The following is a 107,157-nucleotide window of genomic DNA, read 5'->3' as shown; positions in this document are numbered from 1 at the left end:
GGTCCAAAATCGAAATCCCCATAGCTCAGCGCATGCGGCCCGCAGGTTCGGGCACCGTCGACTTTCCGACGCCTCACGGCGTCCGAAACTCTAAACGCTTCCCGAACGGCAGCTTATGTTCGCAATCCGGCGAAAGCAGACTCTGCCCCTATCCGAACAACCGCCGCGCGACCGCATCCAGCTGCGCCATCACCGCCGGATCATGCTCGTCAGGGGCGGTAATCACCGCATCGTCGAGCGCGGTGTCAATCGGCGAGGGCGCGCGGTTGGCGGGTAGGGCGGTGATGAAATTCGTGACCATCGCCCGGGCCAGCGCGCCGTTGGCCTGCATCTGGCCGACCACCTGCGCCACATCCACCGCCTCGCCATCCCGCCAGCAATCATAGTCTGTGACCATGCCGACGAGGGCATAGGGCAGCTCAGCCTCGCGGGCGAGTTTCGCCTCGGGCATCGCGGTCATCCCGATCACATCCGCGCCCCATTGGCGGTACATCCGGCTTTCGGCGCGGGTGGAAAATTGCGGGCCTTCCATCGCGAGATAGGTCGCGCCGACCGCCACCTTGCCGCGCGCCTTGGCCACCGCCTGCGCCGCCATCTGCGACAGGCGCGGACAGACCGGGTCGGCCATCGACACGTGCGTGACGAACCCGTTGGTGAAGAAAGTGCTGGGCCGGTGGACGGTGCGATCGATGAACTGTTCGACGACAGCGAAGCGGCCCGGTTCCAGCTCTTCACGCAAGGAGCCGACGGCACTGATCGCCAGAATATCGGTGCAGCCCGCGCGCTTCAGCGCATCGATATTGGCGCGCGAATTCAGCTCGGTCGGGGTGATCGGATGCCCCCGGCCGTGACGCGGCAGGAAGCGCACCTTCACCTCGCCGATGCGGCCGCACAGGATCTCGTCCGAGGGATCGCCCCAGGGCGTTTCAATCGCGATCCACTGCGCGTCTTCGATGCCGTCCATGGCATAAAGACCCGATCCGCCGATGATCCCGATGCACCATTCGCTGGCCATGCGCCGCTTGTGTCCTTTGATCGCTAGGGAGTGGGGGCTTAGGTCAGGTCGAAGCGGGTGGGCAAGGCCTTGCGGATGATTGTTTCCGCTGCCGCATAAGGCCCGGCGATCAGCGGCAGGGCCTGCATCGCGGCAAAATGGGCGGCGAGCGCCGGCCAGCGATCCAGCGGCGTTTCGGCCACCAGCGACACCTGCATCAGCACGGTCGCAACGGCAATATCGGCAATCGACAGCGCATCGCCCGCAAAGAAATCCCGGCCCGCCAGCCGCGCTTCCAGCACATCGAACACCGGCGGCAGCTGGTTTGCCCAGGCATCGCGCGCCTTGTCGAGATCGGGTGCCTGCCCTTTGCTGATGGCGAAGAAGATCGGACGGAAGATGCCAAGCCCGCCCGCCATCGCCAGCGCGGTGTCGGCATATTCCTCGATGAACAGCGCCTCGCCCAGCGCCATCGCCGCTTCGGGGTAGAGCGCGGGCGCGGGGTGTTTTTTCTCGATGAAAGCGCAGATCGCGGAGGAATCGGCGATGGTGCCTGCCACGCCGTCTGCGGCCACGCTGCGGTCGCGCAGCACCGGGATGCGCTTCATCGGCGAAATGTCGCGGAACCACTGCGGGGGGTCGAAGACGTTCACCGCTTCGACCTCGTAATCCACGCCCTTGGCGATGCACACGCCCGCCACCTTGCGCACGAAGGGCGAGACCGGGCTGCCGTAAATCACCAGATCGGGGCGGGTATCGGCCATGCGTTCCATTCCTCTCAGCGTAGGTCTCGCCGCCTCCATAAGCCGCCGCAGCGATAGCGCAATCGTCAGTGGCTGTCAGGCGCCGTGCCGGGTACACGTGTTGCCACGCAAGCGTTGCGTTTTGCTATGCAACGCGCCACCTTGTGCGGGAGAGAGACGACTCCCCATTTGACGAGAGGAATAGACATGGTCACCCAGTACAAGAACCTGATCGGCGGCAAGATGGTCACGACCGACCGCTGGCTCGATGTGGTGAACCCGGCGACCGAGCAAGTCATCGGTCAGGTGCCCCATTGCGGCAAGGCCGAGCTGGATCAGGCCGTCGCCGCCGCGCGCACCGCGTTCAAGACGTGGAAGAACACCCCCATCGAAGAACGCCGCGCCGCGATCATGGCGATTTCCGGCGCGATCAAGGCCAATGCCGAAGAACTCTATCGCCTGCTGACCAGCGAACAGGGCAAGCCCCACGACCAGGCCAAGGGCGAGATTTACGGCGCTGCCGGCATGAGCGCGGCGCAATCGACCCTCAGCCTCGATGACGAAGTGACCGAGGACAGCGACACCCGCCTCAGCCGCACCCGCCGCGTGCCGGTGGGCGTGGTCGCAGGGATCGTGCCGTGGAACTTCCCCGTCATGATGGCGATCCAGAAGATCGCGCCCGCCATGCTTTCGGGCTGCACCATCGTGCTGAAGCCCTCACCCTTTACCCCGCTGACCACCCTGCGCATTGCCGAACTGATCGCGGACAAGGTGCCTGCGGGCGTCGTCAACATCATCACGGGTGAGGATGACCTCGGCCCGCTGATGACCAGCCACCCCGATATCGACAAGATCACCTTCACCGGCTCCACCGCGACCGGCAAGAAGATCATGGAAGGCGCCTCGGCTGACCTGAAGCGCATCACGCTGGAGCTGGGCGGCAACGACGCCTCGATCGTGCTGCCCGATGCCGATCCCAAGAAGGTCGCCGAGCAGCTGTTCTGGTCGAGCTTCTCCAACGCAGGGCAAATCTGCGTCGCGGCCAAGCGCGTCTATATCCACGAGGATATCTATGACGAGCTTTCGGCGGCCATCGTCGAATATGCCAAGACCGTCACCGTGGGCGACGGCGCGCAGCAGGGCACCGGCGTCGGCCCGATCCAGAACAAGAAGCAGTATGACCGCGTGCTGGAGCTGATCGAGGACGCCAAGGACAATGGCTACAAGTTCCTGCTGGGCGGCAATGTCGATCCGTCGGGCACCGGGTACTTCGTGCCGCTGACCATCCTCGACAACCCGCCGGAAGATGCGCGCATCGTGGCCGAGGAACAGTTCGGCCCGGTCATGCCGCTGATGAAGTTCTCGACCGAAGAGGAAGTCATCGCGCGCGCCAACGCCAGCGAATACGGCCTTGCGGGTGCGGTGTGGACCGGCAACCCTGAGAAGGGCGTCGAAATCGCCGAACAGCTCGAAACCGGCACGGTGTGGGTCAACGAATACCTCCACCTGTCGCCGTTCGCACCGTTTGGCGGGCACAAGCAGTCGGGCTTTGGCGCGGAATACGGCAAGGAAGGCCTCAAGGAGTTCACCTATGCTCAGGTGATCACCGTGAAGAAGGACTCTGTCCTCGCGTAAACCTGCGTGGGCATTTCGGTTGACGAATTGAGCGCCGGGCTGGCGCGGGTTGTCGCCCGCGTCGGCCTCGGCGCTCTTTTGCATCCGCCGCAGCGCCTGACGGGCGGGGCGGTGATGGAGAGCTGGCGGTTTGGGGCGGGGGGCGAGACTTTCGTCCTGCGCCGCGCGCCGAGCCTCGCCTTCATGGAAGGGCGGCCTTACGGGCATTCGACTGAGGCTGCGCTGATCGAAGCGGCGCGGGCCAAGGGTGTGACCGCGCCGGAGGTGGTGGCGGTGCTGGAAGAGGCGGACGGGCTCGGGAGCGGCTTCGTCATGCGCGCGCTGCCGGGGACGGCTGATCCCAAGGTCATTCTGGGCTGCGACGATCCCGACGGGCTGCTGCGCTCCATCGCCCGCGACTTGGCCCGCATTCATCGTTTGCGGCAAGCGGACGTGCCGGAAGGCGTACCGGTGATGGACTACCGCGCGGCCATCGCCGACCTGAAACAGCAATTCATGGATGCGGGTGGAGATCGCCCGATCATCGCGCTGGGGCTGAAATGGCTGGAGGACAATTGCCCCGCCGAGGTCGAGCCCGTGCTCAACCACGGCGATTACCGGATGGGAAATCTGCTGGTCGAAGGCTCGCACCTCACCGGCGTGCTCGACTGGGAGATCGCCCATTTCGGCGACCGCCACGAGGACCTCGCCTTCGGCTGCATGGCGGTGTGGCGCTTCGCCCGCTACGACCGGCCCGCGCTGGGGCTGGGGAGCATCGCGGATTACCTCGCCGCCTACGAGGCCGAAGCAGGGGTCACCATTGACCCGGCGCGCTTCCGCTTCTGGACGATCTACCGCACCGTGTGGTGGGCGCTCGGGTGCCTCAAGATGGCGGCGCAGTGGCGCTCGGGCGCGGACCGGATGCTGGAGCGCGTGGTAATCTCGCGCCGGACGAGCGAGCAGGAACTCGACCTGCTGCTGCTGCTGGAGGAAGATGCGCCGGAGGCGGAGCGGGCGCGGCCTGTGGTTCTAAACGACTGGACTTTCCAATCGAAGGGCGAGGCGACTGAAGCAGAAATGGCAGTTGCCGTTTCTGAATGGCTGGCCACTCTCAAGGACAAGCTGGCGGGGCACGACCGGTTCCAACTGGCTGTGGCCCGCAACGCTTTGGGGATCGTAGCCCGATCAATCGAACTTGGAGCGCGAGACAGCGATGCTTTGGGCGCGGAGGCTCTGCTCGCCGGGAGGGTTTCGCTGGAAACTGACGGCGTGCTGTCCGAGCTTCGACGAGCGGCATTCGAGAAGCTGAGGGCGGACGTGCCGAAATATCCGGCTCTCGTGGCGGCCAAAACCCTTTGGAAGATTGAGGAATAGACATGGACTTCGCGCTTCCCGCCGACCTGCAGGCCTACCTGAACGAACTCGACGCCTTCATCGCCGCCGAGATCAAGCCGCTCGAACAGCAGGACGACAACATCCGCTTCTTCGACCACCGCCGCGAATATGCGCGCACGGACTTCGAAGCGGGGGGCCTCCCCCGGCACGAGTGGGAGGAACTGCTCAAGGAAGCCACCCGCCGCGCCGACAAGGCAGGCCATTGGCGGTTTTCCGCACCAAAGCGGTACGGCGGGAAGGACGGCAGCAACCTATGGATGGCGGTGATCCGCGAGCATTTTGCGCGCCAGGGGCTGGGGCTGCACAATGACTTGCAGAACGAGCACTCAATCGTCGGCAACTTCCCCTTCGTCGCCATGTTCGACCAGTGGGGGACGGAAGAGCAGAAGCAGGAATTCATCACCGGCGGGTTTGAACGCACGCGGCGGGTAGCCTTTGGCCTCACCGAACCCGACCACGGATCGGACGCCACCCACATGGAGACCGTCGCCGTGCGCGAGACCCGTGACGGGGTGGATGGCTGGCGGATCGACGGCGCAAAGATGTGGATCACCGGCATGCACGTCGCCACCCACTGCGCGATGTTTGCGCGCACCAGCGGCAAGGCGGGGGACGCCAGCGGGATCACCTGCTTCCTCGTCCCCAACCCCACCGAGGGGCTGAAAATCGAGGAGTGGATGTGGACCTTCAACATGCCCACCGATCACCCGCGCCTCAGCGTCACCAATGTGTGGGTGCCCGACGATGCTGTGCTGGGCGTCGAAGGCCGCGGCCTCGCGCTGGCGCAGAGCTTCGTCCACCAGAACCGCATCCGGCAGGCGGCGTCGAGTTGCGGCGCGGCGCTCTATTGCATCGATGAAAGCGTGAAATACGCGCGGGAGAGGAAGCCCTTCGGCGAGGAATTGGCCCGCAATCAGGCGATCCAGTTCCCCTTGGTGGAGCTCGCGACGCAGGCGGAAATGCTGCGGCTGATGATCTTCAAGACCGCGTGGGAGATGGACAACATGCCCCACGAACAGATTGAGCGGACCATCTCCGGCAAGGTCTCGATGTGCAATTACTGGGCGAACCGGCTGGTGTGCGAGGCGGCGGACCGCGCGATGCAGGTCCACGGCGGCATCGGCTATTCGCGCCACAAGCCGTTCGAGCACATCTACCGCCACCACCGCCGCTATCGGATCACCGAAGGGTCGGAGGAGATCCAGATGCGCAAGGTGGGGGCCTATCTGTTCGGCTATCTCGGGCCGAAGCGGGGGATGTACTCCTAGCCCCTTCCCAAGGGGAGGGGAGCAGGAGGGCTTAGCCCCGCCTTCTCCAAATCCCCGCCAGCACGCTCCCGATCACCACGTGCCACACCGCAGAAATCGCCGCCGGGACCGGCGCCAGCGCGGCCTGCGTCACATCGGCGAATTGCGCGGCAAAGGCGGGGGTCTTGGCGAGGCCTGACCCAAGGCCCGAATTCTGCATCCCCACCTCGATGCTGATCGTCCGCGCTGCGATCTCGCCCAGGCCCAGCACCCGCGCCAGCACATAGCCCAGCGCAAAGCCCGCCGCGTGAAGCAGGAAGGTCGCCAGCAGCAGCACGCCTGCGTGCTCCATGATCTGCGCCTTCGACCCACCCACGATCCCGCCCACGATCAGCACCACCAGCACGATGGCGACCAGCGGCAGCACGGCGTTGACGCGCTCCGCCGCGCGCGGGAACAGGCGGTTGAGCAGCGTGCCCAGCACCACCGGCACCAGCACCACGCTCACCATCTGCACCAGCAGATTCAGACGGTCGATCTCGACATAGGCCCCCGCCAGCCAGCCGGTCAGCAGCGGGGTCAGCACCACGGCGGCCAGCGTCGATGCCATCGTCATCGCCACCGACAGCGCAACATGCCCGCGCGCGATATAGGTGACGATGTTCGAAGCGGTGCCGCCGGGGCAGCAGGCGACAAGGATCAGGCCCACCGCCAGCCCCGGCTCCAGATCGAGCACATGCGCAATCGCAAAGCCCGACAGCGGCATGACGAGGAATTGCAGCCCCACCCCCGCCAGCAGCGCGCGCGGCATGGCGGCAAGGGCGCGGTAATCCGCGAAGGTCAGCGTCAGGCCCATCGCCAGCATGATCGTGCCCAGCGCAAGGCTGAGCAGCGGCTGCCCGGCGACGCGGATCGAGCCATCGGTCATCCAGGTGAAGGCGGCGGGAAACATCCACGCCAGCCCCACGCCGAGCACCGTCAAAGCGGCAAAATTATTGGTGACGCTGCGCAGCATGGCCCGGCCATTCCCCCTTGCGCTGTCACTAGCACCCCTGCCGCGCGCCGCCAGCCTTTCCCGCCCGGATCAACCCTCTGCCTGCATCAGCGCGCGCAGATCTTTGAGCGCCTTGGCGCGCAGCTGGTGGACACGCGGCACGCTGACGTCCAGCACGGCGGCGATTTCGGTGAGGTTCAGTTCCTCGACGAAGAACAGCTGGAGCACCAGTTTCAGTCGGTCGGGCAGCTGGATCATCGCGCGCAGCAGCCGTTCCCGGTCTTCAGCGGCGCACAGGGCCTCGAACGGATCGGGATCGTCGCTGGCAAAGGCGAGGCTGGTCTCGTCATAGGCATCATCAATCGGCGTGAGTTTTACGCCCGAGGCCTCGATGGCGAGCAATTCGGCGTCGCTGATGTCCATCGCGCGGGCGACTTCGGCACGGCTGGGTTCGCGGCCCAGCGTGCCGCGCAGCGCGGCCAGAGCGCGTTCGTAACCGCTGCGTTTGGCGCGGGCGGTGCGGCTGTCATGCGCGACGCGGCGGACTTCATCCAGCATTGCGCCGCGCACCCGGATCTTGGCATAGGCGGCGAACCCGTCCTCGGTCGGCCCGGCGTGCCGCTGCGCGCATTCGGTAAGCGCAAGGATCCCGGCCTGCACCAGATCCTCGATCTCCAGCCCCCCTGCGCTATGTCCGCGTCCGCTGCCGTTGATGTACCAGGCTGTGCGGCGCACCAACGGCATGAACCGCCGCACACGGTCAGCCACTTCGGCGCGGGAGGGGGCGTAGGGCTGAGCCTGCGCAAAGCCGATCGGATCGTGCTTCATGCCGCCAGCTCCGCCGCGGCGCGCGGGGTCAGGACGGGGTTTTCATCGGGCGCGCCGATTACGCCCACCACGGTGATGGGCTGGGCGGCGGGCAGTTCGGCAATCGAGAGAACCAGACAGCGCGGGCTGCGGGTCTTGAGCAGGGCGGCCAGCGCGCGCCGGGCGGGCGGCTGCACGATCAGCGCAATCGCGCTGCCCTGCGCCTCGGCAAGGCGGGCCGCCTCGCGCACGATCATGCTGCCACAATCAGGCTCGATCAGCGGCTGGCCGGTGCCCGGATCGATCATTCCGCCAAGGATCGCGCTTTCCAGCCCGGCGTCGAGCGTGACCACCTTCAGCGGCTCTCCCGGAGCGACAATGCGGGCGACCAGCCGCGCCGCCATGTCGGCGCGCACGGCATCGATCACGGCGTCGAAATCGGCGGTTCTTTGCAAGGCCAGCGCAAGGCTGGTGAACAGCGGCTGGGGGTGCGCCAGCCCGATCCCGTCAGCCATCAGCGCGCGCAGGGTTCGGGTCAGCGCGGCCAGCGGCAGCGGATCGGGCGTCACCGCTTCGACCAGCGCGGGCGCGCGGGACTTCAGCCCGTCAACCCATTCGCGCACTTCATCCGGGCCGAGCAACTGGTGCGCTTCGGCCAGCAGCGCCTGATTGGCATGGGTGGCGATGACCGAGGCGGGATCGACCACCAGAAACCCTTCGGCCACGGCATGATCGCGCGCCGACGGGGCGATCCACAAGGCCGGGCAATCGAAGCTGGGATCGCGGGTGGGTTCTCCGGTCAACCCGTGTCCGCCCCCGGTCATCGGGCGCACTTCGCCCGCGTCGATGGCGAGCAGCTTGCCGGGACGCACCGTGCCGCGCGCGATGCTGACCCCGCCCATCAGCACGGCATAATCCTGCGCGCCCAGATCGAGCGAATCGCGGATGCGGAATTGCGGGAGGACAAAGCCCAGATCGCGCGACAATTGCTTGCGGATGCCGGTGACGCGGCTGATCAGCGGGGCGCCTTGCTGGGCATCGACCAGCGCGACCAGGCCATAGCCAAGCTCGATGGTGATGAGCGTCGCATCGGTGACATCGGCCAGCGCGATGGCATCGGGCGCGATGTCTTCCGGCGGTTCGATGACCGGAGCAGGCGCTGCGGCGCGGCGCTTGAGGTGCCACCAGATCCCGGCGGCCATCGCCGCGCCGGGCAGGAAAAACAGCTGCGGCATGGAAGGTACCAGCCCCACCGCGCCCAGGATCAGCGCCACCGGCAGCCAGCTGCGCGGATCGGCAAACTGGCCGCCGATCTGCCCTGACAGATCGCGTTGATCGGACACGCGGGTGACAATCGCCGCCGCTGCAATCGACAGCAGCAGCGCGGGCACCTGCGCCACCAGCGCATCGCCGACCGCCAGCGTGACATAGGCCTCACCCGCCTCGCCAGCGGAAAGGCCATGGGAGATCATCCCGATCGCGAACCCCGCGATGATATTGACGCCGAGGATCAGCAGCGCAGCGACCGCGTCGCCCTTCACGAACTTGCTGGCACCATCCATCGAGCCGTAGAAATCGGCTTCGACCGTCACCTCGCGGCGGCGTACCTTGGCTTCCTCGGCGGTGACGAGCCCGGCGGCAATGTCAGCATCGATCGCCATCTGCTTGCCCGGCAGCGCATCGAGCACGAAGCGCGCCGACACCTCCGACACGCGCCCGGCGCCCTTGGTGATGACGATCATGTTGATAATCATCAGAATCGCGAACACGAACAGGCCGACCACGAAATTCCCGCCGACCAGAAAGGCGGCAAAGCTTTCGATCACATGGCCGGCCGCCGCGCCCCCCTCGTGGCCGTGAACCAGCACCACGCGGGTCGAAGCGACGTTGAGCGCGAGGCGCAGCAAGGTCGCAAACAGCAGCACGCTGGGAAAGGCTGAAAAATCGAGCGGGCGGCGCGCGTTCAGGGCCACCATCAGCACCGCGATGGAAATCGCGATGTTGAGGACGAAGAACATATCCAGCAGCAGCGCCGGGATCGGCATGACCATCAGCGCCAGCAGCGCGAAGATGCCGACGGGCAGCGCAAGGCTGGCAGGCAGAGCGGCGAGCCGGGCCAATGGCCCGGTAGGGGCAATCGCAGGCGCGATCACAGGCCAAGCGCCTTCAGCCGGTCATAGGCGCGGCGCACCTGTGCTGGGGCAGCGGCAGGATCGGTGCCGAACGCGGCCCCCAGCACCTGCGACATCGACGCGCGGGGGCTGCGTTGCGGCGCGCGGATGGCAGAGGCGGGAAGCGAGGCCTGCGTCAGCGCTGGCGGAATGCCGGGGCCGAACACTTCTTCATCGGCGATCAGATAGGGCGCGGGGGTAAAGCTGGGCGCACCAGCGAAACCGGTGCTGTAATCGGCGCGGGCAAAGCGCACCGCCGTGCCATCGCTGGCGCGGTCGAGCGCGCGGTCGAGCTTGCCGCCGATCACCTCCATCACCTGCGCCAGACTGCGGGGGCTTCCGTCGGCGGCGTAGAAAATCGCGCGGTTGGCCGCGGCCGGGCGGGCGAACAGCGCAGCGGCGCTTTGCCCCGGATCGGCCTGCAACGCGCCGAGGAACCGCCCGGCCCCCTGCGCGCCAAGAAAATGCGCAAGGTACAGCTCCGGGTGGCTGGGCTGGCGGCCGAGGATCGGCAGCAGATGCGCGCGGTTATCCTCGGCCAGCCCTGCTGCCATCAGCGCGGCGACCTGCGGATCGTTGCGCAGCGCCAGAATCGCCTCGCGCTGGGCCGGATCGGCGACATAGGCGCTGCCTGACGCGGTCAGATCGATCTGCGCGGCGACGTCGCCCAGACCAAAGCGGTGGCCGTGCTTTTTGACGGTGCCCAGCCATGTGCTCTCGATGAACTGGTACAATCCGGTCGCGCTGGAGGTCGCTGCGCGGGCGTTCGGGTTCAGCGAGGATTCGACTTCGGCTTGCGCCAGCAGATAGTTGAAATCGACCGTGGTTGATTGCGCCGCATGGGCGATCGCGGCTTCCACCGGAGTGCCGGGCGCGCGCGCTGCGATCTGGCGGGCAGCCGGCGCGGGCGCGGCCTGTCCGTCCCACGCGGCGGCATGGGTGCGCGCTGCGATTTCAAACCCGGCGCGGATCGAGCCTGCGGGGAGGCCCAAAGATGCTGAAGACTGGCTCACGCAAGTTCCGCCTGTTGCTGAACGCCGCGGGATGGGGCGTTTTCACAGGTGGTAACTGCAAGCCGCGTGCCAGAGGCGAAGGGTGCCGCCTCAGCACAAATACCTATACGCGGGCACCTATGCGCGGGCCGGGGTATAGGTCGCGCGCGGACGGCGGCGGGTGCCGCCCAGTGCCTCGATCCGGGCCGCGACATTGGCGGCCAGCAGATTGCGCACCCGGCGGTTCACCTCGTTCAGCTGGCGCGCGGTTTCCGCCAGACTGCGGCTTTCGCCATCGAGCGCCTGCGGGCCAATGCTGGCCATCGCATCACACAGCGCTTCCTTGTCGCGCGCGGCACCGATCAGATCGTCGGCATCCAGCGCGGCAAGCGCTTGCCGCTCGCGTTCGAGCACGGCAATCATCTGCCGCAGATTGCTGGCGAGCGGGGCATCGTGCGGGGGACGCGCCGGGGTGGCGGCGGGAACCAGAATATCGGCCACCGGCTCAGCTCCGCTCAAGCACGGCAGGGCCGACCTGCGCGGCGATCATCGCATCGACGATCTTGGTCGGCACCAGCGGATAGGACCCGTCGCGCAGCGCCGCGCGGATTTGCGAGACGCGATCGGCATCGACCGGCGGGCCGGCGATTTCGGTGCCGCCCGTCAGCTCGACGCTGATGCCGGGCGCAGCGCCCGCACTGCGGGAGGCCGCGCCAGAGGCGGCAGGGCGCGCACGCGCTTCGATCTGCGCGCGGTCGCTGGCTGCCACCGCGCGGGCGGCGCCGACGCCGGGCATTTTGCTCAGTTCGACAGAGGGCATGGGTAATGTCCTTGGTGCTGTTTCTGCCAGCCAGAACGGCGGCGCAGGGGTGGGTTTAAGGGGGCGTTAAAGCAATTATCAACCGGCCGGGATCACCGCGAGGCCGGGGCGGGCGATGCGGGCGCGCAGGGCTTCGGCCTTGCGGCTGGTGCGCACGAAAATCCAGTCGCCCACCGCGCCGCTTTCCATCGCTTCGGCGGGCTGCTGGACGCTGAAGCCGCGCCCGCGCACCATCACGGTCAGCGCGTCGCCGCGCTTGATCGCGGGCGCCGCTCTGGCCGCGCCCGGCGCGCCTGCGGCCGGGTTGATCGCGACAAAAATCCGCCAGCTGGCAGGGCCGGGACATTCGACCTGCACCGCGGTGCGGGCCGGCGTGTGCCAACCAACCGCCAGAGCGCCGCCGCAGGGGGCCAGCTGCAACCGCGGATCGGCCGGCATCCGGGCACCGCCCGGCGCGCCGGTGGCCGCGCCGGTGAAGGCTTCGACAGCGCGGTCGATAGCGGCAGGATCAGCCACGTTGCGGGCCTGTGCCACCGGATCGCACAGCGGCAACAGGAAGGGCAGGGCCAGCGGGCTGAACCGCCAGCTACCGGCCCAGTGGGTATTCGTTTCCATCAGGTCGCAATCCTTGTTCTGCGCCACGTTCATGCGGGCGGTGCAGCAAGGGCCGTGCCAAGCCTTCGGCTAAGGAATAATCCGTGGTCCCGGCGCGGCAGGACGTAAGCATGCACCGCTAGACCGTGAGGCCTGTCTTGCCTTCATGAACGCGAATTGCCTCTGATGCCTTTTCCCAACGGCTACCTCGCCCGCTCCCCCCGTCCCCGTCCCGAGGCGGCTGGCGGGTCGCCCCCCGACCCTGCCGCAGGCACAGGCCGCGCGCACGAAGCGCGCCGCGCGCTGCTGGAAAAGATCGGCGCCTTCATTCTGCGCCATGATCTGGCCGCCACCGGGACGAACCTTGCGGCCATCTGCGGGGCCTTGTCAGGGTCGCACCCGCAACTGGCCGAAGCGCTGGTGCGCCGCGAGGCATCGGGCGAGCCGATCGATCAGCGCTGGCTTGACACGCTCGTCCGGCTCGATCCCGACGGGCACAGCCGCAGCGCGGGGCTTGAGACGCTGTCCGACAAGCTGGAACATGCGCTGCTGCGCTTTGCCCAGACCGCGCGTGCGGCCCACTGCGAGACGAGCGATCATCGCGGCGCCATCGGCGTGCAGATCGAAGCGCTTGCCGGGCCTGACGGGCTGGCGCAGGTGCTTGATCTGTCCCGCGCGATGCTGGCGCGGATCGAGCAGGTCGAAACGGCAATGGCGCGCAGCGAGGCCGAGATCGAGCGCCTGCGCACCAGCCTCGCCAAGGCGCGCAGCGAGGCTGATGTCGATCACCTGACCCGGCTGCCGAACCGCCGCGCCTTCGAGCGCCGGCTCGTGTCGGCTACGCTGGACGCCCAGACCAATGGCGAACCCCTGTCGCTGGCGTTCTGCGATGTCGATCACTTCAAGGCGATCAATGACCGCCATGGCCATGCCGCGGGCGACCGGGTGCTGTGCGCGCTGGCGGCGAGTTTCGCCGAGGCAGCGGGCGATGGCTGTTTCGTGGCGCGTCACGGCGGCGAGGAGTTTGTGCTGCTGTTCCATGGCCTTGCCAAACAGGCTGCGCGTGACCGGCTGGATGCGATCCGCCGTGCGCAGGCCGCCCGGGTGCTGATGAATCGCGACACGGGGCAACCTTTCGGGCGCATCACTTTTTCCGCTGGGGTGGCCGAAGTGACGGAAGATCCCGATATCCGCAGCGCGCTCGCGCGGGCGGATGCCGCGCTGTACCGGGCCAAGCAGCAGGGCCGCAACCGGGTGGAGCTGGGCTGAAGCGGCTAAGGGCGGGCGGGATCAGGACGTGCTGCGCCGAACCGCATTATCCGCTACCACTGCATCATAGGCGAGGCTGGCATAAAGATCCGCCTCAGCGCCAATGGTGATGATCGTGCGCACGCGGGTGCCGCTGGCGCGCGCTTCGGCAGCGAGCGCTTCGGCCTGCGCCCAGGCGGCCGCTTCCGCGCCTTCGCGATGGGTGGAAAAGATCGTCAGCGTGGCGCGCGGATCGGGGGTCTGGGCGGCCAGCCAGGCGCCAAGGCTCGGCCCGCCGGGGACCGGACGAAACAGCGCCTGTGCCGGGGCGATGTCAGGCTCAAGCGCGCCGAGCGCTTCTTTCTCGCGCGCTTCCCAATGGGCCAGCCGCCGCCCGTTCTTGGCTTCGGCGGCGGGCAGAGCAGACAGGGTCAGCAGGAACAGGATCAGGGCAAGGTCAGCAAGGATCAGCTGCCAGCCATGCCCGCCGCGTGCGGACGATGGCGATCGGGTCATGATACTTCCCGCAAATGGGCGCGGTAGGCCTGTGTCGCCGCCTCGCTGCCTTTGATCTGCGCCATGAACCAGTCCGCCAGCGCTTCGCGGTGCTGTTCTTCGGCCAGCCCGCGCCGTTCGATCGCTCCGGCAAGCGGGAAGCAGATCAGATGCGCGATCAGCGCGCCGTAAAGCGAGGTCAGCACGGCGGTCGATACAGCGGTCATGATCGTGGCAGTGGCATCGGCGCCTGCGGGCGCGGCAAGCTGGGTGAAGCCGAGCAAGGTTCCGACCAGCCCGAACACCGGCGCCAACTCGCCCGCCCACACGAACACCTGCGCTGCATTCAACCGGCGCGCTTCGTCCAGCGAGCGTTCCGCGCGGCGGATGTGGCTGATGGGTTCCATGACGCCGCGGCGCAGATAGGTTTCCACCATCAGCGCAAGCGCGCGGTCGGGGGGCAGAGCCGGATCGGCCCGGCGGTGCCCGTCGCGCTGGATCGCGCTGATCGCCTGCGCCAGCGCCTTGCGGTTGGCTTCAAGCCTGAAGCTGCCGTGCACAAGCCCCGCCGAGGCTTTCAGCGCCGCTGCAAAATCACGCCAGCCGCACCGCGCGGCCGTGCCGATGACAGTGCCTGCCGCCACGATCCCCAGCGCGCCAGGGTCGAACAAGGACATGATGGCGTGCGGCATGGCGGATCCCTCTCATTGATGACGCTGACAGGCAGAACGGCGGCTGCGGGCCCCGATTAAGCCCGGTGCGACCACGCGCATCGGCAGCGGCAGCGCTTTGCCCGTGGTGGCCCCAGCCCGGCAAAGACCTGCCGCCGGGGCTGGCCATGCCGGCCTTGCCTCCGCGCGGGGCCGGTTTGGCACGCTTCCTGCTGACCATCGCTGCAACGGCGGGCGTCCCCGCAGGTGACAGGAGGCCAACCCTCATGAACGAACGACTTTTTGGCATTCACGGCGCTGCGCTGACGGTGCGGTCTGAACGGATGGGCGTGATCGCGTCCAACATCGCGAATGCCGCGACACCGGGGTACAAAGCGCGCGATCTTGATTTCAACGCCGCGCTGGATGCCCGCATGGCCCGCGCGCGGGGCGTGAACACGGCTGATGCGAACGCGGGCATGGTGTGGCGCCGCCCGACCATGCCCTCGCTGGATGGCAACACGGTTGAACTTAGCCGCGAACAGGTCGCCTTTGCCGAAAACGCCGTCGCTTACTCGGCCACGCTCAGCTTTGTGCAGGGCAAGGTCAACACCATCACCCGCGCGCTGAAGGGCGAGTAAGGCCGATGCCCGACCGCACCCCCATGACGCTGTTTTCCATGACCACCCGCGCCATGAGCGCGCAGATGGTGCGGATGAACGCGGCGACATCGAACCTCGCCAATGCCGGGTCTGTCTCTTCGACCGAGGACGGCGCCTATCGCCCGATCCGCGCGGTGTTCGCCGTCGAACTGGACCGTGCCTCGGGCCTCGCCGGGGTTACAAGCAGCGGATTGGTGCGCGCCGAAACCGCCGCCACCAAGCGCCATGACCCGTCCCACCCGCTCGCCGATGCGGACGGCAATGTCTTTGAAGCCCCCGTCGATGAGACCGCCGAAATGGTCGAGATCATGGAGAGCGCGCGCCAGTATCAGAACCTGGTGCAGGCGCTCCAGACCGCCAAGCAACTGATGCTCGAAACCCTGAGGAGCCAGTGATGACCACCACCAACACCACCAATCTGCCCCCAGCCGCGCAGACCACGCTTGACCGGCTGAACACCCCCTCGCGGCTTAAGGGCGGCGGGATGCAATCGCTGGGGCAGGCCGATTTCCTCAAGCTGCTCACCACGCAGCTGACCATGCAAGACCCGCTGGAGCCGGCCGACAACAAGGAGATGCTGGCCCAGATGGCGCAGTTTTCCGCGCTGGCCGCCACCACTGAAAGCGGTGCGACGCTGGAGGATATCTCCGCCAAGCTCGACCGGCTGATCACGGCGCAGGAAGCCACCGCGCAGCGCCTCACCACGCCCCGTCCCTGAGCCATCCTGACGACCCGTCCCCCCCCCTGAAAGGATCACACCCCCATGTCTTTCTTCACGTCCTTGTCCGGCCTCAAGAACGCCGAAACCGATCTGCGCGTCATCGCCAACAATATCGCCAACGCCGAAACGGTGGGCTTCAAGAAAAGCTCGGTGCAGTTTGCCGATCTGGTCGCCTCCGGTTCCGCCACCGACCCGCGCCGCAGCCCCGGCATCGGCGCGGCTGTGGCGGGGGTGACGCAGGACTTCGTGCTCGGCCCGCTCGAACAGACCGGCCGCAGCCTCGACCTTGCGATTGATGGCGATGGCTTTTTTGCGCTGGCCAACCCGTTTTCGGGCGATGTCACCTTCAGCCGCAACGGCAATTTCCGCCTGACCGCGGCGGGCGAGATGGAAGATGCCTGGGGCAACCGCTTGCAGGCCTATCCGGTTGATGCAGCGGGCAATCCGACCTCGGCGATCCCGGCTGATGTCGATGTGCCGATCACCAATGGCGCCGGGTCCAGCCTTGCCAATGTCACCATTGATGTGCGCGGGATTGTCAACGCCGCCTATTCCGATGGCACCACCCAGCCGGTTGGTCAGGTGGCGCTGGCAACCTTTCCCGCGCCCAATGGGTTGCGGTCGGTCGGGCAGACCAAGTTTCAGGCGACCGGCGATTCGGGCGTTGCGGTGTTTGGCAATCCCGGCCTTGGCAGTTACGGCGAAATGATCAGCGGCGCGCTGGAACGCTCCAACGTCGATCTGGCCGAGGAAATGGTCTCGCTGCTGACCGCGCAGCGCAATTTCCAGGCGAACGCCCGCGCGATCGATACCGCCACGCAGATTTCCCAGACCGTCCTGAACCTGCGTTCGTAAGACGATGGACCGGCTGATCTACACCGCGATGACCGCAATGAACGCGGCGATGGACCGGCAGCGGGTGGTGGCGAACAACCTCGCCAACGCCAGCACGCCGGGCTTTCGTCAGGAGATCTTCGCGGTCACGCCGGCGACGCTCAAGGACGGATCGCTGGAAGCCCGCGCCATGGCGCGCGGCAATGTGCGCGGGGCGGACATGAAGACCGCCCGCGTGGTGCCGACCGGCAATGCGCTGGACGTAGCGCTGGAGGGCAAGGCGTTGATCGCCTTCCAGTCCCCCGACCGGCAGGGCGAAATCTATTCGCGGCGCGGCGACCTGCGTGTCGCTGCCTCGGGCGTGCTGGAGAATGGCGAAGGGCTGGCCGTGCTGGGCGAAGGGGGCACGCCGATCACGGTGCCGCCGGGCTTCAGCATCAGCCTGGCCGCCGATGGCACGATCCTCGCCAGTGACCCCGCCGCGCCCAATGCCGCCGCCGAGGCGATTGACCGCATCCGGCTGGTCAACCCCGAAGGCAGCCCGCTCGCCAAGGGGATCGACAGCTTCTTGAAGGTGCCGAACGGCGGGGTTCTACCGCCGGATCCGACCGCGCGGCTGCAATCGGGCGCGCTCGAAATGTCCAATGTCGAAACCGCCGATACCCTCGTCCAGATGATCGAGGCCCAGCGCGCCTTCGAACAGCGCGCCAAGATCATCGCCACCGCCGGGACGCTTGATGAAGCCTCCAGCGGCCTGATGGCGCTGCGATAGATTTACAGGAGACCTGACCCATGCCCACTTCAGCCCTTCACGTCGCCCGCACGGGGCTTGAGGCGCAGGATGCGCGGATGCGCGTTATCGCCAACAACCTCGCCAATATCGGCACCACCGGCTTCAAGCGCGACCGCGCGGATTTCGCCACGCTCGCCTATCAGGAACAGCGGGTCGCGGGTCAGGCTTCGACCGGGCAGACGGCCTTTGCGGTGGGCCTCAACCTCGGCACGGGGGTGCAGGTGCAGGGCACCAGCCGTATCAACACGCAAGGCACGCTGAGCCGCACCGACAACGTTTTCGACCTTGCGCTGGATGGCGACGGGTTCTTTCAGGTCGAACTGCCGCCGGGCGGCCAGATCGGCTTCACCCGCGCGGGCAATTTCGCGCTGGCGAATGATGGCACGCTGATCACCGCGCAGGGCTATGCGCTCCAGCCGCCGGTCCAGATTCCTGCCGGAGCCCAGTCGATCAGCATTGCGCCCGATGGCACGATCAGCGCGCTCACCCCCGGCAATGCCGAGCCGACGCTGCTGGGGCAGCTGACGGTCGCCAGCTTCGTCAACCCGGCAGGCCTGCGCGCGATCGGCGACAACTTCCTCGTCGAAACCGCCGCCTCCGGCCCCGCCGAACTCGGCTTTGCGGGCGAGAACGGGCGCGGGCAGATCCGGCAGGGGATGCTCGAAAGCTCCAACGTCAATGTGGTCGAGGAGCTGGTCGAGATGATCGAGGCCCAGCGTGCCTATGAAATCAATTCCAAGATGGTGAGCGCGGTCGACGAGATGCTGCGCAACGCCAACCAGACGCTGTGAGGCCGCTCTTGACGGGCCGGTTCATCATCCTCGCTGCGCCCCTGTTGCTGACTGCTTGCATGGGCAGCGGCAGCGGCGGCCCGCAGGCCGGTTTCACTGCGCCGCCGCCGCCCGGGGCCGCGATGATGGTGGCCGGCGCCAGCGATCCGCTGCTGGTGCCAGCGCCGCCGCCGGCCACGCAGGCGCACAGCGCGGGCGCGATCTTTCAGGCCGGCAGCGGCTATTCCGCGCTGGTGGTCGGCACCCGCGCGCGCAGCCTTGGCGACATGGTGACGATCATCCTGACCGAGGCGACCACCACCACCAAATCCACCACCGGGCGCACGAGCCGCGAAGGCAGCTTCGGCATCACGCCGCCGATCGCTGGCCCGCTCGATTTCCTCAACCCCAACGCCCTTAAAGCTGCGGCCGAAGGGTCGTTCACTGGGGGAGGGAATGCCGCGCAGCAAAGCCGCCTCAACGGCGCGGTCGCTGTGACCATTGCCGCAATCTACCCGAACGGGACTGCCGAAGTGGTCGGAGAAAAGCAGATGATGTTCAGCCAGGGTGACGAATGGGTGCAATTCGCCGGTCGCATCCGGCTGGTCGATATCGACAGCGACAACCGCCTCGCATCGTCACAGGTCGCCAATGCCCGGATCATCTATTCGGGCAAGGGCGCGGTGCAGCAGGCGAGCCGGCCGGGCTGGCTCAGCCGCTTCTTCAACAAAATCTCGCCGTTCTGAGGGAGGCTGACGATGAACCGCATCCGCATCCTCGCGCCGATCCTGTATCTGCTGATCGCGCTCATCACCGGGCAAGTCCCGACGCCCGCTGCCGCCGAGCGTATCCGCGATCTCGGCCAGTTCGAAGGCCTGCGCGCCAACCAGCTGACCGGATATGGCGTGGTCGTGGGCCTGCAAGGCACGGGCGACAACAACCTCGAATATGTGACCGAGGCGATGCGCGGCGTCTCCGGCAGGCTGGGGCTGCAATTGCCGCCCGGCGTCTCGCCGATTTTGCGCAATGCCGCCGCCGTGATCGTAACGGCAGAACTGCCCGCCTTCGCCAAGCCGGGGCAGCGGATCGACATTACGGTGTCGACCCTCGGCCAGGCCCTGAGCCTGCGCGGCGGGGCGCTGATCCTGACCCCGCTTTATGGCGCGGACGGGCAGATTTATGCGATGGCGCAGGGCAATGTCGCGGTGGGCGGGCTTGGCGTGACCGGGCGGGACGGCTCGCAGGTCAGCGTCAATGTCGCCACTGTGGGCCGCATTACTGACGGGGCGAGCGTGGAACGCGCTGTCGCCACCGGGTTCGATCTGGCGCCGACGCTGCGCTTCAACCTCCACAAGGCGGATTTCCTCACCGCCGCCCGCGTGCGCGACGCGATCAACGGGCGTTACCCGGGCATCGCCAGCATCGCCGACGGGGTCAGCATCGAACTTGCCCTGCCGCCGGGCAACGACGCGCGGTCAGGGATCATGGCGGAAATCGAGATGCTGGGCGTTTCCCCGGCACCGGTCGCGGCGCGGGTGATCGTCAACAGCCGCACCGGCACGGTCGTCATCAATGATGCGGTGCGCCTGGCGCCTGCCGCTGTCAGCCACGGCAAGCTGGTGATCCGCATCGATGAAAACCCCGCCATCGTCCAGCCCGCGCCCTTCAGCGACGGCCAGACCGCGCAGGAGGAATCGACCGACATCACCATCGAGGAAACCAGCGACCGGGTCGCCTACATGCCCGCCGCGGCCTCGCTGACCGAGATCGTCGATGCGCTGAACCTGCTGGGCGTGGGCGCATCCGATCTGGTGGTGATCCTTGAAAGCCTGAAGCAGGCGGGCAGCCTGCAAGCCGAAATGGTGGTGCTGTGATCCGCCCGGTCTCCGCCCCCGCGCCGTCCACCGCACCCTCTGCCCCGCTTTTACCTGAGCGTGCCGCGCTGCGGGAGGCGGCCGAAGGCTTCGAGGCGATCATGCTGCGCAAACTGCTCGCCAGCGCGCGCGCATCCAGCTTTGCCGAAGAAACCCCGCTGACCGGCGGCGGGATGCAGCAGTTCCAGACGATGCGCGATGAACACTTCGCCAATCTGGCGGCGCAGTCGGGCGCCTTCGGGTTTGCCCGCAGTATCGAGGCGAGCCTCGCGCAACACATGCCCGCTACACCAGCACCGCAAGGGGAATAGCCGATGCCTACCGCGATCTTCACCATCGGCCGTTCGGGCCTGACCGCATCGCGCCGCAGCCTTGAGCTGACCGCGCAGAACATCGCCAATGCCGAAAACGCCAATTATTCGCGCCGCAATCTGACGGTGGGCGAATTGGTGATGACCGGCACGATCGGCACCAATACCCAGGATTCGCTGGGCGGTGTGCGCCCCGGCCTGATCGAGCGGGCGGAAAGCGCACTGGTGCAGCGGCAGGCGCGCGATTCGGCTTCGGCCCTGGCGGCGGCGGAGGCGGAATTCTTCGCGCTGCGCGAAGCGGAAAGCGCGCTGGAAACCTCGGGCGTGTTTACCGGCCTTGTCGATTTCGAAGCCGCGCTGACCCGCCTCCAGAACAATCCGCTGGAACCGGCGTTGCGGCTGTCGGCCTTGGAAAGCGCGCGCAAGATGGCGGGCAATTTCCGGATCGCCAACGGCACGCTCGCCAATGCGCGCAATCTGGTGCAGGCCGAGGCCAGCGCCGAGGCGCTGACCGTGAACGAGCTGGCCACTGAACTGGCCACGATCAACGCCGATCTGGTCGGATCGCGCGAAGGCACCTCCGGCCGCGCTGCGCTGCTGGATGCGCGCGACAAGGCGCTGCGTGAACTTGCCCAGGAATTCGCGATCCAGCCGACTTTCAACCCCGATGGCACGGCCGATGTGACGCTGGCCGGAACACCGCCGGTCGCGCTGGTCACCGGGGCCACGACGCAAAGCCTTGGCGTGACATTTGCCGCCAACGGCACCGCGACCTTCGTGGTTGGCGGGACGGCCTTCGTGCCGACCGGCGGCGCGATGGCGGGGCGCACCAGCGCGCTGGCCGGCATGGCAGGATTGCAGACCGATCTTGATGCGGTGGCGGCTTCGGCGATTGCGCTTTCCAACACGGCGCAGGCCAATGGCAGCGCGGCTGACGGCAGCCCGGGCCAAGCGCTGTTCGCAGGGACCGGCGCCGGTGACATCAATGTCGTGCTGGCATCGGCGGACGGATTGGCAACGGCCCCGGCGGGCGCTCCGGCGGGCAGCCGCGAGACCGGAAATCTGGCCGCGCTGATTGCGGCGCTGGGCGCGTCCACCGGGCCCACGACCGGCGCGGATACGCTGCTGCTGGGGCTGTCGAGCCTCGTTTCCGCGCTGGAAACCCGCACGCAAGGCCTCAGCGTCGTTGCAGCCAGCGCCGAGGCCGAACTGCTGCGCGAAACGGGCGTCGACCTCGATACCGAAGCGGCCAATCTGGTGCGCCTGCAACAGGCGTTCGAGGCCAACAGCCGGGTGATCCAGGTCGCCGCAGAGCTGTTCGATACCGTCCTTGGCCTCAGATAAAGGAGCACGACATCATGGGTTCCATCACCAATTCCGCCGGGTCATTCTTCAACCGTTCGCTCGCCCAGATGGGCGATCTGCGCGCCGGAATCGAGCGGACCCGCACGCAGATTGCCACCGGCCGCAAGATCGAACGCGGCTCGCAGGATCCGGCAGCCGCCGCGCAGCTGCGCTCTGTCGCGCGGCGCGAGGCGTTGGCGCGGGTCGAAAGCGATAATGCCGCGCGGCTCGGACAGGATCTGGGCGCAGCGGCCACCGAAATCGAGGCCGTGACGGCGCTGCTCCAGCGCGCCCGCGAATTGGCGTTGCAGGCGGCCAACACGCCCACCGGGGTGGATGGGCGGCGGGCCATCGCCTTCGAGCTTGAGCAACTGGGGCAGCAATTGTTCAGCCGCGCCAATGCGACCTCGCTCACGGGGGAGCCCCTGTTTGCCGGGCAGTCATCCGGCGCGGCCTTTACGCAGGATGCCCTTGGCAATGTCACCTACGCGGGCACCCCCACCAGCGGCGCAGTGCCGGTGGCGCCCGGCACCGCGATCGAGCGCGGGCTGCCCGGTGATGCGGTGTTCCAGTTTGATCTTGGCGGCACGCCCACCAGCGCCTTTGCCGTGCTGGGCGGGCTGGTTGCCGCCCTGCAAGGCGGTGTGCCCGACCCGGTGGGGGCGGCCAATGCCGCGCTGGAGGGGATCGACGCCGCGCTCGACACCACCAATCGCGCGACCACCATTCTGGGCACCCGGATGGCCTGGGTCGACCAGTTGCAGGACCAGCAAGGCGAACGCGGGATCGCGCTGGCGGAGCGTCGCAGCCGGGTCGGCGATACCGATATCGCCGATGCCATCGCCCGGCTTCAGCAATCGATGACGGCGCTGGAAGCAAGCCAGTCGGCCTTCGCCCGTGTCAGTTCGCTGACGCTGTTTGACGCGCTGCGCTGAGGAACCCTGAGCCATGTTTGTCGCAATTGGCATAGTCGTGCTGCTGGTGATGGTGTTCGGCGGGTTCATGCTCGCCGGCGGGGCCATGGGGCCGGTGCTGGCCGCGCTTCCGCTGGAATTCATGATGATCGGCGGGGCAGCGGTCGGCGCGACGCTGATCGGCAATTCCATGCACGAAATCAAGCTGCTGGGCGCAGGCATGGGCAAGATCTTCAAGGGGCCGAAATACACCGATGAAGACCATATCGATGCCATCGCGCTGACATCCAAGCTGATGAAGCTGCTGCGGTCCGAAGGTGCGGTGGCGCTGGAAAGCCATGTCACCGAACCGGCCAGTTCAACGCTGTTTTCCGAATATCCCCGGCTTCAGGCCGATCCGGTCGTCACCGCGATGATCTGCGATCCGCTGACGCTGATGGTGGTGTCGTCGGGCACGCTGGATACCCATGCGGTCGAAGATGTGATCGATTCTGCGATCAAGACCCAGCTGCACGAAATGGACGAGCCTGCGCACATGATCCAATCGCTCGCCGATGCGCTGCCCGCACTGGGGATCGTGGCGGCGGTGCTCGGGATTATCAAGACGATGGGCGCGATCAACGAACCGCCCGAAATCCTCGGCAAGATGATCGGCTCGGCGCTGGTTGGCACGTTTCTGGGGGTGCTGCTGGCCTATGGTTTCGCCGGTCCCCTGGGCACCCGCCTGAAGCAGATCAATGTGCACGATCAGCAGATTTTCCACTCGATCAAACAGGTCATCATCGCCAGCTTGCACGGCTATCCGCAGCCCCTGGTGCTGGAAGCTGCGCGGTCGGGCCTGCCGCCTGCCCACCGGCCCAAGTTGACCGATCTGCTCGACATGATGCGGGGCCGCTGACGTGGCCGAGGCTGACGCGAAGAAGCTGGCGATCCCCGCGCCGATCATCGTCAAGAAAGTCACGATCGTCGAAGGCGGGCACCATGGCGGGGCGTGGAAGGTTGCCTATGCCGACTTCGTGACGGCGATGATGGCTTTCTTCCTGCTGCTGTGGCTGCTGGGCGCGACCGAGGAAAAGGAGCGCAAGGGGATCGCGGATTATTTTGCGCCGACGCTGGTGAAGATGCGGCAGGAAACCGCCGGAGCCGATGGCCTGCTGGGCGGATCGTCGCTGACCGATCCGGATAATTATCCGAACAGGATGGGGCAGACCGGCAATCGTGCGATCACGATCCCGCGCGGTGTCACCGGCGGCCCTTCCGAAGGCGGCGGGCGCGGGGAGCTGGAGGCGGAAAAGCTGAAGGAGCTTCAGGATAAGATCGAAAAGAAACTCGTCCAGCGCCGTCAGCTTTCGCACCTCGCGCGCCAGGTCAGGGTGATGCGCGCGCCCGAAGGCATCCGGATCGACCTGATGGACAATGCCGATTTTTCGATGTTCGAACTCGGCACCACCATCCTGACCAAGGAAGCGCGCGGCTTGCTGGAGGTGATGGCCGATACGCTGAAGGATGAAAGCGCGCCGCTGATCTTGCGCGGGCACACGGATTCGCTGCCGTGGCGCGGCGGGGTAACGGCCAATAACTGGTCGCTGTCCACCGGCCGCGCCGAGGCGACCCGGCAAGCGCTGGTGCTGGGCGGGGTGGCGCAGCAGCGCATCTCGCGGATCGAGGGCGTGGCCGAGACCGAGCCCTTGGTCACGGACAATCCCGCCGATCCGCGCAATCGCCGGATTTCGCTGTTGCTGCTGGATGGCAGAGGCGCGGGCGCTACCCGTCCGGTGCCGGCGGCCCAGCCGCCAAAGGCTCCGGGGAAATAGCTCCCGGCGCGCTGATCGCGCGACGACGCGGTTACCCCGCGTGCGCGGCGATCCATTTTTCCACCACCGGGGCGACCTTGGTGCGCCAGCGGCTGCCGTTGAAGATACCGTAATGGCCTGCGCCTTCGGCCATGTAATACCGCTTCTTTGCATCCGGCAGATTGGGTGTGAGCGTCAGCGCCGCCTTGGTCTGGCCGAGGCCTGAGATATCATCGCGCTCGCCCTCGATCGCCAAGAGGGCGGTGTCGGTGATCCGGGTGATATCGACGAGCGTGCCCTTGTGGCGGAACTCGCCCTTGGGGATCGAGTGTTTCTGGAACACCTCTTCCACCGTCTGGAGGTAGAATTCCGCGGTCATGTCGCAGACGCTGCGATATTCGTCGTAGAAGGTCTTGGTCGCCTGCGCGGAGGCCTCATCGCCCACGGTCAGGTGTTTGAACATCTCGTAATGGCTCATCATGTGGCTCGACAGGTTCATGCTCATGAAGGCGTTCAGTTGCATGAAACCCGGATAGACCCGGCGGCCAGCGCCCGGATATTTGTGCGGCACTGTCGCGATCACCGACTGGCGGAACCATTCGATCGGGCGTTGCATCGCCATGTTGTTGACCACGGTGGGGCATTCGCGGGTGTCGATCGGGCCGCCCATCATGGTGAGGGTGGCAGGGGTTGCAGGCGATTTGCGCAAGTTCATCAGCGCGACGGCGGCGAAGGCCGGCACGCTCGGCTGGCACACCGCCATCATGTGAATGCGCGGACCTGCCGCATCGGCGTGCACGTGCTCGGTAAATTCGATCAGGTAATCGATATATTCGTCGAGATCGAAGTTCCCCGCATCGGTGGGCACCATCTTGGCATCGGCCCAATCGGTGATGAAGACGTCGGCGCTTTCCAGCATCCGTTCCACTGTGCCGCGCAGTAGCGTGGCATAATGGCCGCTCATCGGGGCGACGATCAGCAGGCGCGGGCGGTCAGCGGGCGTGCCTTCGACGGTGAAGTGCAGCAAATCGCCGAACGGGCGCTCCAGCGCGACACTCTCGGTCACGGCATGGGCCTTCCCGCCGATTTCAACCGCGGTGAGACCGAAAGCGGGCTTGCCGTAATGCGCGGTTGCATGCGCGAACACATCAAGCGCATTGGCGACCACCGGCCCCATCCCCATGTACCCGAACGGATTGGCGGGGTTGGAGAGCATGTTGGCGCTGATCGAAGCGAGCGCGCTGGCGCTGTTCATCCAGCTGCGCTGAAGCTCATAAGCGTGATAAAGCATCGGTTTACCTCAGGCGTCGAACGGTCTGGCGCCTTGTTTCAGCAGCGCCTTGCCTTCTCAGATGCGCCTTTGATGGTCATTGTGCAATGCACAATTTTGAAGGCGACCATGGGGGCGCCCGACCAGCCGCCGTTTTTTGCACGTGAAATTCCTCCGCCGCGCCGCTAGAGCGCTGCCACCATGCATGGCGAACCCCAGACGCGCGAGCTTTCAGACACACCGGACGATACGTCGGAAGGGGCGGCTGCACTGCCGCCCGAAGCGGCCGATCCCGCGCCCAAATCGCGCTCGCTCGCGCCGCTCAGGATGGTGTTCGGCACAGCGGTGCAATACCCGCGCCAGATCGCCTTTGCGCTGCTGGCACTGCTGATCACCTCGGCTGCGACGCTGGCGATCCCGTGGCGGTTCAAGGTCATTATCGACGAAGCGTTTACCGGCTCTGCCACCACCGCCGATATTTCCCATGCCTTCCAGTATCTGCTGATGATTGTTGTGATCCTTGGCATCGGCACCGCGCTGAGGTTCTATTTCGTCAGCTGGCTGGGGGAACGGGTGGTCGCGGATATCCGGCTGCAAGTGCAGCAGAACCTGCTGCGCCTGTCGCCGGGGTTCTACGAAGAAAACAGCCCCAAGGAAATCAGCAGCCGCATGACGAGCGATACCGCCGTGATCGAAAACGTGGTTGGCACCACGGTCTCGGTCGCGCTGCGCAATTCGCTGACCGCTATCGGCGGCATCGGGCTGCTGATCTATCTCGCCCCGTCACTGACGCTGGGCCTGTTGATCGGCATCCCGCTGGTGATTGCGCCGATTGTCTATTTCGGGCGCAAGATCCGTGCCGTATCGCGCTCCAGTCAGGATCGGATTGCGGATGTCGGGGCCTATGTCACCGAAGTCCTCTCAGCGATGAAGATCGTGCAGAGCTTCGGGCAGGAAGCTCGCGAAGGCGCGCGGTTTGCCAGCGTGGTCGAGGAAACCTTCGACACCGCGCGGCGGCGCATCGTGCTGCGCGCGGCGATGACATCGGTGGTGATCCTGCTGGTGTTTGGCGGCGTGGTGCTGGTGATGTGGCGCGGCGCGATCGCGGTGGCGGAAGGCACGATCAGCGGCGGCACGATCGCTGGCTTCGTCCTGACCGGCGGGCTGGTGGCAGGTGCGCTGGGCTCGCTGACGGAAGTTTACGGCGATCTGCTGCGCGGCGCTGGCGCGGCGAGCCGGCTGGCTGAATTGCTGGAGACGCGGCCAGACATCGCGCCGCCCGCCCGCCCCGAACGCCTGCCCACGCCGGCGCGCGGCAGCCTCAGCTTCCGCAATGTGACCTTCCGCTATCCCGCGCGGCCTGAAACCGCGGCGCTCAAGGACTTCACGCTCGAGATCGAGCCGGGTGAGACTGTCGCCATCGTTGGCCCATCGGGTGCGGGCAAATCGACCATCTTCCAGCTGGTCGAACGCTTCTACGATCCGCAGGGCGGCACCATCCGCCTTGACGGCGTGCCGCTGACCGCCGCTGACCCGGCCGAAGTGCGCGCCCGGATCGCGCTGGTGCCGCAGGACGGCGTGCTGTTCAGCGCCAATGCGCGCGACAATCTGCGCTATGGCCAATGGGACGCCACCGATGACGAGATCTGGCAGGCCGCCCGCGCCGCCAATGCCGAAAGCTTCCTGCGCGCGCTCCCCAATGGGCTCGACACCTATCTGGGTGAAGGCGGCACGCAGCTTTCGGGCGGGCAGCAGCAGCGCGTCGCCATCGCCCGCGCGTTGCTGCGCGATGCACCGATCCTGTTGCTGGACGAAGCCACCAGCGCGCTCGATGCCGAAAGCGAGCAACTGGTGCAGCAGGCGCTCGACAAGCTGATGCAAAACCGCACCACGCTGGTGATTGCCCACCGCCTCGCCACCGTGCGCGCGGCAAACCGGATCGTGGTGCTGGAAGAGGGCCGGATCGTGGAGCAGGGCACGCATGACGCGCTCAGCAAGGCGGGCGGGCTCTATGCCCGGCTGGCGCGCTTGCAGTTCGCCAATGCCGAGGCCTGACCGGCCACCTATTCGACCAAACGCTTGTCACACTGGACGAAGCGCAACCGCGCGCGGCTGATGACGCTAGTGTGACCCGGTCGGCATTCTGCCACAGCATTTCAGGGACACCGCACATGATCCACAAGACCGCAGCCCTTTTCGGCGCGAGCCTGCTGGCGCTCGCCGCCGCGCCCGCATTCGCCAATGACGCGGGCCACGACCATGACGGCCAGATCGAGCTGCTGCTTGATGCCGCCGATGATGCCGCGCAGCCCGCTATTCCGACCATGAGCTTTGGCACCTGGGGTGTCGATCCCGCGCTGCTCGCCAGCGACATCAAGCCGGGCGATGACTTCAACGCCTATGTCAACCAGCGCTGGATCGACGCCAACCCGCTGCCGGCCGAATTCAGCCGCATCGGCGCCTTCACCTTGCTGGGCGAAAAGAGCACCGCTGACGTCAAGGCGCTGATGGACGACCTGTCGGCCAAGGATCCGGCCAGCCTGTCCGGCGATGAACGCCGCGTGCTGGATGCCTATCGCACCTTCCTCGATACCGACATGATCGAAACGTCGGGCCTGGCTCCGGCCCAGCCCTGGCTCGCGCGGATTGCGGGCGCCCAGACGCTCGATCAGCTGGCGATGCTGTGGGCCGATCCGGCTTTTGCCAGCCCTATCGGCGGCGGTGTGAGTGTCGATGCCAAGCAGCCTGATCGCCATATCGCCAGCGTCGGGTTCGGCGGGCTGGGGATGCCCGACCGCGATTACTATCTGGATACCACCGACAAGGGCAAGGCGATCCAGGCCAAGTACAAGGAATACCTCACCTTCCTGCTGGGCGAAGGCGGCTATGACAACCCGGCCGCGCTGGCCGAGACGGTCTATGCCTTTGAAGACCGCATCGCCCGCACCGTGGCGTGGGACCGCACCGTACGCCGCAACCGCGATCTCACCTACAACCTGCTGACCGCTGACGAACTGGCAGCGATGGGCGGCAAGGTGCCGGTCGCCGCGATGATCGAGGCGCTCGGCATTGCCAGCAGCCCCGGCTTTGTCGTGGCCCTGATGCCGCCGACGCCCGAGGAAATCGCTGCGCTGAAGCTCGACGAGCCGACCCTTGCCAAGATCGGCACCGGCCTGCCGGGGATGTTCGCCCTGCTGTCCGAAACGCCGGTCGATGTGCTCAAGGCGTGGATGGTGAAGGAATTCCTCTCCGCCCATGCGGACGTGCTGCCTGCCCGGTTTGATGCGGCCAATTTCGAGTTTTTCGGCAAGACCCTGCGCGGCACGCCCGAGCAGCGCCCGCGCTGGAAGCGCGCGATTGCCGAAGCTGAAGACCTGCTGGGCGAATTGCTGGGCAAGGAATATGTCGCCCGCAATTTCCCGCCCGAAAACAAGGCGGCGATGGACGAACTGGTCGCCAACCTGCGGGTCGCGCTGGGCGAATCGATCAACGAAATCACCTGGATGGGCGAAGCGACCAAGGCCGAAGCGCGCGCCAAGCTGGCCAGCTTTGACCCCAAGATCGGGTATCGTCCCAATCTTGAAACCTACGAAGGGCTGGCGATCACCCCCGATGACCCGATCGCCAACCGCATCGCCGCCGCCAAGTGGCAGCAGGCCGATAACGTCGCCAAGCTGGGCCAGCCGATTGACCGGACCGAATGGTTCATGCTGCCCCAGACGGTGAACGCCTATTACAATGCCACCAAGAACGAAATCGTGTTCCCGGCCGGCATCCTGCAACAGCCGTTCTTTGCGCTGACCAACGATATCGCCGTCAACTACGGCGCCATCGGCGGGGTGATCGGGCATGAAATGGGCCACGGGTTCGACGATCAGGGATCAAAGTCCGATGCGACCGGCAAGCTGCGCAACTGGTGGTCCGATGCCGACCGCGCGGCCTTTGATGAACTGGGCAACCGGCTGGTGGCGCAATACAACGCCTTCTGCCCGCTTGATGACGGCAAAACCTGCGTCAATGGCCGCCTGACGCTGGGCGAGAACATTGGCGATGTCGGCGGTCTCAGCATGGCCTACCGCGCCTACAAGATCGCCACCAAGGGCAAAGATGTGCCGGTGATCGACGGGCTGACAGGCGACCAGCGCTTCTTCCTTGCCTGGGCGCAGGTGTGGCGTTCGGCCCAGCGCGAGGCGAATTATCGCAACCGCCTGGTGACTGACAGCCACGCGCCGGAAGAATACCGCGTCAACGGTGTCGTGCGGAACCTTGATGAATGGTACGAGGCTTTCGGTGTGAAGCCCGGCGATGCGCTGTATCTGCCCCCGGAAGAGCGCGTGCGCATCTGGTAGACCCCTTCAAGGCCCGCTCCCCATCAGGAGCGGGCCTTTTGGTTGACACCTCGGCCCCGCTCGGCAAAGCGCTGCGCCCATGAGTGAAACCGTCGTCGCCATCCTGCTCGGCATCCTTGAAGGGCTGACCGAGTTTCTGCCGGTATCCTCGACCGGGCACCTGATCCTCGCGTCCGAACTGTTCGGCTATGATGCCGGCGAGTGGTCGCAGTTCAATGTGGTGATCCAGCTGGGCGCGATCCTCGCGGTGGTGGTGACCTATTTCCGCTATCTGTGGGGCATGTTCCTCGGCCTGCTGAAATGGGAGCCAACGGCCGTCCTGTTTGTGCGCAATCTGCTGATCGGATTTACGCCGGCCGCTGTGATCGGCCTGCTGGCCAAGGACCGCATCTTTGCGATGCTGGAAAGCCCGGTGGTGGTCGCCTGGGCGTTGCTGGTGGGCGGAATCGCGATGATCGGGCTGGAGAAAGCCGTGCGCCCCGGCGAAGACAGCGGCGTTGCGGCCATCCCGCTGAAAAAGGTGATCGGGATTGGCTTTATCCAGTGCCTCGCGATGATCCCCGGCACCAGCCGTTCGGGCGCGACCATTCTTGGCGCGCTGGCGATGGGGGTCGGGCGCAAGACTGCGGCGGAGTTCAGCTTTTTCCTCGCCATCCCCACCATGCTGGGCGCAGCAACAGTCAAGATCCTGTCGGAGCCGGACAAGCTGCTGGCCGGAGGCGGGCTGATTGGCTGGGACGAAATCGCGATCGGCCTGATCGCCGCGTTTCTGGCTGCGCTGGTGGTGATCCGCGCCTTTGTTACATATGTCAGCCGCTTCGGCTTTGCGCCTTTCGGCTATTATCGCATTGCCGTCGGCGGAGCGGCGCTGGTGTGGTTGCTGCTGCGATAGTTTCGCAGGTGCTGGAACCAGCGCCGCCACTGCTGGTTCTGACAGCAAGCCGTATGGTACGGCGCTGCTGGAGTGCGGAATTACAATGGCGTTGCTGGTGCTGATCGTGTTGGGGGCCACTCTGGGCTGGCTGGCCTCGATCCTCGCGCGGACGGAGGCGCCGGGCGTGATTATGCGTCAGATGGCACTGGGTGTGGCGGTATCGGTGGTCGCGGGCGAAATCGCCAACGACGGCACGATGATCGGCAGCCTGTCATTCATCAGCCTCGGCATTGCCTTGGCGGCAACCGGGGTTGCGCTGGTGCTGTACCATGCCGTCGCGCGGCGCGGCGTTAAGGCGTAATTCGTTAGCGCCTCAGACGCCGGCGGCGCTGGTCTTCTTAGATTGGAACAGCCCCGCTGCCGCGCCCGCCGCGCAGGTGGTATTCCTGGCTCCCGCGGTGCAGCACATTATCGACATCGATCACGGCGCTGTTGGCGTAGGTGAACCCGGCCGGCAGGCTGCGATAGAGCCGGTCGAAATCCCGCTCCACCGTCTGGCGATACAGGTCCGCGAAGCTCTCGATCACGAAATAGGTCGGTTGCAGATCGCTGATGACGTAATCGGTGCGCATCACCCGGTCGACGTTGAGCATGATGCGGTTGGGGCTTTGCGCCTCGACCGCGAAGCGCGCCTCGGTGGGGCCTGACAGGATGCCTGCGCCATAGGCGCGCACTTCGCCTGCTTCCTCGATCAGGCCGAATTCGACCGTGTACCAGTAGAGTGCGCCCAGCGCCTTCAGCCGGTTGTAACGCATCGCCTTCCACCCGGCCCGGCCATATTCCTGCATGTAATCGGCATAGGTGGGATCGGTCAGCATCGGCACGTGGCCGAACACGTCGTGGAACACGTCCGGCTCCTCGATGTAATCGAAGGTTTCGCGCGTGCGGATGAAATTGCCCGCCGGAAAGCGGCGGTTGGCCAGGTGCCAGAAGAACACGTGATCGGGGATCAGCATGGGGACGGGCACCACGCTCCACCCGGTCAGCGCGCCCAGCTCTTCGGACAAGACGCCGAACTCCGGCACGCCGCCGCGCCCGAGGTCGAGCTTTTCAAGACCGTGCAGGAAGGCCGAACACGCCCGGCCGGGCAGCACCTCCATCTGGCGCGCGAACAGATCGTCCCACACGGCGTGGTCTTGCGCGGTGTACGCAGTCTGCTGCGGTTCAAGCCAGTCGTCCCCGACATGGGGAGGCTTGGCCAATGGCGCGGTGAAGACTTCCGCTGCCATGTCTGGCAAAGTGGCAAAATCGGGCTGGGGATCTGCGAGAGTGGCCATATCGTTGCAGATGATACTACCTTCGCGCGGCCAGCACAAACAGGAGAGAGGCCAATGGGGATGAAACGCAAGGATTATGACGCGGCGCTTGCACCGCTCACCCTTGAGCTGGTCAGCATGGCGCGCTGGGTCAAGGCGACGGGGGCGCGGATCGTGGTGCTGTTCGAGGGGCGCGATACCGCTGGCAAGGGCGGGGCGATCAGTGCGGTGCGGGCAGAGCTGAACCCGCGCCAGTGCCGCACCGTGGCGCTGACCAAGCCGACCGAGGCGGAGCTGGGGCAGTGGTATTTCCAGCGCTACGTCGCCCACCTGCCAACCGCTGGCGAGATCGTGCTGTTCGACCGGTCGTGGTATAACCGCGCGGGCGTGGAAAAGGTGATGGGTTACGCCGATGACGCGCAGGTCGAAGCGTTCCTGAAGGCGGCGCCGCTGTTTGAAAAGCTGCTGGTGGATGACGGCATATTGCTGTTCAAATACTGGCTCGCCGCCGATCAGGCGCAGCAGGAAGAGCGGCTGCGCGAGCGGCTGGACGATCCCTTGAAGCGCTGGAAGCTGTCGCCCATCGACCTTGCGGCGCGGGAAAAATATGACGCTTACACCAAGGCGCGCGAAGCGATGCTGAAGGCGACCCACACGGAACACGCGCCCTGGACTGTGGTCGATTTCAACGATCAGCGCCGCGGGCGGCTGACGCTGGTGCGCGATTTGCTCTCGCGCATCCCCGATACGCACGCGGAGCCGGACCCGATCGACTTCCCCGATCTGGGCCGGAAGCCCGCGAAGGAGCGTTACAAGGTGCTGAAGCCGATTGCGGGTTGGGAGGGGTGAGCAAAAGCCATCTCCTCTTTAGAGGAGGGGGTTGGGGGTGGTGGCGCGAGCCAAAGGTTCGCGCCCTGCCCAAGGCACCACCCCGCTGCGACTAGGCCGCAAGCGGCCAAGTCTCGCGGCCCTCCTCTGAAGAGGAGGGCGGATCAGACGCCCGCGCTCGCCTGAGTCACCTGCCGACCATCGCTGGCGAAGGCGGCCAGTTCGAACCCTTCGTCTTTGGCGCGCATCACCAGATGCAGTGGCTCGCCCGCGATGGCGGGGGAAAGACCGCGGAAGTTGAAGGTGCGCAGCCGGTTCTCGCCCAGCTCGCGCGCGGCCAGCCCAAGCAGCAGGCTCGCGGTCAGCGGGCCGTGGACTACCAGCCCGCGATACCGCTCTACACCTTCCGCATAGGGCGCGTCATAGTGGATGCGGTGGGTGTTGAAGGTCAGCGCGGAATAGCGAAACAGCAGGCGCGGATCGGGGGTGAGGGTGCGGTGGGCGTCCCACCCGGCGGGATCAAACCCGCCCTCGCCCGGCAGTGGCGGCGCAAGCGGCGCATCGCTTGCCGCGGCCTCGCGATAGACCAGCGTCTGGGTCTCGACCACCGCGATGGTGCCGTTGGCCTTGGTGACATGTTCGACATCGACAAAGGCGAGGCGGCCCGATCCGCCCGACTTTTCGCTGACCGAAGCGACCGTGCTGACGCGCTCGATCACCGCCCCGATGGCAATGGGGGCGTGGAAAGCGATGGTGCTGGAGGCCCACATCCGGCGCGGCCCAGAACCGAATTGGGGGAAGGGGGGGAGAAAGCTATCGGGGCTGACGTCGCGCGCCGGGTGCCCGTCCTCGCCCAGCGTGGCGGTCGGCGCTTCGGGGGTGCACAGCGCGAAGTGGATGCCCTGCGGCATGATCGCCGGATGGGGCTTGGCGAGGTCGAAGGTGGCGAGCCAGCGGGTCGCCAGCCCTTCATCGAGCCGGTCCGTGGCGCGCTGTTCGCGCCCGATCCATGCGTCGTAGCTCACGCTGCGCGCTCGAACACCGCCGCAATCCCCTGACCGCCGCCGATGCACATGGTTTCAAGGCCATAGCGCACCCCGCGCCGGTGCATCTCGTGCGCCATGTCGGCGAGGATGCGGCCTCCCGTGGCGCCGATGGGGTGGCCGAGGCTGATGCCCGAGCCGTTGACGTTGAGGATGTCGCGGCGGCTATCGTCGTCGCTCCAGCCCCAGCCCTTGAGCACGGCGAGCACCTGCGGTGCGAAAGCCTCGTTCAACTCGACCAGCCCGATATCGTCCCAAGAATACCCGCGCCGGGCAAACAGGCGCTCGACCGCCGGGACCGGGCCGATCCCCATGCGCGAGGGGTCACACCCCGCCGCCGCCCAGCCGCCGAACCACAGCATCGGGGTGAGGCCCAATTCCTCGAGCTTGTCTTCCGCGACCACAAGGCATGCGGCTGCCGCATCGTTCTGCTGGCTGGCATTGCCCGCAGTGACGATGGCTTGCGGATCGCGCTTGAGGTCGATGGGGGCGAGCTTGCCCAAGGTCTCCATGCTGGCGTCGGTGCGGTAGCCCTCGTCATGGTCGAACACCACCGAATCACCCTTGCGGCTCGGAATGGTGACGGGGACGAGCTGCTCGGCGAACTTGCCTTCCGCCCAGGCGCGCGCCGCGTTCTGGTGGCTGCGCACGGCGAAGGCGTCGGCCTCCTCGCGGGTGATGCCGTAATCCTTGGCGAGGTTTTCGGCGGTTTCGATCATGCCGGTGATGACCCCGAAACGCTCGACGGGCTGGCTCATCACCCGGCCGCGGCTGAGGCGATCGTGCAGCACCATGTCGCCCATCCGCACGCCCCCGCGCGCGGCGAGCGTGTAGTGTTCGACATTCGACATGGATTCGACCCCGCCCGCGACCACGACATCGGCCATGCCCGTCTCGACCATCATCGCCGCCGTCGCCACCGCCTGCACGCCCGATCCGCAGCGGCGATCAAGCTGGAAGCCGGGGACTTCGATTGGCAGGCCCGCCGCGAGCCATGACCAGTGGCCGATAGCGGGCGCCTCGCCATTGCCGTAGCCCTGGCTGAAGACCACGTCGTCCACCCGCGCCGGATCGATGCCGGATCGCTCTATCAGCGCCTTCAGGATCACCGCGCCCAACTGGCCCGCGTTCATGCTGGACAGGCCCCCGAGGAACTTGCCCACGGGGGTACGGAGCGGGGTGCAGATGGCGGCGCGTCTCGTCATGGTATCAATTCTCCAACAATCCCGTTCGCCTCGAGCGAAGTCGAGAGGCCGTTCTGTTGTGTCTCGACTACGCTCGACACGAACGGGCGGTGTGTCACTTGTCGCTCAAGGCCACGGTCCCCGCATCGACCAGCTTGCCGATCGCGCCGGAGGACAGGCCGAGTTTTTCCGCCAGAACTTCCGCGGAATGCTCGCCGAGGTAGGGCGCAGGCGCGGGGTTGCCTGCCTCGCGGCCCGGCAGGTTCACGAAGCTGCGGGTGGCGGGGTAGGTGAAGCCGGAGGGGTTGGCGGGGGCGGGGCCGAACAGGGGGTTGCCCGCGACCAGCACCGGATCATTCGCCGCCTCGAAGGCGGTGCGATAGCGTTCAAAGGTGCAGGTCTCGGCCGCCATGCGGGCTTCGAGCGTCGCGTAATCCATCCCGTCCGCCGCCTGCTGGAACAGCGCGAACAGCGCGGCGCGGTGGGTGAAGCGCGGGGTGTCACCGTCAGCGAAGCGGACGCCGTGCTGCGCTTCCAGAGCGGCGATGCCCTCGGCCACGCCGAAGGCCTTGACGAGCCCGCCCCACTGCTTGGGCGTAAGCGCGGCGACCATGAAGCGGACGCCGTCGCGGCTGCGGAAATCGCGCCCGAACGCGCCCCAGATCGCATTGCCGAGCCGCTCGCGGTCACCCCCGCGATAGAGCACCTCGGCGAGCAGTCCGGCGTTGGCCATGGTGCCGATCGCGACATCGCCCAGGGGCAGGCGCACTTCGCTGCCCTCGCCCGTCTTGTCGCGGTGGCGCAGCGCGGCGAGCATGGCGAAGGCGCCATAGGCTCCGGTGATGAAGTCCCACGCAGGGAGCACCTGATTGACCGGCGGCGCGGTGGCCGGGTCCCACTCCTCCGGCCCGCACATCAGCGGGTAGCCAGCGGCGGCGTTGACGGTGAAGTCCATCGCCTGCCGCCCGTCGTGCCAGCCCATGATACGCAGGCTGATCATGTCGGCGCGCTTCGCCTGCATGGCGGCGTGGGAAAGGAAGGACTGTTCGGGCAGGTTGGTGATGCACTGGCCGACCTTGGCCGCCAGCTCCACCAGCAGCTCGCGGCCCTCGCCCGATTGCAGATCCAGCGCGACCGATTTCTTGGCGCGGTTCAGGTTCTCCCACGAGAGCGAGCGCCCCTCGCGGGTCAGCATATAGCGATTGTAATCGAGCCCGCCCGCCTTGTGATCAACGCGGATCACCTCCGCGCCGAGCTGCGCGCAGTAAAGCCCGGCGGTGGGCGAAGCGACGAAGCTGGAGACTTCGACGATGCTCAGGTCATTGAGAAGGTTGTACATCTCAGGCGTTGGCCGCCCACTCGCGCAGCATGTGCTTGGCGATCTGGAGTTGCAGGATCTGCGTCGTGCCTTCGTAGATGCGGTAGATACGCGCATCGCGGAAGAAGCGTTCGGCGTCATATTCGGCGAGATAGCCTGCGCCGCCGTAGATCTGCACCACGCGGTCGACCACGCGGCCGCACATTTCGGAGGCGAAGACCTTGAAGGCGGCGGCCTTGACGAGAATGTTCTCGCCCCGGTCGGCGCGGGCCGTGACGTCCTTCATCATCGCTTCGGCGGCGTAGATCTCGATCTCGCTGTCGGCAAGCATCTGCTGGATCAGCTGGAAATTGGCGATGGGTTCGCCAAAAGCCTTGCGCTCGTTGGCGTAGCGCAGCGCGCTGTCGAGCGCGCGGCGGGCATAGCCGGTTGCCGCCGCGCCCACGGAAATGCGGCCATTGTCGAGGCTCTTCATCGCGAAAACAAAGCCCTTGCCGGTCTCGCCGCCGAGCAGCGCATCCCCCGGCACGTGCACATCATCAAGCATGATGTCCGAGATATGCGATCCCGCCTGCCCCATTTTCTTGTCGGGCGACCCGCGCGAGATGCCCGGCGTGTTCATCGGCACGATGAAGGCGGAAACATGCGCGTTCTTGGGCAGGGCTTCCTTGTTGGTGCGCGCCATGATGAGGGCGACATCGGCGTGCGGCGCGTTGGTGATGTAACGCTTGGTGCCGTTGAGGATCCAGCCATTGCCATCCGGATCGGGGGTGGCCGTGGTGGCGAGGCCCGCAGAATCGCTGCCCGATCCCGGCTCGGTCAGGCCGAAACAGGCAATCCGGCCTTCCGCGATGCGGGGATACCATTCGGCCTTCTGTGCGGGCGTTGCGCCATTCTTCAGCGCGCTCGCAAACATGCCGACATTGATCGAAAAGATCGAACGGTACGCGGGCGCGGCATAGGCCATGATGTTCACGACCCGGGCGTACTGCGTCATGTTGAGCCCCGCGCCGCCGAACTCCTCGGGCACGGAGAGGCCGAACAGCCCCATCTCGCGCATTTCATTCAGGATGTCGTCCGGCACGCGATCTTCGGCGATCACCTGCGCTTCGGCCGGGATCAGCCGCTCGCGGACGTAACGCTTCAGCTGCTCGGCGAATTGTTCAAACGTATCCTCGTCCATTCCGGCGTTCTGCGGAGCGGCAAGGCTGGTAGGGGCATTCATGGTGGCAGGTGTCCTTGAACGAAGGGGGCCAGAGCAGGGCCAGAGCAGGGCCAGAGTGGGGGAGTTGCGCGCCTAATCGCGGGCCGGGGCGGCAGAGGCTGCATCACCGGGTGCATCGCCAAGCTGGGCGCCGGTCGGCAGGGCTTCAGGCGGCAGGCGGCGCTCATCCAGCATCGCTGCTGCTTCATCGAGCGCCTTGGCCTCGCCCGGACTGACCGCGCCGGGCGCGCTCGCCCCGCTCTCTCCGCAGGCTGCCAGAGCGAGCGGGAGGGTGAAGGCAAGCGCGGCGGCGGCTGTCAGGCGCATCGCGGCAGCGCCCGGCTTACTCGGCGGGCGTTTCGGCGGCGGCCGCCGCTTCGGCGGCCACACCGGCCGCAGCATCGGCCGATGCCTCAGCGCTGGCTGCGGCTTGCGCATCGGTCTCAGGCGCGTCGGTGGCGGTGGCCGAGGGATCGGCAACGGGCGTCTCGGTCACCGGTGCCAGCGCCGTATCGGCGGGCATTTCCACAGTATCGGCGCTCGCCTCGGACGAGGCATCATCGGCGCTGCCGCAGGCGGCCAGCGTCAACGCGGCGCCGGCGAGGGCGGCAAGCTTGGCAAGTTTACAGATCACAGTGGTCTCTCCTCAGACAGGTTTTGGCCCCAGCGCAAAGCAGGGGCGTGGTTGCGGCAGGGTGTAGCCAAGCCTTGCCCCTGCCGCCAAGCGGCAAATGGTGCTTTAACTATTGTCGGCTACGATTGCGGCATGACCCGCACGCCTGCTCTCGCGCTTTTGGCGCTTTCCGCCGCCTGTGCACTGCCCGCCGCCGTGCTTCTGGCCCAGCCAGCCTCCGGTGCGTTCACCGTGGCCGAGACCGGGCGCAGCTATGCCTCGCTTCAGGCGGCTGTCGATGCTGTCGGCAATGCGCGCGCGACCATCCGCATCGCGCCCGGCACCTACCGCCAATGCGCGGTGCAGGAAGAGGGCGTGATCATCTACGAAGCCGCCGAACCGGGCACTGTCACGCTGGCGGGCCGCGCCTGCGAGGGCAAGGCCGCGCTGGTGCTGCGGGGCACGGGAGCGGAGATTCGCGGCCTGACCTTCAGCAACATCAATGTCGAGGACGGCAACGGTGCGGGCATCCGGCTTGAAGCGGGCGCATTGAATGTCGCCTATGCCCGCTTTGAAAACAGCCAGCAGGGCATCCTGACCGCCGCCGATCCGTCGATTCGGGTTTACGTGACCCGGTCAACCTTCACCGGACTTGGCACCTGCGAGAACGACGCGGGCTGCGCGCATTCGCTGTACATCGGCGATATCGGCTCGCTCACCGTGCGCGAAAGCCGGTTTGAGCGCGGCACCGGCGGCCACTACCTCAAGGCGCGCGCGGCCGAGGTGGTGATTGAAGGTAACAGCTTTGATGACGCGGGCGGACGCACCACCAATTACATGATCGATCTGCCCGCCGGCAGCGTAGGCCGGATCGCCGACAACTGGTTTGTGCAGGGGCGCGACAAGGAAAACTATTCAGCCTTTATCGCGCTGGGCGCCGAAGACCTGCTGCACCCCTCGGACGGCTTGCGGATCGAGAACAACGAGGCGCGCTTCGTGCCCGGATTGAGCCGTCAAAGCGCGTTTCTGGCCGACTGGACGGGCGAGAAAATCCTGATGCAGGGCAACAAGCTGGCCGCCGGTATCAAGCAATACGAAGCGCGCTAAGGGCGCGCCAGGGCCGCATCACAGCAGCAGGTGCCCCGACCGATCCCGCTTGGTCGCCAGATAGCGGGCGTTGTGGGGGTTTTCGGGCAGCTGGTGCGGCACCCGCTCGCTGACTGTGATTCCCGCCGCTTCGAGCGCGGTAACCTTGGCCGGGTTGTTGGTGAGCAGGCGGATCGTGCCTGCCCCCAGCAGTTCCAGCATCCGCGCCGCCACCGGGAAATCGCGCGCCTCGTCAGGCAGGCCAAGCCGCTGGTTCGCCTCGACCGTGTCGAAGCCCTGATCCTGCAAGCGATAGGCGCGCAGCTTGTTCACCAGCCCGATCCCGCGCCCTTCCTGCCGCATGTAGAGCAGCACGCCCCACCCGCCGCTGTCCGCCGCCTCATGCGCCATCGCATGCAGCGCGGCGTCAAGCTGGGGGCCGCAATCGCATTTGAGACTGCCGAGGATGTCGCCGGTGAGGCATTCGGAATGCAGGCGCACCAGCGGCTGCCGGTCGCCGCTCTGCTTGCCGATGATGAGCGCGACGTGTTCACGCAGGTCGGCGGCGGAGCGGAAGGCGACGATTTCGGCGTCCTCGCAGGCGGAAACCGGCAGGCGCGCGCGGGTGATGATGCGCAGCGCGCCCGTAGCGGAATAGGCCGCAAGGTCGGACACCGCGACAGGCACAGTCTCTCCCGCGTCCACCGGATCGACCAGAAACGCGGGCAGGATCCCCGCAATCCGCGCCAGTTCCAGCGCCGCGCGGGCGGATTCCTCCCAATCCAGCGTCACCGCCTTGAATGGGCCTTTCAGCGGGTTACCGAGATCGAGCGCCGGATCGGCAATCGGCAGGGCATCGCGCATGGTGAAATCCTCACCGCCTGCGATCAGGACAGGGGCGTGCGGCACAGCGGCATCACGCTGGTTGGCGAGTTTGAGTGTCGCGGCGCGCGCGGCGGAGATCAGCATCCGCGGCCCGCTGGCACCTTGGGCGATGGCGGTTTCGACCGGCAGCAGGGTCGGTCCGCCTTCAAACGCGAGCGGCCAGCCGTGGCGCAGCGCGTCGACCGCCTGCGCCGCGCGGCGGGATGGGGAGGGCATCTCGCTCAGAGGTCGAACTCCGTGATCAGCGGTACGTGATCGGACGGCTGCGTCCAGCTGCGTGCGTCTTCCAGCACCCGGTGGCTGCGCGATTGCTGCGCCACCGCGGGCGAGGCCCACATATGATCCAGCCGCCGCCCCTTGTCATTCTCCTGCCAGCCGGGATTGCGGTAGCTCCACCATGAATAATAGCGCTGCGGCGCGGGGACATGCTGGCGGCCCAGATCGACCCAGCCGTGGGCGTCCTGAAACCGGCCCAGCGTCTCGACCTCGATCGGCGTATGGCTGACCACTTTCAGCAGCTGCTTGTGGCTCCACACATCGCTTTCCAGCGGGGCGATGTTGAAATCGCCGACGATCAGCGTGGGCCGGTCGAGCGTGTCGGCCCAGCGCGTCATCCGCCCGAGAAAGTCGAGCTTCTGGCCGAATTTGGGGTTGAGATCCCGGTCGGGCACATCGCCGCCCGCCGGGATATAGACGTTCTCGATCAGCAGATCGCGGCCCACCACTTCGACCCCGATATGCCGCGCCTCGCCATTGTCCTGCCAGTCGTGGCGGGTGACTTCGCGGATCGGCACGCGGCTGATGGTGGCGACGCCATGATAGCCCTTCTGCCCGCTCACCGCCTGATGGGTGTAGCCGAGGTTCGCCAGGGCTTCGGCCGGGAACAGGTGGCTTTCGCACTTGATCTCCTGCAAGCACAGGATGTCGGGCGCGGCCTCGGTCAGCAGTTTTTCGATGAGGCCCACGCGCAGGCGCGCGGAGTTGATGTTCCAGGTGGCGACAGAGAGCTTTGGGGTGGGCATGGGGGCGGACTTAGGCATCCCTGCACCAACATTCCAGCTTTCACTTTATTGTCGCACGCGGGCACGATAGGCGGTGGCGACCTTCCCGGAGACACCCATGACCCGCACCTTCCTCGCCGCCCTTCTGCTGAGCACTGCCGCATTCCCGGCGATTGCCGAAGACGCCCCGGCCCAGCCCCGCGCGAAGAACGTCATCCTGTTTATCGGCGACGGCATGGGCATTTCCACCATCACCGCCGCGCGCATCTACGAAGCGCAAAAGCGCGGGGAGACGGGGGAGGAGAACAGCCTCAGCTTTGAACGCTTTCCCAATGTGGCGCTGGTCAAGACTTACAACACCAACGCGCAGGTGCCCGATTCGGCGGGCACGGCGACCGCGATGCATTCGGGCGTGAAGACCCGCATCGGGGTGCTGGGGATCGGGCCGGACGCGGAAAAGGGCGTGTGCCGCGATGCGCTTGCCAATCCGCTCCCGTTGCTGGGTGAGGAAGTGAAACAGCGCGGCCTCGCGCTCGGCATCGTCACCACCACCCGCCTCACCCACGCCACCCCCGCCAGTGTCTATTCCCGCAGCGCCGATCGCGATTGGGAGGCGGACACCAACATCCCCGCCGATCAGCAGGGGCAGGGGTGCAAGGACATCGCGCTGCAACTGGCCGAGGCGCGCTTCGATGTGGCGCTGGGCGGCGGCACGGCGGTGTTTTACGGCAAGGACAAGGAGCGTGCGGGCCGCCGCATCGACCCGGGCGCCGATCTGCCGGGCCAATGGGCGGCACGCAGCGGCGGCACCGTGGTGAAGACCACGGCCGAACTGACCGCCGCGCTGATGGACAAGCCGGTGCTCGGCCTGTTCAATCCCGGACACCTGACTTTCATGGCGGATCGCAAACCCGATTCGCCCGAACCCACCCTCACTGACATGACAGCCCAGGCGATTGCGCGGCTGACCGCCGATCCCGATGGCTATTACCTGATGGTTGAAGGCGGGCGGATCGATCACGCGCACCACGCCGGGCAGGCCGGCTATGCGCTGGAGGAGGCCGTCGAATTTGCCCGTGCGGTGCAATATGCCGTCGACAATACGGATCCCAATGAGACCCTGATCATGGTGACCGCCGATCACAGCCACGTCTTCACCATTGCGGGCTATCCCCAGCGCGGGAATGACATTCTGGGGCTGGTGGTGCCGCCCAAAGGCAATGGCGAGGATGGCGGGGATGGCACATCGCCCCTGCTGGCGGCGGACGGCAAGCCCTATACCACGCTGGGCTATGCCAACGGCCCGGGCGGGCTGCTGGTCAAGGATCATGACGATAGTGACGCGCCGCATGAACATGGCCGCCCGATGCCCGAAACCGGGATCAAGGCGCGCCAGCAGGCGCTGGTGCCTTTGGGTGCCGAAACCCACGGCGGGGAAGATGTCGCCCTGTTCGCCGCCGGCCCCGGCGCCGACCGGGCGCGCGGCGTGATCGAGCAGAACGTGATCTACGCCATCATCCGCAAGGCGCTGGGCTGGGAGTAAGATCAAGACCGACGCCGGCCCGGTGGTTTAGGCATCGCCGAAAAGGGGTTCGATCGAGAACCGGAGCGGAGCGCACGTCATGTGCGTGAGCACCGGAAGCGCAGGGCGGAGCGCTTTGCAGGCCTGCATAAACCGCCGGGACAACAAAAAACCCTCGACCCGGGGGCGGTGGGTCGAGGGTTCCATGGAGCGTTCGTCACGCTTGTACAAGACAGGCCCGTTTGAAGGGTGGGCAACAGGGGGGAAACCGCCCTTCAGCCCGTCTTGTTGAGAATGATTAGCCGTTTGAGCCTTTCATTCCGATGAACACCGCAGAAATCTTGTCGTTTCTATACAACCGTTCGTCGAGACCCGAGCTATCCGGGGCGACGAGCCGAGCGGCGCGGATCGTTGAAAGTGAAGGTGCTGTCGGCCACGGCAACACCATAGCGCTGGTTTGCCAAGGCCACGCGGGTGCGATTGTTCTGGGCATCCAGCGCGACCCAATGGGTAAGCTGCAAGCCGCCGGGGGCTGCGGCGTTCTTGACGAAAATCAGCGTGATCATCCCGAATTCGGGCTTTTTGGGATCGCGCACCTCGACGCTGACGACATCGGGATTGCCGGTCGGCACGACCTTGCCGTAGCGCTTCACATCGCGGTCGGGATCGAACAGCGCGCCCAGCGGCGAATTGCCGATCGGCCAGCGTTCGACCTGCTTGACCTCGTAATCGACCACATACAGCGACTTGCCGTTGGAGATGACGAGGAAATCGGCATCCTTGCCATAATCGAAGCGGATTTTTCCGGGGCGCTTCAGCGTCATCACGCCGCGCAGCGTGGTGCCCTGCCGGTCGGTCTGGGTGAAGTCGGCCTTCATGGTGGAAATGCCGCGCAGGGCAGCCACCACCTTGTCGAGGTCGCCGGTGGCCTGCGCAGGCGATTGCGCCGCGGCGGGCGCGGTCAGGATGGCAGGGCCAGTCACGGCCAGGCCAAGCGCCAATGCACTGGCCCCAAGGCCAAGTGCAAGGCTGCGAAAACGAAAAATAGCTGTTGTCATGCCGTGGCGGTTAGGACCGCAGGCTTGAACTGTCGATGAATTATCGCGCCGCCTGCCCGTCATGTCAGGCGCGGCGCGATGAAGCCGATCTTACTTGATCTTGGCTTCCTTGAATTCGACATGCTTGCGCGCAACCGGATCGTACTTGCGGAAGCTCATCTTCTCGGTGATGTTGCGCGGGTTCTTCTTGGTCACGTAGAAGAAGCCGGTGCCCTCGCTCGAAACGAGGCGGATCTTGACGGTGGTGGGCTTCGCCATGGCGGTTTCCTGTCAACTGGGTCGGCCCGGCGCATGTTCACACAGGGCTAGAAAAGCAAATAGCGGCGCGCCCGGAAGGCCCGGCACACCGCCACACGGGCGCGCCATTCGCCGATTCACGGGGAAAAGTCAAGGCGGGGTTCGGGGCAGGGTTCAGGGCAGGATTGGGAGGCGGCTACCAGTCGGAACTGCTGGGCTTGCCGCGATTGGCCTTGACCGTGCCGCGCACCTTCTTGACCTTCAGCCGCGCGGTCTTGCCCACGCGGTTCAGCCGGGTCTTGGCGCGGCGCTTGGGCTGGGTCTGGGCCTCCTCCAGCAACGCGGCCAGCTTCACGCGGGCATCGGCGCGGTTGGCCTCCTGCGTGCGGTGCGCCTTGGAAGTGATGATGAGATCGCCGTTGCCCGCCAGCTTCGCCCCGGCCAGCGCCCGCAGCCGCGCAAACACCGGCGGGCTAAGCCGCAGGACGTAGATATTCACCCGCAGCTCGACCTCGGTGGCGACCTTGTTGGCGTTTTGCCCGCCGGGGCCGGAGCCTGCCAGAAAGCTCTCGCTCGCCAGGCGGATCGCGCGGGCGCTTAGCGGTTCGGGCGCATCGTGGTGGTCGGGGTCATCCATCGGCCGCCCCGGCCTCTGCCGCCCCAAGTGCGATGAAGTCAGCCGGCAAGGGCGCGCGCGCTTCGATGGCGGTCTTGCCGGGGCGCGTCACTGTCAGGCTTTCGGCATGGAGCATCGTGCGCTTGGCCCCCGGCGCATTGCCCGCACCATAGACCGGATCGCCCAGCAGAGCCGCGCCAAGGCCGGCCAGCGCGTGCACCCGCAACTGGTGCGTGCGGCCCGTTTCAGGGCGGAAGCGGATCAGGCTGTGCGGGCCAAGTTCGCCCACCAATTCCCAGTGCGACACGGCCGGCTTGCCCTTTCTGGCCGGGATCATCCGCCACCCTTTTTCCGCCGAGCTGATCTTCGACAAGGCCAGTTCGATTGTGCCTTCCGTCCCCGGCGGGCGGCCCGCCAGAACCGCCAGATAGGTCTTGCCCACCAGCCGGTCTTCAAAGGATTTGTTGAACCGGGCCAGCGCCTTGGGATTGCGGGCGAGCAGCAGGCAGCCGCTTGTATCGGTATCAAGCCGGTGCACCGCAACCGGCGCCCGCTGGAAGCCCAGCTTCAGCCGGTGCAGGTGATCTTCAAGGCAGATCCCGCCCTTGCGCGGACGGTCAACCGCCATGCCCGAAGGCTTGTCAATGACGAGCGCTTCGCCGTCTTCGTAAAGAATTGTGATGTCAGTCATGCGCCCCGATAGCGGCTTGCCGCGCGCTTGTCGAAGCCTGACCGTTGCGGGCGCGCGTCAAATCAGCTTTGCGCGCATCAGCCCGCGCAGCCCATTGCCGATCCAGAAGCCGTCAGCCATGTCGTCCAGCGTCACCTCCGCCTCGCGCGCGCGGCCTTCCGCGATCAGGTGCGCGCGCAGCACGCCGGGCAGCAGGCCAAGGGGCGCGGGCGGGGTCAGCAACACGCCATCGGGGCCACCCACAAACACGCTGGTCCAGCTGCCCTCGGTCACCAACCCGTCGCTGCGCACCAGCACCGCCTCGTCCGCGCCGAGGCTGCGGGCGGCCGCCAACGCGTCCTCGTAAAATCCGCGATCCGAGGTCTTGTGCGCCAGCCGCCAATCGGACGGATCGAGCGGATGGGGGAGGGCTGCCACCCTGACCGGCTCGGCCACCAGCGCAGGCAGCGGCCCGGTTTCCAGCGCGCTGGCGCCTGATCGCGCCACCATCAGGCGCACCTTGGCGGGCGCTTCCAGCTCAAAACAAAGGGCCTGGATCTGGTTGCGCACGGCATGGCGATCAAACGCGAAACCCAGCGTCGCCGCGCTCGCTTTCAGCCGCGCAAGGTGGAGTTCTAGCAGCGCGATGCCGCTGTCAGGCTCAAACCGCATCGTCTCGATCAGATCGCATTGCGGTGCAGGGGAACCGGGCGCCGCGCGGCGCAGGAAGCCCGCCTTGACCTCGCACTCGCGCCGTTCCGACAAGGCATCACTATCCGCCACCACCGCCGAGCCGATACCCAGCACCGCGCTGCCCTGCCCGTTTTCGATGGGGGTCAGGCGCAGGGTGCGGATGGCCACGTTAAAAGCGGCGTCAGCGTTTCCTGCGGCATCGGGGGCATCGATCCGCCCGATCGCGCCGCAATAGGCCCCGCGCGCATCGCGCTCGGCTTCGATCAGCAATTCCATCGCCCTGATCTTGGGCGCGCCGGTGATCGACCCGCAGGGGAACAGCGCCCGCACCAGATCCATCGCGCCCTTGCCGGGGCTGAGCCGCGCGCGCACGGTCGACACCATCTGGTGAACCGTCGGATAGGATTCGACCGCAAAGGGCGCTTCGACACGGACGCTGCCGGCCTCGGCCACGCGGGCCAGATCATTGCGCATCAGGTCGACGATCATCAGGTTTTCGGCCCGGTCCTTCGCCGAGGTGGCGAGGTCTTCCACCGCCGCGCGATCCGCCGCCGGATCGGGGCTGCGAGGACGCGTGCCCTTCATCGGCTTGACCTTGGCCTCCGCCCCGTGGAGCGCCACGAACAGTTCGGGCGAAAAGCTCAAAAGCCAGTGCGCGCCGTCGCAGATCAGCCCGCCGTAACCGGCCGCAGAGGCACTGCGCAGCGCGGCATAAAGCCCCACCGGATCGCCGCGATAGGATCCCGCCAGCGGGTAGGTGAGGTTGGCCTGATAGATGTCTCCGGCGTTGATCGCCTCGCTCATCCGCGCGAAGGCCGCAGCATAGCCGCCGGGGGATAGCTGCGGCTCCATCGGACCAAGCGTGCCGGGCCCTGCTGCGCGGTTGGCGAGCCAATCGGGCACATCGGCCGCAGCAATGCGCCGGGGCGCACCAAACAGGCCGAGCCACACCAGCGGCCCCGCCGCGCCCGAACGGGCGGCGGCCAATCCGGCCAGCCGTGGCTCCAAGGCCAGCCCTGCCTCGTAAGCAATATAGCCCGCCAGCGCCCCGCCGGACGCTTGCCGCGCGGCCTCTGCGGCGGCGAGCACGGCGGCAACCTCATCCGGCCGGTGCGCCGCAAACAGCTGGCGCGGGCTTTCATAGAGCAAGGCATCGGGCGCATCTTGGCCGGCGCGGGCATCATCGAGCAAAACAAATGGCGTAAGCGAACCCATAGTCTCCAGCCTTAGCCAAATGTGCGCCGCTGTCGAGAACTTGACCGCTGCGGGCCGCCCCTGCACATCAGGGGCCAGCACCAAATAACGGGGACGACGAATGGGCGAGCAGGCGGGCGATATCTATCTGGGGCTGGGATCTGATGGATCGCGGCAGGCCTTGGCGCTGAGCCGGTCGAACCGCCACGGCCTGATTGCCGGGGCGACCGGCACGGGCAAAACCGTGACCTTGCAAGGCATCGCCGAGAGCTTTTCCAAGGCGGGCGTTCCGGTGTTTGTGGCCGATGTGAAGGGCGATCTGTCGGGCATCGCCATGCCGGGCTCGTCCACCTTCAAGCATGCCGACAAGCTGGAAAGCCGCGCCAGGGAACTCGGCATCACCGATTACACCTACACCGACAATCCGGTGATTTTCTGGGATCTCTACGGCGAACAGGGCCATCCGATCCGCACCACGGTGTCGGAAATGGGTCCGCTGCTCCTGTCGCGGCTGCTCGACCTCAATGAGACGCAGGAAGGCGTCTTGCAGATCATCTTCCGCTATGCCGACGAAAACGGGTTGCTGCTGCTCGACTTTGCCGACTTGCAGGCGCTGCTGGGCTGGGCGAACGAGAATGCCGCTGAATTATCGGGCAAATACGGCAACGTGACCAAGCCTTCGGTCGGGTCGATCCAACGCCAATTGCTCAGCTTCGAGGCGCAGGGCGCGGACCATTTCTTTGGCGAACCGGCGCTGGAGATCGACGATTTCCTGAAGGTGGACGATCAGGGCCGCGGCTATGTCAATGTGCTGGCCGCGGACAAGCTGATGCGCAGTCCCAAGCTTTACGCCACCTTCCTGCTGTGGCTGCTGGCAGAACTGTTTGAAACCCTTCCCGAAGTTGGCGATCCGGAAAAGCCGAGACTGGTGTTCTTCTTTGACGAGGCGCACCTGTTGTTCGACGATGCGCCCAAGGCGTTGCAGGATACCATCGAACAGGTGGTCCGCCTGATCCGGTCCAAGGGCGTCGGCGTGTTCTTTGTCACGCAGAACCCGATTGATATTCCCGAAGAAGTCGCAGGCCAGCTGGGCAACCGGGTGCAGCATGCCTTGCGTGCCTTTACCCCGCGCGATCAGCGCGCGATCAAGGCGGCGGCGGAGACCTTCCGGATCAATCCCGGGCTCGATGTCGAGACGGCGATTACCGAGCTGAAGACCGGCGAAGCGCTGGTCTCCACGCTCGATCAGGAAGGCGCGCCGACGGTGGTGGAGCGCACGCTGATAAAGCCGCCGCGTTCGCGCCTCGGGCCGGTCAGCCCCAAGGAACGCGCCATTATTCAGTCGATCAGCCCGCTTGAGGGCAAGTACGATACCCGCGTGGACCGGGAAAGCGCTGCCGAAGTCCTCGCCGCCAAGGCCGCCGATGCTGCCGCCACCGCCGCACAGGTCGAGGCGGAAGGCGAGGAAGCCGTGCGCGGTCAGGCCCGCAAGAGCCCGAGCCTGTGGGGCAAGGCGGTCAGCCGCGGGGCGCAGGTCGCCCTTGGCGGCGCGGCCGCGGTGGCGGCGGCCAAGATCACCGGCAAGAAAAGCCGCGCCAATCCGGTCGCCTCGGGCGTAACCTCGGCGGTCGGATCGATTGCGACGGATCTGGCTGGCCCCATTGTCGGACGGTTTGTGCGCAATCTGCTGGGCGGGTTGATGCGCTGACGCCGCCCGATGTTCCCGCAATGTTTCACGTGAAACATTGCGGGGCACCCGGCACCCGGTCACGCTTCGGCGGGCGGCACCATGCAGAAGGCATTGAGCTTGTTGCCATCGGGATCGCGGAAATAGCCCGCATAGAACCCGTCATCGCCGCGCGGGCCGGGGGCGCCTTCATCGCTGCCGCCGTGGGCCATGGCGATATCATAGACCGCGTGGACATCCTCCGGCGATTTCACTTCGAGCGCGACCATCACGCCGTTGCCCACCGTGGCGGGCTGGCCATCGAATGGCACCGTCGCCGCGATACCCGCTGCGCCGCCCCATGCGCCCCAGGCGATGAAGCTGTCGAACTCCATCATCCGTCCCACCCCGAAATGCGCGGCGAGCGCATCATAGAATGCCGCAGCGCGCGGCAGATCATTGGTGCCCAAAGTGACGTAGCCGATCATGTGTGTTCCTCCCACGTATCGCGAATCGATGGTGGAACATTACAGGAACGAAAGGCTCGTAACAAGCCGCGACATGGCAGCGAAACGGCCCGCCAAGGGACGGGCCGCAAGCACGACCGCGCGCCCGAAGGCGCCCGGATCCCGGACTTGATCCGGGGGGAGGAACAGCGCCGAGGACGTGCCCGCGCAAGGCGGGCACGCGAAACAAAGAAGCCAAGCCCCGTGTCAAGCACGGGGCGACGAAGGTGGCTCAGAGCGGCGCGGTTTCGCGCTCCACCCACGCCAGATCCTCGCCGGTCAGCCTTGGGCTGAGCACATCGCGCACTTTCGCGTGATAGGCATCGACCCATGCGATTTCCTCGGCTGTCAGCAGGTCGCGCGCGATCAGCTTGCGATCCAGCGGCACGAAGGTCAGCGTCTCGAACCCGAGATATCTGCCTTCCGCGCCCGCCATCTCGCGTTCCTCGACCAGCACCAGATTTTCGATGCGGATGCCGAAGGCGCCCGGCTTGTAATAGCCCGGCTCGTTCGAAAGGATCATACCGGCGTGCAGTTCCTGCCCCGTGCCCGCCTGCCCGCCGCTGGGCTTCGCGATGCGCTGCGGACCTTCGTGCACCGCGAGCACGCTGCCCACGCCGTGCCCTGTCCCGTGCGCGTAATCGACGCCTGCCTCCCACAGATATTGCCGCGCCAGCACATCAAGCTGCCCGCCGCTGGTGCCTTGCGGAAACACGGCGCGGGCCAGCTGGATATGACCTTTCAGCACGCGCGTGTTGCGGTCGCGCATTTCCGCTGTCGGCGCGGCCGAACCATCGGGCGTTCCGATCCAGACGGTGCGGGTGATATCCGTGGTGCCGCCCGGATATTGCCCGCCCGAATCGACCAGATAGATCGAGCCCGGCGGGATCAGGATATTGCTGTCGTCGTCCACCTTGTAATGCGGCAGCGCGGCATGGCCCGCGGCGGCCGAGATCGTATCGAAACTGAGGTCGGACAGGCCCGGGTCTTCTTCGCGGAAGGCTTGCAACCGCGCAGCGGCGGAGAGTTCGTCGACCTCGCCCTTGGGTGCTTCGATTTCCAGCCAGCGCAGGAACCTGGACACCGCCGCGCCGTCGCGCGCCTGTGCGTCGCGGTGCCCGGCCTGTTCCGCCGGGTTCTTGATCGCTTTGGCGAGGATCGTCGGGTCCTGCTTGAACGCGAAGCTCGCCCCGCCCGCGCGCAAGCCTTGCGCGATGCCGACGACGGCGAAATCGGGATCGAGCGCGACGCTCTTGCCCGCAAAATCCGCGGCCAGCGCGCTTTCAAACGCCGCCCGGTCACGGATTGTCACTGCATTGCCGAGGTGCCGGGTCAGCTCCGGCGTGACCTTTTCGGGCGCGATGAACAGCTCGGCGCTGCCATCCTTATGGGCGATCACATAGGACAGCGCGACAGGGGTATGCGGCACGTCCGCGCCGCGAATGTTGAGCAGCCATGCGACCGAATCGAGCGCCGGGATCACCACCGCATCATGGCCTTCGCGCACCAGCCAATCGGCCACGGCGGCGCGCTTGTCTGCCGATGTGCGGCCCGCCACCGCCTCGTCATGCGGCACGGCCACGGCGGGCGAGGGGGCGGGGCGATCAGGCCACACCGCGTCAATCGGGTTGCTGCCTTCCGGCACCAGCGTGATGCCCTTGGGCTCCAGCCGTTGTTCCAGCGCCTCGACCCAGCCCCAGGTGTGCAGCCAGGGATCATAGGCGATGCGCGCGCCGTTCTCGCACACTTCGGCCAGCCAGCCGGCGAGCGTATCCTTGGGGACCGAGCGGTATTCGAACAGGTCGGCGTCCACCTGCTCGCGCACCTGCACGGTGTAGCGGCCATCGACGAAGATCGCGGCATGGGTCAGGGTGACGCAGGCAAACCCCGCCGAACCGCGAAAGCCCGTCAGCCAGCCCAGCCGCTGGGCATAATCGCCGACATATTCGCTCATATGTTCATCCGAAATGGGGATGACGAACCCGTCCAGCCCGCGCCGCTTCAGTTCCTCGCGCAAGGCGGCAAGGCGGGCTGAGCCGGAGAGTTGGGGGGTCTGCATCAGCATTTCGTCAGTCCTTGGCCAAAGGCGCGAGGCACTTGCCGCGCCCGAATGTCGCATTAGAACCGCCAACATAGGCCCAATGGCGGCCGCTTTCTACCCGGACGCATCGCGCCGGGTCGCATCAGGGGAACACCGCATATGACCCGCCCGATCAGCCAGCTCGCCCTTGCCAGAGCGCTTGCCTTCGGGCTTGCCTTTGCGAGTGTTGGCACCACCTTGGGAGCCACTGCCGTCAGCGCGAAAACACAAGAGGAAATGCCGACTGTGACGAATGACATGCCCAAGCCGGTCGCCGAAAAGCGGCCGCACACCTACACCGTCCACGGGATCACGGTCGAAGACCCCTATGACTGGCTCTATGACAAGTCCTACCCCGTCGTGGATGACGCGGATGTGCTGCAATATCTGAACACCGAAAACGCCTATTTCGAATACAAGATGGCCGCGCAGGCACCGCTGACCGATGCGCTGTTCAAGGAAATGCGCGCCCGCATCAAGGAAGACGATTCGACCGTGCCCCAGAAGGACGGCGATTACCTTTACTGGAGCGAGTTCGAGGAAGGCGCGCAGTATCGCAAGCATTACCGTAAGCCCGTGGCGGGCGGTGAGGCCGAGCTGCTGATTGACGAAAACGCATTGGCCGAAGGGCAGGAATATTTCCGCCTCGGCGCGGCCTCGATCAGCCAGAACCAGCGCTTTCTCGCCTATGCCACCGACACCAATGGCTCGGAACGCTACACCGCGCGGATCAAGGATTTGCAGACCGGCGAGCACTTGCCCGATGTGATTGAAAACCTGCGCGGCGATCTGGTGTGGGTGAAAGGTGACACCGCGCTGGTCTATGGCCCCTCGACCGAGGAATGGCGCACGCTCGAAGCCAGGATGCACGTCATCGGCACCCCGGTGAGCGAGGATGTGACGCTCTACAAGGAGGAGGACCAGTCCTTCGGCGTCGGCACCGGGCTATCCGCACAGGAAGACTGGCTGATTATCGCCACCGGCGACAACGAGACGAGCGAAGTGCGGCTTGTCCCTGCGGCCAATCCCACGGCAGAACCCATTCTGGTGAAGGCGCGCAAGAAGGGCGTGGAATATTCGGTCGATGTGCGTGACGGCGAATTGTGGGTGTGGACCAACGACGACCACATCAACTTCCGCCTCGCCAAAGCGGACCTGAAGACGCCGGGTGACTGGCAGACGGTGATTGCCGGGTCGGATGATTTCTATCTGACCGGGTTCGATCTGTTCAAGGATTTCTACGTCACCGAAGGGCGGCTGGACGGCCTCGACCAGATTCAGCTGCGCCAATACAGCGATGCAGCGAAAATCACGCCGATCGCCTTTCCCGAAGCCAGCTATACGGCGGGTCTGTCGAACAATCCCGAATATGCCATGACCAAGCTGCGGCTGTCCTATCAAAGCATGGTCACGCCCGGCACGGTCTATGATTACGACGTGGCAACCGGCGGGCTGGAAACGCTGAAGACGCAGGAAATCCCCAGCGGCTATGACGCGAGCCTCTATGTCACCGAGCGCCTGAGCGTGCAGGCGCGCGACGGGACGATGGTGCCGGTCAGCATCGTGATGCGCAAGGACCGCGCCGAAATCCTCAAGCAGGCCGGCATCGAAGGGCCGGGGCCGCTGCACCTTTATGCTTACGGCGCCTATGGCTATGCCATCCCGCCGGGCTTTTCGACCTCGCGCCTCAGCCTGGTGGATCGCGGCTTCGCCTATGCCATCGCGCATATTCGCGGCGGCGATGATCTGGGGCGGCGTTGGTATCTGCAAGGCAAGCTGTTCGATCGCACCAACACCTTCAACGATTTCGTTGATGTGGGCCGGGGGTTGATCGCCAAGGGCTACACCGCGGAAGGCAAAGTCACCGCCAGCGGCGGATCGGCGGGCGGCGAATTGATGGGAGCGATCATCAATCAGGACCCGTCGCAATATGGCGCCATCGTCGCGCATGTGCCCTTCGTGGATGTGGTGGGCACCATGCTGAACGAAAAGCTCCCCCTCACGCCGGGCGAATGGCAGGAATGGGGCAACCCCATCACCGACAAGGCGGCGTTTGCCTATATGCTGTCCTATTCGCCCTATGATCAGGTGGTGGCCAAGGCATACCCGCCGATGCTGGTGACTGCGGGCCTCAACGATCCGCGCGTGACCTATTGGGAACCCGCCAAGTGGGTCGCCAAGCTGCGCGAGCTGAAGACCGATGATAACCTGCTGCTGCTCAAGACCAACATGGGCGCAGGCCACGGCGGGCAATCGGGGCGCTGGAACAGCCTGAAGGAAACGGCGGAGGAGTTCGCCTTTATCCTGTGGCAGATGGGGATGGCCCCGCAAGACTGATAAGCTCCGGAGGAAGCGAGACATTATAGTCGATCGCTTCCTCCACCAGCTGGATGACGATGGCCTCCATCTCGGGGCCGAACAGCGCCATTTTCAGGTATAGCTCCGGCACCGCGCGGATCAGGCCGAAACCCGCTTCCTTGCCGAACACCGGGATCGGGCCGCGCGGCAGCGGGCGCTGGTCGAGGTCAGGCGTCACCAGCCACACCATCCCGACCTTGCGGCTGTTGAAGATCGCCATCAACCGGCCATAGTCGCTCGCCAGCAGCACGGCCGGTATCGCGGCGAGATAGCGGCAGGCGGCGACGGCGGCGGTGCGGTCCCTGAGGCCGATCGCGCCCTCCAGCCAGCCCAGCGTGCGGCGCACATCCTCGCGCGTGGCCTCGGCGGCGTGGGCGAGCAGCCAGTCATAGCCGCGCAGCGCGCGGTTCCACCCGCGCGGATCATGCGCGACCGCATCCCAGAAGATGTCAACCGCATCGGCCATCGGCTTGAGCTTGCCATCCTGATGGGTGAAGATGCCTTCCGGGCCGATATAGAGGCTGCGCGCGCCGGGCCGCTGGTTGCTCCAGTCCACCGACGGACGCAAGCCGCGGTCCGGGCGTTCGGGCGGGTCGGAGGAGTCGTCGCTCATACTGCGCAGGGTATCAGCGGGGGGCTAACAAGCCCTTGCGATCCTTGCCCGCGCGCGCCTGCGGGTCTAGGCCGCCGCCATGCCGATGCCCTTCACCCACACCTTCCGCGCCGAGCCGCAGCACATCGACGAACTTGGCCACGTCAACAACACCGTATGGGTGCAGTGGATTCAGGATATGGCCACCCAGCATTGGGACGCCGTCGCCCGCCCGGAAGACCGCGCGGCGTATTTCTGGGTCGTGGTGCGGCACGAGATCGATTATCGCGGCAATATCTCGGAAGGGGAGAGCGTGACTGCGACCACCTGGATCGAGGGGCCGGCCATGGGCGCGAAGTCGCTGCGCCGGGTGGAGTTCACTGATGCGGGCGGTAAACGCCTCGTCAGTGCGGCGACGACCTGGGCGATGCTCGACCGGGCGACCGGGCGTCTGGCGCGGGTGCGGCCCGAGGTGCTGGCGCCGTTCTTGTGACGTGTCATACCACCCGCCCCGCCTCCCCGCCCGGCCACCAATAGTCCCACTATGTTATGGTGGCCGGGCTGGGAGGCGGGGCGGGTGGTACGCATCGCGCGTCAGCGCGATTGAAAACACGTTAAGCCGCGCGGTCTGCCGATGATTGGCGCGCGGCGGGCGCGCTGCGAAACACGGTCAGGCGTTCATAGGCCAGCCGGTTGCGGCCCGCCGCCTTGGCTTCGTACATCAGCGCATCGGCGCGGGCGTAGAATTCGGCAAAGGCCATCGCCTGGCGGCCCGCTTCCTCCACCACGACCACGCCCATGCTGGCGGTGACCGGCAGTTGCAGCCCCGGCACTTCGGCGGCGATCCGGATCGGGATGGCCTGGCGCAGCGCCTCGGCCCGTTCGAGCGAGCGCGGTCCGCGCAGCAGCACCACAAACTCCTCGCCCCCCAGCCGGACCGCCACCGCATCACGGTCCCCGCTGGCACGCAATGCCCCGGCGCAGGCAATCAGCGCGGCATCGCCCACCTGATGGCCGTGCAGATCGTTGATCGCCTTGAACCGGTCGAGATCGACCAGCGCAAAGGTATCAAAGCCCTGCGTCAGCAGTTCATCGAAGCGCGCCTCGATCGCGCGGCGGTTCATCAGGCCCGTGAGCGAATCGCGGGCGGAAATCTGTTCGAGCATCTTCGCTTCGGTCAGCGCGGCATCGCGTTCCTGCCGGATCGCGAGGAACCGGTCAGCAATCGCCAGGCTGATAATCACGACCTCGATCCCGGTCGCCACGAACATCATCAGATCAAGGCTGGATGGCCCGCTGTGCAGGCCCAGCCCGCGTGCCAGCCGCTCCATCGAGGCTGCAATCAGCGGTGCCCAGGCGACGGCGATAAACCGCGCCGAACGGCTGCCGCGCAGCAGTGCATGGGCAATGCCAAAACAGACGATGAAGGCGGCTGGCGTGATGCTGACGAAATAGGCCAGATCATCGAAGGATTGCGTTGCGTGGAGCTGAAGCGAAAACAGGCCCGGCACCGCAATCGTCCAGCACCCCGCCCAGAACATAAAGCGCCGCACCTTCGGGGCCAGCGCAGCCGGTTCCAGAAAGCCGCTCAGGAACAGTAGCGCAGCCCCGCAGCCAATCGCCCATGATAGCGGCGCCAGCACCGCCAGCAATGCCACCGGCAGCGTAACAAAGGCCGAAATCAGCCCCCCTGCAAACAGCACATAGCCCATCATCCCTGTCACCATCAGCGCGTGGAACAGGACAAAGCGTTCCTGCAGGACAAGGAAGAAATTGAAGTCGAACAACAGCGGCAGCACCAGCATCCCCAGCACGATCGCCAGCACCATCATCTCCAGCTGGGTGCGGGCGGCGCTTTCGGAATGCCGGATCAGCCGGGCTTCGGTCAGCAGCGGGATCGAATGGGGGCGCTCAATCCGGGCGATGATCATCCGGGTGTCAGGGGTGATGTCTGGCAGGGCCAAGCGGAACACCGGGCCAGCGGCAAAGGCTTCGCCCTCGGCCTCGGCGTAACTGCGGCTGCGCAAGGTCCCATTGGCATCCACCGCGGTCAGCGTGATGCGCTGATGCCGGGCGGTTCGGCTGTAGAAATAGCGCGGTACGGCGCCGTTCTTCCACGCCGCAGCATCGAAGCGAAGCCACGCCACAGGCTGGTCGGCGCGCCAATCGCCAGCGTAGCATGTCCACGCCTGCGCGGCTGTCATGGCGACAACGCTGCGCTCTGTCCCCGATGCGGCATGGCAAGTTGCCGCCGCTGACGAAGCATCGCGATGTTCTGCCGCCGCTGGCCGGGCAGCCAGCATCACCAGCAGCAAAGCTGCAGCAGCAAGCCGGACCAGAAGGCGCATCACGTTCATCCGCGGGGAGATACCATGCAAGCTCTTACGATGCTGTTAAGCCCATTTGCTCCATTTTGGAGATAAAGTCAGGCGTTCTCATGGGTTTGGGCGGCCCGCCCATTCGCTGGGGATCGCGCCGCGGCCATCACTGGCGCGGCGCTGCGGGACAGTCACAAGCTTGTCATGAAACGGCCCTAGCGCGGCGGCAGCGGGCACCGATCTGCGCTGCTCATCAGGATTTTTGTCATGACACATCGCATCATTGCCTCGATCAAAACGGGCGCCTTGCTTTCGCTGGCCGCCGCGACCCTGACCGCCTGCGACAGCGGCGGCGGTGCGACCCAGCAATCGGTTCATGCCGTCGGCTCGTCGACCGTCTATCCCTTCGCGAAGGTGGTGGCCGAGAACTTCTCGCGCAGCTTTCCCGACATGCGCTCGCCGCTGATCGAATCCACCGGTACGGGCAATGGCATCCAGCTGTTTTGTTCGGGCCTTGGGCCCAACACGCCGGACATGGTCAACGCCTCGCGCCGGATGAAGCCGTCGGAGTTTGATTCCTGCGCCGCCAACAAGGTGGACGAGGTGATCGAATTGCAGGTCGGGCTGGACGGCATCGCTTTTGCCTCGGCCAATGGCGGGATCATGCTGAACCTGTCGCCCAAGACCGTGTACGAAGCGCTGGCGGCGCGCCCCTATGGCAAGCCGCAGACCGCCAAGACCTGGAAGGATGTCGACCCGGCGCTGCCGGCCGATCCGATCCTCGTTTACGGCCCGCCCAGCACGTCGGGTACGCGCGATGCGCTGAAAGAACTGGTGCTGGAAGCCGGGTGCAAGTCCGATCCCGCCATGAAGGCGCTGAAAGACAGCGATGAAGAGCAGTACAAGCAGATCTGCACCGAAGTGCGCGACGATGGCGGCTATGTCGATCAGGGCGAACAGGACAATCTGATCGTCCAGAAGATCGTCGGCAACCCGCGCGCGGTGGGCGTTTTCGGCTATTCCTATCTCGAAGAAAACACCGACAAGGTGCAGGGCCTGCCGATGAACAGCGTCCAGCCGACTTACGAAAACATCGCCAGCTTCGCCTATCCCGGTGCCCGGCCGCTGTTCGTCTACGTCAAGAAAGAACACATGCGCGCCATTCCCGGGCTGGAAGATTTCATGAAGGAATGGGTCAAGAGCTGGGGCAAGGGCGGCCCGCTCGCCCGGATCGGGATGGTGGCGATGCCCGCAGATGTGATGCAGGCCAACGCGGCCAAGGTTCAGGGCATGACCGTGCTGACCAAGGCCGAACTCGAAGCGAAGTAAGCGCGATTGCCCTGCGCCCTGCCAGCGATTAGGCTGGCAGGCATGAGCGCGCGCAAACTTGCCGAATGGCACGCAGCCGGCCTGATCGATGCGGCGACGCGCGATCGGCTGGCTGCCTATGAAACCGCGCATGCCCGCCCGCTGGCGGTGTGGGCGGTGTATGGCATCGGGGCGCTCGCCATCGGGCTGGGTCTGGTGTCGGTGGTGGCGGCCAACTGGGAGGAGATCCCGGGGCTGCTGCGGCTGGCGGTGCATCTGGCGCTGATTGCGGGGCTGCTGGCCGGGTTGTTCCTGCGTGAACAGCAACTGGCCGAACGCTCGCCCTGGGCGGCCGAAGCCCTCGTCTTCGTCACCGCCGCGCTGGGCCTCACCTTTTTCGGGCATCTGGGCCAGGTCTATCAGACCGCCTCGCCGCTGTGGCAGCCGCTGGCGGCTTGGCTGGCGCTGTTTGCACCGCTGCTGCTGCTGACGGGCCGCAGCTGGCCGACCGCGCTCGCCGTGCTGGGCGGCATGGTGTGGTGCGTGTGGGATTATGCGGCAGCCGGGCGCTATTTCGATGACGGGTTCATCACCGCCCTGCCCGTGCTGCTTGCCCCGCTCGCCGCCGCGATGCGGGCGCGCAGCGAGCGCCCGGTTTTCTGGCGGCGGCTTGAACAACTCGCGCTCGCCTATGCGGTGGCCGCAGCCTCGGCGGCCTGCGCGCTCGCCAGTGCGGATGGCTTCGACCAAAACGATGGCGGGATCATCGGCGTCAGCATGCTGGTGGCCGGCGCGGTGGCGGTGGTGGCGGGCGGCGGCGTGATCGCGGTGCGGCGGGGCCTTTCGGGCCGGATGGCCGGCGCGATCATCATCGGGGCTGGTGCGGCGCTGCCGCTGGCCGATATCGTCAATGATCGCACGCTGGCGGCGGCGCTCTTGTTCATGCTGCTGTGGTCCGGGATCGCCGCGGCCGCGCTGGCGGCGCAGTGGCGCGGGGTCTTTCAGCTGGCGGTGGGGGTGATCGCGCTGCGGCTGATCGCGCTCAGCTTTGAACTGGCGGGCGACCTTTTGACCAGCGGCTTTGGGCTGATTGCGGCGGGCGTGATGATCCTCGGCGTCGCATGGGGCGCGGTCCGGGTGTCGCGGCGCTTTGCCCCTGATGCGCAGGAGAGCGGGGCATGAACCCGATGGTGCGCCTCGCTGCGGTCACAGTCCCGCTGCTCGGTCTTGCGATGCTGTGGGGAATGAGCGACCAGACCTACCATCAGGGCACCGAATGGGAGGTGCCGGTCACCGGCTATGATCCGCGCGATATCCTGCGCGGGCATTATGCCGAGTTTGGTTATGATTGGCCGGGAGCAGGTGCCGGACAGGCGGCTCCGCTGGACGCGCTGTGCCTGTCGGGCACGGCGCCGGTTATCGCGTCGGTCAGCGCCCTGCGCGATGGCGATACCTGCGCCCACCCGCTGCGCGCGGCACCGGGGGACGTTTACGGCACCAACGGGCTGATCCGCGGCCGGTTGTATGTGGGGCAGGACCGCGCCGCGAAGCTCGACGCGCAGCTGCGCCGCAGCGATCAGCGCGGGATCGTGACGATCCGCCAGCGCGACGACGGCAGCTTCACCCCCATCAGCATCCGCTTTCGCCCGCTGACACCGCAAGAAATCGCCGAGCGTGAGGCGCAGCGGGCGGAGGATTTGCGCCCCCCGCCCGCCATTATGTCCCGGTAGGGCAGGCTCAGAACTTGGCGGTGACTTCCACCCCGTAGAACCGCGGCTCGCCCGGAATGAAGGTTGGGACGCCGAACCCGTTGCCGGTGTTGCCGGCATCCAGCAGGAAGTCTTCATTGAAGGCATTGCGGATGAAACCGGCGATTTCATACCGCTCATCGGCAAAGCTTACCCCGGCGCGGGCGTTCACCAGTGTCACCGGCCCCTGCGACAGCAGGTTGGAGTTGGGCACCTGGAAGAAGATTGTGCTGCGGTGGGTGACAGTCGGCGTGGCGAAGAACCGCGCGCCGCCAAAGTCGTAATCGACCGTGAAGCCGCCCGAGGCCTGCCATTCCGGCTGGAGGCGGAAGCGCGATCCGGCAAGGTTGCCGTTGGCCGGGTCATTATCGACCCCGCCGTCGATGAAGCCGAAATTGCCGAACACGTTGAGCCAGTCGGCAAGATCAACCGCCAGCTCGCCTTCGACGCCAAGGTTGCTGGCACTGCCGGCGCTGACCGTGATGGTGGTGCCGGGACGCGCCGGATCGGGGATCGAGACCTGGAAGTTGTCATAGACCTGGTAATAGACGCCGAGCGAGGCGGACACCGGGCCAGCGGCAAGCTTGATCCCGCCTTCGTAGTTCCAGACGATTTCCGCATCCACGTCGGTGCGGTTGGCGACCACGTTGGCCCCGTCACGGCGGGCGTTCAGCTGCACCACGGGCGAACGGCGGCCCTTGGAGATGGTGGCATAGACGTTCACATCATCGCTGATGCGGTACAGCGCGTTGAAGCGCGGCAACACCGCCTGAAACTCCTCTTCAACCGTGAACACAAGCCCGCCGGTATTGACCCCGCCGGGGATCAGCGGCGCGCCGGTCAGCCTGCTGTTGGGGATGTTGTTGGAAAAGCTCGACCGGCGAAGTTCGTCAAGGAAGCGGACACCGGCGGTCAGTTCCAGCGCGTCGGTCGGCAGCCAGGTCACATCGGCGAACACCGAATAGGCTTCGTTGCGGCCTTCGTTCTGGAACAGGATGGCGCTGTAGGGGATGTTGGTCGCGCCAAGGGCAGGAACGCTGCCATCGGGCGCAACGCACAGCCGGCGCGGGTTGGCGAACAGGCCGCCAAGGCAGCTGAGGAAGACGCCCTCCTCGGTAGCGAACGGCACGTTCTGGAAGCCGTCTTCGATGAACATGTTCCAGCCCGCGCTGGCGCGCAGCTTCTCGCCGGCATAGCTGAACCGGCCTTCATGGCTGACCTGCCAGCCCTTGGCGAATTCGGTGAATTCGAGGAACGGCGCGGCCGAACCATCGGCATCGAACACCTCAAGGCTGTCAAACTCGCGGTAGCCGTTCACCGTGGTGAAGGTCCATTCGTCGGAGAACTGGTATTCGGCGGTAAGGTTGAGATCGTAAACCTCGCGGTTCAGGCCGAGCTGATCGTCACCCAGCGTCGCTGCCGCCGAGGGGAGGCCGCCAAGATTGGCATCGACAAAGGCATTGGCCGGGCCGCCGGGCGAGGCGGACGAGGCCGGGAAGGTGGCCGAAATGAACGGCGTTCCGCCATTGCGCTGCTGGTCATAGGTGCCGATCAGATCGAGCGTGAAGCTGTCGGTGGGGGTGTAGCGGATCGACGCGCGCAGCCCGAACTGATCTTGGGCATAAAGATCCTTGGTCTGGTTCGGGCTGAGGTTCCTGACATAACCATCGCGCTTGCGCCATTCGCCCGCGATGCGCGCGGCGATGACGTCGGACCCGATATTGATGTGGCCGCCCACCATGGTCTGGTCGAAATTGCCGTAGCTGCCGCGCACTTCGCCCGAAAACCCTTCGCGCGGGCGGGCCGAAACAAGGCTGATCGCGCCCACGGCGCTGGCGGTGCCAAACAAGGTGGCCTGCGGGCCCTTGACCACTTCGACCCGTTCCAGATCGTAGATCGCCTGATAGCTGCCGCGCGAGCGCGAAATATCGACGCCATTGTAATAGAGCGTGACGCGCGGGCCTTCCTGCGCCGAGCCGCTATCCGAGGTAATGCCGCGGATCACAACGCCGGGGTTGTTGGCGCTCTGCTCCTGAATCAGCAGGCCGGGGGTGTAATAGGACAGTTCATCAAGATCGGTCACGCCCAGTTCGCGGATCCGCTCGCCCGCGAGCGCCGAGATGGTGATCGGCACGTCCAGCGCGCGCTGCTCGATCTTTTGGGTGGTGACGATGATCTGGTTGCCCGACCCGCTGTCATCCTCGGCAGCTGCATCGCTGTCTTGAGCGAAAGCGGCGTGGGGCGCGGCGGCGAGCGTGGCGGTGAGCGCGATCAGCGAGACGCGCGTAAATGAGGTGCGGAGCATAAGTTGCCTTCCCTGTTGCATGAGACAGGTCAAGCCCGTGGCAACGCTTGGTGACGCTACCGCGACCTTGCCGAGAAGGATCCGTGACAGCACTATTTCACATTAGTGACGTTGCTTTCCTGCATCATTCCCGGCGTGAAATTACAACGGATTGCCATCCTTGTCGCGGTAGATCTCGCGCCGACCGACGTGATTGGCCGGGCCGACCAGCCCATCTTCCTCCATCCGTTCGATCCATTTGGCGGCCGTGTTGTAGCCCACGCCCATCTGGCGCTGAAGCCAGGAGCCGGATGCCTTCTGGTTTTCGATGACGATCTGGCAGGCCTGACGGTACTTGCGTTCTTCGGGGTTGTCCGAGGCGGTCATGTCGTCTTCAAAGCCGAAGCCGAAGCCTTCTTCCGGCTCTTCGGTCACCGCATCGACATATTCGGGCGAGCCCTGACCGCGCCAGAAATCCGCCACCGCTTCCACTTCCTCGTCCGAGACGAAGGGCCCGTGCACGCGCACCATCGCGCCGGTGTTGGGCTTGTAGAGCATGTCGCCCTTGCCCAGCAATTGTTCGGCGCCCTGTTCGCCCAGGATCGTGCGGCTGTCGATTCGGCTGGTCACCTTGAAGCTGATGCGGGTCGGCAGGTTGGCCTTGATGACCCCGGTGATAACATCGACCGAGGGGCGCTGGGTGGCCATGATAAGGTGGATACCGGCGGCGCGCGATTTCTGGCTGAGGCGCTGGATCAGGACTTCGATTTCCTTGCCGATGGTGACCATCAAGTCGGCCAGCTCGTCGACGATCAACACGATCTGGGGCAGCGGCTGGTAATCGAGCTGTTCTTCCTCGAACAACTGCTCGCCGGTTTCGGGATCGAACCCGGTCTGCACCCGGCGACCCAATGGCTTGCCCTTGGCGATGGCGGCGCTGACCTTTTCGTTGAAGGAATGGATGTTGCGCGAGGAAATCGCGCTCATCATCCGATAGCGCCGCTCCATTTCCTCGACCGCCCATTTCAGCGCGCGCACCGATTTGGCCGGCTCCGTCACCACCGGCGAGAGCAGGTGTGGGATGTCGTCGTAGGTTTTCAGTTCCAGCACCTTGGGATCGATCAGGATCAGGCGCAGTTCGGTCGGCGTGAAGCGGTACAATAGCGAAAGCAGGATCACGTTGAGGCCGACCGACTTGCCCGACCCGGTGGTGCCCGCGACCAGCAAGTGCGGCATGGCGGCAAGATCAGCGATGATCGGCTCGCCCGCGATATCCTTGCCCAGAATGATCGGCAGGTTGCCCTTGGCATCGACAAAGTCGGCGCAGGCGGCGAGTTCTTTCAGGGCCACCATCTGGCGATCCTGATTGGGCAGTTCGATGCCCATGACGGTGCGCCCCGGGATCGGCGAGACGCGCGCGGAAATCGCGCTCATATTGCGGGCGATGTCTTCAGCGAGGCCGATGATCCGGCTGGCCTTGATGCCGGGCGCAGGCTCCAACTCGTACATCGTCACCACCGGGCCGGTGCGCACCGCGGTGATTTCGCCCTTCACGTTGAAATCGTCGAGCACGTTTTCGAGCAGGCGGGCGTTACGCTCGAGCGCCAGCTTGTCGAGCTTGGGGCCTTTGTCCGCCGGCGGTTCGGCCAGCAGATCGAGGCTGGGCAGCTTGAAGGCGGCAAACATGTCGGCTTGCGCGGTCCTGGCGGTGGCGGCGCGTTTGGGCGGGGCGGAAGGATCGCTGATTTCGGGCGTGCGGCGCGGGCGATCTTCCAGCGGGGCGGGCGCTGTGTCGGTTTTGGCGATGCGGCGTGGGCGCGGGGCGGCCTCCTCATCCTCGTCATCCCCGGCAAAGGCCAGCGCGGGCACCGCAGGCCGGCCCGGCAGCGGCAGCGGCACGCGGCGCGCAAGCCCCGCCAGCGATCCGCCGCCGAGAAATTCGGGCAGGCTCATCAGCACGCGCCAGTCGATGGCAAAGATCCGGGTCAGCAAGGCGACCCCGGCGGCCAGACTGACAAAAGCGAGGCCAAGGATCACCCAGCCTTCCGCCCCGGCACCAAACCGCGCGGCGATGGCCTGGATCGCGCTCGCGCCCAGCAATCCGGCCATGCCGCCCGATTGTGCAGGCAGCGTGCCGCCCGGCCCGTCGAAGACCAGGCTGAGCACGGTCGCGATCAGCGACATGGCGACCAGCAGCAGCGCGGTCGGCATCCACCAGGCGGTGGTTTCGGGCTCGTCCCCATTTTCGACATCGCGCCACAGCTTACGGGCGGAGACGTAAAGCAAGGGCAGCAGCAGCACGCCGGGCAGGCCGAAGATCAGCAGCACCCGGTCCGCCGCCCACGCCCCGCTCGCGCCCATCCAGTTGGCGACTTCACTGGGGTCGGCTGCGGTCGAGGGGCTGGGATCGGTCTGGGTATAGCTCGCCAGCGCCAGCGCAAGGAACACCGCTGCGCCCAGCAGCAGCCCCGCACCTGTCATCTGCACCAGACGGCGCAAGCTGCGGCGCAGGCCTGCACGCCATTCCGCATCGGTTTGGCGACCGGGTTTGTTGGGAAGGGCCGCGCGGCTCGCCATTGGGGTATCTCCTGACCGGAACACATCATGAATCCTTGAGCCTTCGCGGTCAAGGAAAGAGCGACAGGGGCAGCGCTAACTCAGCCCGTCGATCGCGGCCCACACGGGCCAATCCAGCGCGCGGGCATGGGCGGCGCTCATGCCGCCCAGCGCGATCACCGGCAGGGCGGCTTGCCGCGCGAGCAACCGGAAGCGCACCGGTCCCAGCACGCCAGCGCCGGGGTGCGAGCGGGTGGCGAACACCGGAGACAGCAGCGCCGCATCCGCCCCCAGCCGCGCGGCCAGCCCCAGTTCGGCAAGGTTGTGGGCGGTGGCCAAGTGGATCAGTCCGGCCCGGCGCGGCGCCAGCGCGCGCGGCGCACCGTAGATCCCGTCCGCTCCCCATTCCCGCGCCGTCAGCGCCGAATCGGCCAGGATCGTCACATGCCCCCGGGCCCGCGCGATTCGCCGCAGCGCGCGGAACCGCGCATAGCGTGCCGGCCCCGGCAAATGGTAATGGCGATAGATCAGCCCCGATCCGCGCGGCAGCGCGGCCAACGCCGCTTCCAGCCGCGCGTCATTTCTTGCGTCACTGATCAGCCACAGGCGGGGGAGGGTCTTTGCGTCCGGCACGCACCCGCTATAGAGCAGCGCCATGGATAAGACAGCTGCTGCCCGTCTCGCTGAAGTGCAAGCCAATATCGCCCGCGTGTGCAAACCCGCGCGGCGCGCGCCTGCCGATGTCACGCTGATCGCGGTCAGCAAGACCCATGATGCGCCCGCGATCCAACCGCTGATCGATGCGGGCCAGCGCGTGTTTGGCGAAAACCGCGTGCAGGAGGCGCAGGCCAAGTGGCCCGCCTTGCGCGAAGCTCACCCCGATATCGAACTCCACCTGATCGGCCAGCTGCAATCGAACAAGGCGGAAGAGGCGGTGGCGCTGTTCGACGTGATCCACTCGCTCGACCGGCCCAGCCTGTTGACCGCGCTGGCACGCGCGATGGACAAGGTGGGGCGGCGTGTGCCGTGTTTCGTGCAGGTCAATATTGGCGACGAAGCGCAGAAGGGCGGCTGCCCTATCAGCGAATTGCCCGCTTTCCTCGCTGCGGTGCGCGCCGCCGATGTGCCGCTGGCGGGGCTGATGTGCATCCCCCCGGCCGATACCGAAGCCGCGCCGTTCTTTGCGCTGCTCGCCAAATTGGCGGCGGATCATGGGCTTACGGGGCTCAGCATGGGGATGAGCGGCGATTACGAGACCGCCGTGATGCTGGGGGCGACCCATGTGCGGGTGGGTTCGGCGCTGTTCGGCCAGAGAGGCGCAGCCCGCGCGTGAGCGCGACGCTGGCCCGGCTTGAGGCGTTTTTTGAAAACTGGCGCGCGCGCCTGAACGCGTCCGGGGCCACGGTTACCTTTCGGGCGCAGTCGCTGGATACGCCGCCCGGGCTCCATTTCGCGTGCGCTGACCGCTTCGTCACCAGTCTGGGTTACCAGCCGATCGGCGGGAACTGGGAACTGCTCGATGCCGAGGCCGGCAAAGACGCCCCGCGATCGGCCCGCACCGCGCTGGTCGCGGCCTTCAGCCATGACATGGTCTTTTCGCACGCGGCATGGCTGGGCGAGGATGATGCGCTGGCCATGGGAGAGGGCTGGCTCGCCTGTTTTGATTCGGCCCAGCTGCACATCATGACCAACCGGATGTATTTCGGCTGGAACCCGATCACGCAGGCGACCTTCGAATGGGCTTTCGTCGCCTTTGACGGGTCTGCCATCGCCTTGCTGCTCGCCACCGCCGAGGACTGAACGAAAAAGGGCGCCCCGTTGCCGGAGCGCCCCCTTTGTTCGCGATGTGCGCGCGACTTAGAACTCAAACATCGCTTCGATGCCGACGTTGCGGCCGCGCATCAGCGGCGAGAAGGTGCCGCCGCCCGGACGCTGCTGGAAGGGCTGCTGCACACCGTCCGAATTCGGACCCTGCACCACGCCGCCAGCGGCCACCGGTCCGCCGAACGGAACCTGCGTATCGCCGCCTTCCTGCACCTGATCGAGCAGGTTGCGGCCATACAGCGACAGCGACAAGCCTTCGATCGGGGTGTTCCAGGTGATGTTGGCTTCCAGATTGCTCAGCTCGTTGAGCCAGCCGAAGTTGTCATCGGTATAGGCGGCAAAGTCACGATACTGGTAGTTCACGCGGGTCAGGATGCTGCTGCCACCCAGATCCCAGTCGTGGATCAGGCCCGCGCCCACCGTCACCGGGGGAACGCGCGGCAGGCTGAGGGCGAGGTCAGCATCGCTGATCCGGCCATCGCCCGAGATATCGAACAGCACCCGGTCATAGGCCGCGTCGATTACGCCGAGGTTGGCGGTGAAGGCCAGCGATTCCGATACCCGCATCCGGGCTTCGGCTTCAAAACCCTTGATCGTGGCATCGGCGGTGTTGAGGATGTTCTGCACCACGCCCGCGCCCGGATCGGACAGGTTCACTTCGCGCTGCATGTTGCCGACCTTGGTGATGTAGGCCGCGGCATTCAGCGTGAACGATCCGTCGGCGGTCTGGAACTTGCCGCCGATTTCGTAATTGTCGACCTGTTCTTCATCAAAGCCCAAGGCGCCGGTTGCCGCGAAGGCGCGGTTGAACACGGCCACGTTGGTGATGCGGAAGTTGTAACCGCCCGACCGGAAACCACGGCTCCAGTGGCCATAGATCTGGCTGTCGGCAAATTCATATTGCAGACCCAGCTTGGGCGAGACGTTGCGGAACCGGACGTCGTCGGTGAACCCGTTGCGTTCGGTGGCGGGGTTGAACGGCTGCGTTCCGGTGGGGCAGGTGCCTGCAACCACCGAACACGGTGCGCGCGGGGTGATGTAGGTCACCGCCGCATCCTTGGTTTCCTGGTTCCAGCGGACGCCGGCGATCAGCGAGAGATTGTCGACAAACTCCCACTGCGCGTTGGCGAACACGCCGATCACTTCGTGATCCTGCTTGCCGCCGCCAAAGAAGACGGGCGGGCGCAGGTTCACGGGCAGATCGCGGCGCAGTTCGCGGCTTTCATCGTAAGCCAGATCCTGCTGGAAATAGAACCCGCCAAAGGTGAGGTCGAGGCTGTCGAACGACATCGCGTAGCGCAATTCGTTCGAAATCTGCTGCTGTTCGGTGCGCGTGTCCGAATGGAACAGGAAGAGCGGGGTCGCGTCGATATCGCCGCGGGTGGTGGCCGAATAATCGCGGAAGCCGAACACGTTGGTCAGCGTGCCAGGGCCGACATCGAGTGTGGCGGTGAGCGATCCGGTCCAGATTTCGTTGGCGTAATTGCCCGGCTCGTCGATCGAGAAATCGAAGCTGTTGCGATCAAAGAACGCACGGTTCTGGGCCGAGGGGCCATCGCCTTCGCTCTCAAAATAGTCGAGCTTGCCCAGCAGTGTGAGGCCGCCCAGACGCGCTTCCAACGCGCCGCGCAGGATCTTGGTTTCTGCCGCCCCGTGGTTCGATCCGTCGAACAGGTTGGTGAAGTAGCCGCGGTCATTGTTGTAGTATGCGCCAACCTTGAACAACAGCACGTCTTCGACGATCGGGCCGGAGATCACACCGCTGACAGTGTAGTTGGGGCCGCCGCGGCCGCTGTCGACCGGGCCGTCGACCGACGCGCGGACCTTGCCGCGGAAGTCTTCGGTGGGGTTGCCGGTGTTGATGACCACCGCGCCGCCGGTCACGTTACGGCCGAACAAGACGCCCTGCGGACCGCGCAGGATTTCCACGCTGTCGAGGTCGAACAGGTCGAACACCACGCCGCCGTTGATGCCGAGGTACACCCCGTCAACAAACACGCCCACGGTGGGGTCGATCGAGGGGATCGACGAGTTGATACCAAGCCCGCGCACGGTGAAGTTGGCGGTGCCGCGGCTCGTGCCGACCTGATCGAGGCTGACGGTCGGGGCCTGGAACGACAGGCCCGAAATGTCGCGGATCTTGAAGGCTTCGAGCGTACCGGCATTGAATGCGGTCACAGCCAGCGGAATGTCCTGAACGTTTTCGGCGTCCTTGGTCTTGGTGCCGGTGACGAGGATTTCGTTGAGGCCGTCAAGCGTGCTGACACGGTCTTCAGTGGCGGGGGCTTCGCTGGCGGGGGCTTCAGCATCCTGTGCCTGCGCGGCAAAGGGGGCGAGGGTGGCGGCCGAGAGCAGCAACGCCAGCTTGCCGAGCCGCATGCGGCCCGACATGGGGTTTCCAGTTGTCATTTTTATAACTCTCCCTGAGTTGAGAGCCGGGCCAATAGCAACCCGTCATGCGATTGCAACCTATCGTGCGCCCGGCTCGTCGCATCGCGATTTGGTCATATCTTCAAGGATTTGCAATTACGTCTTTTCAAGCTGTTGCTGGCGCTGGTCGCTCGCGGCGGTCAGCAGCGCGGCTTCGATCTCGGCCAGCCGCTCGGGCGCCTTGATTTTGGCCGAGGTCAGATCGGTCACATAGAACGTATCGGCCGCCGCCTCGCCGTAAGCCGTGATGTGCGCCGAATGGACGATCAGGTTGGCCTTGTAGAGCGCATGCGCCAGCCGGTTGAGCAGCGCCGGGCGATCCCGCGCGGTCACTTCGATAACGGTGAAATGGTTCGATGCGTCATTGTCGAACCCGACGCGCGGGGCGACATCAAACGCCTTGGCGCGCGAATGGGCGAGCGGGCGGGCGGCCAGCTTGGGCACCAGTTCAACCTTGGCGAGGAGAGCATCGCGAATGCCCTTTTCGATGCGGGCCATTTGCGCTGTTTCGCGGAACGGCTGGGCATTGTGGTCCTGCACCAGGAAGTTGTCGACCGCATAGCCGCTGCGCGCGGTGTGGATGCGGGCATCGATGATGTTGGCGCCGGCCAGGTGGATGCCGCCCGCCATACGGTAAAACAGCCCCGGATGGTCGGCCGCGATCACGCTGACACGGGTAGCGCCGCGGGTTTCGTCAACCTCGCACAGGATCGACAGCGGTTCGTCCGAGGCTTGCGCTGCGTCATATTGCGCAAGGTTGCTGGCGATGATGTCTTCCGGCTCGGCGATCCAGTAGGCATCGCCCAGCAAGTCGCCGAAACTGTCGACCAGGTGATCGGCATCGCCCAGCAGCCGCTGCACGGCATCCTTCTTGGCGGTGACGCGCGCCTTGCGGCCGGTGCCCTTGTGGCCCAGCCGCAGCCGTTCCTGCGCGGCATCGTAAAGCTCGCCCAAAAGCTGGGCTTTCCAGCTGTTCCATGTGCCCGGCCCCACCGCGCGGATATCGACCGCAGTAAGGATCGCCAGATTGCGCAGGCGTTCCAGGCTTTGCACCTCGATAACGAAATCCTCGATCGTCTTGGGATCGGTGAGATCGCGCTTTTGTGCAGTGCGGCTCATCAGCAGGTGTTGCAGCACCAGCCAGGCGACCAGATCGGTCTCGCGTCCGTCCAATCCGAAGCGCGGGCACAGCCGGTGCGCCACGTCCGCCCCCAGCACCGAATGATCCCCCCCGCGCCCCTTGGCAATGTCGTGCAGCAGCACCGCCACATACAGCGCCCGGCGCGAGGCGAGCTTGGGAAATTCGCGGGTGGCGCGCGGGTGATCGGCGGCCAGCAAGCCACGCTCGATCTGGGAGAGCAGCCCGATGGCGCGGATCGTGTGTTCATCGACCGTGTAGTGGTGATACATGTCGAACTGCATCTGGGCGTTGACCCGGCCGAAGTCGGGCACGAAGCGGCCGAATACGCCCGCCTCGTTCATCCAGCGCAAGCTCGTCTCGGGGTCCTTGCGGCCTGACAGCAGATCGAGGAACAGCGCATTGGCGCGCTTGTCGCGGCGCAGTTTGCCATCGATCAGCTTCGCATCGCGCCCCGCCTGCCGCATGGTTTCGGGGTGGATTTCCAGCCCCTCGGCCTCGGCCAGCTGGAACACCTCGATCAGGCGCACGGGATCATCGCGGAACCAGTCATCGCCCGGCGCACGCAGGCGTCCGCCATCGACGGTGTAGCCCTTGAACACCCGGGGGCGCTGCGTCCACCCGGCGAAAAAGCCGGTGCGCGGGCGCTTTTTGGCCATTTCCTCGTCGAGATGCGACAGGAACACGCCGGTCAGGCTGCCCACGCGTTTTACCTGGAGGAAGTAATACTGCATGAACCGTTCGACCGCGCTTTTGCCGGGGCGGTCGGCGAATTGCATCCGTTCCGCCACCGCGCGTTGCAGATCGAAGGTCAGGCGGTCTTCGGCCCGGTCGGTGATGATGTGCATGTGGCAGCGCACGGCGAGCAGAAAACCCTCGGCGCGGCGAAAGCTGCGATATTCATTGGCGGTCAGCAGCCCGACATCGACCAGCTGCGCGGCGCTATCGACGCGGTGGATATATTTGCCGATCCAGTACAATGTCTGGAGGTCGCGCAAGGCCCCCTTGCCTTCCTTGATGTTGGGTTCAACGACATAGCGGCTGTCTCCCATGCGCTTGTGCCGCGCGTCGCGTTCAGCCAGCTTTTCGACCAGGAACTGCCGTTCGCTGCCCTTGACCACATCGCTCCAGAACCGTGCCCGCAGCTCGTCGTAAAGCGCCTGTTCGCCCCACACCAACCGGCTTTCCAGCAGCGCGGTGCGGATGGTCAGATCGTCCTTGGCCATGCGGATCGTGTCGGGGACGGTGCGGCTGGAATGGCCCACCTTCAGACCCAGATCCCACAGGATATAGAGCATCGTCTCGATCACCTGCTCGCACCAGGGCGCGCGCTTGTTCGGGGTGATGAAGGCGACGTCGATATCCGAATGCGGCGCCATCTCGGCCCGCCCGTAACCCCCCACGGCCAGCACGGCGAGCCGCTCTGCCTGCGTCCGGTTCGGGGCCGGAAAGATGTGCGTGGTGACGTGATCGTGGATCACCCGCATCAGCTGATCCATCAGGAAGCTGAAGCCCCCGGTAACCTCGTGCCCGGCTGACGGCGTCTGTTCCAGCCGGCGCGCCAGTTCGGCCCGCCCTTCGTCCAGCGCGGTGCGCAGCGCCTTGATGATCGCCGGGCGCGCGCTGTCCCCGCCGTCCTGGTAAAGCGCCGCGATGTCCTCGGCCAGCGCGCGCCGATCGATGATCGCACGCTGGCCGGGAATACGTTTAGGGCTCATGCGCCGCTCACGCGGCAACGGCCTCGGCAGCGAAGCGAGCCTTGACGGTGCGCTTGTCGATCTTCTGCGTGCCGAGGCGCGGCAGTGCGTCATCGGTGACCCAGATATGCTGTTCGAGCGGCACCTTGAACGGTGCGATGCGCGCCAGCAGGAAGGCGCGCAGGTCTGCCGGACTGATGCTGCTGCGGCCTTCCTTCATGGTGTAGACGGCTGCGGGCACCTCGCCAAAGCGGTCATCGGTCAGGCCGAACACCGAACATTCGCCGATATCGTCATGGGCGTAGATCGCGTCTTCCACCTCGATGCAGGAGATATTCTCCCCGCCGCGGATGATGATGTCCTTCTTGCGGTCGACGATGAAGAGGTATCCGTCGGCGTCGAGATAGCCGAGATCGCCGGTACGGAAATACCCGTCATCGGTGAAGGCGGCCGCCGTGGCTTCATCGTTCTTCCAGTAGCCGCGGAAGTTGGCGACCGAGCGGATGCAGACCTCGCCCACTTGGCCCTGCGGCAGAGCGTTGCCCGCGTCGTCGAGGATCGCCATATCGACCAGCGGCTTGGACGGGCGCCCGGTCGAACCGGGCTTGGCGAGGTAGTTTTCGTTAAAGTTGCCGCAGCCCACCGCATTGGTTTCCGTGAGGCCATAGCCCAGGAGCGGGAAGCTGCCGGGGAAGGCTTCCTTGATGCGGGTGACATGCTCCACCGGACGCGGCGCGCCGCCTGCGGCAAAGCTTTTGCAGGCCGACAGATCATAGTGATCGCGGTCGGGGTGGTTGGCGATTTCATAGCTCATCAGCGGCACGCCGACGAAATAGCTGACCTTTTCCTCCGCCATCAGGCGAATGGCCAGCCCTGCGTCCCACTTGGGCATCAGCACCAGCTTGCGCGCGATGGCGAAGCTTTGCAGGAACAGCGGCACTTCGCCCGTCACGTGGAACAGCGGCACGGCGACCAGCGCGCAGGGCTGCGCGGTCATCGGGCCTTCCTGGCTCTCGATATGCACCTTGGCCATCGCCGACTGGGCGACATAGTTCATCACCCCGTTCACCACCCCGCGGTGATCCGACCACGCGCCCTTGGATTTGCCGGTCGAGCCCGAGGTGTAGAGGATCGTCGCGATATCGTCCGGGCCGATCTGGCCCAGCATTGCCATTGCGGCGGGCGTTCCTTGCGGGGTGGCCCAGGTGTCGGCGAGGCCTTCGGACGGGGCGTTGCCGTGGCTGAACAGCACGATCTTGGCCGGATGGGCATGGCCATCAAGCCGCGCGGCGCGGCCTTCATCGGCCAGCAGCAGCTTGGCTTCGGCAAGGTCCAGCCCGTAAGCGAGTTCATCACCGGACGAAAAACCATTGAGCAGCGTGGCGCAGCCGCCCGCCATCAGGATGCCCATGTAAGCGATCATCCAGTTGGCCGAATTGCGCGCGGCCAGCCCGACGCGGTCGCCTTTCTGAAGGCCGTGGGTCTGCACCAGCCCTTCGGCCACGCAGGTCGCCGCGGCATAGGTCTCGCCAAAGGTCAGGCGGATGTCGCCATCGACCAGGAAGGGCAGATCCTTGTTCTGGTTGCAGAAATGGGCGAAATAATGCGCCAGGCTCGGCGGGGCGCCGGCAAAGGCGGGCATGGTGATCCCGTCACGGGTGAAAGGCACAGTGGCGAACGGCTGGCCGTCAGCGGTCAATCCGGTGATGATCGCTTCGAGCGCATTGTCCAGCTGGGTGGGCATGCGGTGGTTTCCTCTCTCTCGTGTTGCACCATCCGCTCAGGCTGTTGCCCGCCGCGAATGGCCTGTCCCATTCCGTCTCGTGGCCCGTGGCCCTTCCCCTGCCCCGGATGCTGTGCCAGAAGCGCCAGCGCGACCGTGGCCAAAAACGAGGACACCTCGGGCCCGCCGATACGGCATCTCATTGTCAATAAGAGGTTCGCTCCGTGCTGTCACTACTTGCCGCAAGCATCCCTGCCGCTGATCCGATTTACTGGACCGATCTGGGATTGAAGCCCGGGATTGAGCTGGGGTTCTTTACCCTGCGGTTCTATTCGCTGGCTTACCTGATCGGGGTGATCTTTGCCTATTGGCACACCTCCAAGATGCTGAAGCAGCCCGGTGCGCCGATGGCGCAGCGCCACGCCGATGATCTGTTTTTCTATTGCACGCTCGGCGTGATTCTCGGCGGACGGCTGGGCTATGCGCTGTTCTATACCGGGGGCGAGACCGGCATTCCTTCGGCCTTCACCGATTTTTCGGGCGATGGCTTTGTGTCGTGGAAGCTGCTGCGCCTGTGGGATGGCGGGATGAGCTTTCATGGCGGGCTGGCAGGCGTAACGGCGGCGATGGCTTACGTGGCGTGGCGGGACAAACTCAATTTCATACGCGTGGTCGATTACGTCAGTGTCGGCGTGCCGATGGGGATGCTGCTCGGCAGGCTGGCCAATTTCGTCAATGGCGAGCTGTGGGGCCGGGTGACCGACGTGCCGTGGGCGATGGTGTTCCCCACCGCCGATGATCTGCCGCGCCACCCCAGCCAGCTGTATCAGGCGGGGCTGGAAGGGCTGGCGATGCTGGTCATCATGCTGGCCCTGTTCTGGCTGACCCGCGCGCGCTATCGCCCCGGCTTGCTGGCGGGTGTCTTTACCCTCGGCATGGGGATCGCGCGCTTCGTCAATGAATTTTTCCGTCAGCCGGATCAACAACTGGCTGACTTTGCCGCCCGGACCGGGCTATCGATGGGGCAATGGCTGACTATACCGCTGATCCTGACTGGGTTGATTGTCGTGCTTTACGCGCTGCGCAAGCCGCCGCTGGTGGCGGGGATGACGGCGCCGGCCTGACAGAGGGCGGTAACGTCTGGCGCAGCGCGCTCAGGCTGATCGACCCCGACGACGCGCCGGAGAGCAAGCCATCCTTGGCAGCCGCCGCCGAACGCGAGCAGGCGCAAGCCCTGGCGCAGGCGGCGGCGCAGGTGCAGGCCGCAGCCGAAGCGCGAGCGCAGGCCGAACGCGAGGCCCGCGCCAAGGCGGCAGCCGAAGCCCGTGCAAGGAAGCTTGCCGAAGCCGAAACCCGCGCCCGCGCCGAAGCGGAAGCCCGGGCCAAGGCAGCTGCCGAAGCGCAGGCCCGCAAGGAAGCGCAAGCGCGCGCCGAGGCCGAAGCCAAAGCCCGCGCCGAAGCGGAAGAACGCGCGCGCCGCGAAGCTGAAGCGGCTGAACGTGCCGCTGCCGAAGCCGAAGCGCGCCGCGTCGCGGAAGCGCGCGCCAAGGCCGAAGCAGAAGCGCGTGCCCGCGCCGAACAGGAAGCCCGCGCGCGCAAGGAAGCCGAGGCCCGCGCCAAGGCCGAGGCCGAAGCCCGCGCCAAGGCGGAAGCTGAAGCCAAAGCCAAAGCCGAGGCGGAAGAACAGGCCCGCCGTGCTGCGGAAGCCAAGGCCCGCGCACAAGCTGAGGCCAAAGCGAAGGCTGAAGCCGAAAAACAGGCCCGCCTCGCTGCCGCGGAAGCCGCCCGCCGCGCGGCCGCAGAACAGGCGCGCCGCGAGGCAGAAGCCGCGGCCGCCGCTGAAGCTGCTCGCCTCGCCGCCGAGGAGGCCGCGCGCCGCCAGGCCGAAGAAGCCGCCGCCGAAGCCGCGCGGCTCGCTGCCGAGGCTGCCGCGGCGGAGCAGGCGCGGCTCGAAGCCGAAGTCCTCGCCCGCGCGGCGGTGGATGTGCCCGCCACGCTCAAGCGTCTGATCCGCGAAACCGGCCCTATCAGCCTTGCGCAGTACATGGGCGAAAGCAACGCGCGCTATTACGCCAGCCGCGATCCGCTGGGCGAGCAGGGCGATTTCATCACCGCGCCCGAGATCAGCCAGATGTTTGGCGAGCTGATCGGGCTGTGGCTGGCGGATCTGTGGGTGCGAATGGGCAGCCGCAAGCGTATCCACTATGTCGAACTGGGGCCGGGGCGCGGCACGCTGGCCAGGGACGCGCTGACCGCGGCCGCGCGCTATGATTTCGCGCCCGAAATCCACTTTGTGGAAACGTCGGCCAGCCTGCGCGCGGTCCAGCGCGAAGCTTTCCCCGGTTGCCACCACCACCATGATCTTTCGACCCTGCCGGACGATGCGCCGCTGCTGATCGTTGCCAATGAATTTTTCGATGCCCTGCCGATCCACCAGCTGGTGCGATCCGCCGATGGCTGGTTTGACCGGCTGGTGGGGCTTGACGGCGATGCCTTCACCTTCATGGCGGGGCGCGAGCGGATGGATCATCTGGTTCCGCCAAGCTGGGTCAGCGCAGCGCAGGGGGCGATGATCGAAACAAGTCCGGCCAGCGTCGCGCTGATGGCCGAAATCGCCCAGCGCCTGCGCGATCAGGGCGGGGCGGCACTGGTGATTGATTACGGCCACATGGAACTGCGCTCAGGCTCAACCTTGCAGGCGCTCAAATCGCACAAGAAAGTCGATGTGTTCGCCCATCCGGGCGATGCGGACCTGACCGCGCATGTCGATTTCGAGCTGCTGCGGCAGGTCGCCGAAGACAACGGCGCCGATGTGATGGGGCTTACCTATCAGGGCGAATGGCTGCGCCAGATGGGCATCGACACCCGCGCCGAAGCGCTGCAACGGCGCAATCCCAGGGAAGGCCAGATCATCAAGCGCCAGCGCGACCGGCTGGTCGAAGACAGCCAGATGGGCACGCTGTTCAAGGTGCTGGGCCTATGCGGGCGCCGCTGGCCGTTTGGCGCGGGGTTTGAATGAGGGGCGGGATCATGAAAGCACAGATTTTGGCCATTCTGGGTGCGGCGATGCTGGCAGCGCCTGCCCTCGCCAGTGGTCCGATCACGGGGCGTTGGGTCACCAGCGAAAAGGATGCCGTGGTCGCGATCGCCAAGTGCGGGCAGGCGCTGTGCGGCAGGCTGGAACGGTTCCTGATCCTGCCGAAGGGCGGCAAGGACCAGCGCGATGTCAACAACGCCGACCCTGCAAAACGCAGCCGCAAGCTGATCGGCACGGCCATTCTCTACGGCCTGACCGAAGACGACGGCGCGTGGCGCGGACAGGTCTATGATCCCAAGAGCGGGCGCACCTACACATCCCAAGTGCGCCGCATGGGTGATGGCACGCTGGAGGTGAAGGGCTGCTTTGGGCCGCTGTGCCAGACGCAGGTGTGGAAGAAGGCGTCTTGATTGCGGCACGCCGTCCGGCGTGCCAGCTCCTCGCTCACACGGCCTAAAGGCCGCGTCGCTGCGGGCGCGCGGTCGCGCTTGCGGTTGCTTCGCAACCGGTACAGTGCGCTAAAGACCCGATTTCTTCGCCAACGCCGCCGCTGCTGCCTTGGGTGTCTGCTTTTTTGCATCCTCGCGGTCCACGGCAAGGTTCGCCTCGCGCATGGCTTCGACGCTGATCGCTCCCAGCAGCGGTTCGAGCGCGGCGCGCACGCCCTTGTCATTGCCGATGCGGGGGGACAGCATCAGCAGCGCGTCATAGCTGGGCAGCGCGCCTTCAGGGTCGGCCAGCACCACCAGCTTGTCCGCCGCGATGCGCCCGTCCGAGGTATAGGCGCTGATCACGTCCGCCTCGCCCGAGGCCAGCGCGTTATACATGAAGGTCGGCGCAAAATTGCGGCTGCGGGCAAAGCGCAGGCCATAGGCATCGCGCACTGCGATCCATTCGGGCCGCTCGAAGAATTCAGGGTCGCCGCCAACCGTCAGCCGCGGCGCGGCCGCTGTCAGATCGGTGAGCGAGGTGACGCCAAGTTCGCGCGCCCGGTCGCCGCGCATGGCGAAGGCATAGGCGTTTTCAAACCCCAGCCGCCCCAGCACGGTAACCCCGTTCTGCGTACGCTCCCAGTCGCGGATGGTGGCATACATGGCCTCGCGCCCGGGATTGTCGGTGCGCTTGAGATAGTTGGTCCAGATCGTCCCGGTGTAATCGACCGAAATGTCGATGCTGGAGGATGCGACAGCGCTGTGCACCACCGCGCTGCCCAGCCCGTCACGATATTCGACCGCATATCCCGCCGCCTCCAGCCGCGCGCCGATCAGCTGGGCAAGGATGTATTGTTCGGAGAAGGATTTGGAAGCGATGATGATGCGGCGTTCGCCGGTGCCCGAACCCTGCGCCCACAAGGCGGCGAGAATGCCCAGCATCACCACGGCGACGCCTCCCCAGGTCATCCAGCGCGACCGCTTGTCCAGGCCCACCTCAATCACCCACAGCAGATTGTCCGCCGCCAGCGCCAGCCCCGCGCTCGCCAGACATCCCGCCAGCACCAGCGCCCAGTTCTGGGTCTGGAGGCCTGCAAAGATCGGATCGCCAAGGCTCGGCTGGCCGATCGTGGTGGCGAGCGTCGCTGCGCCGATGGTCCAGACGGCGGCGGTGCGGATGCCCGCCATGATGAAGGGGGCGGACAGCGGCGCTTCGACGAGAGTGAGCTTCTGCCACTTGGTCATGCCCACACCGTCGGCCGCCTCCAGCACGCCGGGGTCAAGATTGGCCTGCGCCGTGACCGCATTGCGCAGGATCGGCAGCAGCGCATACAGCGTCAGCGCCATCAGCGCGGGCAGGAAACCCAGTGTCGGCAACCCCTCGCCAAAGATGCTGCGAAGGCTCAGCAGCAGCGGAAAGAACAGCGCCAGCAGCGCCAGCGCGGGGATGGTCTGGACAAGGCTGGCAAGGCTCAAGGCAAGCCGGGAGACCACAGCCGAGCGGCTGGCCCACACTGCCATCGGCAAGGCGATCAGCATGGCAAGGCCAATGGCGCTGGCTGACAGCACCACATGGGCCGCCAGCTTGTCGGCGAGGCCGGGGAGGATGTCCCAGATGTCGTTCACGCCTCGCGCTCCGCCGAACCTTCCATCGCGGCGAGCTGCTCGGCCTGATGTCGCGGGACAGAAACGAGCCGCTGCGCCACTGCGCCGCCCGCGCCGGCCAGCAAGGCGCGGGGCGTTGCGTCGGCGACCAACTGGCCCTTGTCCATCACCAGCACCCGGTCCGCCAGCAGCAGCGCTTCGGCCATGTCATGCGTCACCATGACCGTGGTGAGGCCGAGCGTCACATGCAACTCGCGCACCTTGCGGCCCAGCGCATCGCGGGTGACAGGGTCAAGCGCGCCGAAGGGTTCGTCCATGATCAGCAGTTCAGGCTCCCCCGCCAGCGCGCGCGCCACGCCGACCCGCTGGCGCTGCCCGCCGCTGAGTTCATCGGGCATCCGGCTGGCGAGCGCGGGATCGAGCTCCACCAGCGCCAGCAATTCCGCGATGCGGTCTGGCAGCAGTTTCTCGCCCGTCAGGCGCGGGCCGATGGCGATGTTCTCGGCAACGCTGAAATGGGGAAACAGTCCGATGCCCTGAAACACATAGCCCACCCGGCGGCGCAGGCGGGCTGGCTTGAGGCTGCTCACATCCTCGCCGCCGAACAGGACCCGCCCTGTCGTTGGTGCGACCAGTGTGTTGACGGTCTTCAGCAGCGTCGATTTGCCCGAGCCCGACGCCCCGACCAGCGCGACAAAGCTGCCGGGCGCGATGTCGCAGCTGACGCCGCCGACCGCTGTGCCAACCGCTGTTACAGCGCCGAAGCGGCAGATCACCCCGTCAAAGCGGAGCAGGGGTGAGGGCGTCGTCATGCGCGGCCTGATTAGCGCGGGTTTTGTGCCTGCGCCAGCACCAGCGATTGGCGGCAGCGATTGGCCTTTCGGCAATGGCTTGCTATGCGCGTCGCAGAACAAACATTTCACTGGCAGGACATAAAATGCGCGCCACCCCCGATTTCGACTTCCACCTTGGCGAGGCGGCCGAGATGATTCGCGACACCACGGCCCGCTTCGCGGACGAGCAAATCGCGCCGCTGGCGGAACGCACCGACCGCGAAGACCGCTTCCCGCGCGAGCTGTGGGAACCGATGGGCGCGCTGGGGCTGCATGGCATCACGGTGGAAGAAGAATGGGGCGGGCTGGGGCTCGGCTATTTGGAACACGTGATCGCGGTTGAGGAAGTGTCGCGGGCGAGCGCCAGCGTCGGCCTCAGCTACGGCGCGCATTCCAACCTCTGCCTCAACCAGATCCGCCGCTGGGGGAATGAGGAGCAGCGCGCCAAGTATCTCCCCAAGCTGATCAGCGGCGAGCACGTCGGCAGCCTTGCGATGTCCGAAGCGGGCGCAGGGTCGGACGTGGTCTCGATGAAGCTGAAGGCGGATGCGGTTCAGGGCGGCTATGTCCTCAACGGCACCAAGTTCTGGATCACCAACGCGCCCGAGGCCGATACGCTGGTGGTCTATGCCAAGACCGATGGCCACGCCGGATCGCGCGGCATCACCGCCTTCCTGATCGAGAAGGGCGACGAAGGCTTTTCCATCGGCCAGAAGATTTCCAAGGTCGGCATGAAGGGCTCGCCCACCGCCGAGCTGGTGTTCACTGACTGCTTCATCCCCGAGGACCGGGTGATGGGCCCGGTCAATGGCGGCGTCGGCGTGCTGATGAGCGGGCTGGATTACGAGCGCGTGGTGCTGGCGGGATTGCAGCTCGGGATCATGCAGGCGTGTCTGGACACGGTGATCCCCTACCTGCGGGAGCGTAAGCAGTTCGGAAAGCCGATTGGGAGCTTCCAGCTGATGCAGGCCAAGGTCGCCGATATGTACGTCGCCCTGCAATCGGCCCGCGCCTACACCTATGCGGTCGCCAAGGCGTGCGATGCGGGCCAGACGACGCGGTTTGATGCGGCGGGCGTGATCCTGCTGGCGAGCGAGAACGCCTTCAAGGTCGCCGCCGAAAGCGTGCAGGCGCTGGGCGGCGCAGGCTACACCACCGACTGGCCGGTCGAACGTTACATGCGCGACGCCAAGCTGCTCGACATCGGCGCGGGGACGAACGAGATCCGCCGGATGCTGATCGGGCGCGAATTGATTGGGGCGGCGGGGTGAGGTTTGTCGCGTTCCTTTGCGGTGTTGTTGCGCTCTCCGCCGCTGTGTCGGCGAACGGGAAAGACGCTGCTGACGCTTGGACTGACGAGGCAATCTGGACCACCGTTACTCAAACGCACGGTTTCAAACAGAAGCTTCGAGGCATAATCTTCGACAATGAGGAAGTGCGGCATCAGGTGAGGCGGGCCGGTGTCACGCCTGCCTGCCGCATGATCGCAGATTTTATCGACCAAAGGGCAAATGCTGTCAGCAGCAATTACCGTGTCCTGATTATTGCCGAAGCGCGGGCTATGGTACCTGAGGGAAAGACATTCCAAGAGCAAATCAGCATTCATCCTTCTGGGCATCGGTTCAACCGATTGGTTGAGAGCATTGAGCGTAAAGCCCCCGAACTGTTCGCCGAACTTCCCGCGATCATCGGGACCGATCTCATCACTGAGATGGCCAAATTACCTTCGGCGGAAGGCGAATGGCGTGGTCCGGTCGCAGACTGGGATTTTGATGGCCCAAACCAGTCTGTTTGGGCAACCGCCTGCACAATCTCAAACTTACGCGATCCGGCGAACGCGAAACTCGCATTCGATGGATTCTACAGAGAGCGTCCCCCCCAATGAACACCGATGAAGACTACGTCTATGACGAGGCGAGCGGCGAGTGGATGGCTGCGTCCGAACTCGCGGCCCAGCGCGCGGCGGAGGACGCGGTTGAAGTGCGCGATGCGGTCGGCAACCTGCTTGCCGATGGCGATGCGGTGACGCTGATCAAGGACCTCGAAGTCAAGGGCGCAGGCCAGACGCTCAAGCAAGGCACCCTGATCAAATCGATCCGGCTGACCGGCGACGCGCAGGAGATCGACTGCAAATATCCCGGCATCAAGGGACTGGTGCTGCGGGCCGAGTTCGTGCGGAAGCGGTGATGCGAAATCTGACCAACCTCGTCACCCTGAACTTGTTTCAGGGTCCATCGCGCAGACAAGGACCGTCGGTGCGATCGGAGAAATGGATGCTGAAACAAGTTCAGCATGACGGAGAATATTGAGAATGACCGCGCCCACCCTTACCACCAAACTCGACCGTGAAAGCCCCGAGGCCAAGGCGCGGTTTGCGCACAACCGCGCGCTGGCGCAGGATTTGCGCGCCCGGGTCGCCGAGGCGGCGCTGGGCGGCACGGAGAAATCGCGCGAACGCCATGTGTCGCGCGGCAAGCTGCTCCCCCGCGAGCGGGTGGAGCGGCTGCTCGATCCGGGTTCGCCCTTCCTCGAAGTCGGGCAGCTGGCCGCGAACGGGATGTACGAGGGCGATGTGAATGGCGCCTCGATCATCACCGGGGTGGGGCGCGTGTCGGGGCGGCAGTGCATGATCGTGTGCAATGACGCGACCGTGAAGGGCGGCACCTATTACCCGATGACGGTCAAGAAGCACCTGCGCGCGCAGGAGATTGCGCAGGAGAATCGCCTGCCGTGCATCTATCTGGTGGACTCCGGCGGGGCGAACCTGCCGCATCAAGCCGAGGTCTTCCCCGACCGCGACCATTTCGGGCGGATCTTCTTCAATCAGGCCAACATGAGCGCGCTGGGCATCCCGCAGATCGCTTGCGTGATGGGCAGCTGCACCGCGGGCGGCGCTTATGTGCCCGCGATGTCCGACGAGACGGTGATCGTCCGCAATCAGGGCACGATCTTCCTCGCCGGACCGCCGCTGGTGAAGGCCGCGACGGGCGAGGAGATTTCAGCCGAGGACTTGGGCGGCGGCGATTTGCACGCCAAAAAGTCCGGCGTGGTCGATCACCTGGCCGAGAATGACGAGCACGCGCTCACTATCGTGCGCGACATCGTCAGCCACCTCAATTCACCGTTCGGTTCGAGCGCAGTCGAGAACCGTGGGCTGGGCAGTGTCTCGACTACGCTCGACACGAACGGGTTAAGGGAGCCGAGGCCCCCCAAATACGAAGCGGAAGACCTCTACGCCCTCATCCCCGAAGACGTGCGCGCGCCCTATGACGTCAAGGAAGTGATCGCGCGGCTGGTCGACGGCAGCGAGTTCCACGAGTTCAAGGCGCATTATGGCGCCACGCTGGTGTGCGGCTTTGCCCACATCTGGGGGATGCCGGTCGCGATCCTCGCCAATAATGGCGTGCTGTTCTCCGAGAGTGCGCAGAAGGGCGCGCATTTCATTGAACTGGCCTGCCAGCGCCGTATTCCGCTGCTGTTCCTGCAGAACATCAGTGGCTTCATGGTGGGCGGGAAATACGAGGCGGAGGGCATTGCCAAGCATGGCGCGAAGCTGGTCACCGCTGTCGCGACCGCGACCGTGCCCAAGGTGACCGTGGTGATCGGCGGCAGCTTTGGCGCGGGCAATTACGGCATGTGCGGCCGCGCCTACTCGCCCCGCTTCCTGTTCACTTGGCCCAACGCGCGCATCAGCGTGATGGGCGGGGAGCAGGCCGCTTCGGTGCTGGCGACAGTCCACCGTGACGCGGATTCGTGGACGCCGGAAGAAGCCGAGGCGTTCAAGGCCCCGATCCGCCAGAAATACGAAGACGAAGGCAACCCCTACTATGCCACCGCCCGCCTGTGGGACGACGGCGTGGTGGACCCGGTGCAGACCCGCGATGTGCTGGGGCTGGCGCTGGCGGCCTGTCTGGAAGCGCCGATTGCCGAGCGCCCCGCATTTGGCGTGTTTCGGATGTGACTATGGCCGTCACCCTGAACTCGTTTGTGCAAGCACAGCTCCGCTCCCAGGGTCCATGTCACCGTAGCCACAGCGGGTGAGGGGGCATGGATGCTGAAACAAGTTCAGCATGACGAGCTCGGGGAGGATTGAAACCCTCCCCCGCCCCCTTGCGTAACTCACCGAAGTTAAGCCACAAGGACTGGGCCTTTGGGAGGGGCGCACCATTTGCACAAGCCACTGAAACCTGCGCCCTTGCGCAAGCCGACGCTCGCCTCGCGCATCGTGCGCCGGATCATTCTGGCGATCTGGTATGCGCGCGGCTGGAAGATCGACTCCCCGCTGCCTAAGCACCTCAAGAAATACGTCCTCGCCGGCGCGCCGCACACCTCCAACTGGGACTTCGTGTTCTTCACCGGCGCCACGCACGAAGAAGGCATCCGCCCCAATTTCATGGGCAAGCACACGCTGTTTCAGGGGATGATGAAGAACTTCATGCTCGATATGGGCGGCATCCCGGTGGATCGCACCGCCAAGGCCAATGCCACCGAACAGGTCGCTGCCGAATTCGCCGCGCGCGATGAACTCGCGTTGGTGATCGCCTGCGAAGGCACCCGCAAGACCGATGGCAAGTGGCGATCGGGCTTCTACCACATCGCCCGCGCGGCGAATGTCCCGATCGTCCCCGCCTTTGCCGATAACACGGCCAAGATCGTCAGCTTCGGCCCGCCGATGGTGCCGACCGGGAATTACGGCGAAGACCTGCTGAAAATCGCCGAATGGTTCCGCGCCAAGCTGCCCGATTACGAGCGCTTCAAGGTGCTCGAACAACAGGCGCGAGACATTATTGCGGGGAAGAACGATGTTTGAACTGCTCGCCCTGAATGCCGCGATCCTGCTGGCGCTGGTGCTGATCCAGTGGGCGATTTCGGTGAAGATAAACGACGTCAGCTTCATCGACGCCTTCTGGGGCGCTGGCATGGGCATTCTCGCAGTGGCGAGCTGGCTGCACGTGCAGGGCGGCCCGGGCGCGCTGGCGACGCTGATTATGGTGATGACCGCCGCCTGGGGCTTCCGGCTGGGCGGGTATCTGTTCGCGCGCTGGCGCAAGGAGGGCGAGGACAAGCGTTACAAGATGATCCTCAAGAAGGATCACGAGGCCGGGAACTTCGCCCGCGCTGCGCTGACGCGGGTGTGGCTGATGCAGGCGGTGCTGCTGTTTGCGGTCTCCAGCCCGGCGCAGGTCGGCATCCTCGCCAGCGGTGCGCCCGCCCCGATCCCGCCGCTGGCATGGGCCGGTTTCGCCCTGTGGAGCGTCGGCGTGTTCTTTGAATGGGTCGGCGATTGGCAGCTGACCCGGTTCAAGGCTGATCCGGCGAACCACGGCAAGGTGCTCGATACCGGACTGTGGCGCTACACCCGCCACCCCAACTATTTCGGCGATTTTGCCGCGTGGTGGGGCATCTGGCTCGCTTGCGCGGCGGCCGGCTGGCAATATGCCGCGGCGACCATCATTGGCCCGCTGTTCCTCACCTTCACGCTCACCAAATGGTCGGGCGTGACCCTGCTGGAAAAGGGCCTCGACAAGTCCAAGGGCGACAAATACGCCGATTACAAGCGGCGGACGTCGGCGTTTTTCCCCATGCCGCCAAGGGGCTGAGGCTCGCCGCGCGATGACCTTTCCCTTGCTGCGCCGCACGATTATCGACCAGCGACCCTTTAAGCTCGCCGCGCATTCGCCTATGTTGGCCGCCGCGCAAGGAGGCGCGAGCCACATGTCATTGACCGAGACCGCCCGCAACGCCGAGCGCGAACGTATCGCGCGCCATGTGCTCGATCTGGTCAAGGAGCGCGGGGCAGAAATCCCGTGGACCGTCGCCATGGCTGAAAGCGGGCTGACCCGGGCGCGGTTCGAGGCGCTGTTTGCCGATTATGACGACATGTTCGATGCGGTCGCGCAAACCTGGCTCGCCCCGCAACTGGCTGTGATGGAGGAGGTGCTGGCCAGCACCCTGCCGCCGCAGCGCAAGATGTACGAATTTTTCCGCCGCCGCTTCGTGATCTCGCAGGAGCGGTTTCGCGCCGATCCGCACTTCTTCACGATCCTGTGCGAAATGGGCGCAGCCAATTTCGAACGGGTGCGCTCCTACGTCGATCTCGCTGACCACTACCTGTGCGAACTGATCGCCGAAGCGCAGGCAGATGGCTATTTCGCCGGGCTTGAGATTGATGAGGCCCTGTCGCTGATCAATCAGATGATCTCGAACTACACCTTGCCCGATGCACTGATCTATCTTGGCGACAAGCTGACCGAACAGAAGCTGGCGCGCATTGTCGATACGATGTTCATCGGCCTGTCGGGTGAGGCGGGGGCTGATGCGTCGGGCGTAAACACGCTGAAGGTGGCGTCCTAGGCCTCGGCCCACCACGCGGCTGACGGGTCATCGTCCCCGCGCGCGCCGCGTCGCTGCAAGCTGTCGAACAGCCCGCCTTCCCATTGCAGCGTTGCCGGCGCGGAGCGGGTCCAGTCCATGACATAGACCCGCTCGGCAATCTGCCAGCGACCCGCGTGCTTTTCGAGGCGATCGAGATAGCGCCCGCCGACCACCAGTTCGATCTCGCCCCCGGGCGCGGGGATGATGTGGAGCGCAACGCAATGCGTTTCCGCTCTGGCGGTTTCGCCCGCGATCCGCATCACCGTGTTGCTGATATTGTGCTGGGTCAGCCGCATGGCGCCAAGGCCGGCCATCAGACCGGGGATCACCGCGGCGATCGGGTTGGCGCCGTCGCCATAATCAATCTGCGCACCGGGCGTGAAGGCGGCGGCAAGCTGATCGGGATCGCAGCGGTCAATCCCGCGGCAATACAGGGCGAGGGTTTCGGCAATGGCCAGCCGGTCGGCGATTTCTGCGATGTCCATGCCGGGCAAGCTAACGCGCCCGTTGCTGCGGTGGCACTGACACAAGCGTCAGCGTTGCTGCTTACCTGCGGGGATCGCGTTTGAACTGGAGGACGTTGGCGGGCAGCTTGCGCGGCGGCGGGCGCAGGCGCTTTTCGTTGAGGGCATATTTCAGCGCCGCGCCCACCATTGTGCCCGAAATCAGCAGGATCACCCCGGCCCAGAACCAGTGGGCAAGGCCCAGCACCGCTTCGATCTGACCTGTGTCGGACAGCATGGCCTGCCCGCCGATCACCGCCTGCTCCGTGAACAGATAGCCCCAGTCGCGCAGCATGCTGAGCGCGCCCAGCACGCCGAGGAATTGCAGCGAAAAGCGGGTGAAGGCCGGCGATCCGCGCCATGCGACCCCGGCCAGAATGACAGCCACCAGCGGCAAGGCCCAGTAACCGGTCGGGGATCGCACCCAGATGATGACGCTCAGCAGGATGGCGGCCGCAGCCAGCCACAGCACCGGGCGCCAAGCCTTGGGATGCGCGCTGGCCACGATCAGGCCGGCACCCACCGCGCTCGGCGCGAGCGGCCCGCCCGCTGCAATCGCGGCATGAACAAGGCGCGAGGCATCGCCATTGACCCGGCTTTCAGCGACGCCGGACCCATTGGGAAAGATCAGCAGCTGTTCGAAATGCTGGCCCAGCAGCAGCGCGGTCAGACCGTGGCCCATCTCGTGGAACCATGTTGTCAGGATCGCGAAGGGATAGATCAGATAGGCGCCAAACGGCAGGGCGGGCAGCATCGTGACGATCACGCCGGCGACCACCAGCCGGCCGATCGCCTCGCCTTGCGAGCCGGGAGTGACAAGCGGCTGCATCGTCTCAGCCAGCCGCCGAGGCTTCGTCAGGCACGCGGCCGGATGCATCCACCTTGATGCTGGCGCGCTGTGTTTCCTCGTCCGCTTCACGCTGTTCGCGCAGGATCGACCAGCTGGCAAGGAACAAGCCGGCCACCAGCGGGCCCAGCACAATGCCCGAAAAGCCGACCAGACTGATGCCGCCCAGTGTGGTGACAAGGATGATCCAATCCGGGATGCCCGTGTCGCGGCCCACCAGAATCGGGCGCAGCACGTTGTCGGATGAGGAGATGATGAAGAACCCGGTCAGCAGGACGAACAGCCCCTGCCAGGTTTCGCCCGAAATCAGCAGCCACAGCCCGGCGGGCACCCACACCGCGCCAGATCCGATCACCGGCACCAGTGCGAAGATCGCCATGATAACGCCGAACAACAGCGCGGACGGCACACCTGCAATCATGAACGTGACAGTGCCCAGCGCGCCCTGCACCAGCGCGACCACGCCTGTCCCCTTGATGGTGGCGCGCACAATGCCAAGAAAGCGCTGCGCCAGCCGGTCGGCGATGGATCGTTCCACCGGTACAGCGCACAGCACAATCCGCCCGATCTGCCGGCCATCGCGCAGCAGAAAGAACATCACATACAGCGCCACACCGAACGACAGCAGAAAGCTTAAAGCGCCGCTGCCGATCGACACCGCCTGACTGGCGATCAGGCCCGCGCTTTCGGACAGCAGTTCTTGCAGGCGGGTTTGCACCATGGCGATATTGCCCCACCCGCTGCGCTCAATCGCTTCGCGCGCGACCTTGGGCAGATTGGAGTAAACCTGATCGAACATCACCGCCAGATCGAGCGGTTGTTGCTGCAACGTCGCCACCAGCACCAGCGCCTGTTCCACCACCAGCATGGCGACCCATGCGGCGGGCACCATCACCAGAAAAAAGATGATGAGCAGCGACAGCCCGGCCGCCGAATTGCGGCGTTCTGGCATGTGGCTCAGCACATTGCGGAACAAAGGCTGAAACATGATGGCCGCCAGCGCGGCCCACAGCAGGGGCTGGGCAAAGGGATAGGCGATCACCGCCATCAGCAGGCTGACCACCGCAAGGATGATCAGGAAGCTGGCCTGTTGCAGTTCCTCGGTGCGGTGGGGGTGGTGCGCCATCTGCAATGGGAGCCTAAACGTCGAGGTTCGCCACGTTCAAAGCGTTGTCCTGAATGAACTCGCGCCGGGGTTCGACGATATCACCCATCAGGCGGGTGAAGATTTCGTCCGTCACATCGGCATCCTCGACCTTCACCTGCAACAGCGCGCGGTTTTCAGGATCAAGCGTGGTTTCCCACAATTGTTCCGCGTTCATTTCGCCCAGACCCTTGTAGCGGCTGATCGACAGGCCCTTGCGGCCGGCGGCGAAGATCGCTTCGAGCAGCTGGCTGGGGCGGCTGATCCCGTCATCCTGCGGCAGCGGCGGCGGGGCGGCGGGTTGTTCAGCCTCGCCTGCGAAGGGATCGGTGTCGGCCGGCTCAGCCTCAACCTCCGGTTCTTCGGCCACAGCATCGCCCGCGCGCACCAGCCGGACCGGCGCGGCATAGGCATCGGCCTGTGCGGCGGCAAGGCCGTGGAGCTTGTGGGCTTCGGTGCTCGACAGGAACCGTGCTTCGATTTCGTGCACGTCCTTCACGCCGCGCCACAGGCGTTCAAACACCACCGTGCCATCGTCACGCTGATAGGCGCTCCAGCGCGCCTCGCGGTCGCCTGCGCCCAGCCGCCCAGCCGCGCGTTCCAGCGCCGCGGCGAGCGCATCGCCCGCCAGACCCGGCTCCAGCGCGCCGACAAGCGCCATCTGCTCCACAATCCCGCTGTCATAGCGGCGCGGAACGAAGGCGAGGAGGTTCTTCAGCCGCAGCGCGCCATCCACCAGCGCCCGCAGATCATCGCCGCCGCGCGCGCCTTCGATGGTTTCGATCACCCGGCCTTGCAGCCCGGCATCCACCAGATAGCGATCGAGCGCGGGCTGATCCTTGAGGTAGACCTCGCTGCGCCCCTTGGCGACCTTGAACAGCGGCGGCTGCGCGATGAACAGGTGCCCGGCCTTGATGATCTCGGGCATCTGGCGGTGGAAGAAGGTCAGCAGCAGCGTGCGGATATGCGCACCGTCCACGTCAGCGTCGGTCATGATGACGATCTTGTGGTAGCGCAGCTTTTCAAGGTTGAACTCATCACGAATGCCCGTGCCCATCGCCTGGATCAGCGTGCCGACTTCCTTGGAACTGATGATCCGGTCAAACCGCGCGCGCTCCACGTTCAGGATCTTGCCCTTCAGCGGCAGGATCGCCTGCGTCTTGCGGTCACGACCCTGCTTGGCGGAGCCACCTGCGGAGTCCCCTTCGACCAGGAACAGTTCGGACTTGGCCGGATCACGCTCCTGACAATCGGCGAGCTTGCCCGGCAGGCTGGCGACGCTCATCGCGCCCTTGCGGCTCATTTCGCGCGCGCGGCGGGCGGCTTCGCGGGCGGCGGCGGCGTCAATCACCTTCTGGATGATCGAGCGGGCATCGGCCGGGTTTTCCTCCAGCCATTCAGACATCTTGTCGCTCATCAGCGATTCCAGCGGCGAGCGCACTTCGGAGCTGACCAGCTTGTCCTTGGTCTGGCTGGAGAACTTGGGGTCAGGCAGCTTCACGGAAACGATGGCGGTCAGGCCTTCGCGCATGTCTTCGCCCGAAAGGCTGACCTTCTCCTTCTTCAGCATCCCCGAGCGTTCGGCATAATTGTTGAGCGTGCGGGTCAGCGCGGCGCGGAAGGCCGCAAGGTGCGTGCCGCCGTCGCGCTGGGGGATGTTGTTGGTGAAGGCCAGCACGTTTTCGTAATAGGAATCGTTCCACTCCAGCGCGACATCGATGCCGATGCCGTCCTTTTCCGCCGAAACCGAAATCGGTTCGGGGATCAGCGGCTGCTTGTTGCGGTCGAGATACTTCACGAAAGCGGCGATCCCGCCTTCGTAATAGAGATCATGCTCCAGCGTTTCTTCGTGGCGCTTGTCGCGCAGCTTGATCCGCACGCCCGAATTGAGGAACGCGAGTTCGCGGTAACGGTGTTCGAGCTTTTCGAAATCGAACTCGGTGACGTTCTTGAAAGTATCGTGGCTGGCCTTGAAGGTGACGCGGGTGCCCTTCTTGAAGCCATTATCGTCGGCATTGCGATCACTGCGCGGGGCATCGCCGGTCACCACCAGCGGGGCGACCGCATCGCCATGTTCGAACCGCATCCAATGCGCCTTGCCCTCGCGCCAGATCGTCAGCTCCAGCCATTCGGACAGGGCGTTGACCACCGACACGCCGACGCCGTGGAGACCGCCCGATACCTTGTAGGCGTTATCGTCCGAGGTGTTTTCGAACTTCCCGCCCGCGTGCAGCTGGGTCATGATGACTTCGGCGGCGGACACGCCTTCCTCGGTATGCATGCCCGTGGGAATGCCGCGCCCATTATCTTCCACGCTGACGCTGCCATCGGGGTTCAATTCGATCAGCACGAGGTCGCAATGCCCGGCCAGCGCCTCGTCGATCGCGTTGTCGCTGACTTCGAACACCATGTGGTGCAGGCCGCTGCCGTCGTCGGTATCCCCGATATACATGCCGGGGCGTTTGCGCACCGCATCGAGGCCTTTGAGAACCTTGATCGAATCCGCGCCGTAATCGCCCATCTGGCGCACGCGTTCGGGCAGTGTGCTGGGGGTCTGATCGGAAGTTTGTGCAGTGTTATCGTCCATGCCCATCATATAGGCCAGCACGCCGGGAAACCCAACTGCGGGAGGCTGCGCAGCGATGCTTTTCCACGAATGCGCAGGCCGCTTTGCCGCTTCGGTTGTCAGCCGGGGCGCAAATGCCGTGTGCCGTGCAAACCCTTTGCGCCCGCGTCGCTGCCGATTATGCAGGGCAGCCATGAGCCATGACATAATGATGAGCCGCCTTGCCGAACCTTTCGGCAGCTTCCCCGACATCCTGATGGACTGGTCGCGCATCAAGGGCGACGACCTCGCGCTGGTCGATGAAGGGCGCGAAGTGTACTGGGCTGAACTGGTCGGGCTGGTCGAACGGCTGGCGGCGCGGCTGGTGGAGACGGGGCTCGAACGCGGACAATCGGTCGCGATCCTCGGCACCTCCACCGTCAATTACGCGCTGGTGTTCCTCGCCGCGATGCGTGCGGGCGGGGTGGCCGCGCCGCTCACCACCAGTGCCTCGCCCGAACAGCTCGAAGGCATGGCCAAGGATTCGGGCGCGATCCACCTGTTCATCGATGCGGCCAAGGCGGCAGAGTTGGGGCAGGATTTCATGGCGGGCATGATCCGGGTGCCGCTGGAAAGTATCGACCAGTGGATGGCCCCTCCCGGTGCCCGCGCGCCCGCCTTCGTGCCGGAACCCCAAGACCCGTTCAACATCATCTATTCCAGCGGGACGACCGGTATTCCCAAGGGGATCGTCCATTCGCACCAGATGCGCTGGCGGCAGTTTGCATCGACCGCGCTGAGTTACCTTGGTGCCGGGCTGGAGGTGCGCTCGCTGGCGTCCACACCGCTTTATTCCAATACCACGATGGTCGCTTTCCTGCCGGTCTTGCTGGCGGGCGGCTGCGTGCGGGTGATGGGGAAGTTCGATTGCGCCAAATGGCTTGGCTTTGCGCAGGCCGACCGCACGACGATCACCATGCTGGTGCCGGTGCAATACCAGCGGCTGATGGACTTTGCCGGGTTCGACGAGTTCGACCTGTCCGCGCTGAAACTCAAATACTGCACTTCCGCCCCCTTCTCCGCCGAGCTGAAACGCGAAGTTCTCGCGCGGATGCCGGGCGGGCTGATCGAGATTTATTCGATGACCGAAGGCGGCGTCGTGTGCCTGCTGCCCGCCCATGAATTCCCCGACAAGCTCCATACTGTCGGCCGCCCCGCGCCGGGCAGCGAGTTGAAGGTGCTGGACGATGACGACCGCGAAGTGCCCCCCGGCACGCCCGGCAACATGGTGGGCCGCAGCCTCACCATGATGAGCGGTTACAAGAACCGCCCCGACAAGACCGCCGAAGCCCAGTGGATCGACCCGGCAACGGGCGAGGCATGGATGCGCATGGGCGACATCGGCCGGGTGGATGCGGACGGCTTTGTCGAGCTGGTGGGGCGCGCCAAGGACATGATTATCTCGGGCGGGTTCAACATCTACCCGTCCGACCTTGAGGCGGAATTGTCCAGGGAACCGGGTGTTGCCGAAGCCGCGGTGGTGGGGGTGCCATCGCGTGCATGGGGGGAAAGCCCGGTCGGCTTTGTGGTGCTGCGAGACGGGGCGGCAGACTGCGCTGCGATTCTGGCGGCGGTCAATGCGCGGCTCGGCAAGACCCAGCGCCTCGCCGCACTCCACCCGATTGCTGAAATGCCTCGCAGCCATATCGGCAAGCTGCTCAAAACCGAGCTGCGCGAAGAAGCTGCGCGATTGGGCGGGGTGGACTGAAGCCATTTGGGCAGGCGCCACAAACAGCTCGGCCCGGCTCCTCGGGTGAGGAGCCGGGCCGGTTGATGCTTCGCTTCGCTGTTGCGTTACACGATATCAGAGGCTTGCAGCCTCAGACGATGAACGTGTTGAACGCGGTGCCGCTGACGACAACGGCGAGCAGCAAGGCGACAGCCTTTTCGCTGATCATACGCATGTTTCGGTTTTCCCTGTTTTGTTGTGGTTGGGGAGCCCGGACAATCCGAGGGGAGAGAGAGGGAGAATCGCCCGGGCTTGCGCATCATATACAAATGCTCGCGCAATTTTCAATCTCTACAAAGACTGAAAATAATTCATCATCGCAATCGAAAAAGGTAATCAACCCGGATCTGGGAGACGAGTTGTGGCAAAAGCGGGCGCTGTGATGAAGGCGGTGCAGCTTGAGACGCGGCCACCGGTCAAGGGGGGGGAGATTGGTGGCCGCGTCTCTGGTGCTGCTTGCCCGGCTGTGCGCCGGGCGATGACAGGACAGGAGGGCCGAGCGAGGGGGGAGGCTGGCCGCTCCTGCCGGGTCGGCAGGCAGGCAAACGAGCCGTGTTCGGCTATCGCTGCCGGGCGGTGGTTCCGCGAGGATGTGCCAGTAGGAGAGAGGGCCCGGCACCGCACCGCTCGTGAGAGGAAATGGTGTTTGGCCCTGCTCACTTCAAATGCGAAAACACCATAAATTGTTGCGCGAAATGCAATTAACCGCTGCGCCAGATTGATGCGACGCGGCCGCCGGATCGCTCCGGCGGTCGCATGTTTTCAAAACCTTGCGCTGCTTAGTTGGCAGCGACGGTGCGGCCGCTGCGCACTTCAAGCGCGGCGACGCGGTCAACTTCGGCCAGAGCTGCGGTGCGGGCATCGGCCACGCACTGGCTGTCGACCGACGCGCGGCCCGAGGCATAGCGCGGGGTAGCCGGGACGGTGCAGGCCTTGCGCAGCTTGGCATCGATCCGCGCTTCGATCACGGCGCGCCCTTCCGGCGTGGTGACATCAACATCGCCGTAAGCGATGCGCACAGTGACGGTGCCGGTTTCCGTCGCAATGGCAGGGGTTGCAAGCGCGGCGAGGGCAATCAGGGGGAGAGCGAAACGCATGATGAAAACTCCGGGTGCAAGAGAGGGTGTCGGGAAATGCGATGCCGCTGGCCGGCATTCGGTTGCTGTTTGAAACTCTGGTGCAGTGCACAAGAATAATGTGCAAATGCGAAATGGTCGAAACTGGTTCCAAAGATTGCAATCATTTTGGTGCGGTTTTTCGGGAACTCGTTGTATTGCCGCGATACCTTTTGCGTTGCACTGCAAAATAATCTGGCAGGCCGTGCCGCGATGCTGGACAGCGCACGGGCTGCTCCTTAATTCGCCGCCATGAGCGCGCACCCTTCTGAAGCCCCCGCAGGCGATTTCGCCGTCACCGATTCGATCCTGATCGTCGATTTCGGGTCGCAAGTGACCCAGTTGATCGCCCGCAGGGTGCGCGAAGCCGGGGTCTATTCCGAGATCGCGCCCTTCACCCAGGCCGAAGCGGCGTTCCGGCGGATGCGTCCGAAAGGCATCATTCTGTCAGGATCGCCCGCCAGCGTGCCCGCCGATGGCAGCCCCCGTGCACCGCAGGCCCTGTTCGAGGCGGGCGTTCCCATCCTCGGCATTTGTTATGGTCAGCAGGTGATGACCCACCAGCTAGGCGGCGAAGTGCGGCCCGGCCATGAAACAGGGGAGGGCGGCGAATTTGGCCGGGCCTTCCTGACCGTCACCGCCGATTGCGCCCTGTTCAACGGCCTGTGGGAGGTCGGCTCGCGCCACCAGGTGTGGATGAGCCACGGCGACAAGGTCACCCAGTTCGCGCCGGGTTTCGATATCGTCGCCACATCGGACGGCGCACCCTTTGCCGTCATCGCCGATGAGGCGCGCAAGTTCTACGGCACCCAGTTCCACCCCGAGGTGGTTCACACCCCCGATGGCGCGCGGCTGATCGCCAACTTCGTGCGCCACGTCTGCGGGCTGGCGGGCGACTGGACGATGGCCGAGTTCCGCCAGACCAAGATCGCCGAAATCCGTGCGCAAGTCGGCGACAAACGCGTCATTTGCGGCCTTTCCGGCGGCGTCGATTCGGCGGTCGCGGCGGTGCTGATCCACGAAGCGATCGGTGACCAGTTGACCTGCGTGTTCGTCGACCACGGGTTGATGCGCATGAACGAGGCCGAACAGGTCGTCACCTTGTTCCGCGATCACTACAACATCCCGCTGGTGCACGTGGATGCCGAGGAGCTGTTCCTCGATGGCCTCGCCGGCCTCACCGACCCGGAGGCCAAGCGCAAGTTCATCGGCAAGACCTTCATCGATGTGTTCGAGGCCGAGGCCAAGAAAATCGGCGGGGCGGATTTCCTCGCGCAGGGCACGCTCTACCCCGATGTGATCGAAAGCGTGTCCTTCACCGGCGGGCCGAGCGTCACGATCAAGAGCCATCACAATGTCGGCGGCCTGCCCGAACGCATGAACATGCAGCTGGTCGAACCCTTGCGCGAATTGTTCAAGGACGAAGTGCGCGATCTGGGGCGGGAACTCGGCCTGCCCGATGCCTTCGTCGGCCGCCATCCCTTCCCCGGCCCGGGCCTTGCGATCCGCATCCCCGGCGAGGTCACGAAGGAGCGCTGCGATATCCTGCGCAAGGCCGACGCGATCTACCTCGACGAGATCCGCAGCGCCGGGCTGTATGATGCGATCTGGCAGGCCTTTGCGGTGCTGCTGCCGGTCAAGACTGTCGGGGTTATGGGCGATGCGCGCACATATGATTCGGTCTGCGCCTTGCGCGCCGTGACGTCGACCGACGGGATGACGGCAGATGTTTTCCCCTACGATGCCAGCTTCCTGACCCGCGTCGCCACGCGCATCGTCAACGAGGTGCAGGGCATCAACCGGGTGGTGTATGATTACACGTCGAAGCCGCCCGGCACCATCGAGTGGGAATAAGGCGCTGCGTGCCGCCGTGGGCGGGGCTTGCGCCGATCAGCCCCTTTCGGCGCGCCCGGGAATCGCATAACGCTCGCGCGTCTACCTGCTTGAAAGGGTTTGCGTTGTGATGCCGAATTTCTGCCCCCTTGCCTGTGCCGCCGCGCTTGCGCTCGGCCTGGCAGCCTGTGCGGGGCCCGAGGCCGATGCGCCAAAGGGCGATGCGGCGGCGACCGCTGCCGTCACCCAGAACGACTGGACGCTCGATCCGGCTGGCTCGCGCCTCAGCTATGTCAGCATCAAGGCGGGCGAAGTGGCCGAAGCCAATGGTTTCGACACGCTGTCAGGCCGGGTCGCGGCCGATGGTACCGCGACACTCAGTATCGACCTCGCCTCGGTCAACACCGGGGTCGATGTTCGCAACGAACGGATGCGGGAGATCTTTTTCGGCGTGGCCGAATTCCCGCAGGCGACCGTGACAGCCAAGCTTGATCCGGCGGCTTTTGCCGGGCTCGCGGTCGGCCAATCGCTGACCCGGCCCCTCAAGGCCAGCGTCGCCATCAAGGGTGCGACCGGCGATATCGCGACCGATGTGCTCGTCACCCGCGTCGCGGCTGACCGGGTGACCGTGGTGCCGACCGCGCCCGTCATCATCTCCACCGACATGTTCGGCCTCACCGATGAAGTGGGCGAATTGCGCGCCCTGGCGCAGCTGCCGTCGATCACGCCCGCGGTGCCGGTGACCTTCGCGCTCTCGTTCAAACGCGCCTGAGAGCGGCGACACGCGCGGCGACGCGCGTGGTCACGTACAGCGCCGCCAGCGCCAGCAACAGGCCGAGCGCTGCCGAAGCGATCATCTGGCTTGGCCAGTGGCCCCCCAGCACAATCCGCGCGGTCAGTCCGGCTCCCAGCAAGGCGGCTGCGATCCAACGAACCGGCCAGTGCTGGCGCGCAGACCCGCGTGCCAGCAATGCTGCCCCCAGCATCGCCCCGTAAACAAGGCCGAAGGTGGATGGCAGCCCGCTTGATCCGGCCGGATCAGCCACAGCCACCAGCGCTGCATCGGGCCGCGGAACAAACAGCGCCGCGCGCAGGGCCTGATCGGTTCCAAAGGCAAAAGCATAGGCCAGCGGCACAGCCAGCGCGCCGCGCAGACCCTGCACCCGCCACGCCAGCCACCCTGCCGCCGCGATCGCGCCCCACAGCAGCGGCGCCTTGGCCGTTGTGGTCAGCCAACCAGCCCAAGCGGGCGCCGCGCCCAAGACCTGCTGGAGTGCCCGTGTCACGGCAACATCGCCCGGCAAGGGCCCTTGCAGCAGCAGGCTGGCACTGCCCAGAACGCAGGCGATGGCGGCAAGCAGGCTGGCGGTGCGCATGGAAACAGACTCTTTGAAGCGGGTGACGCTACGACTTCGGGCACTGTCGTGGCGGCCTTGCAAAAGCAGGCTTGAAAGCCTCGTGCAACTCCGCTTGTCTGCCAGCCAAGCACAGCTTTGGACGGGAGACCATGCGCCATGAAGACCGCGATCACTGAAATGTTCGGCATCCAACACCCCATCATTCAGGGGGGCATGCACTATGTCGGCTTTGCCGAGATGGCAGCGGCGGTGTCGAACGCGGGCGGCCTCGGGATCATCACCGGGCTGACGCAGGGCACGCCCGAAAAGCTCGCTAACGAGATCGCGCGCTGCAAGGACATGACCGACAAGCCCTTCGGCGTGAACCTCACGATCCTGCCGACGCTGACGCCGCCCGATTATCCCGGCCTCGTCAAGGCGATCATCGATGGCGGGGTCAAGGTGGTCGAAACGGCGGGGCGCAACCCGGTCGATCTGCTGCCGCCGTTGAAGGATGCGGGGATCAAGGTGATCCACAAATGCACCAGCGTGCGCCACTCCTTGAAAGCGCAGGACATCGGCTGCGATGCGGTGAGCGTCGACGGGTTTGAATGCGGCGGCCATCCGGGCGAGGATGATGTGCCCAACTTCATCCTGCTCCCGCGCGCGGCGGATGAACTGGACATCCCCTTCGTTTCCAGCGGCGGGATGGCCGACGGGCGCAGCCTTGTCGCCAGCCTCGCGATGGGGGCGCAGGGGATGAACATGGGCACCCGCTTCATCGCCACCAAGGAAGCGCCGGTGCACGAGAATGTGAAACAGGCGATCCTGGCTGCCAGCGAACTCGACACGCGCCTTGTCATGCGTCCGCTGCGCAACACCGAACGGGTGCTGACCAATGCGGCGGTCGAACGCCTCATCGTGAAGGAAAAGGAACTGGGTGACAGCATCACCATCCAGGACATTCTGCCCGAAGTGGCGGGCGTGTACCCCAAGATCATGACCGAAGGCACCATGGACGCGGGCGCGTGGAGCTGCGGTATGGTCGCCGGCCTGATCCACGATATCCCGACCTGTCAGGAACTGATCGACCGCATCATGCTTCAGGCGGAAGAGATCATCGCCCGGATGCAGGCGATGGCCAGACACTGACGCAGCTGGCCCGGCGAAACCTTTCGGTAATGTGACACGGCCACGGGGTCCTGCTTAGGTAGCACCCCGTATTCATTCTCGACCAACACTGCGGCACCATCCGTGCCGCCGCACCGATTCTGGAGGGGATCGGCGCGGCGTGATGGCGATGTGATTTCCCAGAAGGCTGCGGGAGGCCCGAGGGATGGATTGGACGGGGAGGTAGTCATGGATTTATTCGCAAGCTCGGCGATGCTGGGCGGGATCATGGGCGCGGTCTTTGCAGCCTGGGCGCTGGGGCGCTGGCAAGGCGGGCTTGCCGACACTGGCGGGGCACGGGTGGCAGGGCCGATTGGCACCGTCGCCGCCGCTGCGGCTGCCGAATCGCAGGCGGGTGCTGCGTCTGCCATGCCATGCCAGCAGGCCGAGCGTGCGGCGCGGCGCGAAGCGTTTCACGCAGCGGCGTCGCTTGGCGAACTTCACGCCGAAGTCAGCGCCTATCGCCGGGCCGAACAAGTTCTTGCCGGGATTGATGGGACAAGCGAGATGCTGATGCAGGGGATGCTGGAACCAGCGCCGCCCGCTGCGCAAGCCAGCTGCCGCTATGCCGGGTTGCTCGGTCAGCCCACCTGCACCGTCGCTCAATCCGTCCGGCCTTCCAGCGCCGCCGGCCCGCGCTGTGCGGCAGCGGCCTCACCGGCGGCCTGTTCGGATCACCCTTCGGCTGCTTCGGCTTTCTCCCGTGTGTAGGGAATAAAGTCCTCAAAGAAGACGGCTCCGGTGGGAAAGCCGAGGAACCGATCAATCGTGGTGATGAATTCTTGCCGGCACAGCTGTGTCCCGCTGTAGCGGAGCATCACCAGCGCATCATTATTGTTGATGCTGGCAGGGTTGCGCGTGCGCTGTACGTAGATGGTCTTGCCCGATCCATAGACATAGGCGGTGCCGTCGATCGTCTGCATCCGCTGGTTGCGCGCGGTTTGGATGCAATCGACCGGCGTGCCCGCCACGCGCCCTTCCAGCAGCTTGGCAAGCCGTTGTTCGCCCTTCGTCATCGGCGGCGCGGCTTCGGCGCTGGCCGTGACGTCCGGCTCTTGGGCGGTTTGCGCTGCAAGCGGGCGAAAATTGACGCAGGCCAGCGCCAGTGCGGCAGTCAGTGCATAACGAAAGCGTGTCACAGCGTGATCCTTTCGATTCGGAATGCTCATAATGGCCACAATCCGCCTTAACCGCCGCTGAGCGGCGCGGGCGCCGGGTCAGCTATGGGCGGTGCTGGCGCCCGCAGCAATATCGGGCAACCCGGCGCCATCGGCCCCATCGGCAGGGCCGCCGCGCAGCACGAAGCGGCGATCACAATAGCCGCAATCGACATAGCCGTGTTCGTCAATTTCAAGGAACACACGCGGATGGCCTAACGCCGCCGGACGATAGCCCGCGCGCGCGCGGATGCCGCTGGCACCGTCGCAGCTGACACGCCGCGTATCCACCAGCACAGTTTCAGGAGGAGGAATGCTCATAGCCGCCCCGATACAGTCCGCGCCCGCGCAGTGCAATTGCCTTCAGCGCCGCGCTTGCCTAGGGCATGGCCCATGTCATCCCAGCCCGCCATCCGCATCGATAATCTCGTCAAGCGCTATGCCCCGGCAAAGAGCGCCAAGGGCGAGGTGAATGAGGGCAAGCTGGCGCTGGGCGGGGTCAGTTTCGATGTGCCGCAAGGGTCGATCTTCGGGCTGCTTGGCCCCAATGGTGCCGGCAAGTCGACGCTGATCAACATCCTTGCCGGGTTGGTCAACAAGACCGCGGGGGCGGTGGATATCTGGGGTTTTGATATTGATCGCGACCGCCGCAATGCTAGCCGGTCGATCGGGATCGTGCCGCAGGAAATCGTGTTCGATCCGTTCTTCACGCCATACGAAGTGCTGGAAAATCAGGGCGGTTTTTACGGAATCCCGGCCGCCCTTCGTCGCAGCGAGGCGCTGCTGGAAGCGGTGCGGCTGGCGGACAAGCGTGATGCCTATGCCCGCACCCTGTCAGGCGGCATGAAACGGCGGCTGCTCGTGGCCAAGGCGATGGTGCATTCGCCGCCGATCCTGGTGCTGGATGAACCCACCGCCGGGGTCGATGTCGATTTGCGCCGCCAGCTGTGGGGGCTAGTGAGCGAACTCAACCGCGAAGGCGTGACGGTGGTATTGACCACCCACTACCTCGAAGAGGCCGAGGAGCTGTGCGACCGGATTGCGATCATCAACCACGGCCAGCTGATCGCCAACAAGCCGACGCGCGAGCTGGTGGATATGGCCCGCGAGAAGATTGTCGCTGTCACCACCGCCGCAGACCTCAGCGCCGCACCGGCGCATGATGCCTTCGTCCGGGCCAGCTGGGACGGTGCCCGCGGGGTTGAAGTCACCTATGACAAGGACAAGCTCAGCGCCGGACAGGTGCTGGCGATCCTTCAGGCGCAGGGTCTGGTGATCGAGGACGTCACCACGCGGGAGGCCGATCTTGAGGATGTTTTCGTCCAGCTGACCGGCGGGGCCGCGTAAGGCCTGGTCTCAGGTCGCGGTCGGCTCGTTGTGGCTGTGGTCGCCCGCCGGCTTCTGCCGGCGCCAGTTGCGCCGCGAATGGCGCTCGATCGCGACGCCGCAATGGCGGCAATGTCCGACATAGCCCCGCCCGTCCCATTCAACTTTGCGGCGGTCCGGTTTGTGATGGTTGAGCCAGCAGCCCACGAATGAAAGCAAAGACATGTAAAAAAGCGCCTAAATGAGAGGAACACCTAACACATGTTATTTCCTCACCCTGCGGACGCATTTGCATTGCGATTCGCCACTGGCAACAGCCTAACATCATGCTGCATTGCAACCTAGGAAAAACCGCTAGGTTACGGGCCTTCAAAGCGTTTGGCGTGCATCGCGCTTGCAGCGGGGAAAAATGCGAGTCATGGCCGGGCGATGGCGATAGACGACCCATGGCGACAACCCAATGACATGAGGACACCCGGCGTAATGATCTATGACGTTGTGGTGATCGGTTCGGGCGCAGCAGGGCTGACTGCGGCACTGGCGCTGGCCGAAACGCGGGCGGTGCTGGTGCTGGCCAAGGGCTCGCTCACTGGCGGGTCAACCGCGTGGGCGCAAGGCGGGATCGCCGCCGTGCTGGATACTGGCGACACTTTTGAAAATCATGTGCGCGACACGATGGTGGCGGGCGCGGGGCTGAATGATCTGGCCGCGGTCGAATTCGTGATCGAGCGCGCACCGCAATCCATTGACCGCTTGTGCGAGCTGGGCGTGCCGTTCAACCGCGATGCCGACAGCCTGCACCTCACCCGCGAAGGCGGCCATTCGCACCGCCGCATCGTCCATGTTGACGACGCGACCGGCTGGGCGGTGCAATCGGCGCTGCTGAAAGCTGCCGAGGCCCATCCCAACATCACCCTGCTGCCGGGCCGCACCTGCATCGACCTCATCACCGATCGCCATGCCGAGCAGTTTTCCGCTGCGGGCCGCGTGTGGGGGGTCTATGCGCTGAACGAGGCGACCGGCCATGTCGAACGCCATGTGGCCCGCGCCACCATTCTCGCCACCGGGGGCGCGGGGCGTGTCTACCAGTTCTCCACCGCTCCGCGCGGCGCGACGGGCGATGGGATCGCGATGGCCTGGCGGGCCGGCGCGCGCGTCTCCAACATGGAGATGATGCAGTTCCACCCGACCTGCCTTTACAATCTCGACGTGAAAAACTTCCTCATCACGGAAGCCGTGCGGGGCGAGGGCGGGCATCTGCTCCACCCGGAAACCGGCCGTCGCTTCATGGTCGATTACGATCCTGAACGGATGGAGCTGGCGCCTCGTGACGTTGTGGCCCGCGCGATCGACGACCAGATCAAGCGTTTCGGCCTCGATTACGTGCATCTCGATATCAGCCATCAGCCCGCCGATTTCGTGAAGGGCCACTTCCCGACGATCTATGACAAGCTGATGGGTCTGGGCATCGACATGACCGCGCAGCCGATCCCGGTCGTCCCGGCGCAGCACTATACCTGCGGCGGGGTGGTGGTGGGCCTTGACGCGCGCACCGATGTGCCGGGGCTGTGGGCGGCGGGCGAATGCACCGAAAGCGGGCTGCACGGCGCGAACCGGCTGGCGTCCAACAGCCTGCTCGAATGCTTCGTGTTCGGCGAGGCGGCGGCGCAGGATATCCTCGCACGCTGGGACACGCTGGAAGCGCCGCCTGCAATCCTCCCATGGGACGAAAGCCGCGTGACGGATTCCGACGAGGAAGTCGTCATCAAGCAGAACTGGACCGAAATCCGCCGCTTCATGTGGAACTATGTCGGCATCGTGCGCACCACCAAACGGCTGGAACGCGCCGCCAGCCGCATTGAACTGCTGAAACGCGAGGTCGAGGATTATTACGGCGCCTTCCGCGTGACGACCGATCTGATCGAACTCAGAAACCTGCTGCAATCGGCAGAACTGATCGTGCAATCGGCGCTGCGCCGCAAGGAAAGCCGGGGGCTGCACTACACGCTGGATTATCCGGCGCTGGCGGATGAGCCGCGCGATACGGTGCTGGTGCCGTGATAAAGGGAAGCGGCCGCGGTGCAGACACGCACCGCGGCCGCCCTGCGACCCTGTGAAACGAGCCAGGCTCGGCTCAGAAATCGTTCGAACCGATGATGGGTTCGCTCGGGAACATGCCCATCGTCGTGCCGCCACCGGTGCCGAGAATTTTATCCCAGTCGATCCCGCCAGCGACGCCGTCGATGTCCTGCTGGTCCAGCTTCTGGATGCGGGTCTTTGCGGTTGCCGATGCGGCGGCGATACCGGCCATCAACTGATCGCTGCCGATGCGTGCGGCCTTCTTCTTGCTTGTCATGATGTGCTCCTTGCTGTGGCCCGGACGATCAACGGAGAACCGTTTCCCCCCGCTCCGGGCGCGGCGTGGGTGACGGGGTGAGGTGCGTGGGGTGCGGCCCGTATGCCGAGCGCGGCACATGCACGGCCTTGCTGGGGTGCGCGCGTGTGGTGACCTGCGGGCAGCGAACACAGCTTGCTGTCCCGTTTTCGGTGTACCAGCGGCAGGTCTTGCGCAAGGTGCAGGACGGCGCGACGTCAACCACCGGCGCGAGTTGCGCGATGATCGCCTTGCCAAGTCCGCATCCACCATCGCGCCACTGGCCGCAGCCGTGGTTGGCGCAAGGTGCAGAGAACCGCAGCGCGTGACCCGGATCGATGCCGAGCGCGTCTGCGTCGAAATCGTCGGGCAGTGCGGTGCCCTTGTCGAGATAGGCGACCCGGGCTTCGCCCTCCTCTTCAAGCACCACACCCAGCAGTCTGGCTTCGGGATGCTGGTGGGGGGCGCTGGGGCAATCGAGCTGCTGGTCCATCGGCATCGCGCGTCTTCGCCCCCATCGCAAATTCGTGATGTTGAGAGGCTATCGAACGCATTCGATGCTGCCCATCGTGCACGCGGACTAGTCGATCTGTACTAGGCGCCTGCGAAAGGGCCGTGCGGCGGTGGTTTCCATACATTGAGCAGCAAGGCGAAGGGCGGTACTGCATGGGACCATGCCCAACAGCCTCCTAAGGTTCGCCTGTATTGCATCGGCCATTTGCGCTGGGCCCGCTCTGGCGCAATCCGGCGGGGATCCCGAGGCGCAAAACGCCATTGTCGTGACCGCGCAGCGCTCGGGCGCGCCGATGTGGACGATCGACACCCCCACCGGCACGATCATCCTGGTTGGCGAGATCCGGGCGATCCCCAAGACCACCCCGTGGGAGCCTGCACGGCTGGAAGAAGCCACCGCGCAGGCCGACCGGGTGATCCTTGGCGCGCGCCCGAAGGTGTCGCCGGGCGATGTGCTGCGGCTGATCTTCAGCGGCGGCAAGTTCACCAAGCTGCCGGACAAGACCGTGGCCAGCGATTACCTTGCGCCCGACCAATGGGCGCGGCTCGAAGCGCTCGCCGCGGCGCATGAGGAGGATTACGCCCGCCAGTCCTTCCTGCTCACCGCGTTCGAGATGCTGCGCAAACAGCTGCGCTTCAACCGCGATACCACCGACGAACCCTCGGACGTTGTTCGCAAGGCTGCCGACAAGGCGAAGGTGCCGACCACCCGCGCGGCCACCCTGCGCGGCGAGGATATCATCGACAATCTCGCCGATGCGCCGCCTGCCGCACATATCCCCTGCCTTAACGCCGCGATGGATGCGGTCGAGGCGGGCCCTGACATTGTCGAACAGCGCGCGGCGGACTGGCGGCGCTACGATATTCCCGGTGTCATGGCGAACCCGCTGGAAAGCGCATTGGGCCAGTGCTGGCCCTGGGCGGACGACACTTTGGGTAGCGAACTCAGAACCATATGGGTGGGCAACATCGCCGAGGCCGCCGCCGCCAAGGGCACCACCCTTGCCGTGGTGCCGCTAAGGGTGTTGGCGGAAAGCGGCGGAGTGCTTGACCAATTGGACGCGCGCGGCTTCGATATCGCCGGACCCGCATGGAAATGACCATCCGGGCCTGAGAGGATCAGCCCGCACCATGCCCACTGTCACCACCCCCAACACCGGCATCGAGATTTTCTACGAGGATACCGCCCCGCTTGGGGGCGATCCCGCGGCCGAGGTGATCCTGCTGGTGATGGGCCTTGGCGCGCAGATGACACTGTGGCCGGACGAGTTGGTGGCCGCGCTGGTGGGCGACGGGTTCCGGGTGATCCGTTACGATAACCGCGACATTGGCCTCAGCCAGAAGATGGAAGGCCAGCGTGCGCCCAGCCTGCCGGTGCAGCTGCTGCGCAAGAAGATCGGCTTTCCCGCCAAGGTGCCCTACACCTTGAAAGACATGGCCGATGACGGGATCGGGCTGCTGGATGCGCTCGGCATCGCGCGCGCCCATGTGGTTGGTGCGTCGATGGGCGGGATGATTGCGCAGCTGATGGCGGTGCATCACGGCGACCGGCTGGCCAGCCTCACCTCGATCATGTCGACCACCGGCAATGGGAAGCTGCCGCAGGCTGAAAAGCACGCGATGGACGCGCTGGTTGCGCCGATCACCAGCATGGAAGAAGAATCGCTGGTCGCCCACGGCCTCAATGTGGCGAAGAATATCGGCAGCCCCGGCTACCCCTTCGATCCCGAGGCCCAGCGCGCTCGGGTGCTGGCGAACATCCGGCGCAGCGTCTACCCCGCCGGCCTGCCGCGCCAATTGGCCGCGATTATCGATGATGGCTGCCGCCGGTCGCGCCTTGCGCAGGTGAGCGTGCCGACGCTGGTGATGCATGGTGAGGCTGACCCGCTGGTCAAGCTCGAAGCGGGTGAGGATACCGCAGCCCACATCTCCGGCGCGCGGCTGGTGACGATCCCCGGCTGGGGCCACGATCTGCCGGTCGCGCTGATCCCGCGCATCGCCGGCGAAATCGCGGCCCACGCGCGCGGGGGGGGCTGACGGCCCGCCGCTGGCAGGCTTAGCCCATCGCCTCCAGCACATCCTCCAGCCGCGCCGGATCGCCCAGCGCGATCACCGTGCCGTCGCTGCCGGCATCGAGCGGATTGCCCTGCCAATCGGCCATCATCCCGCCCGCGCCTTCGACCACGGGGACGAGCGCGGCGTAATCATACAGCTTCAATCCGGCCTCGATCACGACATCGACATGGCCGGATGCGACGAGGCCGTAATTGTAGCAGTCCCCGCCGAACACGATCTTCTTTTCAGCCACCTGCTTGGCCACCGACATGAAGGCGTCGGCCTCTTCATTGGTGAACAGATGCGGGCTGGTGGTGGCGAGCACAGCGTCGGCGAGGTCTTTGAGCGGGCGCGCAGCGGCGGGCTTGCCATTGAACAGCGTCGGCTGGCCGATGCGGCCCACCCAGCGCTCGCCCGCAATGGGCTGATCGATGATGCCGAGCACCGGCCAGCCATCCTGAAGCAATGCGATCAGCGTGCCGAAGATCGGGCGCCCGGCGATGAAGCTGGTGGTGCCGTCGATCGGATCAAGCACCCACTGGCGGCCTGCGCCGTCGTTGCGGGTGCCATATTCCTCGCCGATGATCCCGTCAGCGGGGAATTCCGCCTCGATCAGCGCCCGCATCGCGGCCTCCGCGGCGCGGTCGGCTTCGGTGACGAAGCTGCGGTCGGCCTTTTTCTCCTCGCTCCACTGGCCGCGGAACAGGGGGCGGATGGCCGCGCCTGCCACATCGGCAAGGCGCAGGGCGAGGGCGAGGTCTTTTTCGGTCATGGCGCTTCCCAATAATAGACCTGTTGCGAAAGTGGGGATTAGGGGATTCCCGTTTGGCGTAAAATCTGATTCACGCTTTGGATGCAGAGGTTTTGCGCTGAGCGGCTGATAGGCCGTACGGTATTCCGCCGGGTTTCCGGTGTTGATGTGGGTACATTCCGAGAGATGGAGCGGCGCCTCGCACCACACTGGGAGCGGCGAGAGAGCAGCAAGGCTCTGTCTGGGCGGCCGCATGGTGTTGGCGGCCTGGCCGATCATCTGCTGGTTTTGCTGATCCTCTACCGCTGCCACGTCACGCAGGATTTTCTGGGTTGCCTTTACGGGGTGGACAAGGCTTCGATCTGCCGTGCACTCAAGCGGATCGAACCGCTGGCCCAGCGCCTGCTGGGGGTCAAGCGCACGATCCGTATCGCCGGACATGAGGCGC

The 107,157-nt window shown here is 65.6% G+C and carries 103 protein-coding genes; 53 read left to right on the top strand and 50 right to left on the bottom strand.

The genetic code is table 11. The features are described 5' to 3' along the window. Positions 1-148: 148 nt before the first annotated feature. Both mtnP and C0V72_RS06365 read right to left on the bottom strand, forming a co-directional pair. Positions 149-1,015, bottom strand: coding sequence for an S-methyl-5'-thioadenosine phosphorylase (gene mtnP, locus C0V72_RS06370; protein WP_101792374.1), 867 nt, complete (start codon positions 1,013-1,015; stop codon positions 149-151). Positions 1,016-1,053: 38 nt separating this feature from the next. Next, positions 1,054-1,758: a glutathione S-transferase family protein gene (locus C0V72_RS06365; protein ID WP_101792394.1), complete on the bottom strand. Its 705-nt coding sequence runs from the start codon at positions 1,756-1,758 to the stop codon at positions 1,054-1,056. Between the two features lie 186 nt (positions 1,759-1,944). On the opposite strand from C0V72_RS06365, the gene C0V72_RS06360 reads away from it, so the two are divergent. From C0V72_RS06360 to C0V72_RS06350, 3 genes are read left to right on the top strand one after another with little or no spacing between them, the layout of a single operon-like run. Continuing rightward, positions 1,945-3,372, top strand: coding sequence for an aldehyde dehydrogenase family protein (locus tag C0V72_RS06360; RefSeq protein ID WP_101792373.1), 1,428 nt, complete (start codon positions 1,945-1,947; stop codon positions 3,370-3,372). A 6-nt stretch (positions 3,373-3,378) separates the two neighbouring features. Beyond that, the gene (locus C0V72_RS06355) at positions 3,379-4,725 is read left to right on the top strand and encodes a phosphotransferase (RefSeq protein ID WP_101792372.1); all 1,347 of its coding nucleotides are present in this window, start codon (positions 3,379-3,381) and stop codon (positions 4,723-4,725) included. Between the two features lie 2 nt (positions 4,726-4,727). Continuing rightward, on the top strand, positions 4,728-6,014 hold the full coding sequence (locus C0V72_RS06350) for an acyl-CoA dehydrogenase family protein (protein ID WP_101792371.1): 1,287 nt from the start codon (positions 4,728-4,730) through the stop codon (positions 6,012-6,014). Between the two features lie 31 nt (positions 6,015-6,045). Here the strand turns inward: C0V72_RS06350 and C0V72_RS06345 are convergent, their stop codons facing one another. The 7 genes from C0V72_RS06345 to C0V72_RS06315 form a co-directional block, all read right to left on the bottom strand. Continuing rightward, complete coding sequence (locus tag C0V72_RS06345) at positions 6,046-7,008, bottom strand: bile acid:sodium symporter family protein (protein WP_101792370.1); 963 nt, start codon at positions 7,006-7,008, stop codon at positions 6,046-6,048. 69 nt (positions 7,009-7,077) lie between these two features. Then, complete coding sequence (locus tag C0V72_RS06340; RefSeq protein WP_101792369.1) at positions 7,078-7,815, bottom strand: sigma-70 family RNA polymerase sigma factor; 738 nt, start codon at positions 7,813-7,815, stop codon at positions 7,078-7,080. Next, positions 7,812-9,845, bottom strand: a complete 2,034-nt coding sequence (locus C0V72_RS06335; protein ID WP_101792393.1) for a flagellar biosynthesis protein FlhA — start codon at positions 9,843-9,845, stop codon at positions 7,812-7,814. The genes C0V72_RS06340 and C0V72_RS06335 overlap by 4 nt, the downstream gene beginning before the upstream one ends. Before the next feature lie 98 nt (positions 9,846-9,943). Then, a complete protein-coding gene (locus C0V72_RS06330) occupies positions 9,944-10,978 on the bottom strand; it encodes a transglycosylase SLT domain-containing protein (RefSeq protein ID WP_233999819.1) in 1,035 nt (344 codons plus the stop codon). 117 nt (positions 10,979-11,095) lie between these two features. Continuing rightward, the gene (locus C0V72_RS06325; RefSeq protein WP_233999818.1) at positions 11,096-11,476 is read right to left on the bottom strand and encodes a flagellar protein FlgN; all 381 of its coding nucleotides are present in this window, start codon (positions 11,474-11,476) and stop codon (positions 11,096-11,098) included. After that, positions 11,463-11,777, bottom strand: a complete 315-nt coding sequence (locus C0V72_RS06320; protein ID WP_233999817.1) for a flagellar biosynthesis anti-sigma factor FlgM — start codon at positions 11,775-11,777, stop codon at positions 11,463-11,465. The genes C0V72_RS06325 and C0V72_RS06320 overlap by 14 nt, the downstream gene beginning before the upstream one ends. Before the next feature lie 78 nt (positions 11,778-11,855). Next, positions 11,856-12,392 carry a flagella basal body P-ring formation protein FlgA gene (locus tag C0V72_RS06315; RefSeq protein WP_101792389.1) on the bottom strand — a complete coding sequence of 179 codons (537 nt, stop codon included), beginning with the start codon at positions 12,390-12,392 and terminating at the stop codon, positions 11,856-11,858. A gap of 165 nt (positions 12,393-12,557) precedes the next feature. Between C0V72_RS06315 and C0V72_RS06310 the strand changes: the two genes are divergently transcribed. Continuing rightward, positions 12,558-13,640: a GGDEF domain-containing protein gene (locus tag C0V72_RS06310; protein WP_101792368.1), complete on the top strand. Its 1,083-nt coding sequence runs from the start codon at positions 12,558-12,560 to the stop codon at positions 13,638-13,640. A 21-nt stretch (positions 13,641-13,661) separates the two neighbouring features. Here C0V72_RS06310 and C0V72_RS06305 read toward each other — a convergent pair whose 3' ends face one another. Beyond that, positions 13,662-14,135: a hypothetical protein gene (locus C0V72_RS06305; RefSeq protein WP_101792367.1), complete on the bottom strand. Its 474-nt coding sequence runs from the start codon at positions 14,133-14,135 to the stop codon at positions 13,662-13,664. Further along, entirely contained in the window at positions 14,132-14,806 is a 675-nt protein-coding gene (locus tag C0V72_RS06300) for a MotA/TolQ/ExbB proton channel family protein (protein ID WP_101792366.1), read from the bottom strand. The genes C0V72_RS06305 and C0V72_RS06300 overlap by 4 nt, the downstream gene beginning before the upstream one ends. Before the next feature lie 245 nt (positions 14,807-15,051). On the opposite strand from C0V72_RS06300, the gene flgB reads away from it, so the two are divergent. From flgB to C0V72_RS06235, 13 genes are read left to right on the top strand one after another with little or no spacing between them, the layout of a single operon-like run. Continuing rightward, positions 15,052-15,405 carry a flagellar basal body rod protein FlgB gene (flgB, locus tag C0V72_RS06295; protein WP_101792365.1) on the top strand — a complete coding sequence of 118 codons (354 nt, stop codon included), beginning with the start codon at positions 15,052-15,054 and terminating at the stop codon, positions 15,403-15,405. A 5-nt stretch (positions 15,406-15,410) separates the two neighbouring features. Continuing rightward, positions 15,411-15,821 carry a flagellar basal body rod protein FlgC gene (gene flgC, locus C0V72_RS06290; RefSeq protein WP_233999816.1) on the top strand — a complete coding sequence of 137 codons (411 nt, stop codon included), beginning with the start codon at positions 15,411-15,413 and terminating at the stop codon, positions 15,819-15,821. Then, positions 15,821-16,144 carry a flagellar hook assembly protein FlgD gene (locus C0V72_RS06285; protein ID WP_172438929.1) on the top strand — a complete coding sequence of 108 codons (324 nt, stop codon included), beginning with the start codon at positions 15,821-15,823 and terminating at the stop codon, positions 16,142-16,144. The genes flgC and C0V72_RS06285 overlap by 1 nt, the downstream gene beginning before the upstream one ends. Before the next feature lie 45 nt (positions 16,145-16,189). Beyond that, positions 16,190-17,002 (top strand): flagellar hook-basal body complex protein, encoded by an 813-nt coding sequence (locus C0V72_RS06280; RefSeq protein ID WP_101792364.1) that lies wholly within the window; start codon positions 16,190-16,192, stop codon positions 17,000-17,002. A 4-nt stretch (positions 17,003-17,006) separates the two neighbouring features. Then, the gene (locus tag C0V72_RS06275; protein ID WP_101792363.1) at positions 17,007-17,753 is read left to right on the top strand and encodes a flagellar basal body rod protein FlgF; all 747 of its coding nucleotides are present in this window, start codon (positions 17,007-17,009) and stop codon (positions 17,751-17,753) included. A 20-nt stretch (positions 17,754-17,773) separates the two neighbouring features. Next, positions 17,774-18,565, top strand: a complete 792-nt coding sequence (gene flgG, locus C0V72_RS06270) for a flagellar basal-body rod protein FlgG (RefSeq protein ID WP_101792362.1) — start codon at positions 17,774-17,776, stop codon at positions 18,563-18,565. 44 nt (positions 18,566-18,609) lie between these two features. Next, positions 18,610-19,290, top strand: a complete 681-nt coding sequence (locus tag C0V72_RS06265) for a flagellar basal body L-ring protein FlgH (RefSeq protein WP_233999815.1) — start codon at positions 18,610-18,612, stop codon at positions 19,288-19,290. Between the two features lie 12 nt (positions 19,291-19,302). Further along, a complete protein-coding gene (locus tag C0V72_RS06260; RefSeq protein ID WP_101792360.1) occupies positions 19,303-20,418 on the top strand; it encodes a flagellar basal body P-ring protein FlgI in 1,116 nt (371 codons plus the stop codon). Continuing rightward, the gene (locus tag C0V72_RS06255) at positions 20,415-20,729 is read left to right on the top strand and encodes a flagellar biosynthesis protein FlgJ (RefSeq protein ID WP_101792359.1); all 315 of its coding nucleotides are present in this window, start codon (positions 20,415-20,417) and stop codon (positions 20,727-20,729) included. The genes C0V72_RS06260 and C0V72_RS06255 overlap by 4 nt, the downstream gene beginning before the upstream one ends. A 3-nt stretch (positions 20,730-20,732) precedes the next feature. Beyond that, positions 20,733-22,073, top strand: a complete 1,341-nt coding sequence (gene flgK, locus C0V72_RS06250) for a flagellar hook-associated protein FlgK (RefSeq protein ID WP_101792358.1) — start codon at positions 20,733-20,735, stop codon at positions 22,071-22,073. Positions 22,074-22,087: 14 nt separating this feature from the next. Further along, a complete protein-coding gene (locus C0V72_RS06245) occupies positions 22,088-23,008 on the top strand; it encodes a flagellin N-terminal helical domain-containing protein (protein WP_101792357.1) in 921 nt (306 codons plus the stop codon). Positions 23,009-23,021: 13 nt separating this feature from the next. After that, a complete protein-coding gene (gene motA / locus C0V72_RS06240; protein ID WP_101792356.1) occupies positions 23,022-23,885 on the top strand; it encodes a flagellar motor stator protein MotA in 864 nt (287 codons plus the stop codon). A 1-nt stretch (position 23,886) separates the two neighbouring features. After that, a complete protein-coding gene (locus C0V72_RS06235) occupies positions 23,887-24,801 on the top strand; it encodes a flagellar motor protein MotB (protein ID WP_233999814.1) in 915 nt (304 codons plus the stop codon). A gap of 31 nt (positions 24,802-24,832) precedes the next feature. On the opposite strand, the gene C0V72_RS06230 is transcribed toward C0V72_RS06235, so the two are convergent. Next, entirely contained in the window at positions 24,833-26,071 is a 1,239-nt protein-coding gene (locus tag C0V72_RS06230; protein WP_101792355.1) for a polyhydroxyalkanoate depolymerase, read from the bottom strand. A gap of 180 nt (positions 26,072-26,251) precedes the next feature. On the opposite strand from C0V72_RS06230, the gene C0V72_RS06225 reads away from it, so the two are divergent. From C0V72_RS06225 to C0V72_RS06210, 4 genes are all read left to right on the top strand, one after another. After that, positions 26,252-28,105: an ABC transporter transmembrane domain-containing protein gene (locus C0V72_RS06225; RefSeq protein WP_101792354.1), complete on the top strand. Its 1,854-nt coding sequence runs from the start codon at positions 26,252-26,254 to the stop codon at positions 28,103-28,105. A gap of 116 nt (positions 28,106-28,221) precedes the next feature. Beyond that, positions 28,222-30,399, top strand: a complete 2,178-nt coding sequence (locus C0V72_RS06220; RefSeq protein WP_101792353.1) for a M13 family metallopeptidase — start codon at positions 28,222-28,224, stop codon at positions 30,397-30,399. 79 nt (positions 30,400-30,478) lie between these two features. Then, entirely contained in the window at positions 30,479-31,291 is an 813-nt protein-coding gene (locus C0V72_RS06215; protein ID WP_101792352.1) for an undecaprenyl-diphosphate phosphatase, read from the top strand. 85 nt (positions 31,292-31,376) lie between these two features. Beyond that, on the top strand, positions 31,377-31,634 hold the full coding sequence (locus C0V72_RS06210; RefSeq protein WP_101792351.1) for a hypothetical protein: 258 nt from the start codon (positions 31,377-31,379) through the stop codon (positions 31,632-31,634). 37 nt (positions 31,635-31,671) lie between these two features. Here C0V72_RS06210 and phhA read toward each other — a convergent pair whose 3' ends face one another. After that, positions 31,672-32,610: a phenylalanine 4-monooxygenase gene (phhA, locus tag C0V72_RS06205; RefSeq protein ID WP_233999813.1), complete on the bottom strand. Its 939-nt coding sequence runs from the start codon at positions 32,608-32,610 to the stop codon at positions 31,672-31,674. A gap of 54 nt (positions 32,611-32,664) precedes the next feature. Here phhA and ppk2 point away from each other — a divergent pair, with 54 nt between their 5' ends. Beyond that, a complete protein-coding gene (gene ppk2, locus C0V72_RS06200; RefSeq protein ID WP_101792349.1) occupies positions 32,665-33,438 on the top strand; it encodes a polyphosphate kinase 2 in 774 nt (257 codons plus the stop codon). A 143-nt stretch (positions 33,439-33,581) separates the two neighbouring features. Here the strand turns inward: ppk2 and C0V72_RS06195 are convergent, their stop codons facing one another. The 6 genes from C0V72_RS06195 to C0V72_RS06170 all read right to left on the bottom strand — a co-directional run bounded on the left by C0V72_RS06195 (position 33,582) and on the right by C0V72_RS06170 (position 38,800). Then, positions 33,582-34,442 (bottom strand): MaoC/PaaZ C-terminal domain-containing protein, encoded by an 861-nt coding sequence (locus C0V72_RS06195; RefSeq protein ID WP_101792348.1) that lies wholly within the window; start codon positions 34,440-34,442, stop codon positions 33,582-33,584. Beyond that, positions 34,439-35,665: an acetyl-CoA C-acetyltransferase gene (locus tag C0V72_RS06190; protein ID WP_101792347.1), complete on the bottom strand. Its 1,227-nt coding sequence runs from the start codon at positions 35,663-35,665 to the stop codon at positions 34,439-34,441. The genes C0V72_RS06195 and C0V72_RS06190 overlap by 4 nt, the downstream gene beginning before the upstream one ends. A gap of 94 nt (positions 35,666-35,759) precedes the next feature. Continuing rightward, entirely contained in the window at positions 35,760-36,983 is a 1,224-nt protein-coding gene (locus tag C0V72_RS06185; protein ID WP_101792346.1) for a CoA transferase, read from the bottom strand. A 1-nt stretch (position 36,984) separates the two neighbouring features. Then, positions 36,985-38,187, bottom strand: a complete 1,203-nt coding sequence (locus tag C0V72_RS06180) for an acyl-CoA dehydrogenase family protein (protein WP_101792345.1) — start codon at positions 38,185-38,187, stop codon at positions 36,985-36,987. A gap of 72 nt (positions 38,188-38,259) precedes the next feature. Next, a complete protein-coding gene (locus C0V72_RS06175; RefSeq protein ID WP_101792344.1) occupies positions 38,260-38,493 on the bottom strand; it encodes a hypothetical protein in 234 nt (77 codons plus the stop codon). Positions 38,494-38,509: 16 nt separating this feature from the next. After that, positions 38,510-38,800: a hypothetical protein gene (locus tag C0V72_RS06170; protein ID WP_324761522.1), complete on the bottom strand. Its 291-nt coding sequence runs from the start codon at positions 38,798-38,800 to the stop codon at positions 38,510-38,512. A gap of 132 nt (positions 38,801-38,932) precedes the next feature. On the opposite strand from C0V72_RS06170, the gene C0V72_RS06165 reads away from it, so the two are divergent. Further along, positions 38,933-39,886: a right-handed parallel beta-helix repeat-containing protein gene (locus tag C0V72_RS06165; RefSeq protein WP_101792343.1), complete on the top strand. Its 954-nt coding sequence runs from the start codon at positions 38,933-38,935 to the stop codon at positions 39,884-39,886. Positions 39,887-39,904: 18 nt separating this feature from the next. Here the strand turns inward: C0V72_RS06165 and ribA are convergent, their stop codons facing one another. Together ribA and C0V72_RS06155 are read right to left on the bottom strand one after the other, a co-directional pair. Further along, positions 39,905-40,966 (bottom strand): GTP cyclohydrolase II, encoded by a 1,062-nt coding sequence (gene ribA, locus C0V72_RS06160; RefSeq protein WP_101792342.1) that lies wholly within the window; start codon positions 40,964-40,966, stop codon positions 39,905-39,907. Between the two features lie 5 nt (positions 40,967-40,971). Beyond that, entirely contained in the window at positions 40,972-41,772 is an 801-nt protein-coding gene (locus tag C0V72_RS06155; RefSeq protein WP_101792341.1) for an exodeoxyribonuclease III, read from the bottom strand. 97 nt (positions 41,773-41,869) lie between these two features. On the opposite strand from C0V72_RS06155, the gene C0V72_RS06150 reads away from it, so the two are divergent. After that, positions 41,870-43,294 carry an alkaline phosphatase gene (locus C0V72_RS06150; RefSeq protein WP_101792384.1) on the top strand — a complete coding sequence of 475 codons (1,425 nt, stop codon included), beginning with the start codon at positions 41,870-41,872 and terminating at the stop codon, positions 43,292-43,294. A gap of 356 nt (positions 43,295-43,650) precedes the next feature. Here the strand turns inward: C0V72_RS06150 and C0V72_RS06145 are convergent, their stop codons facing one another. The 5 genes from C0V72_RS06145 to pabB form a co-directional block, all read right to left on the bottom strand. Then, a complete protein-coding gene (locus C0V72_RS06145) occupies positions 43,651-44,331 on the bottom strand; it encodes a LolA family protein (RefSeq protein WP_101792340.1) in 681 nt (226 codons plus the stop codon). A gap of 90 nt (positions 44,332-44,421) precedes the next feature. Then, positions 44,422-44,589 (bottom strand): 50S ribosomal protein L33, encoded by a 168-nt coding sequence (gene rpmG, locus C0V72_RS06140; protein ID WP_017664380.1) that lies wholly within the window; start codon positions 44,587-44,589, stop codon positions 44,422-44,424. Between the two features lie 175 nt (positions 44,590-44,764). Next, positions 44,765-45,205, bottom strand: coding sequence for an alternative ribosome rescue aminoacyl-tRNA hydrolase ArfB (arfB, locus tag C0V72_RS06135; RefSeq protein ID WP_101792339.1), 441 nt, complete (start codon positions 45,203-45,205; stop codon positions 44,765-44,767). Further along, positions 45,198-45,875 carry an RluA family pseudouridine synthase gene (locus C0V72_RS06130; RefSeq protein WP_101792338.1) on the bottom strand — a complete coding sequence of 226 codons (678 nt, stop codon included), beginning with the start codon at positions 45,873-45,875 and terminating at the stop codon, positions 45,198-45,200. The genes arfB and C0V72_RS06130 overlap by 8 nt, the downstream gene beginning before the upstream one ends. Positions 45,876-45,932: 57 nt before the next feature. Continuing rightward, positions 45,933-47,762 (bottom strand): aminodeoxychorismate synthase component I, encoded by a 1,830-nt coding sequence (pabB, locus tag C0V72_RS06125; protein WP_101792337.1) that lies wholly within the window; start codon positions 47,760-47,762, stop codon positions 45,933-45,935. Positions 47,763-47,862: 100 nt separating this feature from the next. Between pabB and C0V72_RS06120 the strand changes: the two genes are divergently transcribed. Then, positions 47,863-49,449: a helicase HerA-like domain-containing protein gene (locus C0V72_RS06120; protein WP_101792336.1), complete on the top strand. Its 1,587-nt coding sequence runs from the start codon at positions 47,863-47,865 to the stop codon at positions 49,447-49,449. A 59-nt stretch (positions 49,450-49,508) separates the two neighbouring features. On the opposite strand, the gene C0V72_RS06115 is transcribed toward C0V72_RS06120, so the two are convergent. Next, positions 49,509-49,895 (bottom strand): VOC family protein, encoded by a 387-nt coding sequence (locus tag C0V72_RS06115; RefSeq protein WP_101792335.1) that lies wholly within the window; start codon positions 49,893-49,895, stop codon positions 49,509-49,511. Positions 49,896-50,145: 250 nt separating this feature from the next. Beyond that, the gene (locus C0V72_RS06110) at positions 50,146-51,978 is read right to left on the bottom strand and encodes an aminopeptidase P family protein (protein WP_101792334.1); all 1,833 of its coding nucleotides are present in this window, start codon (positions 51,976-51,978) and stop codon (positions 50,146-50,148) included. 135 nt (positions 51,979-52,113) lie between these two features. Here C0V72_RS06110 and C0V72_RS06105 point away from each other — a divergent pair, with 135 nt between their 5' ends. Beyond that, positions 52,114-54,330 (top strand): S9 family peptidase, encoded by a 2,217-nt coding sequence (locus tag C0V72_RS06105; RefSeq protein WP_101792333.1) that lies wholly within the window; start codon positions 52,114-52,116, stop codon positions 54,328-54,330. Here the strand turns inward: C0V72_RS06105 and C0V72_RS06100 are convergent. Then, the gene (locus tag C0V72_RS06100) at positions 54,293-54,964 is read right to left on the bottom strand and encodes a hypothetical protein (protein ID WP_101792332.1); all 672 of its coding nucleotides are present in this window, start codon (positions 54,962-54,964) and stop codon (positions 54,293-54,295) included. The genes C0V72_RS06105 and C0V72_RS06100 overlap by 38 nt on opposite strands. A gap of 79 nt (positions 54,965-55,043) precedes the next feature. On the opposite strand from C0V72_RS06100, the gene C0V72_RS06095 reads away from it, so the two are divergent. After that, positions 55,044-55,436: an acyl-CoA thioesterase gene (locus C0V72_RS06095; protein WP_101792331.1), complete on the top strand. Its 393-nt coding sequence runs from the start codon at positions 55,044-55,046 to the stop codon at positions 55,434-55,436. Positions 55,437-55,557: 121 nt separating this feature from the next. Here C0V72_RS06095 and C0V72_RS06090 read toward each other — a convergent pair whose 3' ends face one another. Then, positions 55,558-57,291 (bottom strand): GGDEF domain-containing protein, encoded by a 1,734-nt coding sequence (locus C0V72_RS06090; protein ID WP_233999811.1) that lies wholly within the window; start codon positions 57,289-57,291, stop codon positions 55,558-55,560. A 237-nt stretch (positions 57,292-57,528) separates the two neighbouring features. Here C0V72_RS06090 and C0V72_RS06085 point away from each other — a divergent pair, with 237 nt between their 5' ends. From C0V72_RS06085 to C0V72_RS06075, 3 genes are read left to right on the top strand one after another with little or no spacing between them, the layout of a single operon-like run. Beyond that, positions 57,529-58,590: a substrate-binding domain-containing protein gene (locus tag C0V72_RS06085; RefSeq protein ID WP_101792329.1), complete on the top strand. Its 1,062-nt coding sequence runs from the start codon at positions 57,529-57,531 to the stop codon at positions 58,588-58,590. A 42-nt stretch (positions 58,591-58,632) separates the two neighbouring features. Then, the gene (locus C0V72_RS06080) at positions 58,633-59,751 is read left to right on the top strand and encodes a DUF2157 domain-containing protein (RefSeq protein ID WP_101792328.1); all 1,119 of its coding nucleotides are present in this window, start codon (positions 58,633-58,635) and stop codon (positions 59,749-59,751) included. Next, a complete protein-coding gene (locus tag C0V72_RS06075; protein ID WP_101792327.1) occupies positions 59,748-60,299 on the top strand; it encodes a GDYXXLXY domain-containing protein in 552 nt (183 codons plus the stop codon). Before C0V72_RS06080 ends, C0V72_RS06075 begins: the two co-directional genes overlap by 4 nt. A 7-nt stretch (positions 60,300-60,306) precedes the next feature. Here C0V72_RS06075 and C0V72_RS06070 read toward each other — a convergent pair whose 3' ends face one another. From C0V72_RS06070 to C0V72_RS06060, 3 genes are all read right to left on the bottom strand, one after another. Continuing rightward, positions 60,307-62,622 carry a TonB-dependent receptor gene (locus C0V72_RS06070; RefSeq protein WP_101792326.1) on the bottom strand — a complete coding sequence of 772 codons (2,316 nt, stop codon included), beginning with the start codon at positions 62,620-62,622 and terminating at the stop codon, positions 60,307-60,309. A gap of 141 nt (positions 62,623-62,763) precedes the next feature. Then, on the bottom strand, positions 62,764-65,178 hold the full coding sequence (locus C0V72_RS06065) for an FtsK/SpoIIIE family DNA translocase (protein WP_101792325.1): 2,415 nt from the start codon (positions 65,176-65,178) through the stop codon (positions 62,764-62,766). Between the two features lie 75 nt (positions 65,179-65,253). Continuing rightward, the gene (locus C0V72_RS06060) at positions 65,254-65,814 is read right to left on the bottom strand and encodes a thiamine phosphate synthase (RefSeq protein ID WP_101792324.1); all 561 of its coding nucleotides are present in this window, start codon (positions 65,812-65,814) and stop codon (positions 65,254-65,256) included. On the opposite strand from C0V72_RS06060, the gene C0V72_RS06055 reads away from it, so the two are divergent. Further along, a complete protein-coding gene (locus tag C0V72_RS06055; protein ID WP_101792323.1) occupies positions 65,813-66,490 on the top strand; it encodes a YggS family pyridoxal phosphate-dependent enzyme in 678 nt (225 codons plus the stop codon). The two genes, C0V72_RS06060 and C0V72_RS06055, sit on opposite strands and share 2 nt — an antisense overlap. After that, a complete protein-coding gene (locus tag C0V72_RS06050) occupies positions 66,487-66,957 on the top strand; it encodes a hypothetical protein (protein WP_101792322.1) in 471 nt (156 codons plus the stop codon). Before C0V72_RS06055 ends, C0V72_RS06050 begins: the two co-directional genes overlap by 4 nt. A 57-nt stretch (positions 66,958-67,014) precedes the next feature. On the opposite strand, the gene C0V72_RS06045 is transcribed toward C0V72_RS06050, so the two are convergent. The 3 genes from C0V72_RS06045 to C0V72_RS06035 all read right to left on the bottom strand — a co-directional run bounded on the left by C0V72_RS06045 (position 67,015) and on the right by C0V72_RS06035 (position 73,990). Beyond that, positions 67,015-69,390, bottom strand: coding sequence for a TonB-dependent receptor (locus C0V72_RS06045; protein ID WP_233999810.1), 2,376 nt, complete (start codon positions 69,388-69,390; stop codon positions 67,015-67,017). A gap of 117 nt (positions 69,391-69,507) precedes the next feature. Beyond that, the gene (locus C0V72_RS06040) at positions 69,508-72,267 is read right to left on the bottom strand and encodes a [protein-PII] uridylyltransferase (protein WP_101792321.1); all 2,760 of its coding nucleotides are present in this window, start codon (positions 72,265-72,267) and stop codon (positions 69,508-69,510) included. A 7-nt stretch (positions 72,268-72,274) separates the two neighbouring features. Next, entirely contained in the window at positions 72,275-73,990 is a 1,716-nt protein-coding gene (locus C0V72_RS06035; protein WP_101792320.1) for a class I adenylate-forming enzyme family protein, read from the bottom strand. Positions 73,991-74,193: 203 nt separating this feature from the next. Here C0V72_RS06035 and lgt point away from each other — a divergent pair, with 203 nt between their 5' ends. Genes lgt through C0V72_RS06020 form a run of 3 tightly spaced genes read left to right on the top strand, consistent with a single transcriptional unit; the run spans position 74,194 to position 77,416 of the window. Beyond that, positions 74,194-75,093, top strand: a complete 900-nt coding sequence (lgt, locus tag C0V72_RS06030) for a prolipoprotein diacylglyceryl transferase (RefSeq protein WP_101792319.1) — start codon at positions 74,194-74,196, stop codon at positions 75,091-75,093. Next, positions 74,997-76,988 carry a class I SAM-dependent methyltransferase gene (locus tag C0V72_RS16770; RefSeq protein WP_324761521.1) on the top strand — a complete coding sequence of 664 codons (1,992 nt, stop codon included), beginning with the start codon at positions 74,997-74,999 and terminating at the stop codon, positions 76,986-76,988. The genes lgt and C0V72_RS16770 overlap by 97 nt, the downstream gene beginning before the upstream one ends. An 11-nt stretch (positions 76,989-76,999) precedes the next feature. Next, positions 77,000-77,416 (top strand): DUF2147 domain-containing protein, encoded by a 417-nt coding sequence (locus C0V72_RS06020; RefSeq protein WP_101792318.1) that lies wholly within the window; start codon positions 77,000-77,002, stop codon positions 77,414-77,416. Between the two features lie 108 nt (positions 77,417-77,524). On the opposite strand, the gene C0V72_RS06015 is transcribed toward C0V72_RS06020, so the two are convergent. Both C0V72_RS06015 and C0V72_RS06010 read right to left on the bottom strand, forming a co-directional pair. After that, positions 77,525-79,063, bottom strand: coding sequence for an ABC transporter permease/substrate-binding protein (locus C0V72_RS06015; RefSeq protein WP_101792317.1), 1,539 nt, complete (start codon positions 79,061-79,063; stop codon positions 77,525-77,527). Continuing rightward, positions 79,060-79,854 carry an ATP-binding cassette domain-containing protein gene (locus tag C0V72_RS06010; RefSeq protein ID WP_101792316.1) on the bottom strand — a complete coding sequence of 265 codons (795 nt, stop codon included), beginning with the start codon at positions 79,852-79,854 and terminating at the stop codon, positions 79,060-79,062. The genes C0V72_RS06015 and C0V72_RS06010 overlap by 4 nt, the downstream gene beginning before the upstream one ends. Positions 79,855-79,979: 125 nt before the next feature. Between C0V72_RS06010 and C0V72_RS06005 the strand changes: the two genes are divergently transcribed. The 7 genes from C0V72_RS06005 (at position 79,980) to C0V72_RS05975 (ending at position 86,229) form a co-directional block, all read left to right on the top strand. Then, positions 79,980-81,146, top strand: coding sequence for an isovaleryl-CoA dehydrogenase (locus C0V72_RS06005; RefSeq protein WP_101792315.1), 1,167 nt, complete (start codon positions 79,980-79,982; stop codon positions 81,144-81,146). Then, positions 81,143-81,760, top strand: a complete 618-nt coding sequence (locus tag C0V72_RS06000) for a hypothetical protein (RefSeq protein ID WP_101792314.1) — start codon at positions 81,143-81,145, stop codon at positions 81,758-81,760. Before C0V72_RS06005 ends, C0V72_RS06000 begins: the two co-directional genes overlap by 4 nt. Further along, positions 81,757-82,062 carry an alkylphosphonate utilization protein gene (locus C0V72_RS05995; protein WP_101792313.1) on the top strand — a complete coding sequence of 102 codons (306 nt, stop codon included), beginning with the start codon at positions 81,757-81,759 and terminating at the stop codon, positions 82,060-82,062. The genes C0V72_RS06000 and C0V72_RS05995 overlap by 4 nt, the downstream gene beginning before the upstream one ends. A 124-nt stretch (positions 82,063-82,186) precedes the next feature. Continuing rightward, positions 82,187-83,836, top strand: a complete 1,650-nt coding sequence (locus C0V72_RS05990; protein WP_101792312.1) for a carboxyl transferase domain-containing protein — start codon at positions 82,187-82,189, stop codon at positions 83,834-83,836. Between the two features lie 207 nt (positions 83,837-84,043). Further along, positions 84,044-84,685, top strand: a complete 642-nt coding sequence (locus tag C0V72_RS05985) for a 1-acyl-sn-glycerol-3-phosphate acyltransferase (protein WP_233999809.1) — start codon at positions 84,044-84,046, stop codon at positions 84,683-84,685. Next, positions 84,678-85,475, top strand: coding sequence for a DUF1295 domain-containing protein (locus tag C0V72_RS05980; RefSeq protein ID WP_101792311.1), 798 nt, complete (start codon positions 84,678-84,680; stop codon positions 85,473-85,475). The genes C0V72_RS05985 and C0V72_RS05980 overlap by 8 nt, the downstream gene beginning before the upstream one ends. A 115-nt stretch (positions 85,476-85,590) precedes the next feature. Next, positions 85,591-86,229, top strand: coding sequence for a hypothetical protein (locus C0V72_RS05975; protein WP_101792380.1), 639 nt, complete (start codon positions 85,591-85,593; stop codon positions 86,227-86,229). On the opposite strand, the gene C0V72_RS05970 is transcribed toward C0V72_RS05975, so the two are convergent. The 4 genes from C0V72_RS05970 to gyrB form a co-directional block, all read right to left on the bottom strand. Continuing rightward, positions 86,226-86,735, bottom strand: a complete 510-nt coding sequence (locus C0V72_RS05970; RefSeq protein ID WP_101792310.1) for a nuclear transport factor 2 family protein — start codon at positions 86,733-86,735, stop codon at positions 86,226-86,228. The genes C0V72_RS05975 and C0V72_RS05970 overlap by 4 nt on opposite strands. Before the next feature lie 61 nt (positions 86,736-86,796). Further along, positions 86,797-87,582, bottom strand: coding sequence for a M50 family metallopeptidase (locus C0V72_RS05965; protein ID WP_101792379.1), 786 nt, complete (start codon positions 87,580-87,582; stop codon positions 86,797-86,799). 4 nt (positions 87,583-87,586) lie between these two features. Next, positions 87,587-88,726 (bottom strand): AI-2E family transporter, encoded by a 1,140-nt coding sequence (locus C0V72_RS05960; RefSeq protein ID WP_101792378.1) that lies wholly within the window; start codon positions 88,724-88,726, stop codon positions 87,587-87,589. Between the two features lie 13 nt (positions 88,727-88,739). Next, complete coding sequence (gene gyrB, locus C0V72_RS05955; RefSeq protein WP_101792377.1) at positions 88,740-91,265, bottom strand: DNA topoisomerase (ATP-hydrolyzing) subunit B; 2,526 nt, start codon at positions 91,263-91,265, stop codon at positions 88,740-88,742. Positions 91,266-91,503: 238 nt separating this feature from the next. On the opposite strand from gyrB, the gene C0V72_RS05950 reads away from it, so the two are divergent. Next, the gene (locus C0V72_RS05950; RefSeq protein WP_233999808.1) at positions 91,504-93,057 is read left to right on the top strand and encodes a class I adenylate-forming enzyme family protein; all 1,554 of its coding nucleotides are present in this window, start codon (positions 91,504-91,506) and stop codon (positions 93,055-93,057) included. Between the two features lie 119 nt (positions 93,058-93,176). Beyond that, positions 93,177-93,461: a hypothetical protein gene (locus tag C0V72_RS16185; RefSeq protein ID WP_143704536.1), complete on the top strand. Its 285-nt coding sequence runs from the start codon at positions 93,177-93,179 to the stop codon at positions 93,459-93,461. Positions 93,462-93,857: 396 nt separating this feature from the next. Here C0V72_RS16185 and C0V72_RS05945 read toward each other — a convergent pair whose 3' ends face one another. Next, positions 93,858-94,175 (bottom strand): UrcA family protein, encoded by a 318-nt coding sequence (locus C0V72_RS05945; RefSeq protein WP_101792309.1) that lies wholly within the window; start codon positions 94,173-94,175, stop codon positions 93,858-93,860. A gap of 270 nt (positions 94,176-94,445) precedes the next feature. Here C0V72_RS05945 and guaA point away from each other — a divergent pair, with 270 nt between their 5' ends. Next, positions 94,446-96,047, top strand: a complete 1,602-nt coding sequence (gene guaA, locus C0V72_RS05940; RefSeq protein WP_101792308.1) for a glutamine-hydrolyzing GMP synthase — start codon at positions 94,446-94,448, stop codon at positions 96,045-96,047. Positions 96,048-96,156: 109 nt separating this feature from the next. After that, complete coding sequence (locus tag C0V72_RS05935; protein WP_101792307.1) at positions 96,157-96,798, top strand: YceI family protein; 642 nt, start codon at positions 96,157-96,159, stop codon at positions 96,796-96,798. On the opposite strand, the gene C0V72_RS05930 is transcribed toward C0V72_RS05935, so the two are convergent. Continuing rightward, entirely contained in the window at positions 96,785-97,402 is a 618-nt protein-coding gene (locus tag C0V72_RS05930) for a phosphatase PAP2 family protein (protein WP_101792306.1), read from the bottom strand. The two genes, C0V72_RS05935 and C0V72_RS05930, sit on opposite strands and share 14 nt — an antisense overlap. 138 nt (positions 97,403-97,540) lie before the next feature. Here C0V72_RS05930 and C0V72_RS05925 point away from each other — a divergent pair, with 138 nt between their 5' ends. Further along, on the top strand, positions 97,541-98,515 hold the full coding sequence (locus C0V72_RS05925; protein ID WP_101792305.1) for an NAD(P)H-dependent flavin oxidoreductase: 975 nt from the start codon (positions 97,541-97,543) through the stop codon (positions 98,513-98,515). Positions 98,516-98,722: 207 nt separating this feature from the next. Further along, entirely contained in the window at positions 98,723-99,244 is a 522-nt protein-coding gene (locus C0V72_RS05920; RefSeq protein ID WP_101792304.1) for a hypothetical protein, read from the top strand. Here C0V72_RS05920 and C0V72_RS05915 read toward each other — a convergent pair. After that, positions 99,208-99,672: a hypothetical protein gene (locus C0V72_RS05915; protein WP_233999807.1), complete on the bottom strand. Its 465-nt coding sequence runs from the start codon at positions 99,670-99,672 to the stop codon at positions 99,208-99,210. The two genes, C0V72_RS05920 and C0V72_RS05915, sit on opposite strands and share 37 nt — an antisense overlap. Positions 99,673-99,750: 78 nt before the next feature. Further along, positions 99,751-100,011: a zinc-finger domain-containing protein gene (locus C0V72_RS05910; protein WP_101792302.1), complete on the bottom strand. Its 261-nt coding sequence runs from the start codon at positions 100,009-100,011 to the stop codon at positions 99,751-99,753. A 72-nt stretch (positions 100,012-100,083) separates the two neighbouring features. On the opposite strand from C0V72_RS05910, the gene C0V72_RS05905 reads away from it, so the two are divergent. Next, a complete protein-coding gene (locus C0V72_RS05905; protein ID WP_101792301.1) occupies positions 100,084-101,037 on the top strand; it encodes an ABC transporter ATP-binding protein in 954 nt (317 codons plus the stop codon). 9 nt (positions 101,038-101,046) lie between these two features. Here the strand turns inward: C0V72_RS05905 and C0V72_RS05900 are convergent, their stop codons facing one another. Then, positions 101,047-101,241, bottom strand: a complete 195-nt coding sequence (locus C0V72_RS05900; RefSeq protein WP_101792300.1) for a hypothetical protein — start codon at positions 101,239-101,241, stop codon at positions 101,047-101,049. Between the two features lie 258 nt (positions 101,242-101,499). On the opposite strand from C0V72_RS05900, the gene nadB reads away from it, so the two are divergent. Further along, positions 101,500-103,077: an L-aspartate oxidase gene (gene nadB, locus C0V72_RS05895; RefSeq protein WP_233999806.1), complete on the top strand. Its 1,578-nt coding sequence runs from the start codon at positions 101,500-101,502 to the stop codon at positions 103,075-103,077. Positions 103,078-103,150: 73 nt separating this feature from the next. On the opposite strand, the gene C0V72_RS05890 is transcribed toward nadB, so the two are convergent. Next, complete coding sequence (locus C0V72_RS05890; protein ID WP_101792298.1) at positions 103,151-103,372, bottom strand: hypothetical protein; 222 nt, start codon at positions 103,370-103,372, stop codon at positions 103,151-103,153. Positions 103,373-103,400: 28 nt separating this feature from the next. Continuing rightward, positions 103,401-103,883, bottom strand: coding sequence for a hypothetical protein (locus tag C0V72_RS05885; protein WP_143704535.1), 483 nt, complete (start codon positions 103,881-103,883; stop codon positions 103,401-103,403). A gap of 181 nt (positions 103,884-104,064) precedes the next feature. Between C0V72_RS05885 and C0V72_RS05880 the strand changes: the two genes are divergently transcribed. Next, entirely contained in the window at positions 104,065-105,003 is a 939-nt protein-coding gene (locus tag C0V72_RS05880) for a TraB/GumN family protein (protein ID WP_233999805.1), read from the top strand. A gap of 31 nt (positions 105,004-105,034) precedes the next feature. Further along, complete coding sequence (locus C0V72_RS05875) at positions 105,035-105,940, top strand: alpha/beta fold hydrolase (RefSeq protein ID WP_101792296.1); 906 nt, start codon at positions 105,035-105,037, stop codon at positions 105,938-105,940. A gap of 19 nt (positions 105,941-105,959) precedes the next feature. Here C0V72_RS05875 and hisN read toward each other — a convergent pair whose 3' ends face one another. After that, on the bottom strand, positions 105,960-106,730 hold the full coding sequence (gene hisN, locus C0V72_RS05870; protein ID WP_101792295.1) for a histidinol-phosphatase: 771 nt from the start codon (positions 106,728-106,730) through the stop codon (positions 105,960-105,962). A gap of 165 nt (positions 106,731-106,895) precedes the next feature. On the opposite strand from hisN, the gene C0V72_RS16180 reads away from it, so the two are divergent. After that, a partial coding sequence (locus C0V72_RS16180) for a transposase family protein (RefSeq protein ID WP_233999804.1) occupies positions 106,896-107,157 on the top strand: 262 nt, incomplete at its 3' end.

The organism is Porphyrobacter sp. TH134, from assembly GCF_002855495.1.
Taxonomy (GTDB): Bacteria; Pseudomonadota; Alphaproteobacteria; order Sphingomonadales; family Sphingomonadaceae; genus Erythrobacter.
Note: the sequence above shows the minus strand (reverse complement) of the source record. Positions and strands in the feature narration are given on the sequence as shown.

Bases quoted from the DNA above. Each gene is read 5' to 3' on its own strand.
- mtnP (WP_101792374.1), bottom strand. From the start codon at position 1,015: ATGGCCAGCGAATGGTGCATCGGGATCATCGGCGGATCGGGTCTTTAT.
- C0V72_RS06365 (WP_101792394.1), bottom strand. From the start codon at position 1,758: ATGGCCGATACCCGCCCCGATCTGGTGATTTACGGCAGCCCGGTCTCG.
- C0V72_RS06360 (WP_101792373.1), top strand. From the start codon at position 1,945: ATGGTCACCCAGTACAAGAACCTGATCGGCGGCAAGATGGTCACGACC.
- C0V72_RS06350 (WP_101792371.1), top strand. From the start codon at position 4,728: ATGGACTTCGCGCTTCCCGCCGACCTGCAGGCCTACCTGAACGAACTC.
- C0V72_RS06345 (WP_101792370.1), bottom strand. From the start codon at position 7,008: ATGCTGCGCAGCGTCACCAATAATTTTGCCGCTTTGACGGTGCTCGGC.
- C0V72_RS06340 (WP_101792369.1), bottom strand. From the start codon at position 7,815: ATGAAGCACGATCCGATCGGCTTTGCGCAGGCTCAGCCCTACGCCCCC.
- C0V72_RS06335 (WP_101792393.1), bottom strand. From the start codon at position 9,845: ATGGTCATGCCGATCCCGGCGCTGCTGCTGGATATGTTCTTCGTCCTC.
- C0V72_RS06320 (WP_233999817.1), bottom strand. From the start codon at position 11,777: ATGCCCTCTGTCGAACTGAGCAAAATGCCCGGCGTCGGCGCCGCCCGC.
- C0V72_RS06315 (WP_101792389.1), bottom strand. From the start codon at position 12,392: ATGGAAACGAATACCCACTGGGCCGGTAGCTGGCGGTTCAGCCCGCTG.
- C0V72_RS06310 (WP_101792368.1), top strand. From the start codon at position 12,558: ATGCCTTTTCCCAACGGCTACCTCGCCCGCTCCCCCCGTCCCCGTCCC.
- C0V72_RS06305 (WP_101792367.1), bottom strand. From the start codon at position 14,135: ATGACCCGATCGCCATCGTCCGCACGCGGCGGGCATGGCTGGCAGCTG.
- C0V72_RS06300 (WP_101792366.1), bottom strand. From the start codon at position 14,806: ATGCCGCACGCCATCATGTCCTTGTTCGACCCTGGCGCGCTGGGGATC.
- flgB (WP_101792365.1), top strand. From the start codon at position 15,052: ATGAACGAACGACTTTTTGGCATTCACGGCGCTGCGCTGACGGTGCGG.
- flgC (WP_233999816.1), top strand. From the start codon at position 15,411: ATGCCCGACCGCACCCCCATGACGCTGTTTTCCATGACCACCCGCGCC.
- C0V72_RS06285 (WP_172438929.1), top strand. From the start codon at position 15,821: ATGACCACCACCAACACCACCAATCTGCCCCCAGCCGCGCAGACCACG.
- C0V72_RS06280 (WP_101792364.1), top strand. From the start codon at position 16,190: ATGTCTTTCTTCACGTCCTTGTCCGGCCTCAAGAACGCCGAAACCGAT.
- C0V72_RS06275 (WP_101792363.1), top strand. From the start codon at position 17,007: ATGGACCGGCTGATCTACACCGCGATGACCGCAATGAACGCGGCGATG.
- flgG (WP_101792362.1), top strand. From the start codon at position 17,774: ATGCCCACTTCAGCCCTTCACGTCGCCCGCACGGGGCTTGAGGCGCAG.
- C0V72_RS06260 (WP_101792360.1), top strand. From the start codon at position 19,303: ATGAACCGCATCCGCATCCTCGCGCCGATCCTGTATCTGCTGATCGCG.
- flgK (WP_101792358.1), top strand. From the start codon at position 20,733: ATGCCTACCGCGATCTTCACCATCGGCCGTTCGGGCCTGACCGCATCG.
- C0V72_RS06245 (WP_101792357.1), top strand. From the start codon at position 22,088: ATGGGTTCCATCACCAATTCCGCCGGGTCATTCTTCAACCGTTCGCTC.
- motA (WP_101792356.1), top strand. From the start codon at position 23,022: ATGTTTGTCGCAATTGGCATAGTCGTGCTGCTGGTGATGGTGTTCGGC.
- C0V72_RS06230 (WP_101792355.1), bottom strand. From the start codon at position 26,071: ATGCTTTATCACGCTTATGAGCTTCAGCGCAGCTGGATGAACAGCGCC.
- C0V72_RS06225 (WP_101792354.1), top strand. From the start codon at position 26,252: ATGCATGGCGAACCCCAGACGCGCGAGCTTTCAGACACACCGGACGAT.
- C0V72_RS06220 (WP_101792353.1), top strand. From the start codon at position 28,222: ATGATCCACAAGACCGCAGCCCTTTTCGGCGCGAGCCTGCTGGCGCTC.
- C0V72_RS06215 (WP_101792352.1), top strand. From the start codon at position 30,479: ATGAGTGAAACCGTCGTCGCCATCCTGCTCGGCATCCTTGAAGGGCTG.
- C0V72_RS06210 (WP_101792351.1), top strand. From the start codon at position 31,377: ATGGCGTTGCTGGTGCTGATCGTGTTGGGGGCCACTCTGGGCTGGCTG.
- phhA (WP_233999813.1), bottom strand. From the start codon at position 32,610: ATGGCCACTCTCGCAGATCCCCAGCCCGATTTTGCCACTTTGCCAGAC.
- ppk2 (WP_101792349.1), top strand. From the start codon at position 32,665: ATGGGGATGAAACGCAAGGATTATGACGCGGCGCTTGCACCGCTCACC.
- C0V72_RS06190 (WP_101792347.1), bottom strand. From the start codon at position 35,665: ATGACGAGACGCGCCGCCATCTGCACCCCGCTCCGTACCCCCGTGGGC.
- C0V72_RS06185 (WP_101792346.1), bottom strand. From the start codon at position 36,983: ATGTACAACCTTCTCAATGACCTGAGCATCGTCGAAGTCTCCAGCTTC.
- C0V72_RS06180 (WP_101792345.1), bottom strand. From the start codon at position 38,187: ATGAATGCCCCTACCAGCCTTGCCGCTCCGCAGAACGCCGGAATGGAC.
- C0V72_RS06175 (WP_101792344.1), bottom strand. From the start codon at position 38,493: ATGCGCCTGACAGCCGCCGCCGCGCTTGCCTTCACCCTCCCGCTCGCT.
- C0V72_RS06165 (WP_101792343.1), top strand. From the start codon at position 38,933: ATGACCCGCACGCCTGCTCTCGCGCTTTTGGCGCTTTCCGCCGCCTGT.
- ribA (WP_101792342.1), bottom strand. From the start codon at position 40,966: ATGCCCTCCCCATCCCGCCGCGCGGCGCAGGCGGTCGACGCGCTGCGC.
- C0V72_RS06155 (WP_101792341.1), bottom strand. From the start codon at position 41,772: ATGCCCACCCCAAAGCTCTCTGTCGCCACCTGGAACATCAACTCCGCG.
- C0V72_RS06150 (WP_101792384.1), top strand. From the start codon at position 41,870: ATGACCCGCACCTTCCTCGCCGCCCTTCTGCTGAGCACTGCCGCATTC.
- C0V72_RS06145 (WP_101792340.1), bottom strand. From the start codon at position 44,331: ATGACAACAGCTATTTTTCGTTTTCGCAGCCTTGCACTTGGCCTTGGG.
- rpmG (WP_017664380.1), bottom strand. From the start codon at position 44,589: ATGGCGAAGCCCACCACCGTCAAGATCCGCCTCGTTTCGAGCGAGGGC.
- arfB (WP_101792339.1), bottom strand. From the start codon at position 45,205: ATGGATGACCCCGACCACCACGATGCGCCCGAACCGCTAAGCGCCCGC.
- C0V72_RS06130 (WP_101792338.1), bottom strand. From the start codon at position 45,875: ATGACTGACATCACAATTCTTTACGAAGACGGCGAAGCGCTCGTCATT.
- pabB (WP_101792337.1), bottom strand. From the start codon at position 47,762: ATGGGTTCGCTTACGCCATTTGTTTTGCTCGATGATGCCCGCGCCGGC.
- C0V72_RS06120 (WP_101792336.1), top strand. From the start codon at position 47,863: ATGGGCGAGCAGGCGGGCGATATCTATCTGGGGCTGGGATCTGATGGA.
- C0V72_RS06115 (WP_101792335.1), bottom strand. From the start codon at position 49,895: ATGATCGGCTACGTCACTTTGGGCACCAATGATCTGCCGCGCGCTGCG.
- C0V72_RS06110 (WP_101792334.1), bottom strand. From the start codon at position 51,978: ATGCTGATGCAGACCCCCCAACTCTCCGGCTCAGCCCGCCTTGCCGCC.
- C0V72_RS06105 (WP_101792333.1), top strand. From the start codon at position 52,114: ATGACCCGCCCGATCAGCCAGCTCGCCCTTGCCAGAGCGCTTGCCTTC.
- C0V72_RS06100 (WP_101792332.1), bottom strand. From the start codon at position 54,964: ATGAGCGACGACTCCTCCGACCCGCCCGAACGCCCGGACCGCGGCTTG.
- C0V72_RS06095 (WP_101792331.1), top strand. From the start codon at position 55,044: ATGCCGATGCCCTTCACCCACACCTTCCGCGCCGAGCCGCAGCACATC.
- C0V72_RS06090 (WP_233999811.1), bottom strand. From the start codon at position 57,291: ATGCGCCTTCTGGTCCGGCTTGCTGCTGCAGCTTTGCTGCTGGTGATG.
- C0V72_RS06085 (WP_101792329.1), top strand. From the start codon at position 57,529: ATGACACATCGCATCATTGCCTCGATCAAAACGGGCGCCTTGCTTTCG.
- C0V72_RS06080 (WP_101792328.1), top strand. From the start codon at position 58,633: ATGAGCGCGCGCAAACTTGCCGAATGGCACGCAGCCGGCCTGATCGAT.
- C0V72_RS06075 (WP_101792327.1), top strand. From the start codon at position 59,748: ATGAACCCGATGGTGCGCCTCGCTGCGGTCACAGTCCCGCTGCTCGGT.
- C0V72_RS06070 (WP_101792326.1), bottom strand. From the start codon at position 62,622: ATGCTCCGCACCTCATTTACGCGCGTCTCGCTGATCGCGCTCACCGCC.
- C0V72_RS06065 (WP_101792325.1), bottom strand. From the start codon at position 65,178: ATGGCGAGCCGCGCGGCCCTTCCCAACAAACCCGGTCGCCAAACCGAT.
- C0V72_RS06055 (WP_101792323.1), top strand. From the start codon at position 65,813: ATGGATAAGACAGCTGCTGCCCGTCTCGCTGAAGTGCAAGCCAATATC.
- C0V72_RS06060 (WP_101792324.1), bottom strand. From the start codon at position 65,814: ATGGCGCTGCTCTATAGCGGGTGCGTGCCGGACGCAAAGACCCTCCCC.
- C0V72_RS06045 (WP_233999810.1), bottom strand. From the start codon at position 69,390: ATGACAACTGGAAACCCCATGTCGGGCCGCATGCGGCTCGGCAAGCTG.
- C0V72_RS06040 (WP_101792321.1), bottom strand. From the start codon at position 72,267: ATGAGCCCTAAACGTATTCCCGGCCAGCGTGCGATCATCGATCGGCGC.
- C0V72_RS06035 (WP_101792320.1), bottom strand. From the start codon at position 73,990: ATGCCCACCCAGCTGGACAATGCGCTCGAAGCGATCATCACCGGATTG.
- C0V72_RS16770 (WP_324761521.1), top strand. From the start codon at position 74,997: ATGGCTGACTATACCGCTGATCCTGACTGGGTTGATTGTCGTGCTTTA.
- C0V72_RS06020 (WP_101792318.1), top strand. From the start codon at position 77,000: ATGAAAGCACAGATTTTGGCCATTCTGGGTGCGGCGATGCTGGCAGCG.
- C0V72_RS06010 (WP_101792316.1), bottom strand. From the start codon at position 79,854: ATGACGACGCCCTCACCCCTGCTCCGCTTTGACGGGGTGATCTGCCGC.
- C0V72_RS06005 (WP_101792315.1), top strand. From the start codon at position 79,980: ATGCGCGCCACCCCCGATTTCGACTTCCACCTTGGCGAGGCGGCCGAG.
- C0V72_RS05995 (WP_101792313.1), top strand. From the start codon at position 81,757: ATGAACACCGATGAAGACTACGTCTATGACGAGGCGAGCGGCGAGTGG.
- C0V72_RS05990 (WP_101792312.1), top strand. From the start codon at position 82,187: ATGACCGCGCCCACCCTTACCACCAAACTCGACCGTGAAAGCCCCGAG.
- C0V72_RS05980 (WP_101792311.1), top strand. From the start codon at position 84,678: ATGTTTGAACTGCTCGCCCTGAATGCCGCGATCCTGCTGGCGCTGGTG.
- C0V72_RS05975 (WP_101792380.1), top strand. From the start codon at position 85,591: ATGTCATTGACCGAGACCGCCCGCAACGCCGAGCGCGAACGTATCGCG.
- C0V72_RS05970 (WP_101792310.1), bottom strand. From the start codon at position 86,735: ATGGACATCGCAGAAATCGCCGACCGGCTGGCCATTGCCGAAACCCTC.
- C0V72_RS05965 (WP_101792379.1), bottom strand. From the start codon at position 87,582: ATGCAGCCGCTTGTCACTCCCGGCTCGCAAGGCGAGGCGATCGGCCGG.
- C0V72_RS05960 (WP_101792378.1), bottom strand. From the start codon at position 88,726: ATGGCGCACCACCCCCACCGCACCGAGGAACTGCAACAGGCCAGCTTC.
- gyrB (WP_101792377.1), bottom strand. From the start codon at position 91,265: ATGGGCGATTACGGCGCGGATTCGATCAAGGTTCTCAAAGGCCTCGAT.
- C0V72_RS05950 (WP_233999808.1), top strand. From the start codon at position 91,504: ATGAGCCATGACATAATGATGAGCCGCCTTGCCGAACCTTTCGGCAGC.
- C0V72_RS16185 (WP_143704536.1), top strand. From the start codon at position 93,177: ATGAACGTGTTGAACGCGGTGCCGCTGACGACAACGGCGAGCAGCAAG.
- C0V72_RS05945 (WP_101792309.1), bottom strand. From the start codon at position 94,175: ATGCGTTTCGCTCTCCCCCTGATTGCCCTCGCCGCGCTTGCAACCCCT.
- guaA (WP_101792308.1), top strand. From the start codon at position 94,446: ATGAGCGCGCACCCTTCTGAAGCCCCCGCAGGCGATTTCGCCGTCACC.
- C0V72_RS05935 (WP_101792307.1), top strand. From the start codon at position 96,157: ATGCCGAATTTCTGCCCCCTTGCCTGTGCCGCCGCGCTTGCGCTCGGC.
- C0V72_RS05930 (WP_101792306.1), bottom strand. From the start codon at position 97,402: ATGCGCACCGCCAGCCTGCTTGCCGCCATCGCCTGCGTTCTGGGCAGT.
- C0V72_RS05925 (WP_101792305.1), top strand. From the start codon at position 97,541: ATGAAGACCGCGATCACTGAAATGTTCGGCATCCAACACCCCATCATT.
- C0V72_RS05920 (WP_101792304.1), top strand. From the start codon at position 98,723: ATGGATTTATTCGCAAGCTCGGCGATGCTGGGCGGGATCATGGGCGCG.
- C0V72_RS05910 (WP_101792302.1), bottom strand. From the start codon at position 100,011: ATGAGCATTCCTCCTCCTGAAACTGTGCTGGTGGATACGCGGCGTGTC.
- C0V72_RS05905 (WP_101792301.1), top strand. From the start codon at position 100,084: ATGTCATCCCAGCCCGCCATCCGCATCGATAATCTCGTCAAGCGCTAT.
- C0V72_RS05900 (WP_101792300.1), bottom strand. From the start codon at position 101,241: ATGTCTTTGCTTTCATTCGTGGGCTGCTGGCTCAACCATCACAAACCG.
- nadB (WP_233999806.1), top strand. From the start codon at position 101,500: ATGATCTATGACGTTGTGGTGATCGGTTCGGGCGCAGCAGGGCTGACT.
- C0V72_RS05890 (WP_101792298.1), bottom strand. From the start codon at position 103,372: ATGACAAGCAAGAAGAAGGCCGCACGCATCGGCAGCGATCAGTTGATG.
- C0V72_RS05885 (WP_143704535.1), bottom strand. From the start codon at position 103,883: ATGGACCAGCAGCTCGATTGCCCCAGCGCCCCCCACCAGCATCCCGAA.
- C0V72_RS05880 (WP_233999805.1), top strand. From the start codon at position 104,065: ATGCCCAACAGCCTCCTAAGGTTCGCCTGTATTGCATCGGCCATTTGC.
- C0V72_RS05875 (WP_101792296.1), top strand. From the start codon at position 105,035: ATGCCCACTGTCACCACCCCCAACACCGGCATCGAGATTTTCTACGAG.
- hisN (WP_101792295.1), bottom strand. From the start codon at position 106,730: ATGACCGAAAAAGACCTCGCCCTCGCCCTGCGCCTTGCCGATGTGGCA.